At 60.0% G+C, this 83255-nt stretch carries 83 protein-coding genes, 2 tRNA genes, 1 other RNA gene and 1 pseudogene; 37 read left to right on the plus strand and 50 right to left on the minus strand.

Annotated features, from left to right (window positions below; all coding sequences use genetic code 11):
- The first annotated feature begins 306 nt into the window (after positions 1-306).
- The 6 genes from panB to PMM47T1_RS23645 all read left to right on the plus strand — a co-directional run bounded on the left by panB (position 307) and on the right by PMM47T1_RS23645 (position 8975).
- The gene (panB, locus tag PMM47T1_RS23620; RefSeq protein WP_008373819.1) at positions 307-1107 is read left to right on the plus strand and encodes a 3-methyl-2-oxobutanoate hydroxymethyltransferase; all 801 of its coding nucleotides are present in this window, start codon (positions 307-309) and stop codon (positions 1105-1107) included.
- Positions 1104-1958: a pantoate--beta-alanine ligase gene (gene panC / locus PMM47T1_RS23625; RefSeq protein WP_008373820.1), complete on the plus strand. Its 855-nt coding sequence runs from the start codon at positions 1104-1106 to the stop codon at positions 1956-1958. The genes panB and panC overlap by 4 nt, the downstream gene beginning before the upstream one ends.
- 254 nt (positions 1959-2212) lie before the next feature.
- On the plus strand, positions 2213-3877 hold the full coding sequence (pgi, locus tag PMM47T1_RS23630; RefSeq protein ID WP_008373821.1) for a glucose-6-phosphate isomerase: 1665 nt from the start codon (positions 2213-2215) through the stop codon (positions 3875-3877).
- A 66-nt stretch (positions 3878-3943) separates the two neighbouring features.
- Positions 3944-4813: an oxygenase MpaB family protein gene (locus PMM47T1_RS23635; RefSeq protein ID WP_008373822.1), complete on the plus strand. Its 870-nt coding sequence runs from the start codon at positions 3944-3946 to the stop codon at positions 4811-4813.
- 71 nt (positions 4814-4884) lie between these two features.
- Positions 4885-5901: a class I SAM-dependent rRNA methyltransferase gene (locus tag PMM47T1_RS23640; protein WP_008373823.1), complete on the plus strand. Its 1017-nt coding sequence runs from the start codon at positions 4885-4887 to the stop codon at positions 5899-5901.
- Between the two features lie 128 nt (positions 5902-6029).
- A complete protein-coding gene (locus tag PMM47T1_RS23645; protein ID WP_008373824.1) occupies positions 6030-8975 on the plus strand; it encodes a DUF748 domain-containing protein in 2946 nt (981 codons plus the stop codon).
- 112 nt (positions 8976-9087) lie between these two features.
- Here PMM47T1_RS23645 and PMM47T1_RS23650 read toward each other — a convergent pair whose 3' ends face one another.
- From PMM47T1_RS23650 to rlmE, 16 genes are all read right to left on the minus strand, one after another.
- Entirely contained in the window at positions 9088-9420 is a 333-nt protein-coding gene (locus PMM47T1_RS23650) for a BON domain-containing protein (RefSeq protein ID WP_008373825.1), read from the minus strand.
- Positions 9421-9719: 299 nt separating this feature from the next.
- Entirely contained in the window at positions 9720-11825 is a 2106-nt protein-coding gene (gene pnp, locus PMM47T1_RS23655) for a polyribonucleotide nucleotidyltransferase (protein WP_008373826.1), read from the minus strand.
- A gap of 256 nt (positions 11826-12081) precedes the next feature.
- Positions 12082-12351, minus strand: a complete 270-nt coding sequence (gene rpsO, locus PMM47T1_RS23660; RefSeq protein WP_008373827.1) for a 30S ribosomal protein S15 — start codon at positions 12349-12351, stop codon at positions 12082-12084.
- Positions 12352-12466: 115 nt separating this feature from the next.
- Positions 12467-13384 (minus strand): tRNA pseudouridine(55) synthase TruB, encoded by a 918-nt coding sequence (truB, locus tag PMM47T1_RS23665; protein WP_008373828.1) that lies wholly within the window; start codon positions 13382-13384, stop codon positions 12467-12469.
- A 3-nt stretch (positions 13385-13387) separates the two neighbouring features.
- Complete coding sequence (gene rbfA / locus PMM47T1_RS23670; RefSeq protein WP_008373830.1) at positions 13388-13789, minus strand: 30S ribosome-binding factor RbfA; 402 nt, start codon at positions 13787-13789, stop codon at positions 13388-13390.
- Between the two features lie 109 nt (positions 13790-13898).
- A complete protein-coding gene (gene infB, locus PMM47T1_RS23675) occupies positions 13899-16409 on the minus strand; it encodes a translation initiation factor IF-2 (protein WP_008373832.1) in 2511 nt (836 codons plus the stop codon).
- 27 nt (positions 16410-16436) lie between these two features.
- Positions 16437-17918, minus strand: a complete 1482-nt coding sequence (nusA, locus tag PMM47T1_RS23680; RefSeq protein ID WP_008373833.1) for a transcription termination factor NusA — start codon at positions 17916-17918, stop codon at positions 16437-16439.
- A 59-nt stretch (positions 17919-17977) separates the two neighbouring features.
- Positions 17978-18436, minus strand: a complete 459-nt coding sequence (gene rimP, locus PMM47T1_RS23685; RefSeq protein WP_008373834.1) for a ribosome maturation factor RimP — start codon at positions 18434-18436, stop codon at positions 17978-17980.
- A gap of 131 nt (positions 18437-18567) precedes the next feature.
- Positions 18568-18644, minus strand: a tRNA-Met gene (locus PMM47T1_RS23690).
- A 98-nt stretch (positions 18645-18742) separates the two neighbouring features.
- Positions 18743-18828, minus strand: a tRNA-Leu gene (locus PMM47T1_RS23695).
- A 21-nt stretch (positions 18829-18849) separates the two neighbouring features.
- On the minus strand, positions 18850-19233 hold the full coding sequence (secG, locus tag PMM47T1_RS23700) for a preprotein translocase subunit SecG (protein ID WP_008373835.1): 384 nt from the start codon (positions 19231-19233) through the stop codon (positions 18850-18852).
- 4 nt (positions 19234-19237) lie between these two features.
- Positions 19238-19993 carry a triose-phosphate isomerase gene (tpiA, locus tag PMM47T1_RS23705; RefSeq protein ID WP_008373836.1) on the minus strand — a complete coding sequence of 252 codons (756 nt, stop codon included), beginning with the start codon at positions 19991-19993 and terminating at the stop codon, positions 19238-19240.
- 65 nt (positions 19994-20058) lie between these two features.
- Positions 20059-21399, minus strand: a complete 1341-nt coding sequence (gene glmM / locus PMM47T1_RS23710) for a phosphoglucosamine mutase (protein WP_008373837.1) — start codon at positions 21397-21399, stop codon at positions 20059-20061.
- Between the two features lie 16 nt (positions 21400-21415).
- On the minus strand, positions 21416-22267 hold the full coding sequence (gene folP / locus PMM47T1_RS23715; RefSeq protein WP_008373838.1) for a dihydropteroate synthase: 852 nt from the start codon (positions 22265-22267) through the stop codon (positions 21416-21418).
- Positions 22268-22275: 8 nt separating this feature from the next.
- The gene (gene ftsH / locus PMM47T1_RS23720) at positions 22276-24183 is read right to left on the minus strand and encodes an ATP-dependent zinc metalloprotease FtsH (protein ID WP_008373839.1); all 1908 of its coding nucleotides are present in this window, start codon (positions 24181-24183) and stop codon (positions 22276-22278) included.
- A 220-nt stretch (positions 24184-24403) separates the two neighbouring features.
- Positions 24404-25027: a 23S rRNA (uridine(2552)-2'-O)-methyltransferase RlmE gene (gene rlmE, locus PMM47T1_RS23725; RefSeq protein ID WP_008373840.1), complete on the minus strand. Its 624-nt coding sequence runs from the start codon at positions 25025-25027 to the stop codon at positions 24404-24406.
- 101 nt (positions 25028-25128) lie between these two features.
- On the opposite strand from rlmE, the gene yhbY reads away from it, so the two are divergent.
- Positions 25129-25437, plus strand: a complete 309-nt coding sequence (gene yhbY / locus PMM47T1_RS23730; RefSeq protein WP_008373841.1) for a ribosome assembly RNA-binding protein YhbY — start codon at positions 25129-25131, stop codon at positions 25435-25437.
- 12 nt (positions 25438-25449) lie between these two features.
- Here yhbY and PMM47T1_RS23735 read toward each other — a convergent pair whose 3' ends face one another.
- The 8 genes from PMM47T1_RS23735 to grpE all read right to left on the minus strand — a co-directional run bounded on the left by PMM47T1_RS23735 (position 25450) and on the right by grpE (position 35944).
- Positions 25450-25896 carry an MFS transporter gene (locus PMM47T1_RS23735; RefSeq protein WP_081492705.1) on the minus strand — a complete coding sequence of 149 codons (447 nt, stop codon included), beginning with the start codon at positions 25894-25896 and terminating at the stop codon, positions 25450-25452.
- Positions 25874-26350 (minus strand): transcription elongation factor GreA, encoded by a 477-nt coding sequence (greA, locus tag PMM47T1_RS23740; protein ID WP_008373843.1) that lies wholly within the window; start codon positions 26348-26350, stop codon positions 25874-25876. Before greA ends, PMM47T1_RS23735 begins: the two co-directional genes overlap by 23 nt.
- Positions 26347-29568: a carbamoyl-phosphate synthase large subunit gene (gene carB / locus PMM47T1_RS23745; protein WP_008373844.1), complete on the minus strand. Its 3222-nt coding sequence runs from the start codon at positions 29566-29568 to the stop codon at positions 26347-26349. The genes greA and carB overlap by 4 nt, the downstream gene beginning before the upstream one ends.
- Before the next feature lie 137 nt (positions 29569-29705).
- Entirely contained in the window at positions 29706-30842 is a 1137-nt protein-coding gene (gene carA, locus PMM47T1_RS23750) for a glutamine-hydrolyzing carbamoyl-phosphate synthase small subunit (protein ID WP_008373845.1), read from the minus strand.
- Positions 30843-31194: 352 nt separating this feature from the next.
- Positions 31195-32001: a 4-hydroxy-tetrahydrodipicolinate reductase gene (gene dapB, locus PMM47T1_RS23755; RefSeq protein ID WP_008373847.1), complete on the minus strand. Its 807-nt coding sequence runs from the start codon at positions 31999-32001 to the stop codon at positions 31195-31197.
- A gap of 10 nt (positions 32002-32011) precedes the next feature.
- Positions 32012-33142, minus strand: coding sequence for a molecular chaperone DnaJ (dnaJ, locus tag PMM47T1_RS23760; protein WP_008373848.1), 1131 nt, complete (start codon positions 33140-33142; stop codon positions 32012-32014).
- A 188-nt stretch (positions 33143-33330) separates the two neighbouring features.
- Positions 33331-35250 (minus strand): molecular chaperone DnaK, encoded by a 1920-nt coding sequence (gene dnaK, locus PMM47T1_RS23765; protein ID WP_008373849.1) that lies wholly within the window; start codon positions 35248-35250, stop codon positions 33331-33333.
- Between the two features lie 127 nt (positions 35251-35377).
- Positions 35378-35944, minus strand: a complete 567-nt coding sequence (gene grpE, locus PMM47T1_RS23770) for a nucleotide exchange factor GrpE (protein ID WP_008373850.1) — start codon at positions 35942-35944, stop codon at positions 35378-35380.
- A 228-nt stretch (positions 35945-36172) separates the two neighbouring features.
- On the opposite strand from grpE, the gene recN reads away from it, so the two are divergent.
- Entirely contained in the window at positions 36173-37849 is a 1677-nt protein-coding gene (gene recN / locus PMM47T1_RS23775) for a DNA repair protein RecN (protein WP_008373851.1), read from the plus strand.
- 202 nt (positions 37850-38051) lie between these two features.
- On the opposite strand, the gene fur is transcribed toward recN, so the two are convergent.
- Entirely contained in the window at positions 38052-38456 is a 405-nt protein-coding gene (fur, locus tag PMM47T1_RS23780) for a ferric iron uptake transcriptional regulator (protein ID WP_008373852.1), read from the minus strand.
- 97 nt (positions 38457-38553) lie between these two features.
- Here fur and PMM47T1_RS23785 point away from each other — a divergent pair, with 97 nt between their 5' ends.
- Entirely contained in the window at positions 38554-39081 is a 528-nt protein-coding gene (locus PMM47T1_RS23785; protein WP_008373853.1) for an outer membrane protein assembly factor BamE, read from the plus strand.
- Between the two features lie 41 nt (positions 39082-39122).
- Here PMM47T1_RS23785 and PMM47T1_RS23790 read toward each other — a convergent pair whose 3' ends face one another.
- Positions 39123-39425 (minus strand): RnfH family protein, encoded by a 303-nt coding sequence (locus PMM47T1_RS23790; RefSeq protein WP_008373854.1) that lies wholly within the window; start codon positions 39423-39425, stop codon positions 39123-39125.
- Positions 39418-39852: a type II toxin-antitoxin system RatA family toxin gene (locus PMM47T1_RS23795; RefSeq protein WP_008373855.1), complete on the minus strand. Its 435-nt coding sequence runs from the start codon at positions 39850-39852 to the stop codon at positions 39418-39420. Before PMM47T1_RS23795 ends, PMM47T1_RS23790 begins: the two co-directional genes overlap by 8 nt.
- Positions 39853-40005: 153 nt before the next feature.
- On the opposite strand from PMM47T1_RS23795, the gene smpB reads away from it, so the two are divergent.
- Positions 40006-40488, plus strand: a complete 483-nt coding sequence (gene smpB, locus PMM47T1_RS23800) for an SsrA-binding protein SmpB (RefSeq protein WP_008373856.1) — start codon at positions 40006-40008, stop codon at positions 40486-40488.
- Positions 40489-40624: 136 nt separating this feature from the next.
- Here the strand turns inward: smpB and PMM47T1_RS23805 are convergent, their stop codons facing one another.
- Positions 40625-41392 carry a GntR family transcriptional regulator gene (locus PMM47T1_RS23805; protein WP_008373857.1) on the minus strand — a complete coding sequence of 256 codons (768 nt, stop codon included), beginning with the start codon at positions 41390-41392 and terminating at the stop codon, positions 40625-40627.
- A 165-nt stretch (positions 41393-41557) separates the two neighbouring features.
- On the opposite strand from PMM47T1_RS23805, the gene PMM47T1_RS23810 reads away from it, so the two are divergent.
- The 8 genes from PMM47T1_RS23810 (at position 41558) to PMM47T1_RS23840 (ending at position 51017) form a co-directional block, all read left to right on the plus strand.
- Positions 41558-43252, plus strand: coding sequence for a lactate permease LctP family transporter (locus PMM47T1_RS23810; protein WP_008373858.1), 1695 nt, complete (start codon positions 41558-41560; stop codon positions 43250-43252).
- 93 nt (positions 43253-43345) lie between these two features.
- The gene (locus PMM47T1_RS23815; RefSeq protein WP_008373859.1) at positions 43346-44170 is read left to right on the plus strand and encodes a (Fe-S)-binding protein; all 825 of its coding nucleotides are present in this window, start codon (positions 43346-43348) and stop codon (positions 44168-44170) included.
- The gene (locus PMM47T1_RS23820; RefSeq protein ID WP_008373860.1) at positions 44167-45624 is read left to right on the plus strand and encodes a LutB/LldF family L-lactate oxidation iron-sulfur protein; all 1458 of its coding nucleotides are present in this window, start codon (positions 44167-44169) and stop codon (positions 45622-45624) included. The genes PMM47T1_RS23815 and PMM47T1_RS23820 overlap by 4 nt, the downstream gene beginning before the upstream one ends.
- On the plus strand, positions 45621-46292 hold the full coding sequence (locus PMM47T1_RS23825; RefSeq protein ID WP_008373861.1) for a LutC/YkgG family protein: 672 nt from the start codon (positions 45621-45623) through the stop codon (positions 46290-46292). The genes PMM47T1_RS23820 and PMM47T1_RS23825 overlap by 4 nt, the downstream gene beginning before the upstream one ends.
- Positions 46289-49099 (plus strand): FAD-binding and (Fe-S)-binding domain-containing protein, encoded by a 2811-nt coding sequence (locus PMM47T1_RS23830; protein WP_008373862.1) that lies wholly within the window; start codon positions 46289-46291, stop codon positions 49097-49099. The genes PMM47T1_RS23825 and PMM47T1_RS23830 overlap by 4 nt, the downstream gene beginning before the upstream one ends.
- A gap of 385 nt (positions 49100-49484) precedes the next feature.
- Positions 49485-49766, plus strand: a complete 282-nt coding sequence (locus PMM47T1_RS23835; protein WP_008373863.1) for a hypothetical protein — start codon at positions 49485-49487, stop codon at positions 49764-49766.
- 91 nt (positions 49767-49857) lie between these two features.
- Positions 49858-50249, plus strand: a transfer-messenger RNA (tmRNA) gene (gene ssrA, locus PMM47T1_RS29285).
- 258 nt (positions 50250-50507) lie between these two features.
- Positions 50508-51017, plus strand: coding sequence for a DUF4145 domain-containing protein (locus PMM47T1_RS23840; protein ID WP_008373864.1), 510 nt, complete (start codon positions 50508-50510; stop codon positions 51015-51017).
- A gap of 100 nt (positions 51018-51117) precedes the next feature.
- On the opposite strand, the gene PMM47T1_RS29955 is transcribed toward PMM47T1_RS23840, so the two are convergent.
- Both PMM47T1_RS29955 and PMM47T1_RS23845 read right to left on the minus strand, forming a co-directional pair.
- Positions 51118-51282, minus strand: coding sequence for a hypothetical protein (locus PMM47T1_RS29955; RefSeq protein ID WP_157213077.1), 165 nt, complete (start codon positions 51280-51282; stop codon positions 51118-51120).
- Positions 51283-51308: 26 nt separating this feature from the next.
- A complete protein-coding gene (locus PMM47T1_RS23845) occupies positions 51309-51941 on the minus strand; it encodes a hypothetical protein (protein WP_008373865.1) in 633 nt (210 codons plus the stop codon).
- 298 nt (positions 51942-52239) lie between these two features.
- On the opposite strand from PMM47T1_RS23845, the gene PMM47T1_RS29960 reads away from it, so the two are divergent.
- Positions 52240-52539, plus strand: a complete 300-nt coding sequence (locus PMM47T1_RS29960) for a polymer-forming cytoskeletal protein (protein WP_008373866.1) — start codon at positions 52240-52242, stop codon at positions 52537-52539.
- 106 nt (positions 52540-52645) lie between these two features.
- Here the strand turns inward: PMM47T1_RS29960 and PMM47T1_RS23850 are convergent.
- Positions 52646-52987: pseudogene (locus tag PMM47T1_RS23850) on the minus strand (helix-turn-helix domain-containing protein); the annotation flags it as partial.
- Here PMM47T1_RS23850 and PMM47T1_RS29290 point away from each other — a divergent pair.
- On the plus strand, positions 52954-53154 hold the full coding sequence (locus PMM47T1_RS29290) for a hypothetical protein (RefSeq protein WP_008373868.1): 201 nt from the start codon (positions 52954-52956) through the stop codon (positions 53152-53154). The pseudogene PMM47T1_RS23850 and the gene PMM47T1_RS29290 overlap by 34 nt on opposite strands.
- 346 nt (positions 53155-53500) lie before the next feature.
- On the opposite strand, the gene PMM47T1_RS23855 is transcribed toward PMM47T1_RS29290, so the two are convergent.
- Positions 53501-53884 carry a response regulator gene (locus tag PMM47T1_RS23855; RefSeq protein WP_008373869.1) on the minus strand — a complete coding sequence of 128 codons (384 nt, stop codon included), beginning with the start codon at positions 53882-53884 and terminating at the stop codon, positions 53501-53503.
- Positions 53885-54201: 317 nt separating this feature from the next.
- Positions 54202-54816, minus strand: a complete 615-nt coding sequence (locus tag PMM47T1_RS23860) for a recombinase family protein (RefSeq protein WP_008373870.1) — start codon at positions 54814-54816, stop codon at positions 54202-54204.
- Between the two features lie 202 nt (positions 54817-55018).
- Here PMM47T1_RS23860 and PMM47T1_RS23865 point away from each other — a divergent pair, with 202 nt between their 5' ends.
- Both PMM47T1_RS23865 and PMM47T1_RS23880 read left to right on the plus strand, forming a co-directional pair.
- Positions 55019-55468: a hypothetical protein gene (locus PMM47T1_RS23865; RefSeq protein WP_008373871.1), complete on the plus strand. Its 450-nt coding sequence runs from the start codon at positions 55019-55021 to the stop codon at positions 55466-55468.
- 1551 nt (positions 55469-57019) lie between these two features.
- Positions 57020-57241, plus strand: coding sequence for a hypothetical protein (locus tag PMM47T1_RS23880; RefSeq protein WP_157213078.1), 222 nt, complete (start codon positions 57020-57022; stop codon positions 57239-57241).
- Positions 57242-57942: 701 nt separating this feature from the next.
- Here PMM47T1_RS23880 and PMM47T1_RS23895 read toward each other — a convergent pair.
- From PMM47T1_RS23895 to PMM47T1_RS29295, 14 genes are all read right to left on the minus strand, one after another.
- Complete coding sequence (locus PMM47T1_RS23895) at positions 57943-61488, minus strand: hypothetical protein (RefSeq protein ID WP_008373877.1); 3546 nt, start codon at positions 61486-61488, stop codon at positions 57943-57945.
- 3 nt (positions 61489-61491) lie between these two features.
- A complete protein-coding gene (locus PMM47T1_RS29965; RefSeq protein ID WP_157213079.1) occupies positions 61492-63732 on the minus strand; it encodes a hypothetical protein in 2241 nt (746 codons plus the stop codon).
- Between the two features lie 80 nt (positions 63733-63812).
- Positions 63813-64022 (minus strand): hypothetical protein, encoded by a 210-nt coding sequence (locus PMM47T1_RS29970; RefSeq protein ID WP_157213080.1) that lies wholly within the window; start codon positions 64020-64022, stop codon positions 63813-63815.
- A 74-nt stretch (positions 64023-64096) separates the two neighbouring features.
- Positions 64097-64297 (minus strand): hypothetical protein, encoded by a 201-nt coding sequence (locus PMM47T1_RS23905; RefSeq protein ID WP_008373879.1) that lies wholly within the window; start codon positions 64295-64297, stop codon positions 64097-64099.
- 226 nt (positions 64298-64523) lie between these two features.
- A complete protein-coding gene (locus tag PMM47T1_RS23910; protein WP_008373880.1) occupies positions 64524-64811 on the minus strand; it encodes a hypothetical protein in 288 nt (95 codons plus the stop codon).
- Positions 64804-66180 (minus strand): replicative DNA helicase, encoded by a 1377-nt coding sequence (gene dnaB / locus PMM47T1_RS23915; protein WP_008373881.1) that lies wholly within the window; start codon positions 66178-66180, stop codon positions 64804-64806. The genes PMM47T1_RS23910 and dnaB overlap by 8 nt, the downstream gene beginning before the upstream one ends.
- Positions 66173-67456: a DUF1376 domain-containing protein gene (locus tag PMM47T1_RS28775; RefSeq protein ID WP_008373882.1), complete on the minus strand. Its 1284-nt coding sequence runs from the start codon at positions 67454-67456 to the stop codon at positions 66173-66175. The genes dnaB and PMM47T1_RS28775 overlap by 8 nt, the downstream gene beginning before the upstream one ends.
- A complete protein-coding gene (locus PMM47T1_RS23925; protein WP_008373883.1) occupies positions 67453-68049 on the minus strand; it encodes a hypothetical protein in 597 nt (198 codons plus the stop codon). The genes PMM47T1_RS28775 and PMM47T1_RS23925 overlap by 4 nt, the downstream gene beginning before the upstream one ends.
- Entirely contained in the window at positions 68046-68807 is a 762-nt protein-coding gene (locus PMM47T1_RS30465) for a BRO-N domain-containing protein (protein ID WP_008373884.1), read from the minus strand. The genes PMM47T1_RS23925 and PMM47T1_RS30465 overlap by 4 nt, the downstream gene beginning before the upstream one ends.
- Positions 68804-69307 (minus strand): hypothetical protein, encoded by a 504-nt coding sequence (locus tag PMM47T1_RS23935; protein WP_008373885.1) that lies wholly within the window; start codon positions 69305-69307, stop codon positions 68804-68806. Before PMM47T1_RS23935 ends, PMM47T1_RS30465 begins: the two co-directional genes overlap by 4 nt.
- Entirely contained in the window at positions 69304-69561 is a 258-nt protein-coding gene (locus PMM47T1_RS23940; protein ID WP_008373886.1) for a hypothetical protein, read from the minus strand. The genes PMM47T1_RS23935 and PMM47T1_RS23940 overlap by 4 nt, the downstream gene beginning before the upstream one ends.
- Positions 69561-69854, minus strand: a complete 294-nt coding sequence (locus tag PMM47T1_RS23945) for a hypothetical protein (RefSeq protein ID WP_008373887.1) — start codon at positions 69852-69854, stop codon at positions 69561-69563. Before PMM47T1_RS23945 ends, PMM47T1_RS23940 begins: the two co-directional genes overlap by 1 nt.
- Complete coding sequence (locus PMM47T1_RS23950) at positions 69851-70153, minus strand: hypothetical protein (RefSeq protein ID WP_008373888.1); 303 nt, start codon at positions 70151-70153, stop codon at positions 69851-69853. The genes PMM47T1_RS23945 and PMM47T1_RS23950 overlap by 4 nt, the downstream gene beginning before the upstream one ends.
- A 131-nt stretch (positions 70154-70284) precedes the next feature.
- Positions 70285-70590, minus strand: a complete 306-nt coding sequence (locus PMM47T1_RS29295) for a transcriptional regulator (protein WP_081492706.1) — start codon at positions 70588-70590, stop codon at positions 70285-70287.
- An 85-nt stretch (positions 70591-70675) separates the two neighbouring features.
- Here PMM47T1_RS29295 and PMM47T1_RS23955 point away from each other — a divergent pair, with 85 nt between their 5' ends.
- From PMM47T1_RS23955 to PMM47T1_RS24010, 12 genes are all read left to right on the plus strand, one after another.
- Positions 70676-71455, plus strand: a complete 780-nt coding sequence (locus PMM47T1_RS23955; RefSeq protein ID WP_008373890.1) for an XRE family transcriptional regulator — start codon at positions 70676-70678, stop codon at positions 71453-71455.
- Positions 71456-71600: 145 nt separating this feature from the next.
- A complete protein-coding gene (locus tag PMM47T1_RS23960) occupies positions 71601-71909 on the plus strand; it encodes a response regulator transcription factor (RefSeq protein WP_008373891.1) in 309 nt (102 codons plus the stop codon).
- Between the two features lie 112 nt (positions 71910-72021).
- A complete protein-coding gene (locus tag PMM47T1_RS23965; protein ID WP_008373892.1) occupies positions 72022-72729 on the plus strand; it encodes a hypothetical protein in 708 nt (235 codons plus the stop codon).
- Positions 72730-72763: 34 nt separating this feature from the next.
- Positions 72764-72946, plus strand: coding sequence for a carbon storage regulator (locus PMM47T1_RS23970; protein ID WP_008373893.1), 183 nt, complete (start codon positions 72764-72766; stop codon positions 72944-72946).
- A complete protein-coding gene (locus PMM47T1_RS23975; protein ID WP_008373894.1) occupies positions 72933-73355 on the plus strand; it encodes a hypothetical protein in 423 nt (140 codons plus the stop codon). Before PMM47T1_RS23970 ends, PMM47T1_RS23975 begins: the two co-directional genes overlap by 14 nt.
- Positions 73352-74080, plus strand: a complete 729-nt coding sequence (locus tag PMM47T1_RS23980; protein WP_008373895.1) for a hypothetical protein — start codon at positions 73352-73354, stop codon at positions 74078-74080. The genes PMM47T1_RS23975 and PMM47T1_RS23980 overlap by 4 nt, the downstream gene beginning before the upstream one ends.
- Positions 74077-74388: a hypothetical protein gene (locus PMM47T1_RS23985; protein ID WP_008373896.1), complete on the plus strand. Its 312-nt coding sequence runs from the start codon at positions 74077-74079 to the stop codon at positions 74386-74388. The genes PMM47T1_RS23980 and PMM47T1_RS23985 overlap by 4 nt, the downstream gene beginning before the upstream one ends.
- Positions 74385-74570: a hypothetical protein gene (locus PMM47T1_RS23990; protein ID WP_008373897.1), complete on the plus strand. Its 186-nt coding sequence runs from the start codon at positions 74385-74387 to the stop codon at positions 74568-74570. Before PMM47T1_RS23985 ends, PMM47T1_RS23990 begins: the two co-directional genes overlap by 4 nt.
- 2 nt (positions 74571-74572) lie before the next feature.
- Positions 74573-75391 (plus strand): hypothetical protein, encoded by an 819-nt coding sequence (locus PMM47T1_RS28780; protein WP_008373898.1) that lies wholly within the window; start codon positions 74573-74575, stop codon positions 75389-75391.
- A 164-nt stretch (positions 75392-75555) separates the two neighbouring features.
- Positions 75556-76752, plus strand: a complete 1197-nt coding sequence (locus tag PMM47T1_RS24000) for a tyrosine-type recombinase/integrase (RefSeq protein ID WP_008373899.1) — start codon at positions 75556-75558, stop codon at positions 76750-76752.
- A 196-nt stretch (positions 76753-76948) separates the two neighbouring features.
- On the plus strand, positions 76949-78085 hold the full coding sequence (locus PMM47T1_RS24005; protein WP_081492707.1) for a YaaC family protein: 1137 nt from the start codon (positions 76949-76951) through the stop codon (positions 78083-78085).
- 189 nt (positions 78086-78274) lie between these two features.
- A complete protein-coding gene (locus PMM47T1_RS24010; protein WP_008373901.1) occupies positions 78275-78529 on the plus strand; it encodes a hypothetical protein in 255 nt (84 codons plus the stop codon).
- 162 nt (positions 78530-78691) lie between these two features.
- Here the strand turns inward: PMM47T1_RS24010 and PMM47T1_RS31005 are convergent, their stop codons facing one another.
- Positions 78692-79063 (minus strand): DUF7079 family protein, encoded by a 372-nt coding sequence (locus PMM47T1_RS31005; RefSeq protein WP_008373902.1) that lies wholly within the window; start codon positions 79061-79063, stop codon positions 78692-78694.
- A gap of 317 nt (positions 79064-79380) precedes the next feature.
- On the opposite strand from PMM47T1_RS31005, the gene PMM47T1_RS24020 reads away from it, so the two are divergent.
- From PMM47T1_RS24020 to PMM47T1_RS24030, 3 genes are all read left to right on the plus strand, one after another.
- The gene (locus PMM47T1_RS24020) at positions 79381-79593 is read left to right on the plus strand and encodes a hypothetical protein (protein ID WP_008373903.1); all 213 of its coding nucleotides are present in this window, start codon (positions 79381-79383) and stop codon (positions 79591-79593) included.
- A gap of 405 nt (positions 79594-79998) precedes the next feature.
- Entirely contained in the window at positions 79999-80676 is a 678-nt protein-coding gene (locus tag PMM47T1_RS24025) for an SDR family oxidoreductase (protein ID WP_043301473.1), read from the plus strand.
- 361 nt (positions 80677-81037) lie between these two features.
- On the plus strand, positions 81038-81667 hold the full coding sequence (locus PMM47T1_RS24030; protein ID WP_008373905.1) for a TetR/AcrR family transcriptional regulator: 630 nt from the start codon (positions 81038-81040) through the stop codon (positions 81665-81667).
- A gap of 17 nt (positions 81668-81684) precedes the next feature.
- Here the strand turns inward: PMM47T1_RS24030 and PMM47T1_RS24035 are convergent, their stop codons facing one another.
- Complete coding sequence (locus PMM47T1_RS24035) at positions 81685-82470, minus strand: cyclase family protein (protein ID WP_043301483.1); 786 nt, start codon at positions 82468-82470, stop codon at positions 81685-81687.
- Between the two features lie 19 nt (positions 82471-82489).
- The coding region (locus tag PMM47T1_RS29300) for a fumarylacetoacetate hydrolase family protein (RefSeq protein WP_081492709.1) at positions 82490-83255 on the minus strand (766 nt) is incomplete at its 5' end.

Genomic DNA, 83255 nt, shown 5'->3' on the forward strand with positions numbered 1-83255 from the left:
TCGATCTGATGAACGACCCACACCTCAAGGCGAACACCGGGTAGCCACGACCCAATTGCGCCACGCCGCCCCAGACAATCACCCCGGTAACACACAATCCCTCCACCCAGTAACACACCCGTAACACATCCAATTGACTTCCCGCCCCCTCCTCACGACTATAGGCATCCCGTTGCTCACTAACGCAGCAAAACGGCGCGGAGCGGCCCTTTGAGGGTCGTTTCCAAAACATCACGGTAGATGATGTTGTGTTTGATCCGCTTACTGATAGCAGTATTCACGGCGCCTGAATGAGGACTCCTTTAAATGCCAGACATTACCTTGACCACCCTGCAGAGCCTGAAGCTTGCGGGTGAGAAAATCGCCATGCTGACCTGCTATGACGCGACCTTCGCCAAGGCAGCGTGCCAGGCAGGCGTGGAAATCCTGCTGGTTGGCGACTCGCTGGGCATGGTCCTGCAGGGCCACGACAGCACCCTGCCGGTGACCAATGCTGACATGGCCTACCACGTGGCCAGCGTCAAGCGCGGTAACGAAGGCGCGCTGATCCTGGCCGACCTGCCTTTCATGGCCTGCGCCACCCTTGAGCAGACGCTCGCCAACAGCGCCCAGCTGATGCAGGCCGGCGCCCACATGGTCAAGGTTGAAGGCGCGGCCTGGCTGGCCGACTCCATTCGCATGCTGGCCGAGCGCGGCGTACCGGTGTGCGTGCACATGGGCCTGACCCCGCAGACCGTCAACGTGCTGGGCGGCTATAAAGTGCAGGGCCGCAACGAGGCACAAGCGCGCCAGATGCGTGCCGACGCCATTGCCCTGGAACAGGCCGGCGCGGCCATGATCCTGCTGGAGTGCGTGCCCAGCGAGCTGGCCAGCGAAATCACCCAGGCGGTGAAGGTACCGGTCATCGGCATCGGTGCCGGCGCCGCCGTGGATGGCCAGGTGCTGGTGCTGCACGACATGCTGGGCCTGTCCCTGACCGGCCGCGTGCCCAAGTTCGTGAAGAACTTCATGGCCGGCCAGCCAGACATCCAGAGTGCGTTGCGCGCATACGTCAGCGCCGTCAAAGAAGTCAGCTTCCCCGGTACCGAACACGGATTTAATGCATGAACACCGTAAAAACCGTCAAAGAGCTGCGGGCCGCCGTGGCCCGTGCGCGCAGCGAAGGCAAGCGCATCGGCTTCGTGCCTACCATGGGCAACCTGCACAGCGGCCACGCCGCCCTGGTGGCCAAGGCCGCCCAGCGCGTCGACTTCGTGGTGGCGAGCATTTTCGTCAACCCGCTACAGTTCGGCCCCAGCGAAGACCTGGACAAATATCCGCGCACCCTCGCCGCCGACCAGGAAAAACTGGTCCAGGCCGGCTGCCACCTGCTGTTCGCCCCTGGCGTTGACGAGATGTACCCCGACGGCATGGGCGTGCAGACCCGCGTCAGCGTCCCGCACCTGTCCGAAGGCCTGTGCGGCGCTAGCCGCCCCGGCCATTTCGAAGGCGTGGCCACGGTGGTCAGCAAGATGTTCAACATGGTGCAGCCGGACCTGGCCGTGTTCGGCCAGAAGGACTACCAGCAACTGGCGGTGATCCGCGCCCTGGTGCGTGACCTGAACATGCCGGTGCAGATCATTGGCGAACCTACCGTACGCGCTGAAGACGGCCTGGCGCTGTCGTCGCGCAACGGCTACCTCACCACAGAGCAGCGCGCCGCGGCGCCCGCCCTGTACCGCTCGATGCAGCAAGTGGCCAAGGCCATCGAAGGCGGCGAGCGCGATTACCCCCGCCTGCTGGCCGAAGCCTGCGAGCAGATCACGGCGGCCGGTTTCAAGACTGACTACTTCGAGATCCGCCACGGCATCAACCTGCACCCGGCCACGCCCGAGGACCGTGATGTGGTGATCATCGCCGCCGCTTACATCGGCAGCACCCGCCTGATCGACAACCTGCACCTGAACCTCGACGCTTGACTGCTATTGTGCAATGGCCGGTGCTGATAAAAAGTACCGGACAGATGCCAGCCAGCCGTTTACTGTGGACACCTGTGTAGGAGCGGGCCATGCCCGCGAAGGATACACTGCGTAGTGTCAGGTAAAACGCGGTGAGGCTTTCGCGGACACGGTCCGCTCCACAAGCGTCCGCGTCAGGCCTGATGAAGTTTTATGCAACCGACCGGACCGCCCCTGTGTCCAAAGGCTGTTCAAGTACAAGGAAACCCGCAGCGATGGCGTATTACCGTACCCCCCATGACGTTACCGCTCTGCCTGCCTGGCATGCGCTCTCCCAGCACCGCCAGGCCATGCAGGACTTCAGTATGCGCGAAGCCTTCGCGGCCGACCCGCAGCGTTTTCACCAATTTTCCTTGAGTGGTTGTGGCCTGTTCCTCGACTACTCGAAAAACCTGATCACCACCCAAACCCGCGACCTGCTGGTCAAGTTGGCCGCTGAAGTGGACCTGCAGGGCGCCATCAAGTCGATGTTCGCCGGCGAGCTGCTCAACGCCTCCGAAGGCCGCCCGGCGCTGCACACCGCGCTGCGCCGCCCGGTGGGCGACAAGCTCAATGTCAACGGCACCAACATCATGCCTGAAGTGCATAAGGTGCTGAACCAGATCACCGAGCTGGTCACCCGCATCCACGACGGACTGTGGCGTGGCTATACCGAGAAACCGATCACCGACGTGGTGAACATCGGCATCGGTGGCTCGTTCCTGGGCCCGGAACTGGTGTCCGAAGCCCTGCTGCCCTACGCCCAGAAAGGCGTGCGCTGCCACTACCTGGCAAACATCGACGGCAGCGAGTTCCACGAGCTGACCACCAAGCTGCGCGCCGAAACCACACTGTTCATCGTCTCGTCCAAATCGTTCAGCACCCTGGAAACCCTGAAGAACGCCCAGGCCGCCCGTGCCTGGTACCTGGCCCAGGGTGGTTCGGAAGCTGAACTGCACCGGCACTTCATCGCCGTGTCCAGCAACAACGCCGCGGCCGTGGCCTTCGGTATCCGTGAAGAGAACATCTTCCCGATGTGGGACTGGGTAGGCGGCCGTTATTCGCTGTGGTCGGCCATTGGCCTGCCCATCGCCCTGGCCATCGGCACCGCTAACTTCAAGGAGTTGCTGTCCGGCGCCTACACCATGGACCAGCACTTCCAGACCGCGCCGTTCGAACAGAACATGCCGGTACTGCTGGCGCTGCTGGGCGTGTGGTATGGCAATTTCTGGGGCTCGCAAGCCCACGCGATCCTGCCGTACGACCACTACCTGCGCAACATCACCAAGCACTTGCAGCAGCTGGACATGGAGTCCAACGGCAAGAGCGTGCGCCAGGACGGCACGCCGGTGTCCACCGATACCGGCCCGGTCATCTGGGGCGGCGTGGGGTGCAACGGTCAACACGCCTACCACCAGTTGTTGCACCAGGGCACCCAACTGATCCCGGCCGATTTCATCGTGCCGGTGGTGAGCTTCAACCCGGTGGCCGACCACCACCAGTGGCTGTTTGCCAACTGCCTGTCGCAAAGCCAGGCGCTGATGCTGGGCAAGACCCGCGCCGAGGCCGAGGCCGAGCTGCGTGACAAGGGCATGGACGAAGCCGCCATCCAGAAGCTGGCGCCGCACAAGGTGATCCCGGGCAACCGCCCGAGCAACACCCTGGTGGTGGAACGCATCAGCCCTCGCCGCCTGGGCGCCCTGGTGGCCATGTACGAGCACAAGGTGTTCGTGCAGAGCGTGCTGTGGGGTATCAACGCCTTCGACCAATGGGGCGTGGAGCTGGGCAAGGAACTGGGCAAGGGCGTATACCAGCGCCTCACCGGCGGCATCGAAGAGCCTGCCGAGGACGCCTCCACCCAGGGCCTGATCAATTACTTCCGCGGCCGTCACCGCGGTTGATTGAAGCCTGAAAAAATCCCCTCGCCGAGGGGATTTTTTTTGCCCGAGTCAGTTACCCTCTCGCCCATGGAATTCATTCGTCGTCGCATCGAAAAACAAGTACTGAGCCTGACCGGCCTGTCGCTGGGCCAGCTGGACCTGGAGAACCCCAAGGGCGACCCGGGCCTGTTCGGGCCCCAGGCCGTATGCTGGCAAGTGCACGGTGACTTCACCAGCATGCTGGTGGGCGGCATCAGTGCGTTGATGCTGCAAGCCTTGCACCCGCTGGCACTGGCCGGGGTGTGGGACCACTCCAATTTCCGCACCGACATGCTCGGCCGCCTGCGCCGCACCGGGCAGTTCATTTCCGGCACTACGTTCGGCGCCACCCGGGATGCCGATTGGCTGATCGACAAGGTGCGCAACATCCACGGACACATCAGCGGCCACGCCGAAGACGGCCGGCCCTATGCGGCCAGCAACCCCCACTTGCTGACCTGGGTGCATGTGGCCGAGGTCAGCCATTTCCTGGCCGCGCACCTGCGCTACCGCAACCCTCACCTGTCGGGCGCCGACCAGGACCGTTACTACGCGGAAATTGCGCTGGTGGCCGAACGCCTGGGCGCGCGCGATGTGCCCAGGTCGCGCATGGAAGTCGCCGATTACCTGCAGGGCATTCGGCCGCAGTTGGTGTGCGACCACCGCAGTCGCGAAGTAATACGCCTGTTGATGAACGCGCCCGCCCCAAGCCGCCTGGCCAAGCCGTTTGGTGCGTTGATGATGCAGGCCGGTGTCGATCTGCTGCCCGATTGGGCCAGTGCCATGCTCGAACTGCAGCAGAGCGATCTCAAGCGCCGCCTGGTACGCACCGGCATCAACGGCACCGCGCCGATCCTGCGCTGGGCCGTACGCGATGGTTCAGTGCACCGCGCCAAACGCCGCATGGGCATTCCCTGATGTGTGGGAGCTGGCTTGCCAGCTCCCACACAATGCTAAACTACGCGCCCCCTTTCAACGGCGTACAGCGCATGTCCACTGTGAACAAGGCGCTGCGCGCCGCTCTCGATTCCCGCAAACCCCTGCTGGCCGAACTGCACGCCCAGGGCACTGATTGCTACCGCCTGTTCCATGGCAGCCAGGAAGGCGCCGGCGGCCTCACCGTGGACCGCTACGGCCCGCAATTGATGGTGCAAAGCTTTCACCAGTCGCTGGAAGCCCCGGACCTGCTGGCCATCCACGAAGCGGTCAATGCCGAACTGGGCCTGGAACTGCTGTTGGTCTACAACGACCGCTCCAAGGGCAACTCGCGCATTGACCGCCAAGGCAGCGTTCACCAGCCCGAAGAGGCGGCCCTGGTTGACTTGGTGGGCCACGAATGGGGCCTGAACTACCGTGTGCGGGGCCGCCATGCCGGCCAGGACCCGTTGCTGTTCCTCGACTTGCGCAACGCACGCGGCTGGGTCAAGGCCAATAGCCAGGGCAAAAGCGTGCTGAACCTGTTCGCCTACACCTGCGGCGTGGGGCTCAGCGCTGCGGCCGGCGGTGCGCGGGACGTCTGTAACCTGGACTTCGCCGAGGGCAACCTGGCGGTAGGCAAGGAAAACGGCGCGCTGAACCCGCAACTGGTGCCCATGAGCTTTGTGCAATCGGACTACTTCCCCGCCATCCGCCAGCTGGCCGGCCTGCCCATCAGCCAGCGTCGCGGGCAAAAACTGCCCAGCTACCCACGCCTGGAGCAACGCCAGTACGACCTGGTGTTCCTGGACCCACCTGCGTGGGCCAAGAGTGCTTTCGGCACCGTGGACCTGCTGCGCGACTATCAAAGCCTGCTCAAGCCTGCACTGCTGGCCACGGCCGATGACGGCGTGCTGATTTGCTGCAACAACCTGGCGAAGGTGGCCTTCGACGACTGGCGTGAACAGGTGCTGCGCTGCGCCGAGAAGGCCGGGCGGCCTGTGCGCGACTGGCAGGTCATCACCCCGGCAGCGGATTTTCCTTCCACTGACGGCCAGCCACCGCTGAAAACCCTGGTATTGCAGCTCTGAAACGGCGTAATCCCTCCGGGCGTACGTAACATTTCAGAAAACTCCTACACACATTACGGACAAGTCTTCGGAACCAGATAGGCGTGCCATACTCCAAGCACTCCTATTCGAGACAGTAGACGCCGCACATGCCCAAAGGATTGATCCGCGCCCTCGGCGCCTTGCTGACCGTGATCGCGCTTTACAGCCTGCTGGGCTTCCTGATTCTGCCGGGCATCGGGCTGCGCGTGGCTAACCAGCAACTGGCCAAGTACTCCAGCCTGCCCGCGCACCTGGAGCGCCTGGAATTCAACCCTTTTAGCCTTGAACTGACCCTGTGGGGCCTGCACATCGGTGAGCCCGGGATCGAGCAGGTAGGCTTCGAGCGCTTGTACGCTAATGTGCAGGTCGACAGCCTGTGGACCAAGGCCCTGCACCTGGACGCCATCGAGCTGGACAAGCCGCGCACCGAGTTGCAGTTCAACAAGGACGGTACCCTCAACCTGACCCAACTGTTCAAACTGCCGCCCAGCGAGCCGGCCAAGGCCGACGAACCACCGAGCAAGCCTTTCCCCGTGCGCATCGGCAGCCTCAAGCTGAGTGAAGGTTACCTGCACTTCAAGGACCTGCGCCCCAGCGAGCCTATCGAGTTCCTGTACAACTCGATGAACCTGGAACTGAATAACCTGAGCACCCTGCCCGACGACAACGCCGACATGACCCTGGTGGCCGTAGGCCCCAATGGTGGCCAGGTGGACTGGAAGGGCCGCATCAGCCTGGTGCCGATCACCTCCCAGGGTTCGCTTAAGGTTACCGACGGGCAAATGAAGGTGTGGTGGCCCTATGTGCGCGATGCCCTGCCACTGGCCTTGCAGGAAGGCGTGCTCAACCTCAGCACCGACTATTCGCTGGACCTGTCTAAAGAAACCGAGCTGAACCTGACCAACGCTTCGGTGAGCATCGCCCCGTTCGCCCTCAACGCCCCCGACGGCCGCCCGCTGGTCAAGCTCGACCGCCTGGATGTGAGTGACACTAGCGTGGACCTGGCCAAACAGCTGGTCACCATAGGCAAGATCCGCAGCAGCAAACTGGAAACCTGGGCTGCCCGCGAAGCCGACGGCCAACTGGACTGGCAAAAGCTGTTTGCCAGCCAGAAGACTGCGCCCGCTGCGCCACAGGAAAAGTCCGCGCCCGCCACGGCTGACGCCAAACCGTCGACCCAGCCGGTCCCCGCCGCGCCCAGCAAGCCCTGGCAGGTGCTGCTCAAGGACGTTCAACTGCGCGACTACCAAGTGCACCTGGCCGACCGCATGCAGAAAGAGCCGGTAGCGATCGATGTGGGGCCGCTTAACCTCGACCTGCAGAACTTCGACAGCCTGAACAAGTCGCCCTTCACCCTCAAGCTCGACACCGGCCTGGGCAAACAGGGCAAGGTCAGCGCCAGTGGCGAGGTCAACCTGGCCCCGGTCACGGCCAACCTGAAGGTGCAAACCCAGAACATCGACCTGCGCGTGGCGCAGGCCTACATCAGCCCCTTCATTCGTCTGGAACTGCGCAGTGGGCAACTGGGCAGCGACCTGGCGGTGAACCTGAAAAACATCGACCCGCTGGCCCTGAGCATCAAAGGCCGCGCGCAAGTGGAGCAGTTGCAAACCCTGGACACGGTCAAGGGCCGCGACTTCGTCAAATGGCAGCAGTTGCAGCTCGACGGGCTGGACTATGAACATGGCAACAGCCTCACCATCGACAAGGTCACGCTGATGCAGCCCTACGCACGCTTCATGATCAACGAAGACCGCACCACCAGCGTCAATGACCTGTTGATACCCCAGGCGCAGAATGCCCAGGCCCAGGCCAACGCCAAGCCGGCTGCGGCCATCGCGAGCAAACCGCTGTTGATCCATGTAGGCGGCATCAGCATCAACGACGGCTCGGCGTTTTTTGCCGACTCCAGCCTGACGCCTAACTTCGCCACCAACATCCAGCAACTCAACGGCACCATCGGCACCATCGACAGCCAGCAGCAGAAGCCGGCCAAAGTGGACATCAAGGGCAAAGTCGACCGCTATGCGCCGGTGACCATCGAGGGCGCAGTGACGCCGTTCGACCCCATGGCCAGCCTGGATATCGACACACGCTTCAACCGTCTGGAACTGACCACGCTGACGCCCTACTCCGGCAAGTTCGCCGGGTACCGCATCCGCAAGGGCCGGATGAACCTGCAACTGCACTATGTCATCACCAAGGGCCAGCTCAAGGCCGAGAACAAAGTGCTGGTGGACCAGTTGGAACTGGGGGAAAAGGTCGACAGCCCGGACGCCGTCAGCCTGCCGGTGAAGCTGGCCATCGCCCTGCTCAAGGACGTGAACGGTCAGATCAACATTGAACTGCCCATCACCGGCGACCTCAACAACCCGCAGTTCAGCGTGATGCCCATTGTCTGGCAGACCTTGCGCAACCTGGTGGTCAAGGCCGTGGCTGCGCCGTTCAAGCTGCTGGGCGGGTTGGTCAGTGGTGGTGACCAGGCGGACCTGAGCAATATAGCCTTCGCGCCGGGCTCCAGCGAGCTGAGCGCCAGTGCCCAGGCCAACCTGGTGAAACTGGCGGCCGCCCTCAAGGCACGCCCGGGCCTGCACCTGGAAGTGGAAGGCGGTGCCGCCGCCAGCAGCGATGGCCCGCTGGTGGGCCAGCAGCGGCTTGAGCGTGAATACCAAAACACCTACTTCAAGGTCCTGCAGCGGCGCGGCGACAAAGTGCCAGCCCAGGCTTCCCTGCTGACCGTGCCTGAGGATGAGAAAGCGCCGATGCTACCGGCTATCTACCGCACCCGCCTGAACCAGGCGCCGCCAGCCGAGTGGGCCCAGTTGGAGAAACAACAGCGCGAGACCCACCTGCGTGACGCCGTGGTCAAGTCCTGGGGCAATGACGAGCAGCTGTTGCGCACCCTGGGCCAGGCACGCTCGGCCAGCATCAAGGCGTTCCTGGTAGACAAGGGGCAGTTGCCGGATGAGAAGGTGTTCTTGATCGATACCATCATTGGCGATGCGCAGAAGGACGGCACGGTGGTCACCAATCTGCACCTGGAGGCCGACTGAGCCTGCGCGTTACGCGCGGCTACACCTTCAGATTCAGATTCGGGAACAAAAAAGCCCCGGCACAGGGCCGGGGCTTTGAGTGGGCACATCCTGTGCCCTTCGCATGAATCTGTTACTGGGTTTCCAGCGCGTCAGCAGACACCGATTTGACGTGCTTGGTTTTCTTGGCGATGTTGACCGCGGTGGTTTTCTGCGCCGAGGTCAGGGTAACGCCGGCTTTCGAAGCCAGGGTAACCACACCTTGGTTGGTTTCGACGGTGATGTCGCTACCTGGAATGCCTTTCTCGGTCAGCAGGTTGGCTTTGACCTTGGTGGTGATCCAGGTGTCGGAACCGGCTTGTTCGGTTTTCGATGCGGTTTCACTGGCAGTGGCCGCGAACGCGAAGTTGCCCATGGCCAGGGTCAGAGCGGTAGCAGTAGCGGCAGCAATAGCGAACTTTTTCATACGAGTCACTCCTGTTTTTCGAGAAGTCTGCGCCAAGGGTAGGACCTGGCTGCAGGGTTAGCTATACCGTTGCAGGGGCTGTGCCAACCTTGTAATTAAATAAAATCCTTTTAAATCAATAAGTTAAAAAAACAGCGATTTTCGTCAATCGTGCATCTTGCATGCTGGCTGCCAAAACCGCGTGCAAGTTGCATGTCCGCTAAATAACTGGCTAAAGAGTATTTGCAGCCGGCTCCCACAACGTCGCGTCATGCCCATAAAAAAAGGGCCCCGAAGGGCCCTTTTTCACAACCGGCTAGTTAAACGCCGGAAGCCTTTGCCGCAGCGACGTCCTTGATGGACAGCTTGATACGGCCGCGGTTGTCCACGTCCAGTACCAGTACTTCAACTTCCTGGCCTTCTTTCAGGATGTCGGTCACTTTCTCTACGCGAGCATCGCTCAGCATCGAGATGTGCACCAGGCCGTCCTTGCCAGGCAGGATGTTGACGAAGGCGCCGAAGTCGACGATGCGCTCAACCTTGCCCACGTAGATCTTGCCGATCTCGGCTTCGGCAGTGATCGACAGCACGCGCTGCTTGGCAGCCTCGGCCGCGTCCTTGGTTTCGCCGAAGATCTTGATCGAACCGTCGTCTTCGATGTCGATCGAAGCCTTGGTTTCTTCACAGATGGCACGGATGGTGGCGCCGCCTTTACCGATGACGTCACGGATCTTGTCGGTGTCGATCTTCATGGCGATCATGGTCGGAGCATTTTCCGACAGTTCGCTACGGGACTGACCAATGATCTGGTTCATCTGGCCGAGGATGTTCAGGCGCGCTTCCAGGGCCTGGCCCAGGGCGATTTCCATGATCTCTTCGGTGATGCCGTTGATCTTGATGTCCATCTGCAGAGCGGTAACGCCCTTGGCAGTACCGGCCACTTTGAAGTCCATGTCGCCAAGGTGGTCTTCGTCACCCAGGATGTCGGTCAGGATGGCGAACTTCTCGCCTTCTTTAACCAGGCCCATGGCGATACCGGCCACTGGCGCCTTCATCGGAACACCGGCGTCCATCAGTGCCAGGGAAGCACCGCAAACCGAAGCCATGGAGCTGGAACCGTTGGACTCGGTGATTTCCGAAACAACGCGGATGGTGTACGGGAACACGTCAGCGGCAGGCAGCATGGCCTGGACCGAACGACGAGCCAGACGGCCGTGACCGATTTCGCGGCGGCCAGCACCGCCCATGCGACCACACTCGCCCACCGAGAACGGAGGGAAGTTGTAGTGCAGCATGAAGGGGTCTTTCTTCTCGCCTTCCAGGGTGTCGAGCAGCTGTGCGTCACGGGCAGTACCCAGGGTTGCAACAACCAGGGCCTGGGTTTCGCCACGGGTGAACAGGGCCGAACCGTGAGTCTTTGGCAGTACGCCGACTTCGATGTTCAGCGGGCGCACGGTCTTGGTGTCGCGGCCGTCGATACGTGGCTTGCCGTTGACGATGTTTTCGCGAACGGTGCGGTATTCGATTTCGCCGAAAGCAGCTTTCACTTCGCTGGCGGAAGGCTGGCCTTCTTCACCGGACAGCTTGGCCACAACCTGATCCTTCAGCTCGCCCAGGCGCGCGTAACGGTCGGCCTTGACGGTGATAGTGTAGGCGTCGGAGATGGCAGCACCGAATTCTGCGCGGATAGCACCCAGCAGTTCGGTAGCTTCGGCTTGTGGGGCCCAGGCCCAGGTAGGCTTGGCAGCTTCGGCGGCCAGTTCTTTGACAGCCTTGATAACCGACTGGAATTCGTCGTGGGCGAACAGTACGGCGCCCAGCATCTGGTCTTCGGTCAGCTCTTTGGCTTCGGATTCAACCATCAGCACGGCGTCGGACGTACCGGCAACAACCATGTCCAGGCTCGAAGCAGCCAGTTGCTCGTAAGTCGGGTTCAGCAGGTAGCCGGTGCTTTCGTGGAAAGCAACGCGCGCAGCGCCGATCGGGCCTTCGAAAGGAATGCCGGAGATGGCCAGGGCAGCCGAGGTACCGATCATCGCAGCGATGTCCGGATCGGTCTTCTTGCTGGTGGAAACCACGGTGCAGACAACCTGCACTTCGTTCATGAAACCTTCTGGGAACAGCGGACGGATCGGACGGTCGATCAGGCGCGAGGTCAGGGTTTCTTTCTCGGAAGGACGGCCTTCACGCTTGAAGAAACCACCAGGGATCTTGCCGGCGGCGTAGGTCTTTTCCTGGTAGTGCACGGACAGGGGGAAGAAGCCCTTGCCTGGATCAGCTTGCTTGGCACCTACAACAGTCACCAGCACGGTCACGTCGTTGTCGACGGTCACCAGCACGGCGCCGGAGGCTTGACGGGCAATACGGCCAGTCTCGAGGGTTACGGTCGATTGACCGAACTGGAACTTCTTGATTACCGGGTTCACGGTTTCCTACCTTCTTCAGTTTGCTCTGGGGGAACTGGTTTCTTGCGAAATTCTTGGGCAGCAAGGGGAATCGGCCCCTTTTTGGCAGTCCAGATAAAACTTGAGGCTGGAAGCCTGCCCTGCATCAGCGCCTAGGCGCCGATACAGAACAGCCAACCAACCTCATTGATACGCACGGCGTGTTCGTCAGCTCCGGCGCCAGGCGCCGGACTCGACGGAGGCAACACGCCGCGCACACCACAAGCCCGGGCCGCTATTAGCGACGCAGACCCAGACGGCCGATCAGGGCAGCGTAACGAGTGGTGTCTTTGCCCTTCAGGTAGTCCAGCAGCTTACGACGCTGGTTAACCATACGGATCAGGCCACGACGCGAGTGGTGGTCTTTACCGTTGGCCTTGAAGTGGCCTTGCAGCTTGTTGATGTTGGCGGTCAGCAGTGCAACCTGCACTTCTGGCGAACCGGTGTCGCCAGCGGCTTGCTGAAATTCACCAACGATCTTTGCTTTTTCTTCAACGTTAAGTGCCATGAGGGCATCTCCATTACTAAGGAACCCGAAAAAACGGCTTCCAACAGGCCGAGGACAAATCCTCGTATTTAAAAGTGAGGGATAACCGTGCCTGTTAACAGCCACCCTCGTTCGGTCATTCTGACCGAATCAATCGACGCGGCGCGATGCGCCCGTCTTCGCTCACTTCACCGATACCGATGAAGCGACCATTGTGATCCTGCACCCGTACCATACCGAATTTCGGTGCGTCCGGGGCTCTTACCGGTTGTCCGTGCAGCCAGTAGAACGCACTGTGCTCGGAGAACTGCAACAGGGGCCAATCCAGCAGGCCGCTGTCCGAAGGCATGAGGAACTGGTCCACCGCCTCGTTGCCGCCCTCGGCATGCACACGCTCGAGTTCCTCGAGGGTGACCGTCTGGGCCAGCGTGAAGGGGCCAGCGTGGGTGCGACGCAGTTCTGCGACGTAGGCACCACAACCCAATTGCTCACCGATGTCCTCGACCAGGGTGCGAATGTAGGTGCCTTTCGAGCAACCTACCGACAGCCGTGCACGAGTGTCATCAAAGGCCAGCAATTCCAACCGGTCAATAGTAACAGAACGCGCCTCGCGCTCCACTACTTCCCCTGCACGAGCAAGCTTGTAAAGGGGCTGGCCATCACGCTTGAGCGCTGAGTACATCGGCGGTATCTGACTGATTTGACCACGAAATTGTGGCAAGACAGCGTCGATATCGTCGCGACAAACGGTTACATCTCGAGTAACCAGCACTTCACCCTCGGCATCGGCCGTGGTGGTGGTCTGGCCCATCTGCATGACTGTCTCGTAACCCTTGTCGGAATCGAGCAGGTACTGCGAGAACTTGGTGGCCTCGCCGAAGCACAACGGCAGCACGCCGGTGGCCAAGGGGTCGAGGCTACCGGTGTGGCCGGCCTTTTCGGCATTGAGCAGCCAGCGGACCTTCTGCAGGGCGGCGTTGGAAGTGAACCCCAACGGTTTGTCCAGCAGGATGATACCGCTGACGTTACGACGGATACGCTTGACCTGAGCCACCGCTTACTCCTCGGTGCCTGGTTTGCTGTCGTCAACCGGGTGCTGGCTGTCTTCGGCCACGGCACGTTCGATCAGCGCGGACAGCTGGGCGCCGCGGGTCACGCTTTCGTCGTAATGGAAGTGCAGTTGCGGCACGCTGCGCAGCTTCATTTCCTTGCCCAGGTGCACGCGCAGGAAGCCTGCGGCGGAGTTCAGCACCTTGATGGTCTGCTTGATGTCTTCGGCGCTGTCCTGGCCCATGACGGTGATGAACACCTTGGCATGGCCCACGTCGCGGCTGACGTCAACGGCAGTGATGGTCACCAGCCCAACGCGCGGGTCCTTGACTTCGCGACGGATCAGTTGCGCCAGCTCGCGTTGCATCTGGTCGCCGATGCGCTGGGTACGGCTGTATTCTTTTGCCATGAATTCTTACCTGTAACTGAAGCGGCAAACGCCCGGCCAGGCGAGAGCCGGACCGGGCGTTGCGTTTAGAGTGGCAGGGCGAACCCTGCGCACTCCTCTAGCTCGCGTATTAGAGCGTACGAGCCACTTGGACCTTCTCGAAGACTTCGATCTTGTCGCCGACCTTGACGTCGTTGTAGCTCTTCACGCCGATACCGCATTCCATGCCGGCACGGACTTCCGAGGCGTCGTCCTTGAAGCGACGCAGCGATTCCAGCTCGCCCTCGAAGATAACGATGTCTTCGCGCAGTACACGGATTGGACGGTTCCGGTAAACGGTACCTTCCACAACCATGCAACCTGCGATGGCACCAAACTTCGGCGAACGGAACACGTCGCGCACTTCGGCGATGCCCAGGATGTTCTCGCGAACGTCGCTGCCGAGCATGCCGGTCAGGGCTTTCTTGACGTCTTCAATGATGTCGTAGATCACGTTGTAGTAACGCATATCCAGACCTTCCTGCTCGACGATCTTGCGCGCGCCGGCATCGGCACGCACGTTGAAGCCGAACAGTACTGCATTGGAGGCCAGTGCCAGGTTGGCGTCGGATTCGGTGATACCACCGACACCGCCACCGACCACGCGCACTTGCACTTCGTCGTTGCCCAGGCCATTCAGAGCGCCCTGCAAAGCTTCCAGCGAACCACGGACGTCGGATTTGAGGACGATGTTGAGCGTCTTCTTCTCTTCCTGGCCCATGTTTTCGAAGATGTTTTCCAGCTTGCCGGCGTGAGCACGGGCCAGCTTGACTTCGCGGAACTTGCCTTGACGGAACAGAGCCACTTCACGGGCTTTCTTCTCGTCGGCAACCACGCTCATCTCGTCGCCAGCGTCCGGAGTACCGTCCAGGCCCAGGATCTCGACCGGAATGGCCGGACCTGCTTCCTTGATCGGCTTGCCGTTCTCGTCGAGCATGGCACGTACGCGGCCGTAGTTCGAACCGACCAGCACCATGTCGCCTTGGCGCAGGGTACCGTCTTGAACCAGTACGGTGGCGACCGGGCCGCGGCCCTTGTCCAGACGCGATTCGACCACAACACCACGGCCAGGGGCCGAAGGGGTTGCCTTCAGTTCCAGAACCTCGGCTTGCAGCAGGACAGCTTCCAGCAGATCGTCGACGCCAGTACCCATCTTCGCCGAGACCAAAACGAACGGCGTCTCGCCGCCCCATTCTTCGGAGGTCACGCCGTGTACCGACAGCTCGCTGCGGATACGGTCCAGGTCTGCACCCGGCTTGTCGATCTTGTTCACCGCTACAACCAACGGAACGCCAGCAGCCGTAGCGTGCTGAACGGCTTCAATGGTCTGAGGCATCACGCCGTCGTCGGCTGCAACCACCAAGATCACGATGTCGGTAGCCTTGGCACCACGGGCACGCATGGCGGTAAACGCAGCGTGACCAGGGGTGTCGAGGAACGTCACCATGCCACGGTCGGTTTCAACGTGGTACGCACCGATGTGCTGGGTGATGCCGCCGGCTTCGCCCGCAGCTACCTTGGCACGACGGATATAGTCGAGCAGCGAGGTCTTGCCGTGGTCAACGTGGCCCATGACGGTCACGACTGGAGCACGGGAGAACGCTTCACCTTCAAACTTCAGCGATTCGGCCAGGGAGTCTTCCAGGGCGGTGTCGCTGACCAGGGTCACCTTGTGGCCCAGTTCTTCAGCAACCAGCTGGGCAGTTTCCTGGTCCAGTACCTGGTTGATGGTGGCCGGGGTACCCAGCTTGAACATGAACTTGATGACTTCGGCAGCTTTCACCGACATCTGCGCGGCCAGGTCACCCACGGTGATGGTCTCGCCGATCTGCACGTCACGAATCACAGGGCCGGTTGGGCTCTGGAAGCCGTGAGCATTGCGCTTCTTCAGTTTACCCTTGCCACGACCGCCACGACGGAAGCCATCGCTTTCCTCGTCGGTGGTGCGTGGGGCGGCACGTGGAGTCGGCGCCTTTTCCTTTTCCTTGACCGAAGCGCGATGCGGCGCGTTCTTGCGGTCGCCATCGTTGCGACGGGCGTCTTCGTTGCGCGGCTTGTCCGGGCGACGAGGCTCTTCTTTCTTGCGGTCGGCAACCGGCGCAGGTGCTACGGCACCCAGGTCGATGTCAGCCGGAGCAGCAGGTGCGGCCGCGGCAGGTCCCGGGGCACCAGCCGATGCAGGTGCGGACGGACGACGTGCTTCTTCTTCGGCACGTTGACGGACAGCTTCCTGTTCGGCTTTCTGACGCGCAGCGTTTTCAGCTGCACGGCGCTCGTCCTGCTCGCGCTTCTGCTCGGCCTGGATTTCTTCCGGGCTGCGCTGCACGAATACTTTCTTCTTGCGTACTTCTACGCTGATGCTCTTGCTGCCAGCCACACGCAGGGTGCTGGTGGTCTTGCGCTGCAAGGTAATCTTGCGCGGTTCTTCCGCTTTAGCCTTGTGGCTGCTTTTCAAATGAGCCAGCAGAGCCTGCTTCTCATTATCGGTCACAACTTGTCCGGCGTCGGTGTGCGGCAGACCTGCCTCACGCATCTGCTGTAACAGGCGCTCTACCGGTGCGGCGACCTCTGTGGCCAGTTCTTTCACCGTGACTTGCGTCATGCACTTCTCTCCTCAGGCCGCGCCTACTTACTCGAACCAGTGGGCTCGGGCGGCCATGATCAACTTGCCGGCACGATCTTCGTCAATGCCGTCGATGTCGAGCAGATCATCAATAGACTGCTCGGCCAGGTCTTCGCGGGTAATCACGCCGCGCACCGCCAGTTCCATCGCCAAATCCTTGTCCATACCCTCAAGCGAGAGCAGGTCTTCGGCCGGATGGGCGTCTGCCAGCTTTTCCTCTGTAGCGATGGCTTTGGTCAACAGTCGATCCTTGGCCCGAGCGCGAAGCTCGTTGACGATCTCCTCGTCAAAGCCGTCGATGTTGAGCATTTCTTCCAACGGTACGTAGGCAATCTCTTCCAGGCTTGTAAAACCTTCATCAACCAGCACCTGAGCCAGCTCTTCATCGACTTCCAGCTCGTCGATGAAGTTGCGCAGGATGTCGCCAGTCTCTGCCTGTTGTTTGGCCTGGATGTCCGATTCGGTCATCACGTTCAGTGTCCAGCCAGTCAATTGGCTGGCCAGACGCACGTTCTGACCACCACGACCAATGGCCTGAGCCAGATTGTCAGCGCCAACGGCGATGTCCATTGCATGGGCATCTTCGTCGACAATGATCGCCGCCACTTCAGCTGGGGACATCGCGTTGATCACGAACTGCGCGGGATTGTCATCCCACAGGACGATATCCACACGCTCACCGCCCAATTCACCCGATACCGCCTGGACGCGCGAACCGCGCATACCAATGCAGGCACCTTGTGGGTCGATGCGTTTGTCCTTGGAGCGGACCGCAATCTTGGCACGCGAACCCGGGTCACGGGACGCAGCCATCACTTCGATCAGGCCTTCGGCAATTTCCGGCACTTCGATGCGGAACAGTTCGATCAGCATTTCCGGCGCAGTACGCGACAGGATCAGCTGAGGACCGCGGTTCTCGGTGCGGATTTCCTTGAGCAGTGCACGCAGGCGCACACCCACTCGGAAAGTTTCGCGAGAAATGATGTCCTCGCGGGCCAGCAGGGCTTCGGCGTTGTTGCCAAGGTCAACGATGACATTGTCACGGGTAACCTTTTTAACCGTACCGGAGATGATCTCGCCCAGACGTTCGCGATAGGCGTCAACCACTTGGGCGCGCTCGGCTTCACGAACTTTTTGAACGATCACCTGCTTGGCAGTCTGTGCGGCAATGCGACCGAATTCGATCGACTCGATTTTCTCTTCGATCACGTCGCCGGCAACGGCGCCCGGCTTCTTGGCCTGGGCCTGGTCGACAGCCAGCTCGATCGCCGGGTCGTCCAGGTCTTCATCCTCGACCACTGCCCAGCGACGGAAAGTTTCATAGGCACCGGTGTGGCGGTTGATTTCCACACGCAGGTCCACTTCATCTTCGAAGCGCTTCTTGGTAGCGGTAGCCAGAGCAATCTCCAGCGCTTCAAATATTACGCCGGCCGGTACACCCTTTTCGTTGGATACCGACTCAACAACCAGCAGTACTTCTTTGCTCATCGTACGCCTCGCCTTTCGCAAGCCATCGGATCCGCGGGATCCGCAGTATCTGGCACGTCTCAGTCAAAACTGGGAATAATGTTGGCCTTGTCGATCATATCGATCGGCAGCAGGAACTCATGGTCATCAACCTGCACCACGACGTCCTGCTCCTCCACCCCGCGGAGAAGGCCCTGAAAGTTGCGACGCCCTTCGAAGGGAGAGCGCAGCCTGATCTTCACTTGATCCCCGGCATACTTGGCGAACTGTTCGATGGTGAACAGCGGGCGTTCCATGCCAGGAGAGGAAACTTCAAGGGTGTACTCGGCCGCAATAGGATCTTCTACATCGAGAATCCCGCTGACCTGGCGACTGACAATGGCGCAGTCGTCCACCAGCACACCGCCTTCTTTATCGATATAAATGCGCAACATTGAGTGGCGGCCTTGAGCCGAAAACTCGATACCCCAGCATTCATAGCCTAGGGCCACGACCACCGGGGCCAGCAAGGCCTGCAACTGTTCTAGCTTGCTCGACACCTGAACCCCCTCGTGCATGCTTATGCAAATAAAAAATGGGCGAAGCGCCCATCCCTGAAACGCCGTTGAATACCGGCGCTATGATCTTTTCAGCTAACAAAAAGCCCCTGTAAAAGGGGCTCCAGTAAAACTGGTTGCGGGAGCTGGATTTGAACCAACGACCTTCGGGTTATGAGCCCGACGAGCTACCAGACTGCTCCATCCCGCGACAAAGCTGGGGCAAAAGTATACGACCGATACCCTTTTGGGTCAATCACACACTTCCACCGACAAGAAAGCCCGCAGTTGCGGGCTCTCCTGAACAAATGGTACCGAGAAGGGGACTCGAACCCCTACACCCTATGGGCACAACCACCTCAAGGTTGCGTGTCTACCAATTCCACCACCTCGGCAATACTACGTTTGAAACCCTTTTACTTTTGCTCTTGAGCTGGAGGTACGTCAGTGGCATTCACGTCAGTCTTTTGCTCTTGAAGCACCGGAACATCATCTGTTGCCGGCTTCTGCTTTGGCGCTTCAACGGCGGCCGGAGCGGGTAACCCTACTTGAGTCAGCTGGTGAGCTTTCTCTTTAGCAAAGTATCCTAACCCCAAGCTGGTTATGAAGAAACCTGCGGCAAGTATAGCAGTAAACTTACTAAGAAAGGTAGAGGAACCTTGGCTTCCGAACACAGTATTTGAAGCACCTGCCCCGAAAGACGCACCAGCGTCCGCACCTTTACCCTGCTGCAGCAAAACCAGGGCAACTACACCCAGGGCAGCCAGCAGATGAAACACGACTACGACTGTTTCCAGCATCTTCTCAGTTTCCCGCGGCGCGACAGATCGCACCGAACTCATCTGCATTCAAGGAGGCTCCACCAATGAGCCCCCCATCGATATCCGGCATGCCGAACAGTTCAGCCGCATTGGCCGCCTTCACGCTGCCGCCGTATAGAAGCCGCACACCTTGCGCGACTTCAGAATTCTCTACTGCAAGTTGTGCGCGAATGGCTGCGTGCACATCTTGCGCCTGCTCTGGCGTTGCCGTCAGACCAGTGCCGATGGCCCATACAGGCTCATAAGCGATCACCGCCTTGGCGAAGGCACCAATGCCCAAGGCATCGATGACACTGCTCAGCTGGCGCCCTACCACCTCCAGGGTCTTGCCGGCTTCGCGCTCCGCCAGTGTCTCGCCGATGCAGAGCACCGGAATCAAGCCACCGGCCTGAGCCGCCTCGAACTTGCGAACCAGCAACTCTTCCTGCTCGCCGATGATCTGGCGGCGCTCGGAGTGACCGATCAGTACAAGCTTGCAACCGGCATCAGCCAACTGAGTCGACGACACTTCGCCGGTCAGGGCACCTTGCCCGGTTTGCGCTGCGCAGTTCTGCGCACCCACTTCAATCGATGCGCCTTGCAAGCCGTCGATCACTCGCTCGACATGCAGGCTGGGCGGAAACACCGCCACATCAACACCGCCAGGCAGGGCCTCATTTGCAAGACCCTTGAGCAGCTCAGCGACGCTGGCGCGGGTACCGTGCATTTTCCAGTTACCAGCTACCATAGGGCGACGCATGCTGTACCTCGTCGGTCAAAGTGGGCGCAGATGTTACCCAACGAAGCGACTACTGGCAAGCCGTATCAGGCGCAAACTTCACTGACGACATTCGCGAGCTCTTCGGCATAGCCGCGCACCGCCTTTTCGTCCTCGCCTTCAACCATTACCCGCACCAGTGGCTCAGTGCCGGATTTGCGCAGCAGCACGCGGCCGCGGCCGGCCATGGCCTCGGTAACGCGCTCGCAGGCCAGCTTCACCGACGGGTGCTCGATGGGGTCTACATCGCCACCGGCGAAGCGTACGTTGACCAGTACCTGCGGGCACTTGCGCAGCCCGTGACGGGCATGGGCCAGGCTTTCGTCGCGACGCTTGAGGGCCAGCAGCACTTGCAGCGCGGCAATGATGGCATCACCGGTGGTGGTGTGCTGGCAGCACACGATGTGCCCCGACGCCTCGCCGCCCAACTGCCATTCACGCTCCTTGAGCTCGGCCATCACGTAGCGGTCACCGACGTTGGCGCGGGTAAAGGGTATGGACAGCTCTTCCAGGGCCAGCTCAAGGCCCAGGTTGCTCATCAGCGTACCCACCACGCCACCGTGCAGCTTGCCGCGCTCGTGCAGGTCTCGGGCGATGATGAACAGCAGTTCGTCGCCGTCGACGATGGCGCCGGTGTGGTCCACCATCAGCACGCGGTCGCCGTCACCATCAAAGGCAATGCCCAGGTCGGCATGGCCAATCAGCACCGCCGCCTGCAACGCCTCCATGTGGGTGGAACCACAGTTGTCGTTGATGTTCAGGCCGTCCGGCGCCGCCGACAGTACCGTGACATGGGCGCCCAGCTCGCGGAACACGTTGGGCGCGACCTTGTAGGTAGCACCGTGGGCGCAGTCGATCACCAGCTTCAGGCCGGCAAAGTCGGTACTGGTAGGCACACTGCTCTTGCAGAATTCGATGTAGCGACCGGCCGCGTCGTTGATACGCGACACCTTGCCCAGCTTGCTCGACTCGGCAACGGTCATTGGCGCGTCCATCAACTCCTCGATCATCAGTTCGATCTCGTCGGGCAGCTTGGTGCCCTGGCCCGAGAAAAACTTGATGCCGTTGTCGTCATGGGGGTTGTGCGAGGCACTGATGACAATGCCGGCTTCGGCATGGAAGGTACGGGTCAGGTAGGCGATGGCGGGCGTGGGCATGGGGCCCAGCAGCATCACATCGGCACCGGCGGCCGACAGGCCGGCTTCAAGCGCCGACTCGAACATGTAGCCGGAAATGCGCGTGTCCTTGCCCACCAGGACGCGGCAGGCGCCCATCTTGCGGAAGGCCATGCCTGCCGCCCAACCCAGCTTGAGCATGAAGTCGGGGGTAATAGGGTATTCCCCGACACGACCGCGAATACCGTCGGTGCCAAAATATTTTCTGCTCATGTGTGCTCCGTCATTCTTATTCAGCGGTTTCTACCGCTGTGATCATCCGTACGACATCGGCCGTTTCGGCCACATCGTGAACCCGAAGGATCCGTGCGCCCTTGAACATGGCCAGGGCCGCCAGCGCCAGGCTGCCGTAGAGGCGCTCGGAGACCGGGCGACCCAAGGCAAGGCCGACGATGCTCTTGCGCGACACGCCGACCAGCAGCGGGCGCCCAAGGGCCTCCAGGGCCTGCATATGCTTGAACAGGCTGAGATTGTGCTCATGGGTCTTGGCAAAGCCGAAACCGGGATCGAGGATGATGCGTTCGGCCGGGATACCGGCGGCGGCGCAGGCGCGCATGCGCTCGTGCAAAAAAACCGTCACTTCGCCGACCAGGTCGTTGTAGTGGGGATTGTCCTGCATGTCGCCCGGCTCGCCCAGCATGTGCATCAGGCACACCGGCAGGCCGGTGGCAGCCGCAGCGTCCAGAGCGCCGTCACGCTGCAGCGAACGTACGTCGTTGATCAGCCCGGCCCCTACCCGCGCGGTTTCGCGCATGACGGCGGGCGTGGAGGTGTCCACCGAGATGATGACGTCGATTTCACGGGCAATGGCTTCCACCACCGGCGCCACGCGCTCCAGCTCTTCGAGCGGAGAAACCACGCGGGCCCCGGGACGGGTGGATTCGCCGCCCACGTCGATCAGCGTCGCACCGGCCGCCACCATGGCTTCGGCATGGCGCAAGGCCACGTCGCGCTGGTTGAAACGACCACCGTCGGAGAAGGAATCAGGGGTGACGTTGAGGATACCCATGACATGGGTACGGCTTAAATCAAGAACCCGGTTGCCGCAAGGCAACCGGGTTGGGTACTGCTTTGAAGTCATGTCGGACCTTAGTGTTGAGCTGCGGGGCCGCCGATAGGGCTCTCGGGACGATCATCCCGCGGCACCGGAGTGCCGGTAGAACCCGAACCGCCCGACCAGTCGCGCGGCTCGCGCGGCGTGCGGCCAGCCATGATGTCGTCGATCTGATCGGCATCAATGGTCTCGTACTTCATCAAGGCGTCCGCCATGGCGTCCAGCTTGTCGCGGTTATCGGTGAGGATCTGCTTGGCCGTGCCGTAGCACTGGTCGATGATGCTGCGCACTTCCGAATCGATGGTCTGGGCGGTTTCGCCCGACACGTTGGAGTTCGAACCGCCGCCGCCACGGCCCAGGTAACCCTGGTCTTCGTCTTCGGCGTACAGCAGCGGGCCGAGCTTCTCGGACAGGCCCCATTTGGTCACCATGTTCCGTGCGATCTGGCTGGCACGCATGATGTCGTTGGAAGCACCGGTGGTGACACCGTCGAAGCCCAGGGTCATCTCCTCGGCGATACGGCCGCCGTACAGCGAGCAGATCTGGCTGATCAGCGCACGCTTGGACAGGCTGTAGCGGTCTTCCTCAGGGAGGAACATGGTCACACCCAGGGCGCGGCCACGGGGAATGATCGACACTTTGTACACCGGATCATGCTCGGGCACGATACGACCCACGATGGCGTGGCCCGCTTCGTGATACGCCGTGTTCTGCTTCTCTTTCTCGGACATGACCATGGTCTTGCGCTCGGCGCCCATCATGATCTTGTCTTTGGCCAGCTCGAACTCTTTCATCTCGACGATGCGCTTGCCATTGCGGGCGGCGAACAGCGACGCCTCGTTCACCAGGTTGGCAAGGTCCGCACCGGAGAAGCCAGGAGTACCACGGGCAATGACCGCAGGGTTGACGTCATCACCCAGTGGCGCCTTGCGCATGTGAACCTTGAGGATCTGCTCGCGACCGCGAATGTCTGGCAGGCCAACCACCACCTGGCGGTCGAAGCGGCCCGGACGCAGCAGCGCAGGGTCCAGCACGTCAGGACGGTTGGTGGCAGCGATGACGATGATGCCATCGTTCATTTCGAAGCCGTCCATCTCCACCAGCAACTGGTTGAGGGTCTGCTCGCGCTCGTCGTGACCGCCACCCATGCCGGCGCCACGATGGCGACCCACAGCGTCGATCTCGTCGATGAAGATGATGCACGGCGCGTGCTTCTTGGCCTGTTCGAACATGTCACGCACACGACTGGCGCCGACACCCACGAACATTTCCACGAAGTCGGAACCGGAAATGGTGAAGAACGGTACTTTCGCCTCGCCTGCGATGGCTTTGGCCAGCAGGGTCTTGCCGGTACCCGGTGGGCCAACCATCAGCACGCCACGGGGGATGCGGCCACCCAGGCGCTGGAACTTGCCCGGGTCGCGCAGGAACTCGACCAGCTCGCCCACTTCTTCCTTGGCCTCGTCGCAACCAGCGACGTCAGCCAGGGTGGTTTTCACCTGGTCTTCGGACAGCAGGCGCGCCTTGCTCTTGCCGAAGCTCATCGGCCCGCCCTTGCCGCCCGCACCGCCCTGCATCTGGCGCATGAAGAACATGAACACCGCGATGATCACCAGGATCGGGAAGCTGGCCACCAGCAACTGGGTCCAGATGCTCTGCTGTTCAGGCTGCTTGCCTTCGATGGCCACGTGGTTGTCCACGAGGTCGCCGATGAGGCCATTGTCGGTAATGTTCGGACGAATGGTCTTGAAGCTGTCGCCGTCATTGCGCTTGCCGGTGATGACCGCGCCGTCAACAGTGATCTTCTCGACCTTGCCATCCTTGACCTGCTGGATGAAGTCGGAATAGTTGAGGGTCTGAGGCTCATTGGGGCTGGAGAAGTTGTTCATTACCGTCACGAGGACTGCCGCAATGATCAACCACAGGATCAGATTCTTTGCCATATCGTTCAATTCGCTACCCTCTGAAGCCTGCTACCCGCAACCCGCGCAGGTGTGCTTCGCATGATAATCACCGGCTTAACTTACTACATAACCTGCCTGTCTGCAGGTGCCGTCTGTAACGCTTTGTGAAAACTAGACTAACACGATGTTCATCCCGGCCAGCCAAGGCACCCGATTGGAAAAAACTATCGGCTACCCCGGCCGGTGCCCGGCCCGCGCCTTACGCGCCCTTGTAACCACGCCCCAGCATGTACTGCTCGCGGGAGCGGTCGCGCGAAGAGTCCGGCTTGAGCATGATCACCTTGTCGAACTTCTTGCGGGCGTCCTTCAGGTACACGTCGAACCCTTCGCCCTGGAAGATCTTGATGACGAAGTCACCGCCGGGCTTGAGCACGCGCTCGGCCAGGTCCAGCGCCAGCTCGCACAGGAACATGGCCTTGGGCATGTCCACTTCGGGCGTACCACTCATATTGGGGGCCATATCCGAAATCACAAGGTCCACGTGCGAATTACCCACGGCCTCGAGAATCTGGGCCAGTACCGAATCCTCGGTAAAATCGCCCTGGATGAAGGTGACGTCGGGGATGCTGTCCATTTCCAGGATATCGGACGCGATCAGGCGACCCTGACCACCGATCAGACGACTGGTCACCTGCGACCATCCGCCTGGGGCGGCGCCCAGGTCGATCACGCTCATGCCCGGGCGGATCAAACGGTACTTTTCCTGAATTTCGAGCAATTTGTAGCTCGCACGCGAGCGGTATCCGTCCTTTTGCGCCATTTTGACGTACGGATCGTTGAAATGTTCTTTCAGCCAACCAAGGCTTGTCTTGGAACGCGCCATTGGGCACCTCGATAATAAGGGTCGTGATTAATTGGGCGGATCCACGGGCCCTCGGGTAAAATGGCCGCCATTTTTACAGATTTCAAACAAAGGGTCAGATTATGCCGCTCACTAACGAGCAGAAGAAACAGTACAAATCCATTGGCCACGATCTGAAACCAGTTCTGATTGTGGCAGGCAATGGCCTGACTGAAGGAGTTCTCGTCGAACTTGAGCGTGCGCTTGCCGATCACGAATTGATCAAAGTCGAGATTCGCTCGGAAGATCGCGAAGCACGTGCCGAAGCCATCGCCGGGTTGTGCAAGGCCGGCCGCGCCGAGCTGGTGCAGACCATCGGCAAGAAAGCACTGATTTATCGCCGTAACCCGCAGCCTAACAAGCAGCTGTCGAACATCCACCGTTACAAGTGATGCTCGCGACGGTCAGTGGCGCGCCTGGCGCGCCCTGCCCGGCACTGGTTGCAGCACCAGCGCAAGGCCTACAAGGCCCAGCGCCAGGTAACAGAACACCTGCCAGCGCAGCGGTTCCATCGACCAGCCCGTCACCACGCCGTACAACGCGGCCGCCAGCAAGGCCATGGACAGCAACTGTCCACGCATGTCACGCCACAGGGCGCCAACGCCCAGGGACCTGATCAGCACCAACGCCTGCACTACCACACAGAACGCGCAAAAACCGACCAGCAGTGTGCCGATCTGCGCGCCTATGTCCTCGATCAGCACCGGGGCCAGGCCCACATGGGCCAGCGCCGGCAGCACACCGAGATGCAGGATCCACAAGCCGCCCACCCAGAGTACCTGGGCAAGCTGCCAAAGGGTTGCGCCCGCATCAAACGGGCGGCGCTTCTCAAATGTGGCTGACTTCGACAATCTCGTACTCGATGACACCGCTAGGGGTCTTGACCGCGACGACGTCGCCTTCCTGCTTGGCAATCAAGGCACGGGCGATTGGCGAACCGACCGAGATCTTGCCCTGCTTGATGTCGGCTTCGTCCTCACCAACGATCTGGTACGTGACCCGCTCATCGGTCTCGACGTTGGCGATTTCCACGGTGGTGCCGAAAATCACCTTGCCAGTGTGCTCGATAGTAGTGACGTCGATGACCACGGCATTCTGCATGCGGCCTTCGATGTCACGGATGCGCGCCTCGACCATGCCCTGCTGTTCGCGGGCGGCATGGTACTCGGCGTTTTCCTTGAGGTCACCCAGTTCACGGGCAGTGCCGATGTCTTGGCTGAGCTTGGGGCGCACTACCTTGGTCAGGTGAGTATGCTCTTCTTCCAGGGCGCGAGCACCCTGGACGGTCATGGGATATTTGATCATGCATTGAGTCCTGCGTGGAGATCCTGCAAGCGACGCACGGTCTTTTCCGGACCAAACTTCAACGCTTCGCAGATCGCTTCGCCAGCAGCAATGGTGGTGGTGCAGTAGATCTTGTGCTGCAACGCATTGCGACGGATGGAGTAGGAGTCAGCAATCGACTGACGCCCTTCGGTGGTGTTGATGATCAGGGTGACTTGGTCGTTCTTGATCATGTCGACCACGTGCGGGCGACCTTCGGTCACTTTGTTCACACGGCGTACTTTCAGGCCGGCTTCTTCGATGACGCGCGCGGTGCCGGCAGTGGCCACCACTTCGAAGCCCAGGGCGATCAGGTCGCGGGCAACGCCAGCCACCAGTGGCTTGTCGTCGTCACGCACGCTGATGAAGGCGGTACCGCCGGTAGGCAGTACTTCGCTGGCGCCCATCTGGGCCTTGGCGAAGGCTTCGCCGAAGGTGTCGCCGACACCCATGACTTCACCGGTGGACTTCATCTCTGGGCCCAGGATAGGGTCCACGCCAGGGAATTTGGCGAACGGGAACACCGCCTCTTTCACGCTGTAGAAGTTAGGAATGATTTCCTTGGTGAAGCCCAGCTCTTTCAGGGTTTTGCCAGCCATCACGCGGGCGGCGATCATGGCCAGGGAAGTGCCGATGCACTTGGACACGAACGGTACGGTACGCGAGGCGCGCGGGTTGACTTCGATCACGTAGATCTTGTCGCCCTGCAGGGCCAACTGCACGTTCATCAGGCCGACAACGCCCAGTTCCAAGGCCATTTTCTTGACCTGCTCGCGCACTTCGTCCTGCACGTGGGCAGGCAGCGAGTACGGAGGCAGCGAGCACGCCGAGTCACCGGAGTGAACGCCAGCCTGTTCGATGTGCTGCATGATCGCGCCGATCACCACGTCGGTGCCGTCGCAGACCGCATCCACGTCCATTTCGATGGCGCAGTTGAGGAAGTGGTCCAGCAGCACCGGGCTGTCGTTGGACACTTGCACCGCTTCGCGCAGGTAGCGTTTGAGCTCGTCCAGCTCGTAGACGATTTCCATCGCGCGACCGCCCAGTACGTAGGACGGGCGAACCACCAGCGGGTAGCCGATCACGCCAGCGGCGCGGATGGCTTCTTCTTCGCTGCGCACGGTAGCGTTTGGCGGCTGCAGCAGGTTCAGGCGCTGAACCATCTGCTGGAAGCGCTCACGGTCTTCGGCGCGGTCAATGGCGTCAGGGCTGGTACCGATGATCGGCACGCCGGCTTCTTCAAGGGCGCGAGCCAGTTTCAGCGGGGTCTGGCCGCCATACTGCACGATCACACCTTTTGGCTTCTCGACACGCACCACTTCCAGCACGTCTTCCAGGGTCAACGGCTCGAAGTACAGGCGGTCGGACGTGTCGTAGTCGGTGGACACGGTTTCCGGGTTGCAGTTGACCATGATGGTTTCGTAACCATCTTCACGCAGCGCCAGGGCGGCGTGTACGCAGCAGTAGTCGAACTCGATACCTTGGCCGATACGGTTCGGGCCACCGCCCAGGATCATGATCTTGTCGCGGGTGGACGGGTTGGCCTCGCACTCTTCCTCGTACGTGGAGTACAGGTAGGCGGTGTCGGTGGCGAACTCGGCGGCGCAGGTGTCAACGCGCTTGTAGACCGGGAAGATCTCCAGCTTGTGGCGGTGACGGCGCAGGTTCTTGTCGGTCACGCCCAGCAGCTTGGCCAGACGCTGGTCCGAGAAGCCCTTGCGCTTGAGTTTCAGCATCAGGGCCTTGTCGATGTCGGCCAGACCCAGGGTCTTGACCTTCTCTTCGTCCTTGATCAGGTCTTCGATCTGCACCAGGAACCAGTGGTCGATCATGGTCAGGGCGAAGATTTCGTCACAGGTCATGCCCGAACGGAAGGCGTCAGCCACGTACCAGATGCGCTCGGCGCCCGGTACGGTCAGCTCGCGCTTCAGAATGCTGTGGAACTCGGGGTTGCTTGGCTCGACTTTAGGGTCCAGGCCGCAAACGCCCACTTCCAGGCCGCGCAGGGCTTTCTGCAGGGACTCCTGGAAAGTACGGCCGATGGCCATGACTTCGCCCACGGATTTCATCTGGGTGGTCAGGCGGGCGTCGGCTTTCGGGAATTTCTCGAAGGCGAAGCGTGGCAGCTTGGTGACAACGTAGTCGATGGACGGCTCGAAGGAGGCCGGGGTCTTGCCGCCGGTGATGTCGTTCTGCAGTTCGTCCAGGGTGTAACCCACGGCCAGCTTGGCCGCGACCTTGGCGATCGGAAAGCCGGTGGCTTTCGAGGCCAGTGCCGAGGAACGCGATACGCGCGGGTTCATCTCGATCACGACCATGCGGCCGGTGTCCGGGCAGATGCCGAACTGCACGTTCGAACCGCCGGTTTCCACGCCGATCTCGCGCAGTACCGCCAGGGAGGCGTTACGCAGGATCTGGTATTCCTTGTCGGTCAGGGTCTGCGCCGGAGCAACGGTGATGGAGTCACCGGTGTGCACGCCCATCGGGTCGAAGTTCTCGATGGAGCAGACGATGATGCAGTTGTCCTTTTTGTCGCGGACCACTTCCATCTCGTACTCTTTCCAACCGATCAGCGATTCGTCGATCAGCAGTTCCTTGGTTGGCGACAGGTCCAGACCACGGGCGCAGATTTCTTCGAATTCTTCACGGTTGTAGGCGATACCGCCGCCGGTGCCGCCCATGGTGAACGATGGACGGATGATGCAAGGGAAGCCCAGGGTCTCGAGGACCGCGTTGGCTTCTTCCATGGTGTGGGCGATACCGGAACGCGGGCACGCAAGGCCGATGGACTTCATGGCCTTGTCGAAACGCGAACGGTCTTCAGCCTTGTCGATGGTGTCGGCGTTGGCGCCGATCATTTCCACGCCGAACTTTTCCAGCACGCCTTCGCGTTCCAGGTCCAGGGCGCAGTTCAGGGCAGTCTGGCCACCCATGGTTGGCAGCACGGCGTCCGGGCGCTCTTTCTCGATGATCTTGGCAACGGTCTGCCACTTGATCGGCTCGATGTAGGTGGCGTCGGCCATGTCCGGGTCGGTCATGATGGTGGCCGGGTTGGAGTTCACCAGGATGACGCGGTAGCCCTCTTCGCGCAGGGCTTTGCAGGCCTGGGCGCCGGAGTAGTCGAATTCGCAGGCCTGGCCGATCACGATCGGGCCGGCGCCGAGAATCAGGATGCTTTTTATGTCTGTACGTTTTGGCATGGTTGTCACTCAAATCTGCAGGTCAGTCGGCAGGCCCTGAGGCGAGCCGCCTTGAACATTCTTTGGCGGCGCCAGGCAGGCAACGTCCGCTTTTGGCGGGGCCTGCTCGGCGCGCGTTACGCTTCCAACAGCTTCACTCAGCGGCGCTTGGCCATGGCGTCGATGAAGCGGTCGAACAGCGGGGCCACATCGTTCGGGCCTGGGCTGGCTTCAGGGTGACCCTGGAAGCTGAACGCGCTCTTGTCGGTGCGCTCGATGCCCTGCAGGGTACCGTCGAACAGCGACTTGTGGATCGCCCGCACGTTGCCCGGCAGGGTAGCCTCGTCAACGGCAAAACCGTGGTTCTGGCTGGTGATCATCACAACGCCGGTGTCCAGGTCCTGGACCGGGTGGTTGGCACCGTGGTGGCCGTGGCCCATTTTCACGGTCTGGGCGCCGGAGGCCAGGGCCAGCAACTGGTGACCCAGGCAGATACCGAAAACCGGGATCTCGGTTTCCAGCACTTCCTTGATGGCCTGGATAGCGTAGTCGCATGGCGCAGGGTCGCCCGGGCCGTTGGACAGGAACACGCCATCAGGGTTGAGGGCCAGCACGTCCTTGGCAGGGGTTTGCGCCGGTACCACGGTCAGGCGGCAGCCGCGCTCTACCAGCATGCGCAGGATGTTGACCTTCACGCCATAGTCGTAGGCAACCACGTGGTAAGGCAGTTCGCTGTCGGCGATTTCCGGGTGGCTGTCGGTGGCCAGGTTCCAGACGCTGGAGCGCCACTGGTAGGCTTGCTTGGTGCTGACTTCCTTGGCCAGGTCCATGCCCTTGAGGCCTGGAAAACCACGAGCAGCGGCGATGGCCGCTTCTTCGGAAATGTTGTCGCCGGCCATGATGCAGCCGTTCTGGGCGCCTTTCTCACGCAGGATGCGGGTCAGGCGACGGGTGTCGACACCGGCGATGGCCACAACATTGTTGGCCTTCAGGTAGTCCGACAGCGACATGGTGTTGCGCCAGTTGCTGGCAACCAGGGGCAGGTCACGAATGACCAGGCCGGCGGACCATACGCGGTTCGACTCGGCGTCTTCCGGGGTAGTACCGGTGTTGCCAATGTGCGGGTAAGTCAGGGTAACGATTTGCTGGGCATAGGAAGGATCGGTGAGAATTTCCTGATAGCCGGTCATTGCGGTGTTGAACACCACCTCACCGACAGTCTGGCCGTCGGCGCCAATGGCTTCACCGCGAAAAATGCTGCCATCAGCAAGGGCAAGTATGGCTGGCTTAGTCAAGAAGACCTCCCGTAAATAAAACCTGAAAGGGCGATCGCAGGTTGTAAAAAAGCGGAATGACGTATAGACACGTCACCCCGCTTCTTCATCGAATTATCTGCGCGCTTTTAGTGGACACACTAAAGCTGTAGCTTACAGAAAAATGATTTTTTTATCTACCGCCATTGAGCCTGAAAGGCAGAGGAATGCGACAAGGGATCGCTTGGCGGGCTTGAAACGAGGTTTGGAGCCGTAATTGTACGTGGGAGCCGGCTTGCCAGCGAGCTTTTTCGGCCATCAAAAGCTCGCTGGCAAGCCAGCCCCCACCACCAGAACCCCCGTAGCAGCCTTCGGCAACTGCCACGGACGTGGATCAGTGCAGGTCGAGAACGTCCTGCATGTCGTACAGGCCTGGCGCCTTGTCGTCCAGCCACAACGCTGCGCGAACGGCGCCCTTGGCAAAGGTCATGCGGCTGGAGGCCTTGTGGGTGATCTCCAGGCGCTCGCCTTCGGCGGCGAACAGCACGGTATGGTCGCCCACCACGTCACCCCCGCGCACGGTGGCAAAGCCGATGGTCTCGCGCTCACGCGCACCAGTGTGGCCTTCACGGCCGTAGACCGCCACCTTGCTCAGGTCACGACCCAAGGCCTTGGCAACCACCTCGCCCATGCTCACTGCCGTGCCCGAAGGCGCGTCCACCTTGTGGCGGTGATGCGCTTCGATGATCTCGATGTCCGCATCCTCGCCCATCACCCGCGCCGCCAGGTCCAGCAGCTTGAACGACAGGTTCACGCCCACGCTGAAGTTGGAAGCGAAGACAATCGCAATGTCCTGGCCCGCTTCGGCCAATAGCGCCTTCTGTTCGGCATTCAGCCCCGTGGTGCCGACGACCATGGCCTTGCCCGCCTTGCGGCAGAAAGCCAGGTTTTTCAGCATCACCTCTGGCAGCGTGAAGTCGATCAACACGTCGAACTCGTCGACCACCTGCTCCAGGTTCGCCGTCAGTTGCACGCCAATACGGCCCAGCGAAGCCAACTCGCCGGCATCGGCACCGATCATGGTGCTGCCCGGACGAACAATCGCCGCGGTCAGCCCGGTCAACGGCGCGCGCTGCTGAACAGCCTCCACCAGGTTCTTGCCCATGCGCCCGGCAGCGCCCATCACTGCGATACGTCTCATGCCAGGCTCCTTACAAATCGCCGAAGAAACGCTTCATGCCTTCGAACCAGCCGCTGGCCTTGGGCGAATGCGAGCTGTCACCTTCCAAGGTGCCGCGGAACTCTTCCAGCAGTTCACGCTGACGGCGGCTGAGGTTGACCGGGGTTTCCACCGCCACGCGGCACATCAGGTCGCCCGCACCACCACCGCGTACCGGGGCCACGCCCTTGCCACGCAGGCGGAACTGCTTGCCGGTCTGGGTGCCTTCCGGGATCTTGAGCTTGACGCGGCCGTCCAGGGTAGGCACTTCCAACTCGCCACCCAATGCCGCCTCGGTGTAGCTGATCGGTACTTCGCAGTACAGGTGCTTGCCGTCGCGCTGGAAGATATCGTGCTCGCGCACGTTGATCACCACGTACAGGTCGCCGGTAGGGCCACCCTGCGTACCGGCTTCACCCTCGCCCGACAGGCGGATGCGGTCGCCGGTGTCGACGCCAGCCGGCACTTTCACCGACAAGGTCTTGTACTCTTCAACGCGGCCTTCACCACGGCATGAATCGCACGGGTCGGAAATGATCTTGCCCTGGCCATGGCAGCGCGGGCAGGTCTGCTGCACGGAGAAGAAGCCTTGCTGCATGCGCACCTGGCCGATACCGCCGCAGGTTGGGCAGGTGACCGGGGCCGAGCCCTTCTTGGCGCCCGAACCGTCGCACGGCTTGCAGTTGACCAGGGTAGGCACCCGGATGCTGACCGTGGTACCGCGCACGGCTTCTTCCAGGTTAAGTTCCAGGGTGTAGCGCAGGTCGCTGCCACGCTGGGCGCCGCCACGAGAACCGCCACGGCCGCCGCCACCGAAGAAATCACTGAATACGTCGCCGAAGATATCGGAGAAGTTGGCGCCACCGCCACCAAAGCCACCGCCGCCGCCCATGCTTGGGTCGACGCCGGCATGACCGTACTGGTCATAGGCTGCGCGCTTGCTGGAGTCGGACAGTACCTCGTAAGCCTCGTTGGCTTCCTTGAACAGGTCTTCCGACGCTTTATCGCCCGGGTTGCGGTCCGGGTGGTGCTTCATCGCCAGGCGGCGATAAGCCTTTTTCAGATCGGCATCGCTGGAGCCGCGCTCGACCCCTAGAACCTCATAAAAGTCACGCTTTGACATAATTCTATTTACTCTTCAGGACGTCACAGCGCAAAGGCGCCTGCGACCGTGCCGACAACATCCGACTCTGTCGCATGCTGTAAAAATTCGTCTATTCCAGACACGCCAACGCGGGAGCAAGCTCCCGCGCGGCGACATCCTACCAGTGACTGCCAAACGACAGTCAACTGGCCGACAACAAGCAGTACTTACTTGTGGTCTTTGACTTCTTCGAACTCGGCGTCGACGACATCGTCGTGCTTGCCGGCTTCTTCAGCAGGCTGTGCCGCAGCACCGGCAGGCTGTTCAGCCTGTTCGGCGTACATCTTCTGGGCAACCGGCGCGCTGACTTTCGACAGCTCTTCAACCTTGGCCTCGATGGCAGCCTTGTCGTCGCCTTTGACAGCGGCTTCCAGGGCAACCACGGCCGCTTCGATGGCGGTTTTCTCTTCAGCAGTGACCTTGTCACCTGCGTCAGCGACCATCTTGCGAGTCGAGTGAACCAGCGCATCACCCTGGTTACGGGCAGAGGCCAGTTCTTCGAACTTGCGGTCTTCTTCCGAGTTGGCTTCGGCGTCGCGGATCATCTGTTGAATTTCTTCGTCAGACAGGCCCGAGTTGGCCTTGATCACGATCGACTGAGTCTTGCCGGTAGCCTTGTCTTTCGCGCCCACGTGCAGGATGCCGTTGGCGTCGATGTCGAAGGTTACTTCGATCTGTGGAACACCGCGTGGTGCTGGCGGGATCTCGGCCAGGTCGAACTTGCCCAGGGACTTGTTCTGTGCAGCTTGCTTGCGCTCGCCCTGCAGCACGTGGATGGTCACGGCGCCCTGGTTGTCGTCGGCAGTGGAGAAAACTTGCGATTTCTTGGTAGGAATCGTGGTGTTCTTCTCGATCAGCGCGGTCATCACACCGCCCATGGTTTCGATACCCAGGGTCAGCGGGCTGACGTCCAGCAGCAGTACGTCTTTCACGTCACCGGCCAGAACGGCGCCCTGGATGGCAGCACCCATGGCAACGGCTTCGTCTGGGTTCACGTCTTTACGGGCTTCTTTACCGAAGAAATCGGTCACGGCCTTCTGAACCATTGGCATGCGGGTTTGACCGCCCACCAGGATCACGTCGTTGATGGCGCCAACGTCGATACCGGCGTCTTTCAGGGCAATGCGGCAAGGCTCGATGGTGCGCTGAACCAGGTCTTCAACCAGCGATTCCAGCTTGGCACGCGAGATTTTCACGTTCAGGTGCTTAGGACCGGTGGCGTCTGCAGTGATGTACGGCAGGTTCACGTCGGTCTGCTGGCTGGAAGACAGCTCGATCTTGGCTTTTTCAGCGGCTTCTTTCAGGCGCTGCATGGCCAGCGGGTCACCCTTGAGGTTCATGCCGCTTTCTTTCTTGAACTCGTCGACGAGGTAGTCGATCAGGCGGATGTCGAAGTCTTCACCACCCAGGAAGGTGTCACCGTTGGTGGCCAACACTTCAAACTGGTGCTCGCCGTCAACTTCAGCAATTTCGATGACCGAGACGTCGAAGGTACCGCCACCCAGGTCGTAGACGATCACGGTGTGGTCGCCCTTGGCCTTGTCCATACCGTAGGCCAGAGCGGCTGCGGTTGGTTCGTTGATGATGCGCTTCACGTCCAGGCCAGCGATGCGGCCGGCGTCTTTGGTGGCCTGGCGCTGGCTGTCGTTGAAGTAGGCAGGCACGGTGATGACCGCTTCTGTCACTGCTTCGCCGAGGTAGTCTTCGGCGGTTTTCTTCATCTTTTTCAGGATTTCGGCGGAAATCTGTGGCGGTGCCATTTTCTGGCCGTTCACTTCCACCCAGGCGTCGGCGTTGTCAGCCTTGACGATCTTGTAAGGGACCATCTGGATGTCTTTCTGCACGACTTCTTCGTCGAAACGACGGCCGATCAGACGCTTTACCGCGTACAGGGTGTTGTGCGGGTTGGTCACGGCCTGACGCTTGGCCGACTGGCCAACCAGGATTTCACCGTCATTGGCGTATGCAATGATGGACGGGGTGGTACGAGCGCCTTCGGCGTTCTCGATAACCTTGGCCTTGCCGTTTTCCAGAATGGAGACGCAGGAGTTGGTGGTCCCCAGGTCGATACCGATAATCTTGCCCATGTTAACTCTCCCGAAACTTTGGATTTGGTTGCCGCAGCAGTAGGGGCTGCATGCGGTAGCACTTAAACGCTTGACATCAAAATGGGGGCCGCCGAAGGAATTTCAAGGCCACCCATTAACAGAAGTTTCACGCCTGCTCGTCGATCGACGGCGACACCGGCGCTGGCGCCTTGCTGACCACGACCATGGCCGGGCGCAGCAGGCGACCGTTGAGCTGGTAGCCCTTCTGGAACACCTTGAGCACGCTGTTGGGCTCGACGTCGGCGCTTTCCTGCATGGCCATTGCCTGATGGTGCTCGGCATTGAATGGCTGGCCATGGGGGTCGATGGCTTCGAGGTTGTAACGCTTGAGGGTGTCTTCAAACATTTTCAGCGTCAGTTGCATGCCTTCGCGCATCGGGCGCAGCACTTCGTCGTCGGCACTGGACAGCTCTACACCGCGCTCCAGGCTGTCCATGATAGGCAGCAGGTCAGCGGCAAATTTTTCCAGGGCAAACTTGTGCGCCTTCTCAACGTCCTGGTCGGCACGGCGACGCACGTTTTGCAGGTCGGCGGCCACGCGCAAGGATTGATCCTGGGCGGCAGCCAGTTGTTCTTCGAGGGATTTCACTCGTGCAGCGAGATCATCGCCGCCAGCGTCGGCAGCCTGGTTTGCATCGAGATTCTGTTCGTCCAGAGTCTGTTCGTCAGCCATAAGGGTTCTCCTTTCAATTTCGTCTGCGAGCTCGACTCGCGCTTCTGCCCGCTATATGGGGTCGTAATTCCCAGCTTCAAGGGCCTGTGTGTTCGCAGTTACAGATGGCAAATGCCGCGCCGCGATTAAAAAGCCGCACGTGCGAGCCAATAGTGCTAAGCGAGGGCATTGTCAGTGCAAACAAAAACACTGTATAAATAACCAGACTTTTTAGCCCGGGAGCCACCCATGCTGGTGCACCTATCCGTACACAACTACGCCATTGTCGAACACCTCGACCTGGAGCTTGCACGCGGCATGAGCGTGATCACTGGCGAAACAGGCGCGGGCAAGTCGATCATGCTCGACGCCCTGGGGCTCACCCTAGGTGACCGCGCCGACAGCGGAGTGGTTCGACCGGGTGCCGACAAGGCCGACATTCTGGCCACCTTCGACCTGGGTGACATTCCCGAAGCGCGCACCTGGCTGAACGAACGCGACCTGGATGGCACCAGCCCGTGCATCCTGCGCCGGGTCATCACCGCCGAAGGGCGCTCGCGCGGCTATATCAATGGCACGCCCTGCCCCCTTGGCGATCTCAAGGCCCTGGGCGAACTGCTCATCGACATCCACAGCCAGCACGAACACCAGTCACTGCTGAAAACCGACACCCACCGTCGCCTGCTGGACGAATACGCTGGGTCCACCGACCTGGCCCGCCAGGTGCAACTGGCCGCGCAAAAGTGGCGCCAGACTCGCCAGGAGCTGGACCGCCTGTCCAACTCCGGCGACGAGCAGCGCGCCCGCCACCAATTGCTGAGCTACCAGCTTGAAGAACTGGAAAATCTGAGCCTGGGCGAGAACGAACTGGAACTGCTGGAGCAGGAACACAAGAACCTGACCAACGCCGAAGCGCTGTTCGGCATCTGCCGCCAAGTGATCGACCATTGCAGCGAGAACGACTCGGGCAATGTGCTCAGCGCCCTCACCGCCAGCCTCAACCGTCTGACCGCAGTGCACAATGCCCCGCGCGCCTTGAGCGAAGCGGCAGGTATGCTGTCCAGCGCGCAGATCCAGGTAGAAGAAGCGGTAGGCGAGCTGAACCGCTTCCTTGACCACTTCGACGCCGACCCTGCGCGCCTGCAACAACTGGAGGAGCGCCTGGACACCATCTATACCCTGGCGCGCAAACACCGCATTCACCCCACCGAAGTGGCGGCCTTGCAGCAAAAGCTGCTGGACGAGATCGAGACACTGAACGCCAACGACGAATCCATCGAGCGCCTGGCAGACGAGCTGGCCGCGTATGCCCGCCACTATCAGGAGCACGCCCAGGAGCTCAGCGCATTGCGCCAGCAGGCTGCCACTGGCCTGGCGGCCGCTGTGGAAGTGGAAATCCAGCGCCTGGGCATGCCGGGCGGGCGCTTCACCATCGAGCTGCGCCCCTTGGGCGGTGATGACCTGGCGCCCCATGGGCTGGAGCAGGTGGAACTGCTGGTGAGCGCCAACCCCGGGCAGCCGCTCAAGTCACTGGCCAAGGTGGCCTCCGGCGGCGAACTGTCACGCATCAGCCTGGCGATCCAGGTCATCACCGCCCAGACCTCTCGCGTACCCACCCTGGTATTCGACGAAGTGGACGTGGGCATCGGCGGCCCTACTGCGGAAATCGTCGGCCAACTGCTGCGCCGCCTGGGCGATCGCGGCCAGGTGCTGACCGTCACTCACCTGCCGCAGGTTGCAGCGCAAGGCCATCACCACCTGTTCGTGCACAAGGTGCGCGGCAGCGACGAGACCCGCACGGCGGTGGCCAGCCTTAATAAAGCAGAGCGGGTGGAAGAGGTGGCGCGGATGCTGGGGGGTATCGACCTGACCAAGGAATCCCTGGCCCACGCCAAGAAAATGGTCGTCACCGCCCGCTGCGGCTGATCAAGGTTTTATCCAAGACGTTCCTGTGGGAGCGGGCCTTGCCTGCGAAAAGACCGCCACGGTTAATCTGACACCCTGCGGCGCCTGCTTCGCGGGCAGAGCCCGCTCCCACACAAGCCCCCCCCACGCACAATCGCGTCTGCCAATGACCAGAAAGCACAAAGGCGACCCTAGGGTCGCCTTCGTTCGTCACGCCAGATGCTTACTTCTTCTTGCGTACGTGCAGTACCAGGTTATGGTCAACCAACTCATAACCATGACGCTCGGCAATGGCGTGTTGCAGCTTCTCGATATCCTCATCGACAAACTCGATCACTTCGCTGGTGTCCACGTCCACCATGTGGTCGTGGTGGCCATTGTCGGCCAGCTCGAACACGGCATGGCCGCCATCGAAGTTGTGGCGCACCACCAGGGAGGCAGCTTCGAACTGGGTCAGTACACGGTAAACCGTGGCCAGGCCCACATCCTCACCCGCTTCCATCAGTGCCTTGTAGACATCCTCGGCACTCATGTGGCGTTGCTCTGCAGCGTCAAGCATTTGCAGGATCTTGACTCGAGGCAGGGTCACCTTGAGGCCGGCTTTTCGTAGTTCGCTATTTTCAACCATGGTCAGCTTTCTCGCCGATGCTGCTTCGCAGCTTCTCTTAATGCGGGTATGATCGGGGTTTCGTTGTCCCAGCCAAGATAGTGGAAGTCGCCCACCGATGCAAAACACCAAGCACTTGCTATCCAGCCTCACACTCGTGGGACTGCTCGCACTCGCCGGTTGTTCATTCCCCGGGGTTTACAAAATCGACATCCAGCAGGGCAATGTCGTCACGCAGGACATGATAGACCAGTTGCGTCCGGGAATGACCCGCCGGCAAGTACGGTTTATCATGGGCAACCCCCTGCTGGTCGATACGTTTCATGCCAATCGTTGGGATTACCTCTACAGTATCCAGCCAGGTGGCGGCGAACGCCAGCAGGAACGGATGAGCATTTTCTTTAATGAGAATGACCAGCTTGCCAGCCTGTCCGGCGACTTCATGCCGGGCGTCAGCAAGGACCAGTCCATTCTGGGTACCCCAGGCGCCGCCCCGGCCGCGCCTGTAGACAGCACCGCCAAGCCTGCCGCGCCAGAAGCGCCGGCCAAGCCCGGTTCCACCCTGGATCAGATCCAGCGCAGCGTCGATGACGTGAAAGTCATTCCGGTGCCAACGCCAACGCCTATCGAGGCAGCCCCTCAATAAGCAGGCGTTATAAAAAAGCCCGGCAACCGCCGGGCTTTTTTTTATCTGGATTTTGCCGCCTTCGCTGCGCGCATACGTCGCACCTCTTTGGGGTCGGCGATCAACGGTCGATAAATTTCCACGCGGTCGCCCTCCTCCAGCACATGACCCGCAGGGTCAGCCACTGCCTTGCCGAAGATACCCATGGGGCAGGCCAGCACATTGGCCTCGGGAAACTGCGCGGCAATACCTGACCGCACAACGGCGTCATGCACCGAGCAGCCGTTGGGTACGCGCACGCTCAACAGGCACTGGCGGTCGACAGCCGCGTACACCACCTCTACGTCTATAAAGGCGTCAGCCATACAGCTGCTTGGCGCGCTGGCAGAAAGCGTCCACCAGGGTATTGGCCGCCTGGTTGAACAGCGGCCCCAGGGTGGCGCGCACGATGGACCCGGCGTAATCGAAGGACATGTCCAGGCTGATCTTGCAGGCCTTCTCGCCCAGCGGCTTGAATACCCAGAGGCCATGCAGTTGGCTGAACGGACCTTCTTCAAGGTTCATTTCAATGGTCTTGCCCGGCACCAGCACATTTTTCGTGACAAATTTCTGGGAGAGGCCGCCCTTGGCCACTTCCAGGCTGGCGCGCATCGAGGTGTCGCTGGCCTCCAGCACCGTGCTCGACGAACACCACGGCAGGAACTCGGGGTAGCTCGCCACATCGTTGACCAGGTCGTACAAGGCCTGTGCGGGGTAAGGCAACAGGGCCGAACGTTGGATATGCGTAGTCATGAGTGCGTCATTTCCTCCGGTGCCTATCAGTCGACAGCAACTGGGCCCAGGTGATCAAAAAAGATCGCGCATTGTCCGGGATTCACCGCACAGGCTCAAGCACGTAGCTACACCGTAGCCGACAACGTCGCGACTGCCTATAATGCGCCCCCTATGGCCAAACAAAAGAAACACCCCGAAGGGACTATCGCGCAGAACAAGAAGGCGCGACACGATTACTTCATCGAACACAAGTTCGAGGCCGGCCTGGTCCTGTCCGGTTGGGAAGTAAAAAGTCTGCGTGCCGGCAAGGCGCAGTTGATCGACAGCTACGTCCTGCTCAAGGATGGCGAAGCCTGGCTGCTGGGCAGCCATATCACGCCTTTGACAGCGGCCAGCACACACGTCATCGCTGACCCGGTTCGTACCCGTAAACTGCTGCTCAACAAGCGCGAGCTGGAAAAACTGTTCACCCTGGTGCAACAGAAAGGCTATGCGTGCGTGGCGCTGTCCATGTACTGGAAGCAGCACCTGATCAAGTGCGAAATTGCGCTGGGCAAGGGCAAGAAGGAATACGACAAGCGCCATACCGAGCGTGAACGTGATTCCGACCGCGAACTGCACCGCGCCGTGCGCACCAAGGGCAAGGACGAGTAGTCCCAACGCCTGCGAACCCCCATCGGCCACACTTGTGGGGGCGGGCTCTGCCCGCGAAAAGAACACCGCTCAGTGTCAGGCACACTGCGGCGTTCGCTTCGCGGGCAGAGCCCGCATCCACAGGGGCCATGTAGGTTTACAGCCCTTTACGGCGCTCTGCCCTTGCCACACGCTGCACCTGCTGCCTGACTTCATCCAGCACTTCCTGCACATACAGGATGTGACGGCTGGAGATCTCTCGGGCCTCTTCCGCTCGCCCTTCGATAATGGCCTGGTACAACTCGCGATGCTGGCTGATCAGCATGTCGCGGGTTTCCGTACGCTGCTTGTACATGCCGCCAATGTTGATCACCACGTTGCGCTTCAACAGGTCGAACAGCCCACGAATGGTGTGCAGTAACACCGCATTGTGGCTGGCCTCGGCAATGGCTAAATGGAAGTTGGCATCGGCCGCGCCCTCTTCGGCGCGGGTCACCTTGTCTTCCCGGGCGTAGCAGTCCAGCAGCGCCTCGAATGCCACCTTCAAGCGCTCACGGTCCAGCTCCGTGGCCCGCTGCGCTGCGTAGTAGGCACACGACGCCTCCAGGGTGTGACGAAACTCCAGCAGGTCGCGCTGGGACTCGGGGTTGCTTTCCAGCAACTGCATCAGCGGGTCGCTGAAGGTAGAACCCAGCGACTCCACTACATAGTTACCCCCACCCTGCCGGCTCATCAGCATGCCCTTGGCCACCAGTTTCTGAATAGCCTCGCGCAGCGACGGCCGTGACACGCCAAACTGCTCCGCCAGCGCCCGCTCGGCAGGCAAGCGCTCGCCGGCACGCAGGGTGCCCTCCAGAATCATGCCTTCCAGCCGCTCGACGATATCGTCGGACAAACGCCGCTGCCGAACCTGATCAAACGCCATCCACCACCTCTTCCACTCATCGAACTGCGACCAAAGTTGCACGGTGACAAATTGACACACCACCAACAGGGGTTTTAACCTAGCACCGCTGCATTGTAAATTGGTATTACCAATTTGCCAACAGCCGCGAAGTGCCTGACCAACAACAATTAGGGGCCACCCCACATGCAAACCTGGCAACAACTCTACAGCCCGCTCGGCAGCCTTGGCCTGTCCGCGTTCGCGGCCGTTATCCCGATCGTCTTCTTCTTCCTCGCCTTGGCCGTGCTGCGCCTCAAAGGCCATGTGGCCGGCAGCATCACCCTGGTGCTGGCCATCCTGGTGGCGATCTTTGCTTTCCGCATGCCCCCCGACATGGCCCTGGCTGCGGCGGGGTATGGCTTCATCTACGGCCTGTGGCCCATCGCCTGGATCATCGTGGCAGCGGTGTTCCTGTACAAGCTGACGGTGAAAAGCGGCCAGTTCGAAATCATCCGCAGCTCGGTACTGTCCATCACCGACGACCAGCGCTTGCAGGTGCTGCTGATTGGTTTCTGTTTCGGTGCGTTCCTGGAAGGCGCCGCCGGTTTCGGCGCGCCCGTGGCCATCACCGCCGCACTGCTGGTGGGGCTGGGCTTCAACCCGCTGTACGCGGCCGGCCTGTGCCTGATCGCCAACACCGCGCCCGTGGCCTTCGGCGCCCTGGGCATCCCGATTATCGTGGCCGGCCAGGTCACCGGCATCGACGCCTTCAAGATCGGCGCCATGGCCGGCCGCCAACTGCCACTGCTGTCGGTGTTCGTGCCGTTCTGGCTGGTGTTCATGATGGACGGCATGCGCGGCGTGCGCGAAACCTGGCCCGCCGCCCTGGTGGCCGGCGCCAGCTTTGCCATCACCCAGTATTTCACCTCCAACTTCATTGGCCCGGAACTGCCCGACATCACCTCGGCGCTGGTCAGCCTGGTGGCCCTCACCCTGTTCCTGAAAGTCTGGCAGCCGCACCGCAGTGCCGGTGACCACATTGCCGGTACTGCGCAAGGCGCGTCTGCAGTGGCCAGCGTCGGCGGCTTCGGCAAACCACGCACCCAGCTGGATTCGCCCTACAGCTTTGGCGAGATTTTCAAGGCGTGGTCACCGTTCCTGATCCTCACCGTGCTGGTCACGGTCTGGACCCTCAAGCCCTTCAAGGCGCTGTTCGCCGCCGGCGGTGCGATGTACGCCACGGTGTTCAACTTCGCCATCGCGCACCTGGACCAACTGGTGATCAAGGTCGCGCCGATTGCCGCTACCCCCACGCCCATCGCCGCCGTGTTCAAGCTCGACCCCATCGCCGCCACCGGCACCGCCATCTTCCTGGCCGCCGTGGTGTCGATGCTGGTCTTGAAGATCAAGCTCAGAATTGGTCTTACCACTTTTGTCGAAACCCTGTATGAGCTGCGCTGGCCCATCCTGTCCATCGGCATGGTGCTGGCGTTCGCCTTCGTCACCAACTACTCGGGCATGTCTTCCACCATGGCTCTGGTGCTGGCGGCTACCGGCGCAGCGTTCCCATTCTTCTCGCCGTTCCTGGGCTGGCTGGGCGTTTTCCTCACCGGTTCCGACACCTCGTCCAACGCCCTGTTCAGCTCGCTGCAAGCCACCACCGCGCACCAGATCAACGTCAGCGACACGCTGCTGGTGGCCGCCAATACCAGCGGTGGCGTGACCGGCAAGATGATCTCGCCGCAGTCCATTGCCGTGGCCTGCGCCGCCACCGGCCTGGTGGGCAAAGAGTCCGACCTGTTCCGTTTTACGCTCAAGCACAGCCTGTTCTTCGCCACCATCGTCGGTCTGATCACCCTGGCCCAGGCGTACTGGTTCACCGGCATGTTGGTGCATTGATGCAACACGCCCGGCGCTGCCCGTGGTGGCGCCGGTACTGATAACCCCGGCCTTCGCGGCCGGATAACCGGGCCCACCCGGAGACCACGCCTGATGAGCGAGCTTTTCTACAACGCCGTACCCAATGCCACCCGCGTGGCCCCGCCCATTCCCAAGCCACGCAGCTACCCGGCCAGCAAACCCGCGCGGGTGTACCTGTTCGGCACTTGCGTGGTGGACTTGTTCTACCCCGACGCCGGCATGGACGCGATACGCCTGTTGGAACGCGAAGGCATCCGTGTGGACTTCCCCGAAGGCCAAAGCTGTTGCGGCCAACCCGCCTACACCAGTGGTTACACCGACCAGGCGCGGGACGTGGCGCGCGCACAGCTGCAACTGTTTGCCAACGAGCAACCGGTGGTGGTGCCCTCCGGCTCCTGCGCCGGCATGCTGCGCCAGCACTATGCCGACCTGTTCAAGGACGAGCCCCAAACGCTCAAGCACGTGCAGTCCCTGGCTGAGCGAACCTATGAACTGGCCGAGTTCCTGCTGCACGTGTGCAAGGTGCAGCTCAAGGACAGCGGCCAGCCGGTGAAAGTCGCGTTGCACACCTCATGCTCCGCTCGCCGGGAAATGAACACCCACCTGCACGGCCGCGCCCTGCTGGCGCAACTGGCCAACGTCGAGCGCGTGGACCACAGCCACGAAAGCGAATGCTGCGGCTTTGGCGGCACCTTCAGCGTGCGCATGCCGGACATCTCCGGCGCCATGGTTGCCGACAAAACCCGTAACCTGAAGGCGTCCGGTGCCCACCAGGTGCTGAGCGCCGACTGCGGCTGCCTGATGAACATCAACGGCGCCCTGGAAAAACAACGCGAAGCCCTGCGCGGCCAGCACCTGGCCACGTTCCTGTGGCAACGCAGCGCAGGTGCCCAATGAACTCCCAGGCCCGCATTCCTACCGTCGAAGTGGAAGAAGACTTCCGCACCCGCGCCCACAACGCCCTGGGCGACCCGCAACTGCGCAGCAATTTCCGCACCGCCATGGACTCGCTGATGACCAAGCGTGCCGTGGCCTTCGCCGACCCCGACGAGCGTGAGCAACTGCGTGCCCTGGGCAACGCCATTCGCGCCCGCGCCCTGTCGAAACTGCCCGACCTGCTGGAAACCCTGGAACGCAACCTCACCCGCAACGGCGTGCAGGTGCACTGGGCTGAAACCGTGGACGAAGCCAACGCCATCGTCCAGGGCATCATCGACAGCCATGGCGCCAAGCAGGTGATCAAGGGCAAGTCCATGGTCAGTGAAGAGATGGAGATGAACCATGCCCTCGAAGCACGCGGCATTGAGTGCCTGGAATCGGACATGGGCGAATACATCGTCCAGCTAGACCACGAAAAGCCCTCGCACATCATCATGCCAGCCATTCACAAAAACGCCGGCCAGGTGGCCTCGTTGTTCCACGACAAACTGGGCGTGGAATACACCAAAGACGTCGACCAACTGATCCAGATAGGCCGCCGCGTGCTGCGCCAGAAGTTCTTCGAAGCCGACATCGGCGTGTCCGGGGTCAACTTCGCCGTGGCCGAAACCGGCACCCTGCTGCTGGTGGAAAACGAAGGCAACGGGCGCATGTCCACCACCGTGCCGCCCGTGCACATCGCCGTCACCGGCATTGAAAAGGTGGTGGAGAACCTGCGCGACACCGTCCCCCTGCTGTCGCTGCTGACCCGTTCGGCGCTGGGCATTCCCATCACCACCTACGTCAACATGATCAGCGGCCCGCGCAAGGCCGACGAGCGCGACGGCCCCCAGCAAGTGCACCTGGTGCTGCTGGACAACGGTCGCAGCCAGGCCTTTGCCGACAGCGAACTGCGCCAGACCCTCAACTGCATCCGCTGCGGCGCCTGCATGAACCACTGCCCGGTGTACACCCGCGTCGGCGGCCACACCTACGGTGAGGTGTACCCCGGCCCCATCGGCAAAATCATCACCCCGCACATGGTGGGCCTGGCCAAGGTGCCCGACCACCCCAGCGCCTCGTCGTTGTGCGGCGCCTGCGGTGAAGTGTGCCCGGTGAAAATTCCAATCCCGGCCATCCTGCGTCGGCTGCGCGAAGAAAACGTCAAAGCCCCCGACAGCCCTCATCCAGTGATGCGCGGCCAGGGCAGCAAGTACTCGCGCAAGGAACGGTTCATCTGGAACGCCTGGGCGAAACTCAACAGCTCGCCCACCCTCTATAAGCTGTTCAGCTTCTTCGCCACCCGCCTGCGCAACCTTGCGCCCAACAACATCGGGCCCTGGACGCAAAACCACAGCGCACCGAAACCTGCCGCGCGATCGTTGCACGACCTGGCCCGCGAGCACCTGGCCAAACAGGGAGGCCGCCCATGAGCGCCAAGCAGAACATCCTCGCCAAACTGCGCAACAGCCTGGAAGGCACCACGCCCATTGTGGATAACTTCGACGAGGCGCTGGTGACCGCGCCCTGGACTTATCCACAAGGCGAGCGCATTGCCCAGCTGCGCACACTGATGGAAGCGGTGCACACCGACATCCACCTCACCACCAATGCCAACTGGCCCGCGTTGCTTGCCCAGCTGCTGCGCGACCGGCAACTGCCCAACCTGCTGATAGCCCCGGCCACCGAGTACGGCCAACGTGTCACCCAGTACTGGCAAGCCCACGGCGACCTGCCCACACTCACGGCCTACGACCGCCCGGTAGAAGAATGGAAGGCTGCACTGTTCAACGACACCGCCGCCGGCCTGACCAGCACCCTGGGCGCCATCGCCGCCACCGGTAGCCTGATCCTGTGGCCCACCCGCGAAGAACCACGCCTCATGAGCCTGGTACCGCCGGTGCATTTCGCCCTGCTCAAGGCCAGCGAAATCCACGACAACTTCTATCAAGTGCAGCAGCAATTCAACTGGGCCGGCGGCATGCCCACCAATGCACTGCTAATCTCCGGCCCGTCGAAAACCGCTGACATCGAACAAGTACTGGCCTACGGCGCCCACGGGCCCAAAGACCTGGTGGTACTGATTCTGGAGGACCAATGAGCCTGCCCGCTGCCTTCCTGCGTGAAGCCTGCACCCTGATACCGCCCGAGCGGCGCTTCGACGACCCCACCTGCACCCTGGCTTTCGGCACCGACGCCAGCTTCTACCGGCTGATCCCCAAACTGGTGGTGCGCGTGGAATCGGAAGACGAAGTGGTGGCCCTGCTCACACTGGCCCACCGCGAACACGTGCCGGTGACCTTCCGCGCCGCCGGCACCAGCGTGTCCGGCCAGGCCATCAGCGACTCGGTGCTGATTGTGCTGGGCGACCACTGGAACGGCCGCGAAGTGCGTGGCCAAGGCACGCAAATCCGCCTGCAACCCGGCGTCATCGGCGCCCAGGCCAACGCCTGGCTGGCACCGTTCGGGCGTAAGATAGGCCCTGACCCTGCCTCCATCAATGCCTGCAAAATCGGCGGCATCGTCGCCAACAACGCCAGCGGCATGTGCTGCGGAACGGCCCAGAACACCTACCACACCCTGGCCGGCATCCGCCTGGTGCTGGCCGACGGCACCTGCCTGGACAGCGAAGACCCGGCCAGCGTGGCCGCCTTGCGCCAAAGCCACGGCGCCCTGCTGGAACGCCTGGCCGAACTGGGCCGCGAGACCCGCGCCAACCCCGAACTGGCCGCGCGCATCCGCCACAAATACCGGCTGAAAAATACGACCGGCCTGTCACTCAACGCCTTGGTGGACTACGACGAGCCCCTGGATATCCTCAGCCACCTGATGGTGGGCTCCGAAGGCACCCTGGGCTTCATCAGCGCCGTCACCTACGACACCGTCATCGACCACCCTTTCAAGGCCTCGGCGCTGATCGTCTTCCCGGACGTGGAAACCTGCTGCAACGCCGTCACCGCGCTCAAGACCCAGCCCGTGGCCGCCGTGGAACTGCTGGACCGCCGCAGCCTGCGCTCGGTGCAGAACATGAAAGGCATGCCCGCGTTCGTGCGCGAACTGTCCGGCGGCGCCTGCGCCCTGCTGATCGAATCCCGCGCCGCCAGCCAGGCCCTGCTGCACGAACAGCTCGCGCAGATCATGGCCTCGCTCACGCCCTTCCCGGTAGAGCGCCAGGTCGACTTCAGCGAAGACCCGGTGGAAAACGCCCGCCTGTGGGCCATCCGCAAAGACACCTTCCCCGCCGTGGGCGCCGTGCGCCAGACCGGCACCACGGTCATCATCGAAGACGTGACCTTCCCCGTCGAACAACTGGCCATCGGCGTCAACCGCCTCATCGCTCTGTTCGAAAAACACCGCTACGACGAAGCCATCCTGTTTGGCCACGCCCTGGAGGGCAACCTGCACTTCGTCTTCACCCAAGGCTTCAACAACCCCGAGGAAGTGGCGCGCTACCAGGCCTTCATGGACGACGTCGCGCACCTGGTGGCGGTGGAATTCGGCGGCTCGCTGAAGGCCGAACATGGCACCGGCCGTAACATGGCGCCCTTCGTGGAACTGGAATGGGGCCACGACGCCTACCAGCTGATGTGGCAACTCAAGCGCCTGCTCGACCCCACCGGCATCCTCAACCCTGACGTTATTTTCAGCGAAGACCCACACATCCATCTGAAGAATCTAAAGCCCATGCCCGCTGCCGACGACATCGTCGACAAGTGCATCGAATGCGGCTTCTGCGAACCGGTATGCCCCTCCAAAGGCCTGACCCTCAGCCCGCGCCAACGCATCGTGATGTGGCGCGACATCCAGGCGAAAAAACGCGCAGGCCTCGACACCCGCGCCCTCGAACACGACTACCAATACCAGGGCATCGACACCTGCGCCGCCACCGGCCTGTGCGCCCAGCGCTGCCCGGTGGGCATCAACACCGGCGAACTGATCAAGAAACTGCGCGCCCGCAACGCCCACAACCTCAAGGCTGCCACTTGGCTGGGCAACCACTTCGCCACCGCCCTGAAAGGCGCGCGCTTCACCCTGCACGTGGCCAACGGCGCCCGCATGCTGCTGGGCGCGCCACGCCTGGCCAGCCTGTCTGCAAGCCTGTCGCGCGCCTCAAAAGGCCGAGTCCCGCAATGGACCCCCGCCATGCCCCAAGCGGAAAACGCCATCCACTTCACCCCACCGGTCACCGACGCCCGCCCCCGCGTGGTGTACCTGGCTGCCTGCGTATCCCGCGTCATGGGCCCCGCCGCCAGCGACAAGGAACAAATGTCCCTGCTGGACAAAACCCGCGGCCTGCTGGAAAAAGCCGGCTACCAAGTGGTGTTCCCCGACAACCAGGACAACCTCTGCTGCGGCCAACCCTTCGCCTCCAAAGGCTACGCCGAGCAAGCCGAACACAAGCGCCAGGAACTCATCGCCGCCCTGCTCACCGCCAGCCGCGGCGGCCTCGACCCCATCTACTGCGACACCAGCCCCTGCACCCTGCGCCTGGTGCAAGACCTGGCCGACACCCGCCTGGACCTCTACGACCCGGTACGCTTCATCCGCACCCACCTGCTGGACAAACTGGTCTTCACCCCCCAGGACACCGCCATCGCCGTGCACGTCACCTGCAGCACCCAACACCTGGGCGAAAGCCAGGCCCTGATCGAGCTGGCCAGACGTTGCAGTACACACGTCGTCATCCCCGAAGGCATCCACTGCTGCGGCTTCGCGGGCGACAAAGGCTTCACCACCCCCGAACTCAACGACCACGCCCTGCGCACCCTGAAGGACGCGGTGCAGTACTGCGAAGAAGGCATCTCCACCAGCCGCACCTGCGAAATAGGCCTCAGCAGCCACAGCGGCATCGACTACCACAGCCTGGTCTACCTGGTAGACCGAGTAACCCGCCCGCGGTCCATCTGAGCACTCTGCTTTCGGTTAGGGAGCCTTATTCACAATCCATCTGGGCACCCTGTTTTCGATGTAGGAACTCTGCCCACAATTTATCTGGGCACCCCGATTCCTATGTGGGAGCGGGCTCTGCCCGCGAAGGGCACGCCGCGCATTACTTGACACACCGCCGCGCCTGCTTCGCGGCCACAGGCCACCTCGGTCCCTCGCCAAACGCCGAAGTATTTTGTTGCAAATGAAAACGCTTTTTCACACTATCCCCGCGCAAATATTTCGAACCCCTTCACACGCCCAAAGTCCATCTTTCATGGCCTGTGAAAAAGGCTCAACTCCGCTCGGTGCCTGAGCCTTTCGTGGTCGGCGCTGCCGAGTCTTCCCCCTGCTGAGGAGACTTACCATGAACCGTCTAACCCTGTCCGGCCTGTGCATGGCCGCCGCCCTGATGACCAGCCACGCCTTCGCCGCCGACGACCTGTGCGCCGCCAACCTGCAGAAAATCGACGACGCCGACAAAACCGCCGGCAGCGTCTCTGCGCAGATCATGGAGCAAAACAAGGAAGACATCGAAAAAGCCAAGGCCGCCCAGGCCAGCGGCGACAAGAAAACCTGCATCGCCCTGTCGGAGCGCGTGTGGCAGTCCATCGACAAAGCCACCAACAGCGACAGCAAAGGCCAGTAACAGGCAAAGCATGACAGACGGTCGACTCACGGCGCGTTTTGCCGTACACTGATCGTCTGCCCGCTAACGCGGACAGGCAAGAGCAGAAAGCGGGGCCGATTAGGATTCGACGCCGGTAACGAAACTCTAGGTGCATGCCGAGTGGGTAACAGAACTCGTAAATCCACTGTTGCAAACTTTATAATTGCCAATGATGACAATTACGGGGAATTCGCTCTCGCCGCGTAAGCGGTGTTAGCTTTCCCTTCTGGTAGCTTCGGCTCCAGCAATCGTTAGAGGATGTCTGTAAACTCGAAGCGATTGTCATATAGAACAGAATCGTCGCCTAGTACGTTGTGGACGAAGCGCCTAAAACTTACACAACTCGCCTGAAGCACCCTGCCCGTCGGGCGGCCGAGGGTTAACTCAATAGACACGGCTAAGCATGTAGAACCGACAGCAGAGTACTGGCGGACGGGGGTTCAAATCCCCCCGGCTCCACCAAATAAGCTTTACAAATCAAGCACTTAGCGATTATCGCAAGTGCTTTTTTTGTGCCCAATTGGGTTGTTTTGGCTCAGAAATGCCAGCTTTATGACAGCCTGGCAAGTGGAATAAAACCAACACGGTACGCGGCCTATGCCGAAATCCTACTGCAATTATTGTTCGGGCCTCACCAACCATGAGGAGGTCGCCGTCCGCGCGACCAGTGGGCACGATGGGCACCCAGAGTATCCATGTGAGTGGGGAACGTACTACCGAATGCTGCAGTGTCTCGGCTGCGAAACAGTCGTGCTGCGCGTAGACCATTGGCATTCAGAATACGACATGGGTGATCAGAGCGAGTTTTATCCCCCACGCGCATCCCGTCGCCCACCACTCTGGATGTGGCAAATTCCTGATGGATGGCGAGTTTTACTCGCCGAGATTTACACCGCGCTTCAGGCCGACAGTAAACGCCTGGCTATGATGGGAGCCAGAGCCCTTCTTGACGTCTACATGAACGACAACGTAGGAGATCTCCGTACCTTCGATCTTAAGCTCTCGGCATTGGTCGAAAAGGGGCGGATTACGGACAGCGACAAGGCAGTTCTTGTGGCCGCCTTGGAAGCAGGACATGCGGCCACTCATCGGGGTCATCTGCCATCAGATGCGGACATCGCCCACGCTATGGATATCGTTGAAAACCTACTACAGCGGCATCTCCTTCAATTCTCCGCGGAAGCTTTGGCCAAGGCCACACCGCCTAGACCGAACAAGAAGCAGGTCTAAATTACCGCCAGCAGGGCTCGCAGCGAAGCAATCTCGATCAAAAAGAAAGCCCCCACAAAAAAACCCGCCTCAAGAGCGGGTTTTTTGGATAATCCTGGATTCAAGCAGTCAGGATCGGCTCAACCAAACCTTTCGCGGCACAAATCTCGTGGATATCTTGAGTTGCCTTTTTGTACGAAGCCACCGCCTCGCGGGTACGCTCGGCGTTTTGCTTCCGCTGCTCTGCTGTAGCAGGCTTGAGATACCTTAACGATTTACCAGTCATATCGCCATCTCCACTCCGTTGTATTCTCAGACAGGAATCAGGCAGTCCTGGTTCCCGTAATAACAATCTCTCAACCGCATAACCCAATGCCGATACTTCAGGCCATCGGGCTCATGGACCATGCATTCAGGCGGCTCATCCCTCAGCTGGCCGTCGGGACCAATGCGAAGGAAAACTTGATACATCGTCTCGAACAGATCATCGAAGATTTTCATCTGCTGCGCCAAAGGCCCTTTCAGCGGATGGTCGTCTCCAACCTCATCGGCGAAACAGAGATAGTCCCCTTGCGTCTTGCGAGGTCTGTGATACATCACAACCCCAGGCTTACGGGGCATCAGTGACTGCACATTCGTCGTCGAGCGAAGCAGAAAGTACAGCCAGACGGTGGCTGCTGCGCTCATGATGTAACGACTATAGGTTATTTCGACCGATGCCTTGGTTTCGTTAAGAGCATCGATCAAGGCGACCATTTTGTCCACACGCCCGCCAGCGTTATGTCGCAGATGGAGCTCAATGGCCGTTCCTGCTGGCGCATCCTTAAGTAAGGCAACCACCGGATCAACGGTCTCCGCCGAAATCTCGTTGGGAAGCTCGAGCCTAAGGCGCGACTGAAGAGCAGCCCCCTCCAATTCAGCAGTTGGGTTAACGTCCGCTTCCAATGCAGTCTTCCGGTGATGATTTTGGATGCGCGATCTTACAGAGCGGCGCTCCTGCCATCAATACGATGTCGCAAGTCTTTACAATACCATTCATCGGGATAACTGGTTTTATGCGTAGGCTGGTAACCAAAACCAGCCTGATACCTTCAGCGTCCTTCAGAGTCGCCCGGCGCTGAACCTGCGCGAATCCGACTTGGAAGGCACCCGTAGAAAAACACGCTATTCTCTCAGCAGCCCAGAGAGCTGGGCCTGCAAATCACTCCCCCAACGATGGCGCGCAAGGCGCAGAGGTCGATGCATGAAGATGGAGAACGGCAAGATCGTAGGCGACATCCAAATCGCTGAAGACTTTCAACTCAATGGCACCGTGACCGGCTCAGTGACAGTTTCCCCGAACGCGCACTTCCAACTCCAGGGAATGGTTCTGAAAAATTTAGTTATCGAGGCTGGAGGATCCGCAGAAATCAACGGGACGGTACAAGGATATGTGACCAATTCCGGGAGCCTTGTAGTACGCGGTGTTATCAAAGGGTTGCTTAGCACCCTTTCAGGCACAACAGAAACTACCGCATCAGCTCGAATCTCTAGCCAAGCTTAATGGCGCGCTACCGAAGCTTCCTCTGGAGGCTGCCAAGCCAGCTAATTGGTCTGGCTTGATCACCGAGCGGCTTAGAGGACAAATTGGAATTCCCCCCAGGATCGCTTCAGAGGTGGGCATCACGAACGCGTAGCACCGTCGTGGTTGAGCAGGACGCGTGTCTCGCGATCGCCCGAATGCCCAGCCCAGCGCCGAGTAATTCGAGAATCCGTTTGTGCAAGTCGATATCGACCGGTCGACCTTGATATTTACCTTCAGCTTTCGCCTTCTCGATTCCCTGAGCTTGGCGCTCACGGCGCTGTTCATAATCCTTACGAGCTATCGCAGCCATCATCTCCATCAGCATTGAATTGATCGCAGCAAGCATACGGCCGGTGAATTCGTCTCCTTTGGTGATTTTCCTCCCCTGGTGACTTGTCGGCACGTCCAGCGCAACCATTCGCAGCCCAAGTCAAATCGGACCTCGCCCTCGGCGCGGCCATCGAGGAGCTGGCCCTGTGGGCCGAGCAGAACGGCGGTGCCCAGGCGGCGACGAATGCTCGCGACGCGTTGACCGCGCTGGACGAGTCCAGTGAGCTGATAGGCTACTGCCTGGAAGAGCTAGGGAATGAGTGACGCAACCGATAAATACGCTGAAGGATTGGCACCTCCACCCTCTATGAAACGCTGACCGGGTGGGGCATGATCTCTCAATGCCACTACCGAGGCGGACGTCATGCCAGACAGGCCGATCAAGCTCAGGAGATGGAACGAGTCATGGAGACTGATAGGGGACAACTTGCAGTGCTCCCGATGTGGTCGGGTTCAGGATAAGCGGTATCGGGCCCAGCCTTTTGTCCACGCTGCTGATTGCCTGGCTAAAACGGACGAGCCTCAGGTGCCGTGGCGTGACCTATACGATATTCTCCATTCGATATTCGGAGCTGAGGGATGACCGGGCGCCGAAGGGAAAGCAAGAACGCTACAGCGGGTTAAACGATACCTGACGCACAGCCTGCGAAAGAGCCTCCATTGACCACGGCTTTTGGAGATAAAGCACATGCGGTGGGATCTCAATGACTTCCGATGCGTATCCTGAGGTGAGTATTGATGGAACCCCAGGCCATCGCTGTTTCACTTCCTTCAAGAGATCCGCGCCGGTCAGGGCCCCGGGAACGCCGTAGTCCGCAATAACAAGGTCGCAGACGCCCTGGACGCTTGCCAGGTATTGAAGGCCCTCGTCGGCGGTGGGGAACGCAACGCAACGGCTGAAGAAGTCCGTCATCATATCCTCCACCAGCATTCGAATTGCCGCATCATCCTCGATTACGACCACCAGCTTCTTCAGCGGGAAGCGGTTATCCATCAGCCCTCCAGTACTTCCTTATGGCTTTGCGGTTCTATTTACACCACTCAAGGCACGATACCCAAGATATTTCTATTCAGCCGCACGACTGCGACTAGCGCCCATCAAACAGAATGGCGCGCCAGCTATCCAGGATGGCAAACCTTCGCGTAATCCTGCAGCGCCCTCAGGGCTGAGCGCTCGGATGAGGTCAGCGCGGAGATCGAAAACAGCTTGTCCAGCTTCTCCACTGAGTTCGACTATTCCTACATTGCCCATACCGGCGGTGCGGGCGGTACCGGCCACCCCGCTGCCACCGCCACTGTTTGCGGAGCACCTCAAACGTTAATATCGCGGATGCGTAGCACCGTGGTGGTCGAACATGCGGCGTGCCTAGCAGTTGCCCGGATGCCCAGGCCCGCGGCCAGAAGCTCAGTGACGCGCTTGTGCAGATCGGCATCCACTGGTCGCCCCTGGTACTTTCCTTCGGCTTTCGCCTTTTCGATCCCTTGAGCCTGCCGCTCGCGGCGCTGCTCGTAATCCTTGCGAGCTATCGCGGCCATCATCTCCACCAGCATTGAATTGATGGCTGCAAGCATGCGGCCAGTGAACTCGTCACCCTTCGTGTCTTTCATTCCCTGGTGGCTTGTCGGCAGGTCCAGGGCGACGATTCGCAGCCCTTTGGAGTCAATGGCGGCCTTCAGCTTCTGCCAGTCCGTGCCCGGCAAGCGAGACAGCCGATCTATCGATTCGACCAGGAGCACGTCTCCATTGCGGGCATCTTTTAGCAGGCGCATCAGCTCGGGACGATCCACACTCGCACCACTCGCGTTCTCCATGTACTCACTGGCGATGGCTTGGCCACGCTCGGTAGCGAAGTGCTCAAGTGCGGCACGAGCCCGGCTGGCGTCTTGCTCAACAGTGGATGCTCGGAGATAGGTACGGACGAACATGGCGGTGCTCCTAGTGGCGTATCACTTTGGGTGTTGCTGAAAGAAGTGTTGCATTTTAGGTGTTCCTTATCAAGCAGAAAGCTTAGAAAAGATAAAATCAAAGCGTATTAGCTAAGGTGTACCCATAAATGACACCCGCCGCAGCTATGGCGTCTGCCGTCTGAGCTAGGTAGCATTACGCCACCTCAAGAGGAGCCCCCGCATGGCACGACGCCGATCAAGCATCCCTGAATTGCTCATGATCAAAATCCTATCCGTCTTGGTGATCCCAGTGGTTGGGTACTACGCGGTCAGTCAAATAATGCAGACCGCATTTACCCAGCAGATCGCCACGATCCAGGCTGTCAATCAGCAGGCTCAGGAACAGCAGCAGCGCAGCATCGAGGTCGCTCGACAACAGAAAGTCGCCGCGGCTCGAGCGGCCCAGGCAGCCAATGAGCAATACATCGAGGAGGCCCGCCGCCGAGGTGCGGCAGAGCAGGCGAAGACGCAGGCATGGTATGCCTCCTATCAAGCACCCAAGGGATGCAACAACTGGAAAACCGACACCCAAATGGTCGCGTGTGTAGAGCAAGAAAATGCGGCCAAGCAGGAGTTCGATCGGAAATGGGATGCCGGGCTGAAAGAAACATCCCAACCAACCATGCGGTAGCGTTAGCCGCCAGGCAGAGAGCAAGGAGAATTAAGTTTGACCGCCGAAACCGATACCACCCTTCACCGAATTATCGAGGTCGTAGATTCGACCGGATCATCGCATCAGATAGAGGACTACACCGTTTGGGCTGTCACGCGTAATCACAACGTGGTTCGAAGGACAGAAATTGGCCGCAAGCTTTTTTGCGGTGGCGTCTCAGTGGCAATTATCCGTGATGGAGTATTCCGCACTGCGGATGGAAAGACGCTGACATCGAACAAGCCGCCCGAACCTCGCCACCCCTGACCCAATAAAATTCGCAGTTACATGAACTGCAACGCCGCAGTGCTTCAACCAGTCCGGTGCCGGCACGGTTTCCACTACCAACAGATGGTTTCCGTGGAAACCATCGTGGCAACTAGGTTTTGGCAACCAAGGCCTTCACCGCCGGCCAGGCTGCGTACCGTGTTGCGTACCAGCCGCTGCGTACCGTTCGTACTCCAGAGTTCGTACCGTTCGTACCGGCGCACTCCTGGCCGGCCTGCAGACGCCTTTGACGCATTCCCAGTACGTGAAACTGCTGCGAGAAAACTGCGTGATCCGGTCGCCTGGGCTGGTAACCAGCTGTGGTAACCGCCGTGGTAACCAAGCGGTAACTACTCCCGGCGCCCAGGTCGCTATCCGTGGATACCCTGGCCTGGATACCGGCCAACGGCTGTAACCTTGCCTGTAACCATGCGTACCGCCACCTACTACTTTCGTACAACCCTGAGCCGTACCGATCTGAGCCTATGGCAGCATGACTTCGCGAATACCCATTGCTATGGAGGCTCGGTTTGGCAGACGGGTTTGTGGTTTTAGGGCTATCGGCGCTACTGCTGTTGATCTCACTAGGCGCTTTTATTCTGGAGTACGTCGCTGCTTACGGACTGCAGGATCGCGGTATTGCGAAGCACCGTCGCTTTTTCAAGGTAGTAGGATTTTGCGCAGGCGGGGCCGGGACTCTAGGGATCATCGCAACGACTTTTTGGCCAGGCTGAGCTCCCGGCATAGCCTCAGGCGCAATTCGTCGGCGAGTCTTTTCAGCTGGTCGGCACCGGCATACCATCGAGCCTCGACCGAATGAGGAAGCATTGTGCGGCCTGACCCAACTCGCATCCGTCACGCATTTAGATTCACCGTGTCCTGCTTGGGCATGGCTATCGTCGCGCTCATGGTCGCCAGAGAGGTGCGCTATCTCCACGGTTACTTCAAACCCAGTGCAGACCTAGTCCGGCAGGAGGCGCCGATTACCTGGAAGCCGGCCCCTCCAACCCTCCCGACGCTGCAGGATTTGCCGCCCGGCCTGCTGAAGGTTAGCGGGGGCGAACTCAAGTAACGCGTGATCACGAACCTTTCACATCTACCGGAGTAGGGTGAAGTTACTCCTTTGTGATTCCCCTGCCCGCTAACCCCCATCGCGGGCATTTTTTTGCCTCGAGAGCAGGCGGGTATGCCGCTTATCCAAGTAGGAAGCCCGTGGCCACCGGGCGATCTATGCTGAAAGCTCATGTCGAGAGGGATCTAGCCATGGTTTCCACCACGAGGATGCAGGCGCTCCGCGAACTGGTGCTTGCGAACAACCCACACTTGGCCGACGAAATAGATGAGATCACCGACTTGCAGTTGCTGATCTTAGTGAAGGCCTCCATTGGGTCCGACCCGACCGCCGACCCAGTCGAGACCAAGCAGATGATGGCATTCTTCGATAGGCTCATCGAGGAGAAGCGGCAGTCAGCCACCAAGCACTGAGAGAGCTCGGGGTTTCGGGGTCGAAACCCAACCCTACGCCCGCTGAAGGGACTGCACGATCTCGTTGTACCTGGCGGTGCGCTCTTGGAAGCGTATCTGCGCGGGGCTGGCCCCAATCCAGCGGTCCATGTAGGTGCTTTTCCTCAACCCTGACTCCAGCGCATCAGCCCAAGTGTCCCCGCGCAGCCGGCGCATTTTCACGGTTTGCCACTTCAAGCCTCGTAGATCAGCCCACTCCATAGCCGGGCGGGTCTCTCCGTCAAGCGTCACCGGCGTGGCGCCAGCGCAGATGGTCGAGCGTATGGGCATGCGGGGAATAATGAGGGGCTGGGTGGTGCTGGTCGAAGTGTGCATATTCAAGCCATCCAGGGAGTTGTCCAGATGGGCTGAATCTATGTGACTGAAAATTGAGTTGTGACTGAATCTCGGCTAGGTCAGTCCGGGCGGGCGAAGCCTTCAAGAATCCAGACAAAAGCAGCGCCGCAAACGTATAGGACGAGTGCGGGGGCGACACCGAACAACAGTATGGCCCGCATGTCGGCCGCAAGGGGGTTGCCCGTAGATAGGAACACTGTACTTGTCAGGCATAACCAAACAACCGACAGCACCAACCAGGCCCGCCGAAATCCCCGCTTGTACGCAAACCTGACCCGAACGTTCTGCATGGTGCCCCCTTCCGTAGTGGCACCATCGTAAAGCCGTTACCGGGTGGCTGGCAATTTATCGTCCCGGCTCCTGGTGCTCTCCGTCAGGTAAGTGAGCGGGCCCACTGCCGCCACCCTGGCCGCCGATTCATGCCCCAGTGCTGCCACCCAGCGTTTGTAGGCCGCTGTGCGCATGAGCTGCTTTTCCCGAGCAACGACGTTCGCGCGCATGGTGCCGCCGGCCGCCGCGAAGGCCTTGAGAGCGTCCATCAGGCGGTCCGAACCTAGCAGCGCAGAGGCCGTAACATCGATTGGCGGCTTTTCTCGGGCCGCCCACTTGCCGGCCAGGACCGCGAGCGCTCCTAGGCCGGGGTGCCCAAACAGGGAGGTCACACCGCTTGCAGCGGCGACCTTCTTACCGGTGTCCCACAATCTGGCAATCATGCCATCGCTTTCCGTGTAGCCCTTGAGCACATCCAGAATCCGACCGGAGTGGATGTTCTTGTTGAGGCCATTGGCGAGGCCTGTAGCCACTTTCGCGATGTTTTCCAAGTCGGGTTGCGCAGCGCCTGGAAGGTATTTCATGAGCGCCGCTTTAGCGGCCGGCTGCCGGGACAAGTCGGCCCAGAGCTTGGCAAAGCCAGGCGCGGTGATGCCCCGGCCCGACGATCTGGCGCCATTCGTGAAAAGATCATTCATCACCGTCATTACGACCTGCCGCTGCATGGCAGGCGGCAGCTTTTCCATCACTGCCTCGAACCGCCCTACCTCGCCATTTTTCAGTCCCACCAGAGCAGAGCCGACTTTTGTCGTGATCGCGTCGCTGAAGTCTTTGCCAATCAGGCTTACCAGGTTGCCGTGCCAGTGGCCCCGCTCTGCGGCGAGTGCCCTTGCGTTGTCGAACTCACCCGCTACGCCGTGGGCATCAGCCACTCGGCGCTGGTCACTCAGCAGCGATTGATGCAAGGCCAGGTCGGCGTGGTCTTGATCCGTCAGCATTTCGCCTGCCCGCGCCTTCGCCTCGATTTTCTGAATGATGGGATTGATGCGTTGACGGGCAGTGTCAAGCGTCTGAAAGCTTGGAGTCCTGAGGCTGGCGTCTGGAGCCCTGCCGGTGACAACATCCTGTAGGCGCCCAGCGCTGGAAGCCAGGTTGTCCAGGCGCTGTACAGCATCAGGTTGAAGCCACTGGGCGAGCCTGGCCTTGGCCCCGGCATTCTGGCTGAGGTTCGACCAGAAAGCCGTTAGAGCCGGGATGTTCAGCTCTTTGCCTTTGCCGCCGGCGGCCACGTCACCAATGCCAGTCATCAGCACCTGCTGCTTGAGGCTATCAGGGATGGTTGCCATGGAGCGGTCGAACGCCTGGAAGTTACCCTTCGCCAGCGCCTTCAGCGCGGAGCTTACGGTGCTGGTGATGGCTCCGGACTGATCCTTGCCAATAGCGGCCTGTAGCCCTTCCTCCATCCCCTTGCGCTGAGCTACCAAGGCCTTGGCCTGCTGGTACTGGGCGCCCAGCTCAGGACTGATCGAATTGACCGCAGCTTCCTGATCGCGGCTGAGAGCAGAATAAAGGGCATCGCGGTCGGTGTCCTCCAGGTCCTTGAACGCGCCTTTGCCCTTGTAGGCCATCCCGAGCTCCTTTCTGACCCGATCAATAGCGGCATAGTTGGGATGGATGATGCGATTCTCGACCTGGCCCGGGAAAAGTGCTCCCTTCGGGACGGTAATGGTTTGAGGCGCAAGAACGCTGAGGGCTCGCTGCTGATCCCGGTTCAGCAGGCGCTTATCTCCAAGCTCTGCCTGGCGCGCGCGAACGTATCCAACGGTGTTGTCCGCCGGGACTGGGGTCTTGCCTGGGATTGCCTGTTTGACCCCCTGATACAGGGCGTCGGACTGCGCCTCCAGTTGGTCGATGGCGCCATTAGTCTGCGTCTTGAAAGCATCCGACACCTTGGCCTTATCGAAGCTGCCGCCGTAGTCCGAGACGATGTTGTCTGCGTCCTGGGCCAGGGCGCGCGCCGTGTCAGCGTGACGCTCAGGTACTTTCAACCCTGCCGCGAACACCGGCGCCTTACCCGCATCAGGGTCCACTGCTAGGATTGAGCGCACTTGGCGCTCCGCATTGCTAAGCAGTGACGGGTCATTGTTGAGCCCGCTCAACCGACTGTCGAAGTGGGCAAGCGAGTCAGTGGCCGGAGCAGGCGTATCTCTTGGCACTGCGGCCGCAACCCGGCCATAGCTTTCGGTGGACTGCCTGCTAAGATCGTTGATGGCATCCAGGCTTTGGTCACGGAAGTTGGCCGACACTGCCGCCTTATCCGTGCTACCGCCAAAGTCCGTGATGAACTGATCGGCTCGATTGCCCAAGGCGTCGTGAAACACATCCTGCTGCGCGCCGAGCGGGCTGCCCACCTTCGAGGCCAGACCTTGAATCACACCAAGGGTTGCAGGATCTTGAATAATTGCCCCTGGCGGGAGAGGTTCGCTAATACCCAACTGTTGCGCAGCGTCGATTACGCCCTGGTCGGGGTTCGACTGGTTGATCAGGGTGTCCACCTTTCTATCAGCAGATCGGCGGCCTGCGGTCGCGGCCTCCACGACCGACTGCGGCGCGGGCTGAGCGGCCGCTGGCGGGGCTCCAATCAAGCGCTGAGCCGCAGCCTCGGGCGCCTCGCCACCGGCCACTGCCGAGTCGAAATTCTGGGTCAGGTTTTCACCCTGCGCGCGGCGAGCGGCGATATTGTCCCGAACTGCCTGCCCAAGAGCGCCAGCACCACGGGCCAGGACTTCACCGGCAGCGCCACCAGCGCCAGCCAACGCAACGTCGGCAGGATCGAACGTACCGCTGGCGGCCGCCTGGGCAGCCTGAATGCCAGCTTCAGTTGCGGCAGAAGCACCAGCAACAGCAGCGGCACCTTTGAGCACACCACCGCCCACGGCGCCGGCTGCGCGCCCGGCAGGACTGTAGAGCGCGGTCGTGGCAGCAAGCTGGAGCGCATCCATTGCCGACGCGCCTGGCTTGTTCACTACCGCCCTGGCGCCGGTCTTGTTGTTGGCCACCAGGATGTTGCCCTTCTCGTCGGTCTCCACACCGATGTCCGGCGAGGCAGCCTGCAGGATCTTGGCAGCCTCGGCCGGGTCGTAGGTGGTCAACAGCGTGGCGCTGATCTGCGCGGCCTTCGCTGGTGATACGCCGGCGCCAGCCAGCAGGCCGGAGTTCTGCAGTTCCGGCAGTTCCTTCGTTGCTCGGGTCTGCCGATCAGCTCCAGTGAAGAAGTTGCCGATACGGTCCAACATTCCAGGCTGCTCAGGGGCCTGTGGCGGGGGAGCAGGCTGCGGCGATGCGGGAGGCGAGCCCGGTGCTGATGCGCCGACCGGTGCAAGCGGCTGGCTCTGTCCGGTCTGGCCCGGCTGCGGGATTGGCGCGGACTTTGGCGCCGGGTAGGCGCTGAAGAATTGATTACGGGCATCGCCCACATCGCCACTGCTGAGGTTGGGCGCCACCACGCTGTCGAAGTACTGATTCTGGGCATCGGCCTTCTGATCGTCGGGCAAGGCCTGGTATTCAGGCTTGGCGATCACATCACTCCATTTGTCAGCCATGGATTAGCCTCCCCACAGTGCGGAATGATCTTTCTTCTGTCCCTGCGCGGCGGCACGAGCCTGGGCGGCAGGCTGCGGCGCTGGCTGCTGGGCTTGCTGGGGCTGCTGACTGGCGCCTTGGTCTGGCGAAAGCCCGATGGAGCCGTCCAACACCTCATCAGTATCCAATGGCCCAATGCCCTGGTTTTTGCGACGGCTATTGATCATACCGACGCGAACCTTTGAAGCCTGGGCGTTCAGCGCCTGAATTTCGCTGAGGCGCTGCTTCACGACCTTTGGGTCGTTGGTGCTGGCAAACAGCTCATTCCACGCCCTTACGGCATCGCCCTCTGTCTGAGTGCCCTTGTTCAGCCTGAGGCTGTCGTTGCGCATCTTTTCCATGGCGGCCTGGAACGATGCAAGATTGGCGCTTTCTTGAGTACTGATCCCGGCGTAGTTCAGCGCTTTGTTGCCAAGGTTGCCCAAGGCCGAAAGCTTCAGCGTTCCGTTATCGATCTGCTGATTGATGTTGCCAAGCTGAGTGTTCATGCTTTTCACATTGCCCAGAGCCTCGATGTCACTGTCCTCTAGCTTTTGCAGGCCCACCGGCAGGTTGCCGACCTTCCGGCCACCGTTGGCCGCCAACTGGTTGTCTTTGGCAGCCGCCGCGTTTGCTTGAGCTGTCTTTGCCGCAGTGAGTTGGCGCGCCGCAGCTTTCTCGCCGGTCGGGTCCATGGCCTGCTGAAGTGCGGCCCTGGCCGAATCGGGAGCGCCGGGCGCCAGGGCGGCCGCCTGCAGGTCCTCCAGTCGACTGGCCTGGCGTAGCTGCTGCTGGGCGCCCTGCCGCCGTACTGAGTCGTCGTACACGCCCTGGGCCATTTGGACATTTTCCAGGCTGTTGGCCCGCATCTGATCCAGGGAGGCGTCGGTCTGCTTGTCCTGCTTGGTCAGCGGCCGGCTGCTGTCGTGAACGACGTTGAAATTGTTGTTGCGCGTGTTCTGTGCCAGAGCGTTGTCGAGACGGTCCTCGTTCGCCCACTGCTGACGCATATCATGCAACTGCTGGTAGCCGGCCATGGCCCGGGCAGCGTCACCTGGTGCGCCGACACTGAAATTACTTTGGCCAGTGAACCCGTTCAGGGTCGGGCGACCAGCAGCATCGCGCTGGGCACTGGGATCGTTGCTGAAGGATGGAACGCCGTCCGTGCCGACCTTCCCGACGATCTGGCCACCTTGGGCGCCGATGCCGATGCCAGTGGGCTGGAATCCGTTCAAAGTCGGTCCAGAGCTCGCTGGCTGGCTCGACGGGGCGCCGGCCACCTGCGCAGCGCCGACGGAGGTGTCAGCGGCTTGTGGCGCAGTCGTCGGAGTTGTGGCGGCGGGCGCGGAGTTCCCAGGCGCCTGAACTGCCGCTGATTGCGGTGAGCTCGCAGCCCCTGATGCGATATCGGTCAGCGAAGGCATTGCGCTACGGGCTGCCGGTGCGGCCGATCCGGGCTGCTGGGTGGCCAGAGGCGCGGCTGCCGGTGCTGGCGTCTGTGGCGAGATCCCGCTGGAGAGCAGGTCACGCCCGGCCAGGTTAGGCTGGGCAGTATTGCCCCCGCCAATAGCAGCTCCTGCTTGCTGACCGATATCGGTGAGCGACGGCATTCGAGATTGCGGGCTGAAGCTGGAGTCTGCCAGCGCGGCAGAGCCCGCCCCAGGCGTATTCGAGGCGGTCGCGCCAGGAAGCGCGAGCGAGCTACCGCCCGCCGGAGCAGAAGCCCCCGCTGCTGGGCGGCCAATATCGGTGAGCGATGCCATCGGCTGCCGACTGGTGCTCAGGTTGCTGGCCGCCGCGCCAGGTGCGCCAAGCGAGCCCAGCCCCGGAGCTGGAGATCTTGTTTGGTCTGCGCCTGGCATGGCTACTTGCGATAGCGACGGCGCGGTGGTCGGGGGCGGCGACGAATGTCCGAGGTACTGAGCCGGCGTGTTGGTCGCATCAAATGAGGTTTGCCCGGCTGGCAGCCCTACGTCAGAAAGCGACGACATGCGTGGCGCGCTGGAGGTCTGGGGAGCGCTTGATGCGGCTGGAGTAGGCTGCGAAGCGTTGGGCTGGCCCACCTGCGTGAGGGACGGCATCGGGTTGGGCAACTGCTGGGTTGCGCGACCAACCGGGCCCTGGCTCTGGTACTGAGCCGGAAGGTTCGTCTGGTCGAAAGAAGTCTGTTTGGTGCGTGCTGCGTTGGTGAGCGGCAGATCGCCGTCAATGTCGCCAATGGCCATGGTTAGCACTCTGTCGGGGTGGGCGGGCTTCACTACAGAATTTGTGACTGAAAACCCGCCGACAACCACTACGAGAGAATTTATTCCATGGCCGCTTTTTCGGCACGGCGCGGGCTGTAGCGCGATGGCCTGAATGCATCCTCCCAAGCCACACCACGGCGGCGGCGAGTCTTCAGTGTCTTCCAATGCAGCCCAAACAACTCAGCCCACTCCATGGCGGTCTTGGTATGCCCGAAAAGCAATACCGGTGTTTTAGCGGCGCAGACGTAATTCGGCATGGAGTGGCTCATCGACGGTCCCCTGGCTGAGATTCAACGCAGTAAATGTGACTGGATCAGCTTGTGAAGCCCCATACCAGCACGAATCAGTCGGGTTGTTCTGGCGCCAGCACAGCGGCCGGAGCGTCGACACGGATCGACAGGCTTTTTTCCGTCAGAGCGATCAGCAGTGCATTGGCCTCCAGATTGCCTTGCTCTGCTGCCGTTTTCAGCCGTTCCCAAGCAGCGCGAATCTCTGCCCGGGTCGGCTTTGATTGGTGGCCACGCTCACCAATTTTTCGTTCCATGGTTCCTCCTCGATGGGACTGGGGTGCGACCAAGCCTGGAAGTGATTGCCTATCCAGTGTTTTTTATGTGCACCCCAAGTGATACGGATCTCAGGCCAAGAACGCTATGCATTCGGGCAGAGGTTCAAAGCGTTTTTGTTGCAGTAATTTTCCACCACCCAAGTTGGAACGACCGGCCATTTTTTGGTGGCCGGCCCCGCCAGGAGTGAGTGGCAGGGCCGGCTGGTCACGCTGCCCGGTTTGGCCCTGGCTCGTTCAGGCCAAACAGATTGCGCAGCAGCGTGTCGGCCACCTTGCTCCCTGCCCCGCCCTCGGCCAGCCACCGCTTGCCGTAATCGTGAAACCCGAGATGCAACGCATTACCGTGCCAGCTCGCTACGATATCCAGCAGGCAGGCCAGCGCGGCCGGACCACCAAACTTGACCTTGGCCAGCTCCTCGCCAGCGATCCGCAGAAAGCTCTGCTCCAAAGTGGTGAGCTGCTTAGCCGGTTTGTGCACGTTGGCTTTACCCATGATTTTTACCCCCTGCGTATCGACCTGCCAGTGTGTTTGACCTCTCGGGCTGCGTCGGCTCGACCCACCCTGCAGCCAGATTCTCGAAACGGTTGTACTGCCCAAGGAAAGCCGCCCGAACCGTCCCCGTCTCAATATCCCGCCCTTTGCCGACAATGATTTCAGCAATGCCTTTCGCCGTGCTGTTCTCGTTGTAGACCTCATCCCGATACACGAAGATCACCACGTCTGCGTCCTGCTCGATTGCACCTGACTCCCGCAGATCTGATGGGATCGGGCGTTTGTTCGGGCGCTCCTCACACTTGCGGGACAACTGACTCAGCAGGACGACTGGAATGCCCAGTTCGCGCGCCAGCAACTTGCAGCCGCGGCTCATGCCGCTGACCTCCTCAGTTCGACTGCCGCCTTCGCCTTCCATGAGCTGCAGATAGTCGATGACCAGCAGATCCAATCCGTAGCGCAGCTTGTGCCGGCGGGCCAGCGAGCGAATTCGCCCCACAGTCGAGCCAGGCCGATCAAGGAAAAACAGATCTGCCTTGCGGACAGCAGCAGATGCCGCTGCGAGCTCCGTGCCGTGCGTTTGGCATGCCGAACCGTTTTTGACCAGGTTTAACGGGATACGCCCTTCCGAAGCCACCGCACGGTCCAGCAGTTGCCCATTGCTCATCTCCAGGCTGACCACCAGAGAGGACTTCCGCTGGTGAATCGCGGCATGGACAGCCCAGCCGGCGGCCAGCGTGGTTTTTCCCATGCCAGGCCGTCCTGCAACGATGATCAGTTGCTCAGGCTGGAGGCCGCCAAGCTTCGCGTCCAAGTCGGCGAGCCCCGTCGATAACCCCATGAGGGTTTCCCCACGCGTCAATCGGTCGTGCCGCTCCTGCCAAACCTCGAGCTGATCCACCAGCACGTCGGAAGCCTTCACGATCTCATCGCCATCCGCACCAGCATCGATGGCCATGGCTGCGGCCTGGATTGTGGCAACCTTGGTCTGGGTATCCTCGCTTCCTTGGGCGATCTCCATGGCCTGGCTACCCAGGTCGTAAAGCGAGCGGTCAATGGCCCGCTCCCGAACAATTCCGGCGTAGGTCTTGGCACTGGCCACGCTTGGAGTGCCGTGGACGATTTGGCCGCAGTACCCCAGCGCGCGGTCGCCGCTCGGCAGCACGTCAATGTGCTCACCGACGGTCAGGAAATCCACCGCTTTGCCGGCGGACTTCAGCGCCTTGATCGCCCGGTACACCTCGGCGTTATCCGCGAAGTAAAACGCCTCTGGGCTGAGATCCTCGCTGAGGGTGTCGATCAATTCAGGGCTTTTGAGCATGGCGCCCAGCAGACCATGTTCGGCCTCAAGGCTGTAGGGATCACGCATGAGTGTGGCCCTCCACGAGGTCACGGAAGTTTTGTCGGATGACCAAGGCCTCCAGGTACGGCCGGCGGTGCTCGCCTCGGTAGAACACGGTATCTAGGCCCGCTGCCTGCTGGAAGAACTCGACCCAGAAGCCCAAGTCCTGCTGCGCCTCATGCTCAGCCCATCGCTCACTCAGCGACTGCCGCAAAAACGTGTCAAGCACCGTCACCGGCGCCAGCGTGGGGCAATGCTGGTGGTACAGCTCCACAAGCTGCTCCGCCGGGCAGCCAAGGGTGTCAATCGGCCCCAGCACATCCTCCCAGCGCCGGCTGTTGAGCCAAGATGCTGGCAGCGGGATGAATTGGCCTTGGTCTTTACGCCATCCCTCGGACTGGTAGTGGAGCGCCAGCGAACCGGTGATGGTGGCCCGTAGCTCCTCATCCGGCGCCAGTTTGCGCCAGGCCTTCTCGGCGTCGGCACGCTTTTGCTTTCGCGGGTACAGCTTGTAGAAATCTGCGAAACCAACCATGGGGTCGACCCTCGGCGCTTTACCTGATGCCGCGTTTGCCTCAGGAATCGGCAAAGCGGGTTGACCAGGGTAGTGGTGGCCCTCAGCTTCCGGGGCGAGCAGCACTTCCATCGGAGGCTCGTCTTCCGAGGCGGAGCCTTGGTGGACATGCTTTTGATTTAAAAGCTTCTCTTCCCTTCCCTTCTCTTCTCTTCTTAGCCATGGCCGTTCCGTATCATGAGACGGGCCCGTACTTGTGACAGGGGTGTTATTGGGCCGCTCTCGCTCTTGGTACTGAAGCATCTCCTGCAACGATGCCATGGACGTGTTGTAGGGAACCGTCACGCCAAATTCCCGGAGCCTTGCCCGCAGAGCTTTATGGTCTTCGCGGTGCCGCCGCTGGCGCTCAGCCTCGTTTTCACGCTTGTCACGGTACTCAACGCGCTCATGCCAAGCAGCCATTGCCTTCTCAGCAATCACTGGGTGGTACAGACGATTGTCAGAGCACAGCACCCAGCCACGGAGCGCCATCGTCTTAACTTTTTTCCAGCGCGAGCCTGTTCCGGAGAGATGAGCAAGTATCCGATCATCATTCGGAAGAGAAGCTGTCGGCTGCTGTTGCCAAGATTTGCACCACAACGCCAGCGCGGTTTTGAATTCTTCCCCTGTGGAAATCGCATAGAGATCACTGTCGAGCAGGCGAACCACGTCAAGAGGCATGTACTCGAGCCCGCGCAGTTCTACTTCTGCCGGCACCAACGGCGCGATCGCGGAAGGTTGTTCGGTCATTGCAGCGTCTCCCCTGGCTTGCGGGCGACATGGGCGGCTAACGCCTCCATGGTGCCGCCAGATAGACGCAGGACGAGCTTGCGCAGAGCAGTAGTTGAGTTGATGGCCTCGATCGCCATGGTGGCGGCGATCTGAGCATTGTTCGCAGCGAGAGTCGCACTCACCCCGAGCCGCACCTGGTCGCTGTGATTGAACGCAGCACAAGCGAGCTGGAGGTCGCTGTGGGCCTCGAAGTACTCGGGCGGCAGCGCGGACGTGAGGGGACCGCAGAGAGGGATGCTCATATCTGGCAGTGCCGCCCCTTCCAGAAGGTGGAGAGTCATCGCGTCCCAGTGTTGCTGCGCGACCTGCGCGGCGTCATGCCCGGTCTTGCGTTTGAACAGCACCCTGAGCGCGTAGAACGCCCTGATCAGATCGACGTGCATGTCGTCTTCCTTCTCAATCGAGTACTCAGGCTCGTTGATGACTTCGATGGCGTCCTTCACGATTTCGAAGCACTTCAACAAAAGGGCGGCGTCTGCATACCGATCGTAATGCGCCTCATCGATTATTTCGGGTGCAGCCTGGGCTTGAAACTGAATGATCTTGCTCATGGTTTGGCCTTCTGGACCAGGCGGAACCGGCCCTCAAAATATGGGTGGGTTGCCTGGGTAGGGCTGACCATGGTCGATTCGCCGACGAACCGGTGGAATGCGGCGGTGACGTGGCTCTTCGACCAGACCAGGTATTGAGACCCCAGTGCTTCTTCATGGCCGTTGCGCACCATGCCTGCGGGGTTTGGCTGGTTTGGCCACTGCTTCAGGACGAAGTCGACCACCGCCCCTGAGAGCCCGTGGCGCGCCAGCATCGTTTCCTTGATTCGGGTCAGCGACTGGCAGTTTTGCGGGCAGTGGTCCCACACCGAGGTTTGGCTGAGATCTTCGACGCGGCGCTCCACTCGCTCCAGCGCAACCTGCTGCTGAGCCTGCTGGCGCTCGATACTGACGAGGATGTTTGCGCTAGCGGCGATTAGCTCGGCCTGAGTCATTGGCTTTTGGTAATAGCCTGTCTTGCGGATGGTCGGCAGTACGTCGTGTGTAACCCACCGCTTGAATCGCTTAGCTTCAGGCTTGCTGCTGTTAAGAATTGCGGAGTACAAGCCAGGCTCATTAATAGTCGATACACCGCGAGGTCCAAAACCTGCAATTTGCCGGTTTTGCTTTTCGTCATCATCAAGCTTTTTGGTCAGCTCGAAAGCGTCGCTGTAACCGAGGATGCCGGCTAATTCCAGCGCAATGAACCAGGGCTCGCCATGCTCATCGGTGAAGACGGTGACAAGCGTACCGTTGAAATCGAAGGGGATCATATTCATGGGGTCACCGAATTAACTGCAGCCATGTAGGCGTGATCTGTACGCACCAGGTGCTCGTTGACCTGCTGGATGAACGAACGCTGGGGAATGGCATCAAGAGCCGCCCCATGGCGCATAGCGGCCGCATCGATCCACTCAAAAAGCTCGCTGATGAAGCCGGCGCGCTGCCCATTCAAGGAATGCTGCTCGTCAGGGGTTGACGGTTTCATGAGCTCCAGCGAGGTAAACATCATGCGCAAACGGGATGCCCCCATACGGAGCGGATCATCCTTCTGGTCGCGCAGGTACTTGATGAACATGCGAGCGATGGTTTTCCCAGCATCGAGGCCACCGAAGAATCCGCCAGTCAGCGGAACATCCCAGCAACTTGGAAGCTTGTGGTGGTCATCGCCAACGAACGGCATGCGGGCCCATGCGGAATTCCCCTGAGGCTTGACGCGCAGGCCGATGGGCTTGCCTTGCGGCAGCGGATGCTTGGATTTAGGGATGGCCTTCTTCATTGTGGAATCCCCAGGTCGGTCGCCAGTTGGCAGAAATCACGATGGGCCGAGGAAGCCAGCAGGCTGATTGCCTGCTGAATGCCACACTCGCCCAAGTCGTCAATCTGAGCCGGGTTATCACAGTCGTCCGGGGCGCCCTTGTAACCGCCGTTATCCAGCAGAACCTGGGACAGCAGGCGAATGGTATGAAGCGTGTCCTCGACGCGCTTGGCGACCTCGGACTGCCTCCTTGCATCAATAGATACGCGAGCCATCAGTTGCCCTCCCCGCGCGCCACAATTTGATCGCCATCGTTTTGTGGCGCATACGACGCCTCGGCGATCGCCTTGAATTGGTCAACGGCGCTGGCTACACCAGAAAATCCGGTGTCACTAAAGTGCTTGGCGATCTCTGCCAAAGCCACAGCGTGACGACCACCCTCATGGACATGGCTCAGCTGGATCGCGCCGGCCAGGGCGGCTAGCCACACCAATTGATCCTTGGCGACCGTAAGCTGGAACTCGGCTTCGACGGCAAGATCTGCAAGCGATTGGTTGGAAGCGGTCATTGGGCACCGCCCTGGGCAAATGCGGCGTGCTTTTTAAGCAGGGTCTGTGCATCCGCGCCATCGTCCATCAGGCGCGCCCCGATCAGGCACAGCCCTTTAGCTAGGCCGTCCATGACCATGGCATCCAGGAAATCATCCTCTAATTCGCGCTGATGCAACTGGCTCAATAGGGAACCAAGCGCCCAGACAAACGTACCGGCCTCGGCCATAGTTTGAGAGCAGTTCCCGAGCTCGCTTTCAAAGCCAAGCATCCTGGCCTCTTGTGCTGAAGACAGCACGGTGCTATTTTTTGGGTGCATGAAATCGTCTCCATAGGACGAAGATTCAAAGAAAGCTCCCGGCTAGGAGCTGGATTAAAGGCCCGCCTGCGAAGCGGGCTTTTTGTTGTCCGCGATTCAGCCAGACAACAGAAACTGGGGGTGGGCGACTCTCATGATTGAGGCGTCTGTACACTGGACAGATCTACAGAGCCATCGGGCCCAGATGCGGGAAGCCGTAAATTCCAGGATGATTCCCCTAGCTTGTGGCGGGCTTCGACCTCGGCAAATAGGGGGCACAGGGAAGACGCGGTTATCGCACCGTCAGTGGCTACCTCAGCTAGAAATGCTTTTTCCGGACTGATCTTGAGCGATCCGGAACGCCAATAGGAAACCGTAGCTTGAGAAACGCCGAGCGCCCGAGCAGTGAGGGCCTGGGTCCCGAAGTGGTTAATTAACAAATTAATTTGGGTCGCCATTCAGGGGTTCCTGATAAGTCTTTTTATAGACTGCCCATAAGCAGACTTCTTTGCAACCCCATAAGCATTTTTATAGGATCAGGAGATGAACCTATCCGAACGCATCAAGCTAGCCCGCAGAAATGCGAACCTGACCCAGTCTGAACTTGCCCAAAGGGTTGGAATCGCCCAGACAGCAATCAGCCAGCTGGAGTCAGGAAAGACCCTCCGCTCCTCCTATCTGATCCAGATAGCCCAGGAGTGCGGCGTCAACAGCCTTTGGCTGCAGACGGGTGATGGAGAAATGCATTCTGCCGAAGACAAGAACGCGCTTTGGCGAGCGGCCGCTGACGAGCTTGTCTTTGGGGAGCATGTTGAAGATGCTCCGCTTAATAATGCGATCCGCAAAAAAATTGAAGCGCTGCAAGCGGTGAGCAGGTACGCCCCTTCCAACTCGCTACTCACTGCCGAAATTCCCTACCTCATCGAGCTGGATGACCCTACAGACCCCAAGCGGACAGTAATTGAGCTAAGCGCCACTGCTCACGTCGATCTCAGTGATGAAATCTTGGAAAAGCAGGGCGTCGACCCCTTAAAAGTCGTCGCTGTAGCTATTTCAGGAAACTCGATGAGCCCAGTGCTCCATGACGGCAGTACTGTAATCGTTCACCTAGAGGAAACGTTGGTGGTCGATGGCAAAATGTACGCCATCGATCATGGAGGCCAAATTCGGGTGAAATCGCTTTATAGACTGCCTGGCGGCGGCATCCGGATGCGGAGCTACAATCTCCCAGAACACCCTGATGAAACGTACTCCGCAGATGAGATTGAAGAAGCACGCATCAAGATTATTGGGCGCGTTTTCTGGGGCGCCACCTTTTTCTGAGCTGCAATCCAGTCTGAAGCCCGCCGCCGGCGGGTTTTTTTTCGTCCGAAATTCTTCAAGCAGGAAACATAAAAGTACTTATTGACTCAAAATTATAAGCATGTTTATATTTCGAGCAGTCAACTACTCAAGGAGCAGTACGCTGATGGCGAAGACAATTATGTTCGGAGGCTACCAAGGAAGCACTGGCGTGCTTGCGGAGCAGGAGATGCGTGTGCTTCTGGCCATATGCGCAGGCCTCACCGGAAAGGAAACCGCCTTAGAGCTTGGGCGCGCACCTGGCACGTTGAAGAAAACGCTCGAGCGAGTCTTTTTTAAGCTTCGTGTACGCAACCGTGCCGCTTTGGTTGCGGAGGCCTTCCGCTTGGGCCTGATTGCCTTCAGCAACAGCATGATGCCGCCCCCCCAGCATCACCAAGACCAGGACCAGCACCAAGGTGTACTCGTGGCGTAAGTAGCGGCTTACGCCTGGGGACAGGCGCAGTCCGGTGATGTAACCACCACCCTCTCAATTCTATGCGAAAGCCAACAACGCGGCCGGGCACCGGCTTGCCTGAGGAAAGTGAATGACGCATCCAACTATCAGAGTCGATCACCTGACGATCAACTATTACGGCCCTCCCGGGGCACAGGCAGGCCTTGACGCTCTCGTGGCTGCCGCCCCTAAGCAAACTGCGGCCCCAGCACCCCTGCAATCTTCCGTCGAGCTGGCACCTGATACTTCGCCGGCACAAGCTCATCAGATGGATGAGCCTGCCGAACCATCGGCGCCCGCTCCGGTTGAGCATTCGACTCAATCTCAGCCCCTGGCTGAGTTCGAACTTCCATCCATTGGCGATCTCTGGCCAGACCAAGGCGGCATCTACGCCGGCGTGCGCCAGTACCCCGAAGGCCTGTGCCACTTGATCGTCGCCGCAGCCGACGCCGGCAGCCACGCATGGGGGGCGCAGGAAGCAGAAACGATGGCAATCAGCCTCACGGACGGCGTGATCAACACGCTTGAGCTGGCAGTAAATGGCCCGTACAGCCCTGCTGTAGATGCTGCGCGCCTCCATACCGCAGACGGGCACCAGAACTTCTACCTGCCCGCCATCGCCGAGTTGCATCACGCCTGGGCCTCGATCCCGGAGGCCTTCATTAACGACTCGTACTGGTCGAGCTCGGAGCGCTCTGCGAAGGGCGCATTCCGAATCGACTTTGCCGCCGGCGTTCAGCTCGGCAGCACGAAGGACACCGCGCACCTGGTGCGTCCAGTTCGCCGCTTCCCCGCGTGATCATTGCCAAGCCTCGAAGTACAGGAGCCTCACCATGCTTATCCTCACCCGCCGCGTCGGCGAGAAAATCATCATCGACGGGAAGATCGTTGTCGTCGTCCAACAAGTAATCAACAGCCAGGTGCGGATAGGCATCCAGGCGCCAGAGAGCGTCGAGATCCTGCGCGAGGAAGTGTTTCAGCGTAATCAGTCGGAGGTGAACCATGCAGCCAACTGAGCGCGTGACCTTGGTGCTGAAGGCTCGCGAAGGTGAATCCCTTGCCCAGCACATCGCCCCATTCATCAGCCTGGGCGCCACCGTGCTGGTAGATCGTCATGGTGCTGTTGTCACCGCCGCCAGTGAAGGCGACCAGGTCGAGCAGGCCCACCAGCTCGAACAGCAGTTGGTGCTCGCCGAGGCCACCATCAAGCGCGGCGTGCGCCCAGGTTGCGGCCTACGCATTGACGACTGGATCGCTACGGTGGCCAACGCCCGCCGCTATGAGCCCCTGCGCGATCACGCCCTACAGACGGGCAACGGCAACGTGCCAATGGTCCGCTGCGGCATCGGTGCGCCTTACCGGGGTGATGCGCTGGACGCACTCATGGACGACTTCCTTGCCCAGCACCAGGAGGTGCAATCGTGAAGCGCCGCGAGATTAACCAAGCCGCCCTACCCGCGATTGGCCAGCCGCTGGCTGGTGGGTTCTACGCTGGCCGCCTCTACTTCGACGGTGCCGAGTACGCACTGATCGATGCCGGTCGGGATTACGAGTGCGAGGCGCATTGGTGGGAGCGCTCCGGCCCACGTCCGCGCATTCGCGGTGCCACATCGCGCTTCGGTCGCCTGGCCAACACCAAAGCCATGGCCGAGGAAGGCAGTGCAATTGCTGCCAAGGTCCTCGGACTGAATGTGCGCGGCACCTGGGGCTGGCACATCCCCGCGATCGAGGAGCTGCAGGTTATTCGCTCAAATCTGCTTCAACTGGCCGACTGGGATCACCGCATGTGCGCCGGCGCTCCACAGGCATTCGGCAAGACGCAGTACTGGTCCAGCACCCAGAAAGAGAATGCCGCAACTGCCTGGCTGTTGGGCATGTATCCGTGGGCGGTTGCCGATACCAATTGGGTATCGGGCGCCAACGGTGTGCGTCCGGTGAAGGTGTTGCGCATTAAAGCGGCGAGTTTCGTTCACGCGCCACATTTGAACGACCCTGAAATTGTGTCGCCGGATCTATCCGGGCTGGCCGATAGCCCACAAGTCGCCGAGGTGCTGGCTCGCTTTGTGAACGAGGATACCGGGCGGTTCTACGGCCGCGCCGACGACCTGGTGGCGGAGTTGGCCAAGATCGCAGGAGGGGCACGGCCATGATGAAAGCTTGGGCCATCCCTTTCCTACTGTTTGTGGCAACAGGCGCCAGCGCCAGCCGAGAAGCCCCCGCCGTGGAGGAGCAGAACGTTATCAGCGTTCAGCACGACAAATACCGCGGCGTGACGTGCTGGGTCCTCAACGACAGCGCGCTGAGCTGCCTTCCTGACAGCATGCTGGTGCGCCAGCCTGACCAAGCCGCCGAGGAGCTGCAGAACGGCGATAGCCCCGCCGCCGAGCAGCGCCAAGACGGGGTAAACCCGGCGAGCACGCCAACCCCGCGCATGCATCGGGAGGTATTCCAGCTATGAAGCGCCAACCCAATGGCCCACTCGGCCGCCGCCTCATGCTGCTTTGGCAACTGCTACAGCAGCCCACCACCACGTTTGGTGAAGTTCTGATCCTTTCGGCCGCTTGCGGCATCGATGGCCGCCAGGTGCTGGCCAACCATTTCAGCCAGCCGGCCTTTAACGCCGACACCATGGAAGCCTAACCATGCTCGACAATCCAGCACACCGCGCCCTTTTCACCTTGCCACCAATGCGCGAGACCACCGAGACGCTGCCCGCCACCCAGCCGCTGCCGGCCCAGCAGGTCGTTACGGGCGACAAGGAGGTCGACGCATTGCTTTGGCTACGCAAGGTAGTCAGCACTGGTCTGCCAGGCCCCATCGCAGTGGCCATGGAAGCAGCCAAAAAGCTCAAGGCGCCGGCCGAGGATCTGGAGCGCCGTTATCGCGACTACCTTCTGAAAAACAGCGGCGGCAATCCTTTCGCAACCTTCGGTTCTTTTGGCTTTGCAGATCTCTCCAGCTTGGCCGAGCGAGCCATTGCAGAAAGGGCCCGAGCTGTAGAGGCTGCCGCCCGCTTCGAAGGTGACGCGATCTGGGAGGACACGCCGGCAGAGCAGTTCTGCGCCAAGGCCCTGAAACGCTGCAAGGGTTTTAAAGACTACGTCGACAACGATAAGGCAGAGGTGGCCAAGCGCTTCCGCAAGCACGGCGACCTGATGCCTCACACGCTCTCCGACTGCCTGGCAGAGATCGATTACTGGGACCGCCTGTATCGCCTCCGCGAAGCTGTAGGTGAGCGCGGGGACGGGATGCATGAGGCCATAGCCCGAGAGCGGTTTACTCAGGACCAACTGGCAGTCATCAAACCGAATAGCCGAGACGAGGCCATCCAAGTGCTCGACTACGTCGCCCAAGCCGAGGGCATTGATCACGACGGTATGGTGGCCATCTTTCTGAACCTGCTCGATCACCCTGGCACCACGACAGATGCCGAACCTGGCGAAAGCCTGGGTCAGGCATAGGGAGAGCGGATGCGCTACGTCACCGTCAGAAAGTTCGCCAGCGAATCTGGCTACACAGAGGACGCGATCCGCTCAAAGATCCGTGACGGCATCTGGCGGCTCGGTGAGATATGGACCAGGGCGCCGGATGGCCGGACGCTCATCGATGTTGAGGGGTATGAGTCATGGGTAGAGGCGGGAGGGGAGTTCGGGCGGTCTCCGATTCGAGTATCGAAATCACGTTCATGTATCGGGGAGTCCGGTGCCGCGAGCGCATCACGCTCAAGCCCACCGCCACTAATCTGAAGAAGGCCGAGCAGCACAAGGCGGCCATTGAACACGCGATCTCAATCGGCAACTTCGACTACTCGGTGACTTTCCCCGGCTCAGCCCGGGCAGAAAAGTTCGCCCCAGAGGCCAGCCGGGAAACAGTGAATGGATTCCTGACCAGGTGGCTCGCGGCCAAGAAGAAACACCTCGCGAGCAGCAGCTTCGATGGGTACCGCAAGATAGTCGAATTGCGCCTGGTCCCTGCCCTCGGCCATCACATGCTGGTCGACCTCAAGCGCAAGATAGTGCGCGACTGGCTGGACACCCTGCAGGTAGGGAACAAGACGCTTAGCAACATCCAGAGCTGCTTGCGCTCGGCGCTGAACGACGCGTGCGAAGAGGAGCTGATCGAGGTCAATCCGATGGCGGCCTGGACGTACTCCCGCAAAGAAGCGCCGCCGAAGGAAGATGACGTCGATCCGTTCGCGCCCGACGAACAAACCGCGATCCTGGGTGCCCTTCAAGGCCAAGCCCGCAACCTGGTGCAGTTTGCAATATGGACCGGCCTGCGCACGAGCGAACTCGTGGCGCTGGACTGGGGCGATGTGGACTGGATCCGCGGCGAGGTGCTGATCACGAAGGCCATGACCCAGGCTTCGAGCGGTATCGCCGAAGTGCCAAAGACGTCGGCCGGCCGTCGGGCAGTGAAGCTGTTGAGCCCTGCACTTGCGGCCTTGAAAGCTCAGAAGGAGCACACATTCCTCGCCGACCGCGAGATCTTCCAGAACCCACGTACTGGCGAGCGGTGGGCTGGTGATCAGCCGATCAGGAAGACGATGTGGGTGCCCGCGATGAAGAAGGCCGGCGTCCGATATCGGAGGCCCTACCAGACCAGGCACACGTATGCTTCGATGATGCTATCCGCAGGCGAGCATCCGATGTGGGTTGCGAAGCAACTCGGTCATACCGACTGGACAATGATTGCCCGCGTCTATGGCCGTTGGATGCCTTCGGCGGATGTCACTGCCGGTAACAAGGCAGAAGACCTTTGGAGTGCAAAGCCGGATGATGAAAATAAAGCTGGAGGGCTCTCTGAAACTGCTCCTGGATGACGAAGATGCATTGGGCCGCCGAAGCATACGATCAACTGGTGAAAACCATGCACCAAAATTCGGGCGCCTCAACGGCTATGGACGTTGATTGCGCGGGTGTATGGACGCTGGATGCCATCTTCTGACTTGGACGCGGGAAAAAAAGCTGAGAGACTGTGGCTAGACGCTTCGTCATCCATAGACAAGGAATTCAGCTTTGCAATTACAGCAGGCAAAATCAGGCAAGAGAGTTGAGGTTAAAAAACGTGTCGTACCGTTTTCATTCTGGCCAACTGTGCTTTCTCATAAAAACAGGTATAAAACTCAGGACACTATTTTTTCCTTAGATCCGTGGTCGCTAATTGAGCGAAATATTGTCGAGAAATGCCCAGCAATTGCATTACCAGAAGCACAAGCTTGCCTCAGCCAAGCGCGTGATTTTTTCTCATCCGCCAACCAGGCAAACAGCTTGGAAGCCCGCCCGCTTTCGCTATACTACAGCTATATGAACTTGGTTAAATCCTATTGCCTAACTAAGGGTTTTGCTACCACGTTTGATAAAGCTCAGCATGGTTTGACAGAGCAGTTGAAGCCCGGACAGATCGAGCTTGAGGACGCATTCTTGAAGGCTTTCCCCACGCCTGGAAAACATGGAGAAATACAAAACTTCGCAGCGTTTTTGGACTCCCTAACCGGGAAAGCGATACTCTCTCCGTCTACGTACGACATTCCTAAGCTCCTGCCTCAGGTTGTTGCGGCACATAGGCTATGGCGGGCCGCCTCAGATGAAAAGGAACGTTTTGTTCCCATCGAAAGCGTAGAGTATTGGCACGATGAAGACGCCAAGCACGTATGGCTTCGAATATTCATTAGGCAAGACTCTTTGAACCGATACAACATCACAAGAAAGAGAATGCTCGAAGAGTCTGGGTTAGATTCTGATTTTGTGAATGTCAAGAACAGTGCATATCCAGACATGGCGGTATTTGAACAATCAACACACACAGTATACCCAGGATTTGTAAGCGACGTATTGAAGAACGTGTCTCAAACTCTGAAAACGAGGATTTGGACAATTGTGACAAGTACACCGCCGTACCGAAAACATTATTTATACCTCTGCCCCCCTAATGAAACTGCAGAGCTTATGCCTCAACTAGCCGGCATATATGCCCTGAGCTACTATTTGGGATCGATCACACGATACCGGCCACACCATCTGCCCAAGATAGTCCAGGGTACGTTTGGTCCTTGTTTCCAAGACTTCATCACTGGACAACCCATGCAGTTTCTCTACCTCATGGCCAGCGAATTCGCAGAGCAAGAAATTGCGAAGCCCGGAATTCTGATCTGAACCTCACGCCCTGAATGACAGCCTTATGACAGCCTCGAGGCTGCGCGCCGCATAAGCTGGGATTTGGACGGGGGTTCAAATCCCCCCGGCTCCACCAAACAAAGCGTCACGAAAAAGGCACCTCTAGCGGGTGCCTTTTTTTGTTTCCGGGGTTTTACTGCCCCTTCATTCCCGCCAGAGATCGCACCCATGCTCCAAGAACGACTGGACCTGTTGAAGCTTGCCAAGCCTGTACGCAACCAGATCGATGACCTGGTTCGCGCGTTGAATGCGGCGAGTACGCGGGCGGATCTGGAGCGCGAAGCGGAAATGCAGATCGCCCTGATCGGCGAGCTCGAAAGCGGGCGAAAGGTAAAGCCCGCCGACGTGGAAACCCTGTACATCATCTTCGATGATGCCGTACAAGCCCGACTCCAAGAACTCCCCACCGCCCCACGCACGTAGCAGCGGACCTGGCCGCGTCAAAGCCAAACGCGGTCTGCTTAATACCGCTCCCGCCGAAGGCCGCGCTGGCCCTGTGCCCCAATGAGGTTCCAGGTTTCCTAGACCGGAACATCCTCTGAGAATAAAGCCTGGACGCAAACGGCAAGAGCGTACGCAGAGCATTTATGGCCGAGCTAGCGAAAGTGCCCTATCTAACTCAACCCAAATATATCGATAGCGGTACTGAAGCCAGCAGATCGTCACTCTGTCCCTGTACCGCCTAAACAGGCTTATCTCACGCGCTCTAAGCATATTCCTGATATCGTCCTCCAGTTCTTCGCGGTTAAAGCAAGCCCAGATAGCCGGCAGCACGCTTTCCAGATTGGTGTGGCACACAGGCGCAACCTCAGAGAATAGAATCGCCTTTACTACCGAGGGCTCTACCCCTTGGATCTCACAAGCCATCGCCGCATAGTCCACATCATTATCTACAAACGCGTCTGACAACGCCCACCAAAGTTTTACGCGCTGCTGGTCGATCAGCGAACCTCCCACTTGGAAAACTCCTCTAGCTCATCATCCAAGCTATCGGCGGCGATGCTTCCCGCTACACCGCCCACAATGCTACCGGCGAGGACCACGGCCACCGTACATATCAAAGCGCCTGGGCCACAAATTAGTGGAACACCAAGAGCGGCCAAAGGTCATTTGCTTCATCGGAAAAGCTCAGCGGTTGGCATGACGGTATTTTGCCAAATCAGCGAGGCTTTTTCAGGGTTTCCCTCAGTTAATTCCCGCTTAATCCAGCCTTTGAATAATGTGAACCGGAGGCGATTAAGAGGCTTCTGATATCCTTACTAGAGAGAACGACTATGAACTTTTGCAAGCTTGCCATTATCACCCTCCTCGGCTTCGGTACTGCAAGTGCTTTTGCTCAGGACGGCTCGGACCGTACCACGCAGCGAATGATCGACCACCAGCAGGCTTATCTTGCGGCCCAGAAAGCGGATCATAAAGATACCATAGTAAAAACGCAGCCTGAAGCCGGGGGTGCCAAATCAAAAGCAATCGCTAACTGCAGCTGAAAAATCGGCACCTCGTACAAAGAATAGAAGTCAGTGGTACCTTATGTATTCGGCTGCTAAATCACTTTTCGCATTGTTAAATTTGCGGGCGTGCTAGCTACGCTCGCCTGGTCGCTATATAGGCCGGCGATCGGCGCATGTTATACTGCCAAGCACATTGGGCAGCCCGAGCCGTGGATATGCTATTGGCAATCTTAGGTAGCTTACTGAGTTGCCAGACTTGGGCTGGCCAGGTTGGCGAATGAGATATCGAAATATATGTTCCATGGTCGAGGGCCGAAAAAAAATCGGCGGATAGTCTATCGATGAGTTGGAATTTTTGGGCATTATGAGATGCAGCTTTACCAAGCTTCACCGCGATCGTTACGATAACCGAACCGGTCGTCTTGATCCAAGGAGACATGCGTGAATCGAACAGCATTGATTATCGGTGCCTCTCGAGGCTTAGGGCTGGGAATTGTCGAACGGCTGACCGAGCGCGGATGGCAGGTGACTGCCACGGTGCGTAACAGTATGAGCGTCGAGCTCCTCCGGCAAACAGGCGCCACTGTAGAAATACTCGAGATGAACGACCTAGCGCAAATCGAAGCATTAGGACTGCAAATGCGAAAAGAATGCTTCGATCTGATTTTGGTCAACGCGGGGGTACTGGGCCCAGTAGGTGATCTTCGTATTGCCTTCGACGAGCAGATTCTGGGGCAGCTATTCCTGACCAATTCGCTGGCTCCCGTGGTACTTGCCAAAACCTTAGCTCACCAGTTACGCCCAGGGACCGGTGTGCTGGCCTTCATGTCTTCGCGCATGGGCAGTGTTGCGAATCCCGACGGCACCGACATGGCTTTGTACAAGGCAAGCAAGGCCGCGCTCAACTCGTTGGTCAATTCCTTGGTCAGTGCGTGGGAAGGTCCTGCGACTACGTTTTTATGTTTACACCCAGGTTGGGTTAAAACCGATCTTGGGGGTGATGACGGCGACATAGACGTATGGACCAGCACCTCAGGCGTTGTGGATCAAGTCATGCATCACGCTGGGCATGGAGGTCTCCATTTCGTCGACTATGCAGGCGAACCTGTCAGCTGGTAAAAGGGGGTATCCGAAGCTGCTGGAAAGCAGACTCGGGGTAAGTCGCCTTTGCATTGGGCGCTCCGCTTGTTACCGCCTGCGCCTACATCGAGGAGCTGCTCGGAGCCACCAGTGAAATGATATCCGGCTCAGAAAGTATTTCGGTCGACACAGAGGCATGCTATGGGCACTAGATGACAGCTTGCCCAAAGCCGTTAAGCAGATGTCGAAAAAATCTCATGCAACGTTCATCAGACTATTCTAGAATGTAGGTTCTAGTATTAGTGGTGTGGAGTCGATATCGCCCCTTCCTCGTTGCTCAATTTTTCTTCGGGAAGCTGACTTATCAGCCGCTCATCTGCTGTCCTCACGTGAGACCTATATGCCAACCGCGATTGCTCTAAACCCTCCGAAGCAGGACCGAAGCCGAGTTGCTCTTGAAAAGCTCTTGACCGCGACGCGCGAATTGCTGAGTGAAGGCACATTTGAGCAGCTGACGATTGCCGGCATCAGCAAGCGCTCGGGCGTATCAGTAGGTTCAATTTATGCCCGTTTCGAGGGAAAGGATGAGCTTTTCCTTGCCGTAATGGCGAATGTCTTCGGAGAGATGGATGCTGAATGGACAAATCTTATAGAGACGCTCCGTAGCAAACAGCTCAGTCTCGTTGAAAAAGTTCCAATGGCGATCGCTGCATTGGCTGAGCATTTGAAAAGCCATTCGAGCATTTTGAGGCCTATTATGGCCCGCAGCTCCGACCCACGCGTGGCTGTCTTCGGTAAGGCAAAACATCTGAAAGCAGCGAATATCTTTAACGAGCTTCTGCTTGAGTCGCGTGCGGAATTCAGGCATCCGGATCCCGAGCATGCTGTCAGGGCATGTTTCGCTATTGCATATGCTGCGTTGGCCCGTTTCCTGGGACTGGGCTCGGCGGCAGATGCCGCCGGCGAAGGTGATTGGGAACAGTTGAAGCGTGATCTCGGCGTCATGTGTGTCGGTTTTTTAAAGGGCTAGGTCCTGAGGTGGCACTATCACGCCGCGAGGATAGCAACAGCTCTCACGAACCCTGCAGAGGCGTGCTTGATTTTATAGGGGAAGCAGGACACCCAAAAACCGTAGTCTGGTAACGACTCAAGGTTGCTCAGTTTCTCCATCTGACCATAGCCTATGTCTCGGCCCACTTTATGGCCTTCCCAGATCAGCGCAGGGTCGCCCGTCTCGGCAAACCTCTCACGGGTGTACTTAAAAGGAGCATCCCAGCTCCAACCGTCTGTCCCAACCACACGCACACCTTGCTCCAGCAACCACAATGTCGCTTCACGTCCAATCCCGCAGCCCTTGTCCAAGTAGCCAGGCTGACCAAACAACGCACCTGCTGCAGTATTAACGAGCACGATATCGAGCGGCTGCAGGGTATAGTTAATACGAAAAAGTTCAGACCGAATATCTTCCGCTGTCGCGACGTACCCGTCTGGTAGGTTACGAAAATCCAGTTTGACCCCTGGTCTAAGGCACCACTCCAGGGGCAACTCATCTATACCGTAGGCGGGACTTCCGCCATCGGTGGTAGAGGCATAATGCCAGGGCGCGTCCATGTGGGTACCGCTGTGCGTTGTGATATTAAGGCGTTCTGCCGCCCACGCCTCTTTCCCAGGGAGCTGCTCCAGTTCAAGACCTGGGAACAGAGCAGCCATTTCCGGCCAACCTTCTTGATGGTCCATGTAGTCGATCCGCGGGAGTAAGGGGGGCGGGTCGGTATACGGGTTGTTTTCCAGCGTAACTGACAAATCGATCAAACGACGATTATTAATATCCATTTGCGAGATCCAAAATAAATTATCTATCAGGGTTTGGCTGAGCTGCACATACAACCTGTTGATCAATAGCACCGAATGGACATGCTCCTGAGCTCGAGCGTGCTTCCATCCTGATTCGGTCGCCAAATTGCAGATATTCTGTCAATGGTCGGCCGTCGCTCACCATCTCGATGGCTCGTTTCTCCGACAGACAACTGACACCTACCTTTGGATCGGCATTGGAGACCGTGCCTGAACCAATTACCGTTCCCGCATGGAGCCGACGAGTGAGCGATGCATGTGCGATAAGCTGTGGAAAATTGAAATGCATTTCTGAGGCTGATGCATGGCCGACCCATTCCCCATTAAGTTCCACATTTAGCGAGAGGTAAATCCTCCCCTCCCGCCATGCCGTTCCCAGCTCATCTGGCGTTATGGCGACGGGAGCGAAGCTAGTAGCAGGTTTGGCCTGAATGAAGCCAAAACCGGTCTTCATTTCACGGGGGGCTAGCGTGCGCAGGCTTACATCATTCAATTGCACGATGAGCTTGATATGCTCGGCGGCATGCTCCGGAGGGCAACCCATAGGCACATCGTCAACCAGAACAGCGAACTCCCCCTCAAAATCGATACCCTGGGCTTCAGATGGCAAAGCAATATCTTCATGTGGCCCAAGAAAGTCATCAGAGGCGCCTTGATACATCAGTGGTATTGAGTCCATGCCCTCAATTGGGTCCAGGCCGAATGCCAGCTGCATGCGCTCCCCGTGGGACAGAAATGCTGATCCGTCACACCATTGGTATGCT

Origin of the sequence: Pseudomonas sp. M47T1 (assembly GCF_000263855.1) — a bacterium.
GTDB lineage: Bacteria > Pseudomonadota > Gammaproteobacteria > Pseudomonadales > Pseudomonadaceae > Aquipseudomonas.

Coding starts and splice junctions, on each gene's coding strand:
- dnaJ (WP_008373848.1), bottom strand. CDS start 33,142: ATGTCAAAGCGTGACTTTTATGAGGTTCTAGGGGTCGAGCGCGGCTCC.
- PMM47T1_RS23935 (WP_008373885.1), bottom strand. CDS start 69,307: ATGAAGAAGGCCATCCCTAAATCCAAGCATCCGCTGCCGCAAGGCAAG.
- PMM47T1_RS23810 (WP_008373858.1), top strand. CDS start 41,558: ATGCAAACCTGGCAACAACTCTACAGCCCGCTCGGCAGCCTTGGCCTG.
- PMM47T1_RS23985 (WP_008373896.1), top strand. CDS start 74,077: ATGATGAAAGCTTGGGCCATCCCTTTCCTACTGTTTGTGGCAACAGGC.
- PMM47T1_RS23895 (WP_008373877.1), bottom strand. CDS start 61,488: ATGGCTGACAAATGGAGTGATGTGATCGCCAAGCCTGAATACCAGGCC.
- PMM47T1_RS24030 (WP_008373905.1), top strand. CDS start 81,038: ATGCCAACCGCGATTGCTCTAAACCCTCCGAAGCAGGACCGAAGCCGA.
- grpE (WP_008373850.1), bottom strand. CDS start 35,944: ATGGCTGACGAACAGACTCTGGACGAACAGAATCTCGATGCAAACCAG.
- PMM47T1_RS24000 (WP_008373899.1), top strand. CDS start 75,556: ATGGGTAGAGGCGGGAGGGGAGTTCGGGCGGTCTCCGATTCGAGTATC.
- PMM47T1_RS23835 (WP_008373863.1), top strand. CDS start 49,485: ATGAACCGTCTAACCCTGTCCGGCCTGTGCATGGCCGCCGCCCTGATG.
- PMM47T1_RS29965 (WP_157213079.1), bottom strand. CDS start 63,732: ATGGCCATTGGCGACATTGACGGCGATCTGCCGCTCACCAACGCAGCA.
- PMM47T1_RS23860 (WP_008373870.1), bottom strand. CDS start 54,816: ATGTTCGTCCGTACCTATCTCCGAGCATCCACTGTTGAGCAAGACGCC.
- PMM47T1_RS29960 (WP_008373866.1), top strand. CDS start 52,240: ATGAAGATGGAGAACGGCAAGATCGTAGGCGACATCCAAATCGCTGAA.
- carB (WP_008373844.1), bottom strand. CDS start 29,568: ATGCCAAAACGTACAGACATAAAAAGCATCCTGATTCTCGGCGCCGGC.
- pgi (WP_008373821.1), top strand. CDS start 2,213: ATGGCGTATTACCGTACCCCCCATGACGTTACCGCTCTGCCTGCCTGG.
- recN (WP_008373851.1), top strand. CDS start 36,173: ATGCTGGTGCACCTATCCGTACACAACTACGCCATTGTCGAACACCTC.
- dnaB (WP_008373881.1), bottom strand. CDS start 66,180: ATGCGTGATCCCTACAGCCTTGAGGCCGAACATGGTCTGCTGGGCGCC.
- yhbY (WP_008373841.1), top strand. CDS start 25,129: ATGCCGCTCACTAACGAGCAGAAGAAACAGTACAAATCCATTGGCCAC.
- rpsO (WP_008373827.1), bottom strand. CDS start 12,351: ATGGCACTTAACGTTGAAGAAAAAGCAAAGATCGTTGGTGAATTTCAG.
- fur (WP_008373852.1), bottom strand. CDS start 38,456: ATGGTTGAAAATAGCGAACTACGAAAAGCCGGCCTCAAGGTGACCCTG.
- PMM47T1_RS28775 (WP_008373882.1), bottom strand. CDS start 67,456: ATGACCGAACAACCTTCCGCGATCGCGCCGTTGGTGCCGGCAGAAGTA.
- PMM47T1_RS29970 (WP_157213080.1), bottom strand. CDS start 64,022: ATGAGCCACTCCATGCCGAATTACGTCTGCGCCGCTAAAACACCGGTA.
- PMM47T1_RS23820 (WP_008373860.1), top strand. CDS start 44,167: ATGAACTCCCAGGCCCGCATTCCTACCGTCGAAGTGGAAGAAGACTTC.
- tpiA (WP_008373836.1), bottom strand. CDS start 19,993: ATGCGTCGCCCTATGGTAGCTGGTAACTGGAAAATGCACGGTACCCGC.
- panB (WP_008373819.1), top strand. CDS start 307: ATGCCAGACATTACCTTGACCACCCTGCAGAGCCTGAAGCTTGCGGGT.
- PMM47T1_RS23975 (WP_008373894.1), top strand. CDS start 72,933: ATGCAGCCAACTGAGCGCGTGACCTTGGTGCTGAAGGCTCGCGAAGGT.
- PMM47T1_RS23785 (WP_008373853.1), top strand. CDS start 38,554: ATGCAAAACACCAAGCACTTGCTATCCAGCCTCACACTCGTGGGACTG.
- smpB (WP_008373856.1), top strand. CDS start 40,006: ATGGCCAAACAAAAGAAACACCCCGAAGGGACTATCGCGCAGAACAAG.
- PMM47T1_RS23815 (WP_008373859.1), top strand. CDS start 43,346: ATGAGCGAGCTTTTCTACAACGCCGTACCCAATGCCACCCGCGTGGCC.
- PMM47T1_RS23640 (WP_008373823.1), top strand. CDS start 4,885: ATGTCCACTGTGAACAAGGCGCTGCGCGCCGCTCTCGATTCCCGCAAA.
- PMM47T1_RS24010 (WP_008373901.1), top strand. CDS start 78,275: ATGCTCCAAGAACGACTGGACCTGTTGAAGCTTGCCAAGCCTGTACGC.
- PMM47T1_RS23955 (WP_008373890.1), top strand. CDS start 70,676: ATGAACCTATCCGAACGCATCAAGCTAGCCCGCAGAAATGCGAACCTG.
- dapB (WP_008373847.1), bottom strand. CDS start 32,001: ATGAGACGTATCGCAGTGATGGGCGCTGCCGGGCGCATGGGCAAGAAC.
- PMM47T1_RS29295 (WP_081492706.1), bottom strand. CDS start 70,590: ATGGCGACCCAAATTAATTTGTTAATTAACCACTTCGGGACCCAGGCC.
- PMM47T1_RS23840 (WP_008373864.1), top strand. CDS start 50,508: ATGCTGCAGTGTCTCGGCTGCGAAACAGTCGTGCTGCGCGTAGACCAT.
- PMM47T1_RS30465 (WP_008373884.1), bottom strand. CDS start 68,807: ATGAATATGATCCCCTTCGATTTCAACGGTACGCTTGTCACCGTCTTC.
- PMM47T1_RS23645 (WP_008373824.1), top strand. CDS start 6,030: ATGCCCAAAGGATTGATCCGCGCCCTCGGCGCCTTGCTGACCGTGATC.
- PMM47T1_RS28780 (WP_008373898.1), top strand. CDS start 74,573: ATGCTCGACAATCCAGCACACCGCGCCCTTTTCACCTTGCCACCAATG.
- PMM47T1_RS24035 (WP_043301483.1), bottom strand. CDS start 82,470: ATGGATATTAATAATCGTCGTTTGATCGATTTGTCAGTTACGCTGGAA.
- PMM47T1_RS23925 (WP_008373883.1), bottom strand. CDS start 68,049: ATGAGCAAGATCATTCAGTTTCAAGCCCAGGCTGCACCCGAAATAATC.
- PMM47T1_RS23905 (WP_008373879.1), bottom strand. CDS start 64,297: ATGGAACGAAAAATTGGTGAGCGTGGCCACCAATCAAAGCCGACCCGG.
- PMM47T1_RS23970 (WP_008373893.1), top strand. CDS start 72,764: ATGCTTATCCTCACCCGCCGCGTCGGCGAGAAAATCATCATCGACGGG.
- rbfA (WP_008373830.1), bottom strand. CDS start 13,789: ATGGCAAAAGAATACAGCCGTACCCAGCGCATCGGCGACCAGATGCAA.
- PMM47T1_RS23880 (WP_157213078.1), top strand. CDS start 57,020: ATGGTTTCCACCACGAGGATGCAGGCGCTCCGCGAACTGGTGCTTGCG.
- PMM47T1_RS23945 (WP_008373887.1), bottom strand. CDS start 69,854: ATGACCGCTTCCAACCAATCGCTTGCAGATCTTGCCGTCGAAGCCGAG.
- panC (WP_008373820.1), top strand. CDS start 1,104: ATGAACACCGTAAAAACCGTCAAAGAGCTGCGGGCCGCCGTGGCCCGT.
- PMM47T1_RS23960 (WP_008373891.1), top strand. CDS start 71,601: ATGGCGAAGACAATTATGTTCGGAGGCTACCAAGGAAGCACTGGCGTG.
- PMM47T1_RS29955 (WP_157213077.1), bottom strand. CDS start 51,282: ATGACTGGTAAATCGTTAAGGTATCTCAAGCCTGCTACAGCAGAGCAG.
- PMM47T1_RS23830 (WP_008373862.1), top strand. CDS start 46,289: ATGAGCCTGCCCGCTGCCTTCCTGCGTGAAGCCTGCACCCTGATACCG.
- rlmE (WP_008373840.1), bottom strand. CDS start 25,027: ATGGCGCGTTCCAAGACAAGCCTTGGTTGGCTGAAAGAACATTTCAAC.
- secG (WP_008373835.1), bottom strand. CDS start 19,233: ATGCTGGAAACAGTCGTAGTCGTGTTTCATCTGCTGGCTGCCCTGGGT.
- infB (WP_008373832.1), bottom strand. CDS start 16,409: ATGACGCAAGTCACGGTGAAAGAACTGGCCACAGAGGTCGCCGCACCG.
- greA (WP_008373843.1), bottom strand. CDS start 26,350: ATGATCAAATATCCCATGACCGTCCAGGGTGCTCGCGCCCTGGAAGAA.
- PMM47T1_RS23795 (WP_008373855.1), bottom strand. CDS start 39,852: ATGACTACGCATATCCAACGTTCGGCCCTGTTGCCTTACCCCGCACAG.
- glmM (WP_008373837.1), bottom strand. CDS start 21,399: ATGAGCAGAAAATATTTTGGCACCGACGGTATTCGCGGTCGTGTCGGG.
- PMM47T1_RS23855 (WP_008373869.1), bottom strand. CDS start 53,884: ATGGATAACCGCTTCCCGCTGAAGAAGCTGGTGGTCGTAATCGAGGAT.
- PMM47T1_RS23965 (WP_008373892.1), top strand. CDS start 72,022: ATGACGCATCCAACTATCAGAGTCGATCACCTGACGATCAACTATTAC.
- dnaK (WP_008373849.1), bottom strand. CDS start 35,250: ATGGGCAAGATTATCGGTATCGACCTGGGGACCACCAACTCCTGCGTC.
- PMM47T1_RS23990 (WP_008373897.1), top strand. CDS start 74,385: ATGAAGCGCCAACCCAATGGCCCACTCGGCCGCCGCCTCATGCTGCTT.
- PMM47T1_RS24020 (WP_008373903.1), top strand. CDS start 79,381: ATGAACTTTTGCAAGCTTGCCATTATCACCCTCCTCGGCTTCGGTACT.
- PMM47T1_RS23825 (WP_008373861.1), top strand. CDS start 45,621: ATGAGCGCCAAGCAGAACATCCTCGCCAAACTGCGCAACAGCCTGGAA.
- PMM47T1_RS23940 (WP_008373886.1), bottom strand. CDS start 69,561: ATGGCTCGCGTATCTATTGATGCAAGGAGGCAGTCCGAGGTCGCCAAG.
- folP (WP_008373838.1), bottom strand. CDS start 22,267: ATGACTTCAAAGCAGTACCCAACCCGGTTGCCTTGCGGCAACCGGGTT.
- PMM47T1_RS23635 (WP_008373822.1), top strand. CDS start 3,944: ATGGAATTCATTCGTCGTCGCATCGAAAAACAAGTACTGAGCCTGACC.
- PMM47T1_RS23650 (WP_008373825.1), bottom strand. CDS start 9,420: ATGAAAAAGTTCGCTATTGCTGCCGCTACTGCTACCGCTCTGACCCTG.
- PMM47T1_RS23950 (WP_008373888.1), bottom strand. CDS start 70,153: ATGCACCCAAAAAATAGCACCGTGCTGTCTTCAGCACAAGAGGCCAGG.
- PMM47T1_RS23865 (WP_008373871.1), top strand. CDS start 55,019: ATGGCACGACGCCGATCAAGCATCCCTGAATTGCTCATGATCAAAATC.
- nusA (WP_008373833.1), bottom strand. CDS start 17,918: ATGAGCAAAGAAGTACTGCTGGTTGTTGAGTCGGTATCCAACGAAAAG.
- ftsH (WP_008373839.1), bottom strand. CDS start 24,183: ATGGCAAAGAATCTGATCCTGTGGTTGATCATTGCGGCAGTCCTCGTG.
- PMM47T1_RS23910 (WP_008373880.1), bottom strand. CDS start 64,811: ATGGGTAAAGCCAACGTGCACAAACCGGCTAAGCAGCTCACCACTTTG.
- PMM47T1_RS23790 (WP_008373854.1), bottom strand. CDS start 39,425: ATGGCTGACGCCTTTATAGACGTAGAGGTGGTGTACGCGGCTGTCGAC.
- PMM47T1_RS23805 (WP_008373857.1), bottom strand. CDS start 41,392: ATGGCGTTTGATCAGGTTCGGCAGCGGCGTTTGTCCGACGATATCGTC.